The organism is Paraburkholderia panacisoli, assembly GCF_008369935.1.
Classification (GTDB): domain Bacteria; phylum Pseudomonadota; class Gammaproteobacteria; order Burkholderiales; family Burkholderiaceae; genus Paraburkholderia; species Paraburkholderia panacisoli.
Window position 1 is genome coordinate 1 of record NZ_VTUZ01000009.1, and the last position, 115,343, is coordinate 115,343.

General features: G+C 60.6%; 93 protein-coding genes and 6 pseudogenes (1 of these 99 running past the window's edge). 50 read left to right on the forward strand and 49 right to left on the reverse strand.

Going from position 1 to position 115,343, the window contains the following annotated elements; translation table 11 throughout:
- Positions 1-629, forward strand: a pseudogene (locus tag FVF58_RS15040) (hypothetical protein); the annotation flags it as partial.
- Positions 630-761: 132 nt separating this feature from the next.
- Here FVF58_RS15040 and FVF58_RS15045 read toward each other — a convergent pair.
- Positions 762-1,697 (reverse strand): hypothetical protein, encoded by a 936-nt coding sequence (locus FVF58_RS15045; protein WP_149670702.1) that lies wholly within the window; start codon positions 1,695-1,697, stop codon positions 762-764.
- A gap of 123 nt (positions 1,698-1,820) precedes the next feature.
- On the reverse strand, positions 1,821-2,066 hold the full coding sequence (locus FVF58_RS15050; protein WP_149670703.1) for a hypothetical protein: 246 nt from the start codon (positions 2,064-2,066) through the stop codon (positions 1,821-1,823).
- An 844-nt stretch (positions 2,067-2,910) separates the two neighbouring features.
- On the opposite strand from FVF58_RS15050, the gene FVF58_RS15055 reads away from it, so the two are divergent.
- From FVF58_RS15055 to FVF58_RS15070, 3 genes are all read left to right on the forward strand, one after another.
- Positions 2,911-4,353: a hypothetical protein gene (locus tag FVF58_RS15055; RefSeq protein WP_149670919.1), complete on the forward strand. Its 1,443-nt coding sequence runs from the start codon at positions 2,911-2,913 to the stop codon at positions 4,351-4,353.
- A 339-nt stretch (positions 4,354-4,692) separates the two neighbouring features.
- Positions 4,693-6,009, forward strand: a complete 1,317-nt coding sequence (locus FVF58_RS15065) for a lipopolysaccharide biosynthesis protein (RefSeq protein WP_149670704.1) — start codon at positions 4,693-4,695, stop codon at positions 6,007-6,009.
- Between the two features lie 165 nt (positions 6,010-6,174).
- Complete coding sequence (locus FVF58_RS15070; protein ID WP_149670705.1) at positions 6,175-6,369, forward strand: hypothetical protein; 195 nt, start codon at positions 6,175-6,177, stop codon at positions 6,367-6,369.
- A gap of 206 nt (positions 6,370-6,575) precedes the next feature.
- On the opposite strand, the gene FVF58_RS15075 is transcribed toward FVF58_RS15070, so the two are convergent.
- The gene (locus FVF58_RS15075; RefSeq protein WP_149670706.1) at positions 6,576-6,836 is read right to left on the reverse strand and encodes a hypothetical protein; all 261 of its coding nucleotides are present in this window, start codon (positions 6,834-6,836) and stop codon (positions 6,576-6,578) included.
- 548 nt (positions 6,837-7,384) lie between these two features.
- Here FVF58_RS15075 and FVF58_RS15080 point away from each other — a divergent pair.
- The 5 genes and pseudogenes from FVF58_RS15080 to FVF58_RS15100 all read left to right on the forward strand — a co-directional run.
- The gene (locus tag FVF58_RS15080; RefSeq protein WP_149670707.1) at positions 7,385-9,373 is read left to right on the forward strand and encodes a sigma-54-dependent Fis family transcriptional regulator; all 1,989 of its coding nucleotides are present in this window, start codon (positions 7,385-7,387) and stop codon (positions 9,371-9,373) included.
- Positions 9,374-9,696: 323 nt separating this feature from the next.
- On the forward strand, positions 9,697-9,771 hold the full coding sequence (gene pqqA, locus FVF58_RS15085; RefSeq protein ID WP_149670920.1) for a pyrroloquinoline quinone precursor peptide PqqA: 75 nt from the start codon (positions 9,697-9,699) through the stop codon (positions 9,769-9,771).
- A 108-nt stretch (positions 9,772-9,879) separates the two neighbouring features.
- A pseudogene (locus tag FVF58_RS15090) lies at positions 9,880-10,125 on the forward strand (thiaminase II/PqqC family protein); the annotation flags it as partial.
- The gene (gene pqqD / locus FVF58_RS15095) at positions 10,122-10,403 is read left to right on the forward strand and encodes a pyrroloquinoline quinone biosynthesis peptide chaperone PqqD (protein WP_149670708.1); all 282 of its coding nucleotides are present in this window, start codon (positions 10,122-10,124) and stop codon (positions 10,401-10,403) included. The pseudogene FVF58_RS15090 and the gene pqqD, both read left to right, overlap by 4 nt.
- A 1-nt stretch (position 10,404) precedes the next feature.
- A pseudogene (locus FVF58_RS15100) lies at positions 10,405-11,122 on the forward strand (radical SAM protein); the annotation flags it as partial.
- Between the two features lie 291 nt (positions 11,123-11,413).
- Here FVF58_RS15100 and adh read toward each other — a convergent pair.
- A complete protein-coding gene (gene adh, locus FVF58_RS15105; protein WP_149670709.1) occupies positions 11,414-12,934 on the reverse strand; it encodes an aldehyde dehydrogenase in 1,521 nt (506 codons plus the stop codon).
- A gap of 438 nt (positions 12,935-13,372) precedes the next feature.
- Here adh and FVF58_RS15110 point away from each other — a divergent pair, with 438 nt between their 5' ends.
- From FVF58_RS15110 to FVF58_RS15125, 3 genes are all read left to right on the forward strand, one after another.
- Positions 13,373-15,106: a methanol/ethanol family PQQ-dependent dehydrogenase gene (locus tag FVF58_RS15110; protein WP_149670710.1), complete on the forward strand. Its 1,734-nt coding sequence runs from the start codon at positions 13,373-13,375 to the stop codon at positions 15,104-15,106.
- Positions 15,107-15,180: 74 nt separating this feature from the next.
- On the forward strand, positions 15,181-16,428 hold the full coding sequence (locus tag FVF58_RS15115; protein ID WP_149670711.1) for a c-type cytochrome: 1,248 nt from the start codon (positions 15,181-15,183) through the stop codon (positions 16,426-16,428).
- A 728-nt stretch (positions 16,429-17,156) separates the two neighbouring features.
- Positions 17,157-17,408: a DUF1488 family protein gene (locus tag FVF58_RS15125; protein ID WP_149670713.1), complete on the forward strand. Its 252-nt coding sequence runs from the start codon at positions 17,157-17,159 to the stop codon at positions 17,406-17,408.
- Positions 17,409-17,852: 444 nt separating this feature from the next.
- On the opposite strand, the gene FVF58_RS15130 is transcribed toward FVF58_RS15125, so the two are convergent.
- The 3 genes from FVF58_RS15130 to FVF58_RS15140 form a co-directional block, all read right to left on the reverse strand.
- Positions 17,853-18,170: a hypothetical protein gene (locus FVF58_RS15130; protein WP_149670714.1), complete on the reverse strand. Its 318-nt coding sequence runs from the start codon at positions 18,168-18,170 to the stop codon at positions 17,853-17,855.
- Positions 18,171-18,605: 435 nt separating this feature from the next.
- On the reverse strand, positions 18,606-19,415 hold the full coding sequence (locus tag FVF58_RS15135; protein ID WP_149670715.1) for a transglutaminase-like domain-containing protein: 810 nt from the start codon (positions 19,413-19,415) through the stop codon (positions 18,606-18,608).
- A gap of 24 nt (positions 19,416-19,439) precedes the next feature.
- Positions 19,440-20,315: a transglutaminase family protein gene (locus tag FVF58_RS15140; RefSeq protein WP_149670716.1), complete on the reverse strand. Its 876-nt coding sequence runs from the start codon at positions 20,313-20,315 to the stop codon at positions 19,440-19,442.
- 299 nt (positions 20,316-20,614) lie between these two features.
- On the opposite strand from FVF58_RS15140, the gene FVF58_RS52685 reads away from it, so the two are divergent.
- Both FVF58_RS52685 and FVF58_RS15150 read left to right on the forward strand, forming a co-directional pair.
- On the forward strand, positions 20,615-21,328 hold the full coding sequence (locus FVF58_RS52685; RefSeq protein ID WP_246217060.1) for a hypothetical protein: 714 nt from the start codon (positions 20,615-20,617) through the stop codon (positions 21,326-21,328).
- A gap of 12 nt (positions 21,329-21,340) precedes the next feature.
- Positions 21,341-21,757 carry a DUF4279 domain-containing protein gene (locus tag FVF58_RS15150; protein ID WP_149670717.1) on the forward strand — a complete coding sequence of 139 codons (417 nt, stop codon included), beginning with the start codon at positions 21,341-21,343 and terminating at the stop codon, positions 21,755-21,757.
- Positions 21,758-21,923: 166 nt separating this feature from the next.
- On the opposite strand, the gene FVF58_RS15155 is transcribed toward FVF58_RS15150, so the two are convergent.
- On the reverse strand, positions 21,924-22,688 hold the full coding sequence (locus FVF58_RS15155; RefSeq protein ID WP_149670922.1) for an SDR family oxidoreductase: 765 nt from the start codon (positions 22,686-22,688) through the stop codon (positions 21,924-21,926).
- Positions 22,689-22,827: 139 nt separating this feature from the next.
- On the opposite strand from FVF58_RS15155, the gene FVF58_RS15160 reads away from it, so the two are divergent.
- Together FVF58_RS15160 and FVF58_RS15170 are read left to right on the forward strand one after the other, a co-directional pair.
- Positions 22,828-23,745 carry a LysR family transcriptional regulator gene (locus tag FVF58_RS15160; protein WP_149670718.1) on the forward strand — a complete coding sequence of 306 codons (918 nt, stop codon included), beginning with the start codon at positions 22,828-22,830 and terminating at the stop codon, positions 23,743-23,745.
- A gap of 2,389 nt (positions 23,746-26,134) precedes the next feature.
- Entirely contained in the window at positions 26,135-26,839 is a 705-nt protein-coding gene (locus FVF58_RS15170; protein WP_149670720.1) for a FadR/GntR family transcriptional regulator, read from the forward strand.
- A gap of 142 nt (positions 26,840-26,981) precedes the next feature.
- Here FVF58_RS15170 and FVF58_RS15175 read toward each other — a convergent pair whose 3' ends face one another.
- From FVF58_RS15175 to FVF58_RS15190, 4 genes are all read right to left on the reverse strand, one after another.
- Complete coding sequence (locus tag FVF58_RS15175) at positions 26,982-28,334, reverse strand: TRAP transporter large permease (protein ID WP_149670721.1); 1,353 nt, start codon at positions 28,332-28,334, stop codon at positions 26,982-26,984.
- Positions 28,325-28,837, reverse strand: a complete 513-nt coding sequence (locus FVF58_RS15180; protein ID WP_149670722.1) for a TRAP transporter small permease — start codon at positions 28,835-28,837, stop codon at positions 28,325-28,327. Before FVF58_RS15180 ends, FVF58_RS15175 begins: the two co-directional genes overlap by 10 nt.
- 72 nt (positions 28,838-28,909) lie before the next feature.
- Positions 28,910-29,536, reverse strand: a complete 627-nt coding sequence (locus tag FVF58_RS15185) for a peptidylprolyl isomerase (RefSeq protein ID WP_246217061.1) — start codon at positions 29,534-29,536, stop codon at positions 28,910-28,912.
- 399 nt (positions 29,537-29,935) lie between these two features.
- The gene (locus FVF58_RS15190; RefSeq protein ID WP_246217062.1) at positions 29,936-32,209 is read right to left on the reverse strand and encodes a beta-glucosidase family protein; all 2,274 of its coding nucleotides are present in this window, start codon (positions 32,207-32,209) and stop codon (positions 29,936-29,938) included.
- 780 nt (positions 32,210-32,989) lie between these two features.
- Here FVF58_RS15190 and FVF58_RS54720 point away from each other — a divergent pair.
- Together FVF58_RS54720 and FVF58_RS15195 are read left to right on the forward strand one after the other, a co-directional pair.
- Positions 32,990-33,276: pseudogene (locus FVF58_RS54720) on the forward strand (helix-turn-helix domain-containing protein); the annotation flags it as partial.
- Positions 33,277-33,436: 160 nt separating this feature from the next.
- Positions 33,437-33,520, forward strand: a pseudogene (locus FVF58_RS15195) (organic hydroperoxide resistance protein); the annotation flags it as partial.
- A gap of 17 nt (positions 33,521-33,537) precedes the next feature.
- On the opposite strand, the gene FVF58_RS15200 reads toward FVF58_RS15195, so the two are convergent.
- The 8 genes from FVF58_RS15200 to FVF58_RS15235 form a co-directional block, all read right to left on the reverse strand.
- The gene (locus FVF58_RS15200) at positions 33,538-34,293 is read right to left on the reverse strand and encodes an OmpW/AlkL family protein (protein ID WP_149670724.1); all 756 of its coding nucleotides are present in this window, start codon (positions 34,291-34,293) and stop codon (positions 33,538-33,540) included.
- An 86-nt stretch (positions 34,294-34,379) separates the two neighbouring features.
- On the reverse strand, positions 34,380-36,170 hold the full coding sequence (locus FVF58_RS15205; RefSeq protein ID WP_149670725.1) for an acyl-CoA dehydrogenase C-terminal domain-containing protein: 1,791 nt from the start codon (positions 36,168-36,170) through the stop codon (positions 34,380-34,382).
- 13 nt (positions 36,171-36,183) lie between these two features.
- Complete coding sequence (locus FVF58_RS15210; protein WP_149670726.1) at positions 36,184-37,131, reverse strand: electron transfer flavoprotein subunit alpha/FixB family protein; 948 nt, start codon at positions 37,129-37,131, stop codon at positions 36,184-36,186.
- A 15-nt stretch (positions 37,132-37,146) separates the two neighbouring features.
- Entirely contained in the window at positions 37,147-37,896 is a 750-nt protein-coding gene (locus FVF58_RS15215; RefSeq protein ID WP_149670727.1) for an electron transfer flavoprotein subunit beta/FixA family protein, read from the reverse strand.
- Positions 37,897-37,993: 97 nt separating this feature from the next.
- On the reverse strand, positions 37,994-39,598 hold the full coding sequence (locus FVF58_RS15220; RefSeq protein ID WP_149670728.1) for an AMP-binding protein: 1,605 nt from the start codon (positions 39,596-39,598) through the stop codon (positions 37,994-37,996).
- Between the two features lie 100 nt (positions 39,599-39,698).
- Positions 39,699-40,940, reverse strand: coding sequence for a thiolase family protein (locus FVF58_RS15225; RefSeq protein WP_149670729.1), 1,242 nt, complete (start codon positions 40,938-40,940; stop codon positions 39,699-39,701).
- 58 nt (positions 40,941-40,998) lie between these two features.
- On the reverse strand, positions 40,999-42,114 hold the full coding sequence (locus FVF58_RS15230) for a saccharopine dehydrogenase family protein (RefSeq protein ID WP_149670730.1): 1,116 nt from the start codon (positions 42,112-42,114) through the stop codon (positions 40,999-41,001).
- A gap of 49 nt (positions 42,115-42,163) precedes the next feature.
- Complete coding sequence (locus FVF58_RS15235) at positions 42,164-43,420, reverse strand: acyl-CoA dehydrogenase family protein (RefSeq protein ID WP_149670731.1); 1,257 nt, start codon at positions 43,418-43,420, stop codon at positions 42,164-42,166.
- Between the two features lie 243 nt (positions 43,421-43,663).
- On the opposite strand from FVF58_RS15235, the gene FVF58_RS15240 reads away from it, so the two are divergent.
- A complete protein-coding gene (locus FVF58_RS15240; protein WP_149670732.1) occupies positions 43,664-46,402 on the forward strand; it encodes a winged helix-turn-helix domain-containing protein in 2,739 nt (912 codons plus the stop codon).
- Between the two features lie 28 nt (positions 46,403-46,430).
- Here the strand turns inward: FVF58_RS15240 and FVF58_RS15245 are convergent.
- The 6 genes and pseudogenes from FVF58_RS15245 to FVF58_RS15270 form a co-directional block, all read right to left on the reverse strand.
- A pseudogene (locus FVF58_RS15245) lies at positions 46,431-47,633 on the reverse strand (DUF445 domain-containing protein).
- A gap of 83 nt (positions 47,634-47,716) precedes the next feature.
- Complete coding sequence (gene phaZ, locus FVF58_RS15250) at positions 47,717-48,559, reverse strand: poly(3-hydroxyalkanoate) depolymerase (protein ID WP_149670733.1); 843 nt, start codon at positions 48,557-48,559, stop codon at positions 47,717-47,719.
- A gap of 61 nt (positions 48,560-48,620) precedes the next feature.
- Entirely contained in the window at positions 48,621-49,037 is a 417-nt protein-coding gene (phaP, locus tag FVF58_RS15255; protein WP_149670734.1) for a TIGR01841 family phasin, read from the reverse strand.
- A 78-nt stretch (positions 49,038-49,115) separates the two neighbouring features.
- Positions 49,116-50,822 (reverse strand): alpha/beta fold hydrolase, encoded by a 1,707-nt coding sequence (locus FVF58_RS15260; RefSeq protein ID WP_149670735.1) that lies wholly within the window; start codon positions 50,820-50,822, stop codon positions 49,116-49,118.
- A gap of 47 nt (positions 50,823-50,869) precedes the next feature.
- Positions 50,870-51,334, reverse strand: coding sequence for a MaoC family dehydratase (locus tag FVF58_RS15265; protein ID WP_149670736.1), 465 nt, complete (start codon positions 51,332-51,334; stop codon positions 50,870-50,872).
- A 21-nt stretch (positions 51,335-51,355) separates the two neighbouring features.
- Positions 51,356-52,999, reverse strand: coding sequence for a fatty acid--CoA ligase (locus FVF58_RS15270; protein ID WP_149670737.1), 1,644 nt, complete (start codon positions 52,997-52,999; stop codon positions 51,356-51,358).
- Between the two features lie 309 nt (positions 53,000-53,308).
- Between FVF58_RS15270 and FVF58_RS15275 the strand changes: the two genes are divergently transcribed.
- Positions 53,309-53,758, forward strand: coding sequence for a hypothetical protein (locus FVF58_RS15275; RefSeq protein WP_246217063.1), 450 nt, complete (start codon positions 53,309-53,311; stop codon positions 53,756-53,758).
- Between the two features lie 18 nt (positions 53,759-53,776).
- Here FVF58_RS15275 and FVF58_RS15280 read toward each other — a convergent pair whose 3' ends face one another.
- The 5 genes from FVF58_RS15280 to FVF58_RS15300 all read right to left on the reverse strand — a co-directional run bounded on the left by FVF58_RS15280 (position 53,777) and on the right by FVF58_RS15300 (position 60,568).
- Positions 53,777-55,264 carry an MdtP family multidrug efflux transporter outer membrane subunit gene (locus tag FVF58_RS15280; protein WP_281291212.1) on the reverse strand — a complete coding sequence of 496 codons (1,488 nt, stop codon included), beginning with the start codon at positions 55,262-55,264 and terminating at the stop codon, positions 53,777-53,779.
- A complete protein-coding gene (locus FVF58_RS15285) occupies positions 55,261-57,372 on the reverse strand; it encodes an FUSC family protein (RefSeq protein WP_149670739.1) in 2,112 nt (703 codons plus the stop codon). The genes FVF58_RS15280 and FVF58_RS15285 overlap by 4 nt, the downstream gene beginning before the upstream one ends.
- A gap of 7 nt (positions 57,373-57,379) precedes the next feature.
- Positions 57,380-58,438, reverse strand: coding sequence for a multidrug transporter subunit MdtN (gene mdtN, locus FVF58_RS15290; protein WP_149670740.1), 1,059 nt, complete (start codon positions 58,436-58,438; stop codon positions 57,380-57,382).
- Positions 58,439-58,457: 19 nt separating this feature from the next.
- A complete protein-coding gene (locus FVF58_RS15295) occupies positions 58,458-58,694 on the reverse strand; it encodes a YtcA family lipoprotein (RefSeq protein WP_246217064.1) in 237 nt (78 codons plus the stop codon).
- A 437-nt stretch (positions 58,695-59,131) separates the two neighbouring features.
- A complete protein-coding gene (locus FVF58_RS15300) occupies positions 59,132-60,568 on the reverse strand; it encodes a sensor histidine kinase (RefSeq protein WP_149670742.1) in 1,437 nt (478 codons plus the stop codon).
- A gap of 557 nt (positions 60,569-61,125) precedes the next feature.
- On the opposite strand from FVF58_RS15300, the gene FVF58_RS15305 reads away from it, so the two are divergent.
- The 3 genes from FVF58_RS15305 to FVF58_RS15315 all read left to right on the forward strand — a co-directional run bounded on the left by FVF58_RS15305 (position 61,126) and on the right by FVF58_RS15315 (position 64,957).
- Positions 61,126-61,518 carry a DUF3331 domain-containing protein gene (locus FVF58_RS15305; RefSeq protein WP_149670743.1) on the forward strand — a complete coding sequence of 131 codons (393 nt, stop codon included), beginning with the start codon at positions 61,126-61,128 and terminating at the stop codon, positions 61,516-61,518.
- Positions 61,519-61,743: 225 nt separating this feature from the next.
- Positions 61,744-63,465, forward strand: a complete 1,722-nt coding sequence (poxB, locus tag FVF58_RS15310; protein WP_149670744.1) for a ubiquinone-dependent pyruvate dehydrogenase — start codon at positions 61,744-61,746, stop codon at positions 63,463-63,465.
- A gap of 217 nt (positions 63,466-63,682) precedes the next feature.
- Positions 63,683-64,957: an MFS transporter gene (locus FVF58_RS15315; RefSeq protein ID WP_149670745.1), complete on the forward strand. Its 1,275-nt coding sequence runs from the start codon at positions 63,683-63,685 to the stop codon at positions 64,955-64,957.
- 139 nt (positions 64,958-65,096) lie between these two features.
- On the opposite strand, the gene FVF58_RS15320 is transcribed toward FVF58_RS15315, so the two are convergent.
- Positions 65,097-65,735, reverse strand: coding sequence for a response regulator transcription factor (locus tag FVF58_RS15320; protein WP_149670746.1), 639 nt, complete (start codon positions 65,733-65,735; stop codon positions 65,097-65,099).
- A 613-nt stretch (positions 65,736-66,348) separates the two neighbouring features.
- Here FVF58_RS15320 and FVF58_RS15325 point away from each other — a divergent pair.
- Positions 66,349-69,636 carry a PAS domain-containing sensor histidine kinase gene (locus FVF58_RS15325; RefSeq protein WP_188130827.1) on the forward strand — a complete coding sequence of 1,096 codons (3,288 nt, stop codon included), beginning with the start codon at positions 66,349-66,351 and terminating at the stop codon, positions 69,634-69,636.
- Positions 69,637-69,693: 57 nt separating this feature from the next.
- Here FVF58_RS15325 and FVF58_RS15330 read toward each other — a convergent pair whose 3' ends face one another.
- The gene (locus FVF58_RS15330; protein WP_149670748.1) at positions 69,694-70,059 is read right to left on the reverse strand and encodes a response regulator; all 366 of its coding nucleotides are present in this window, start codon (positions 70,057-70,059) and stop codon (positions 69,694-69,696) included.
- 263 nt (positions 70,060-70,322) lie between these two features.
- On the opposite strand from FVF58_RS15330, the gene FVF58_RS15335 reads away from it, so the two are divergent.
- Positions 70,323-71,891 carry a threonine/serine exporter family protein gene (locus FVF58_RS15335; protein WP_281291215.1) on the forward strand — a complete coding sequence of 523 codons (1,569 nt, stop codon included), beginning with the start codon at positions 70,323-70,325 and terminating at the stop codon, positions 71,889-71,891.
- Between the two features lie 93 nt (positions 71,892-71,984).
- Here FVF58_RS15335 and FVF58_RS15340 read toward each other — a convergent pair whose 3' ends face one another.
- From FVF58_RS15340 to FVF58_RS15365, 6 genes are all read right to left on the reverse strand, one after another.
- Entirely contained in the window at positions 71,985-73,421 is a 1,437-nt protein-coding gene (locus FVF58_RS15340; RefSeq protein WP_149670750.1) for an alginate export family protein, read from the reverse strand.
- Between the two features lie 152 nt (positions 73,422-73,573).
- Positions 73,574-74,266, reverse strand: a complete 693-nt coding sequence (locus FVF58_RS15345; RefSeq protein WP_149670751.1) for a YoaK family protein — start codon at positions 74,264-74,266, stop codon at positions 73,574-73,576.
- 74 nt (positions 74,267-74,340) lie between these two features.
- Positions 74,341-75,258: a glyoxalase gene (locus FVF58_RS15350; protein WP_149670752.1), complete on the reverse strand. Its 918-nt coding sequence runs from the start codon at positions 75,256-75,258 to the stop codon at positions 74,341-74,343.
- 24 nt (positions 75,259-75,282) lie between these two features.
- On the reverse strand, positions 75,283-75,705 hold the full coding sequence (locus FVF58_RS15355; RefSeq protein ID WP_149670753.1) for a DoxX family protein: 423 nt from the start codon (positions 75,703-75,705) through the stop codon (positions 75,283-75,285).
- Between the two features lie 12 nt (positions 75,706-75,717).
- Entirely contained in the window at positions 75,718-77,607 is a 1,890-nt protein-coding gene (locus tag FVF58_RS15360; RefSeq protein WP_149670754.1) for an amidohydrolase, read from the reverse strand.
- Positions 77,604-77,894: a XapX domain-containing protein gene (locus tag FVF58_RS15365; RefSeq protein WP_149670755.1), complete on the reverse strand. Its 291-nt coding sequence runs from the start codon at positions 77,892-77,894 to the stop codon at positions 77,604-77,606. Before FVF58_RS15365 ends, FVF58_RS15360 begins: the two co-directional genes overlap by 4 nt.
- A gap of 434 nt (positions 77,895-78,328) precedes the next feature.
- On the opposite strand from FVF58_RS15365, the gene FVF58_RS15370 reads away from it, so the two are divergent.
- On the forward strand, positions 78,329-79,018 hold the full coding sequence (locus FVF58_RS15370) for a hydrolase (protein ID WP_149670756.1): 690 nt from the start codon (positions 78,329-78,331) through the stop codon (positions 79,016-79,018).
- 159 nt (positions 79,019-79,177) lie between these two features.
- The gene (locus FVF58_RS54180; protein ID WP_149670757.1) at positions 79,178-79,456 is read left to right on the forward strand and encodes a DUF1427 family protein; all 279 of its coding nucleotides are present in this window, start codon (positions 79,178-79,180) and stop codon (positions 79,454-79,456) included.
- 1,235 nt (positions 79,457-80,691) lie between these two features.
- Here FVF58_RS54180 and FVF58_RS15390 read toward each other — a convergent pair.
- Together FVF58_RS15390 and FVF58_RS15395 are read right to left on the reverse strand one after the other, a co-directional pair.
- Entirely contained in the window at positions 80,692-81,117 is a 426-nt protein-coding gene (locus tag FVF58_RS15390) for a hypothetical protein (protein ID WP_149670759.1), read from the reverse strand.
- A gap of 510 nt (positions 81,118-81,627) precedes the next feature.
- Positions 81,628-82,224 carry a DJ-1/PfpI family protein gene (locus FVF58_RS15395; RefSeq protein WP_149670760.1) on the reverse strand — a complete coding sequence of 199 codons (597 nt, stop codon included), beginning with the start codon at positions 82,222-82,224 and terminating at the stop codon, positions 81,628-81,630.
- 92 nt (positions 82,225-82,316) lie between these two features.
- On the opposite strand from FVF58_RS15395, the gene FVF58_RS15400 reads away from it, so the two are divergent.
- From FVF58_RS15400 to FVF58_RS15465, 15 genes are all read left to right on the forward strand, one after another.
- On the forward strand, positions 82,317-83,648 hold the full coding sequence (locus tag FVF58_RS15400; RefSeq protein WP_149670761.1) for an aminotransferase-like domain-containing protein: 1,332 nt from the start codon (positions 82,317-82,319) through the stop codon (positions 83,646-83,648).
- Between the two features lie 263 nt (positions 83,649-83,911).
- Positions 83,912-84,088: a hypothetical protein gene (locus FVF58_RS51425; protein ID WP_188130829.1), complete on the forward strand. Its 177-nt coding sequence runs from the start codon at positions 83,912-83,914 to the stop codon at positions 84,086-84,088.
- 565 nt (positions 84,089-84,653) lie between these two features.
- Positions 84,654-84,830 (forward strand): Flp family type IVb pilin, encoded by a 177-nt coding sequence (locus FVF58_RS15405; protein WP_149670762.1) that lies wholly within the window; start codon positions 84,654-84,656, stop codon positions 84,828-84,830.
- Between the two features lie 76 nt (positions 84,831-84,906).
- Entirely contained in the window at positions 84,907-85,416 is a 510-nt protein-coding gene (locus FVF58_RS15410; RefSeq protein ID WP_149670763.1) for an A24 family peptidase, read from the forward strand.
- Positions 85,417-85,428: 12 nt separating this feature from the next.
- Positions 85,429-86,373 carry a Flp pilus assembly protein CpaB gene (gene cpaB / locus FVF58_RS15415; RefSeq protein ID WP_149670764.1) on the forward strand — a complete coding sequence of 315 codons (945 nt, stop codon included), beginning with the start codon at positions 85,429-85,431 and terminating at the stop codon, positions 86,371-86,373.
- 49 nt (positions 86,374-86,422) lie between these two features.
- On the forward strand, positions 86,423-87,904 hold the full coding sequence (locus FVF58_RS15420) for a type II and III secretion system protein family protein (protein ID WP_246217065.1): 1,482 nt from the start codon (positions 86,423-86,425) through the stop codon (positions 87,902-87,904).
- Positions 87,905-87,926: 22 nt separating this feature from the next.
- Complete coding sequence (locus tag FVF58_RS15425; RefSeq protein ID WP_149670765.1) at positions 87,927-88,301, forward strand: CpaD family pilus assembly lipoprotein; 375 nt, start codon at positions 87,927-87,929, stop codon at positions 88,299-88,301.
- Between the two features lie 27 nt (positions 88,302-88,328).
- Entirely contained in the window at positions 88,329-89,549 is a 1,221-nt protein-coding gene (locus FVF58_RS15430; RefSeq protein WP_149670766.1) for a CpaE/TadZ family protein, read from the forward strand.
- A complete protein-coding gene (locus FVF58_RS15435) occupies positions 89,549-90,937 on the forward strand; it encodes a TadA family conjugal transfer-associated ATPase (protein ID WP_149670767.1) in 1,389 nt (462 codons plus the stop codon). Before FVF58_RS15430 ends, FVF58_RS15435 begins: the two co-directional genes overlap by 1 nt.
- Positions 90,934-91,908, forward strand: a complete 975-nt coding sequence (locus FVF58_RS15440; RefSeq protein WP_149670768.1) for a type II secretion system F family protein — start codon at positions 90,934-90,936, stop codon at positions 91,906-91,908. The genes FVF58_RS15435 and FVF58_RS15440 overlap by 4 nt, the downstream gene beginning before the upstream one ends.
- Complete coding sequence (locus FVF58_RS15445; protein ID WP_149670769.1) at positions 91,905-92,867, forward strand: type II secretion system F family protein; 963 nt, start codon at positions 91,905-91,907, stop codon at positions 92,865-92,867. The genes FVF58_RS15440 and FVF58_RS15445 overlap by 4 nt, the downstream gene beginning before the upstream one ends.
- Positions 92,864-93,772, forward strand: coding sequence for a tetratricopeptide repeat protein (locus FVF58_RS15450; protein WP_246217066.1), 909 nt, complete (start codon positions 92,864-92,866; stop codon positions 93,770-93,772). Before FVF58_RS15445 ends, FVF58_RS15450 begins: the two co-directional genes overlap by 4 nt.
- A complete protein-coding gene (locus tag FVF58_RS15455) occupies positions 93,769-94,263 on the forward strand; it encodes a TadE/TadG family type IV pilus assembly protein (protein WP_149670770.1) in 495 nt (164 codons plus the stop codon). The genes FVF58_RS15450 and FVF58_RS15455 overlap by 4 nt, the downstream gene beginning before the upstream one ends.
- Entirely contained in the window at positions 94,260-94,937 is a 678-nt protein-coding gene (locus FVF58_RS15460; RefSeq protein WP_246217067.1) for a TadE/TadG family type IV pilus assembly protein, read from the forward strand. Before FVF58_RS15455 ends, FVF58_RS15460 begins: the two co-directional genes overlap by 4 nt.
- Before the next feature lie 14 nt (positions 94,938-94,951).
- Positions 94,952-96,766 (forward strand): TadE/TadG family type IV pilus assembly protein, encoded by a 1,815-nt coding sequence (locus FVF58_RS15465; protein WP_149670771.1) that lies wholly within the window; start codon positions 94,952-94,954, stop codon positions 96,764-96,766.
- A 52-nt stretch (positions 96,767-96,818) separates the two neighbouring features.
- Here FVF58_RS15465 and FVF58_RS15470 read toward each other — a convergent pair whose 3' ends face one another.
- Positions 96,819-97,829 (reverse strand): phosphatase PAP2 family protein, encoded by a 1,011-nt coding sequence (locus tag FVF58_RS15470; RefSeq protein ID WP_149670772.1) that lies wholly within the window; start codon positions 97,827-97,829, stop codon positions 96,819-96,821.
- 3 nt (positions 97,830-97,832) lie between these two features.
- A complete protein-coding gene (locus FVF58_RS15475) occupies positions 97,833-98,546 on the reverse strand; it encodes a methyltransferase family protein (protein WP_149670773.1) in 714 nt (237 codons plus the stop codon).
- A 386-nt stretch (positions 98,547-98,932) separates the two neighbouring features.
- Here FVF58_RS15475 and FVF58_RS15480 point away from each other — a divergent pair, with 386 nt between their 5' ends.
- The 4 genes from FVF58_RS15480 to FVF58_RS15495 all read left to right on the forward strand — a co-directional run bounded on the left by FVF58_RS15480 (position 98,933) and on the right by FVF58_RS15495 (position 105,150).
- Complete coding sequence (locus tag FVF58_RS15480) at positions 98,933-99,922, forward strand: phosphatase PAP2 family protein (protein WP_149670774.1); 990 nt, start codon at positions 98,933-98,935, stop codon at positions 99,920-99,922.
- 288 nt (positions 99,923-100,210) lie between these two features.
- Positions 100,211-100,612 carry a hypothetical protein gene (locus FVF58_RS15485; RefSeq protein ID WP_149670775.1) on the forward strand — a complete coding sequence of 134 codons (402 nt, stop codon included), beginning with the start codon at positions 100,211-100,213 and terminating at the stop codon, positions 100,610-100,612.
- A gap of 712 nt (positions 100,613-101,324) precedes the next feature.
- Complete coding sequence (locus FVF58_RS15490; RefSeq protein WP_149670776.1) at positions 101,325-103,799, forward strand: tetratricopeptide repeat protein; 2,475 nt, start codon at positions 101,325-101,327, stop codon at positions 103,797-103,799.
- A 10-nt stretch (positions 103,800-103,809) separates the two neighbouring features.
- Positions 103,810-105,150 (forward strand): ATP-grasp domain-containing protein, encoded by a 1,341-nt coding sequence (locus tag FVF58_RS15495; RefSeq protein ID WP_188130830.1) that lies wholly within the window; start codon positions 103,810-103,812, stop codon positions 105,148-105,150.
- A 241-nt stretch (positions 105,151-105,391) separates the two neighbouring features.
- Here the strand turns inward: FVF58_RS15495 and FVF58_RS15500 are convergent, their stop codons facing one another.
- Positions 105,392-105,904 (reverse strand): DUF3455 domain-containing protein, encoded by a 513-nt coding sequence (locus tag FVF58_RS15500; RefSeq protein WP_149670778.1) that lies wholly within the window; start codon positions 105,902-105,904, stop codon positions 105,392-105,394.
- A 764-nt stretch (positions 105,905-106,668) separates the two neighbouring features.
- On the opposite strand from FVF58_RS15500, the gene FVF58_RS15505 reads away from it, so the two are divergent.
- Complete coding sequence (locus FVF58_RS15505) at positions 106,669-107,556, forward strand: mechanosensitive ion channel family protein (RefSeq protein WP_246217081.1); 888 nt, start codon at positions 106,669-106,671, stop codon at positions 107,554-107,556.
- 100 nt (positions 107,557-107,656) lie between these two features.
- Here FVF58_RS15505 and FVF58_RS15510 read toward each other — a convergent pair whose 3' ends face one another.
- Complete coding sequence (locus FVF58_RS15510; protein ID WP_149670780.1) at positions 107,657-107,887, reverse strand: hypothetical protein; 231 nt, start codon at positions 107,885-107,887, stop codon at positions 107,657-107,659.
- Positions 107,888-108,559: 672 nt separating this feature from the next.
- Between FVF58_RS15510 and FVF58_RS15515 the strand changes: the two genes are divergently transcribed.
- Positions 108,560-108,979 (forward strand): plastocyanin/azurin family copper-binding protein, encoded by a 420-nt coding sequence (locus FVF58_RS15515; protein WP_149670781.1) that lies wholly within the window; start codon positions 108,560-108,562, stop codon positions 108,977-108,979.
- Between the two features lie 392 nt (positions 108,980-109,371).
- Here FVF58_RS15515 and FVF58_RS15520 read toward each other — a convergent pair whose 3' ends face one another.
- The 4 genes from FVF58_RS15520 to FVF58_RS15535 form a co-directional block, all read right to left on the reverse strand.
- Positions 109,372-110,391 (reverse strand): zinc-dependent alcohol dehydrogenase family protein, encoded by a 1,020-nt coding sequence (locus FVF58_RS15520; protein WP_149670782.1) that lies wholly within the window; start codon positions 110,389-110,391, stop codon positions 109,372-109,374.
- Positions 110,392-110,553: 162 nt separating this feature from the next.
- Positions 110,554-110,985, reverse strand: coding sequence for a tautomerase family protein (locus FVF58_RS15525; RefSeq protein WP_149670783.1), 432 nt, complete (start codon positions 110,983-110,985; stop codon positions 110,554-110,556).
- A 330-nt stretch (positions 110,986-111,315) separates the two neighbouring features.
- Positions 111,316-112,200 (reverse strand): beta-keto acid cleavage family enzyme, encoded by an 885-nt coding sequence (locus FVF58_RS15530; protein WP_149670784.1) that lies wholly within the window; start codon positions 112,198-112,200, stop codon positions 111,316-111,318.
- A gap of 78 nt (positions 112,201-112,278) precedes the next feature.
- Positions 112,279-113,685 carry an NAD-dependent succinate-semialdehyde dehydrogenase gene (locus FVF58_RS15535; protein WP_149670785.1) on the reverse strand — a complete coding sequence of 469 codons (1,407 nt, stop codon included), beginning with the start codon at positions 113,683-113,685 and terminating at the stop codon, positions 112,279-112,281.
- A gap of 162 nt (positions 113,686-113,847) precedes the next feature.
- On the opposite strand from FVF58_RS15535, the gene FVF58_RS15540 reads away from it, so the two are divergent.
- Together FVF58_RS15540 and FVF58_RS15545 are read left to right on the forward strand one after the other, a co-directional pair.
- The gene (locus FVF58_RS15540; RefSeq protein ID WP_149670786.1) at positions 113,848-114,144 is read left to right on the forward strand and encodes a DUF1330 domain-containing protein; all 297 of its coding nucleotides are present in this window, start codon (positions 113,848-113,850) and stop codon (positions 114,142-114,144) included.
- 467 nt (positions 114,145-114,611) lie between these two features.
- Positions 114,612-115,343 carry the 5' portion of an enoyl-CoA hydratase/isomerase family protein gene (locus FVF58_RS15545; RefSeq protein WP_149670787.1) on the forward strand. 45 nt of this gene lie beyond the right edge of the window, so only the first 732 of its 777 coding nucleotides appear in the window; the start codon lies at positions 114,612-114,614; the stop codon falls past the right edge of the window.

Consider the following 115,343-nt stretch of genomic DNA (forward strand, 5'->3'; position numbering starts at 1 on the left):
ATGGCGTCACCATCTATGAATGTGGCAATGAACTGACACGCGACGGCGCCATTATTCTGGATTCCACCAACGCGGGAACGAAGGCACTCGACTTCAACAACACGAACTGGCCGGTCTTGCGAGGCGCGACGCGCGGCATGATCGACGGCGTGAAATCGGTTCAGCCTGCCGCGAAGTGTGGTATCAACTTCTGCGTGAACGATGTTGGCGCGGCCGACGCGTTGTGGGAGGGTACTCAACCCGACGGCAGCAGCGGCTATTCCAAGGTGCGCTGGGACATTACGACCTGGCACAACTACGAAGCCTACGGCGATATCTTCAATCTCGGTACCGACGGTGCTGGTCCTGGCTTCGATCTGCCGATATATTGCAAGGCCAGATACGGCGTGCCTTTCATCATCACCGAGTGGAACACGGGCCCGGAGCAAACCGAGGCGTACCGGGCGAACTACATCACCACGAAACTGGGTCAGTACTATCAGGCGAGAAAGACTCACAACATCCAGTCGGTGATGTACTACGTGCTCGATAGCGGAAACAATACGTTCGGCATTATGATGAACGGCACGCAAATCAATCCGTCGTATAGCGCATTTACGAGCTTTACCGGTAGCAACCCGGACAAGTAAGCCGGCGAGCATTTGACTGCGCGCTAGATCTGGCCTCCTCCTGATTCGCTAGGGGGAGGCCGGATAGCGAAGACCCTCGATAATCATCTATATGCAGCCCGCGAATGGTGGCCAGAGGTTCCGCCCTCAACCCTATTCCAGCAGCCGATCGATATCAATCTCATTGAACTGAGCGATGATCGCCTCTGAATCGTTGACGCCAAATCCGACCGCAACGATGCCATCATGAACCGCCAGGCCGCAGCAGAACTCCACGCCATATTCCTTCCAGTAGAACGGTTCAGATAGCATCGCCTCCCAACTTGGATCGAAATAGACAAACCTGTGTTTATAGAGATGCCTTTTCCCGCGACTGCGCTCGTGTACCACGCACAGCCAACCATCCTTCCAGCGGACTAACTGCGATGATCCCAGCAAGTCTTTCGGCACTTTCAATGGCTTCCTGAGCGACACCGTTGCGCCGCGCTCGTTGATCTCGACAATCGTCAACGGATTCATTGTGTGGATCGCATGGAGCTTCCCATCTGAAACGAAAGGCATCCAGTTCTTCTCGCGACTCGAACCAAGTGGCGATTCAAGAAGATAACTTTCTGCAACACGATTTCCGGATATTTTCAGAAGCGCCATTGTGTTGGTGTCGTCCGCATTGCAGCGCGCACTTGCCAGGCACCACAGATCTTCTTTCCAGAAAAAGGTTCGCAGATCTTCGAATCCGTCGGCAGACTTATCCGATACGTGCCTGAAAGCAGCATCTTCCAGAGTGTTCATGGCAAGCACATTGAGATTGGCGGACAAACTGCCAATATAGTTGATGGTGTCGTAGTCTGCGCCATTCAACCTCGCTTCGCCACTTTCCATCAATTCATAGTTAACGGATCTGACGACGAGGGCATAGCCCCTTCCGTCAAAGCACAATGTTGGATTACAGGGCTGGTACTCGCCTGGAATCTTCAACGAAACGTACTTTGGGCGAAGTGTATCGAACAGTCTTTCCTCCTGAGGACGTTCGGCGACGTATCGATACAGAATAGTCCTGAGCCGGCCCCGAATCAGTTTTGAAGTTGGCATTGAGGTCTTTCTCCTGCGCACAGTTTTGCCGAGCCAGCGGTAGAAACGTTGCGTGCCTTTCGGAAATACGGATTGTTGAACAATGAGCCGCTCGAACTCGCTCGTTGAGAGCCTGTGGCCTCATCATCTCCGGACAACGGGCGTATCAATCGAGTTCAGGCAGCCCAGCATGGTTCCAGGAACAGTCGTGGCGCGTAGCGAGATTAGCGCATCGAAATCTGCTAAACGGGTTTGGCCGGTATTCCTGGGGTTTTGGCGTAATTGTCCGGGGCACGAAATTTTTACCTCGAAATCGGAGGAGAAGCTTTTGATAGCCTTTTCACCAGAAACTTTTTCCGCCGATGCATTGCAGCCGGTTGCGGCAGTCATGGATAGCAACAATGCTTTCCGCGAGCACCGTATTCGTAATGTGCTCCACTTAATCGGCCAATAGCACCCGAATTTATGCCGTCGTCGATATGCCGCATTTTTTGCGGGCTATGCTTCATTGCAGCATGAATCGCAGAATTCGCGCTCGCGATTGGTCGAATTTAAATCTGTTCGCCATGGGCCATGGTAATTTGGCTTGAAGACGCAGTCCACCCAGCAGGGTCCGGACATTCTCGTTTTCGTCGTGCCGCGCTGAACCAGCAGTTGCTGTGCAACCGCCACGGCATGGGCCGCAAAGCATTGCGAGGCGTGGGAGGACGTACTAATCATTCGTTTCCGCGAATTGCAGCTTATATTCAGTTTGTCGGCGGTGCAGCCAGAACGCCTGCCGCAGTCTCGCTGTAGCCGACAACGCCCGAGTCCTCTCCGCGCGCTTTGCGCACCATGCCTCGGTCGAGGCGCGTCGCTCCGTGCGCGAACGGTGGCGACCAGTCTGCGCATGCGCGCCATAATCTTCGGATGGTTATCGGGCCGACACCTTCCGCCGCGAAGAGCTTGCTTTGTTGCGGCGAACCTCTCGATCCTGCAAGCGGAGATCGCTTTGCGCGTTCTCGTGATAGACGCCGATATGCCAGCGATTCCGGCAATCTCGAAGCAACGCATTCATTGATAGTACTGGCCACGAAAGATCTGCCGCCAGATCTTTCGCGACGCCGTCGAACGGAGAAGGCGATGTCCTTTGCAAGTCACGGAAATTGGTGCGGATTCTGTATGGCCAACCCGGCAATCAGTTGCCGGGCGTGGCGCCAGGCGCGCCCGCGAAGCCATGTTCTTGCTCAGACGGATGGACCGGTCCATGAATGTTACTAGCCGACGGAGGGCTTTGCGCATACTCGCGGCAATCGCGGGAACTGTGATACCGCTTGCGCGCGGCCAGACCGCGCTGTCATCCATGCCGGAGTTGCGCTCTCAGCGAGTTCGCGGTCGCAGGATCAGCGAGTTGATCGGTTCGAATGGCTGGGCGGGTGCGCCGAGCGACGTTGAGATGTGGCGCGCAATGGGCATCAGTTGGGGACGCGGCTCGGTTGGCCCAGGCCAGTCGGACGGCCCGGAAGACGCGATGCGCATCGACAAGACCAGTTCCGCATTCGATAGCAACCTGACGCCGGCATTGCTTGCGAATAGTCGCAATGGAATCGCCTCGCTGCTTCTACTCGGTTACACGCCGCATTGGAACGCGACCGTGCCGGGCGATTCAAAGTCGGCTCCAGTCGATGTGGAAGCGTGGAAGCGATACGTCGATGCAGTAGTACGCAAATATTCCGCGCCGCCCTACAACCTGCGCTATTTCCAGATCTGGAACGAGGCAGCGGGCAGGTTGTCGGGTGGACTTGCCCAGGCGACCTTCTGGCATGGGCCGGATGCCGACGGCAACGTAAAGACCACGAAACCGTACGAGCGTGCCATGCAGGACTACGTTGAACGCATCCATATTCCCGCAGCCCGGATCATCCGCAGCTATCACGCGTACGTTGTCTACGGTGGATGGCCGGACCAGGGCGGTCTGGATAACTTCAAGACATGGCTTGAGTACAGGAGCCCGGTGTTGAAGGAACGGATGCTAGATTGGGTCGATTACATCGACACGCATTATCTCCCCGTCGCAGATCTGGATTCCCTGTATCAACAGTATGTGAAGAAAGGGCCCGCGCGCGGCATCTGGCAAACGGAGATCGGCGACGAATTCATGAAGGATCCGCACTATCTGCCGTGCTATTTCTTCGACTTCGCCGTGTGGGCACTGGACAGAAACTGGGACAATCCGAACAAATATGTGTCCATGGTGTACCACTGGGATGGCTACGAACCTTTCCGTCTGACGCATCGAGGTCCGCCCACGCGGACTTACAACGTATCGGGGCAGAGCCTCGTTGTGTTGAACAAGACCGTGAACGGCGCGCTGGCCAGCTTTTCGAAACCATTGCAGTTCGATCGAGGCGTTTCCGGAAGTGCACTGTTTTCGGGTCACGATGTCGTGATGCAGGTACGCGCGGATCCGGGGTGGCAAAGCGTCACCGTAGGGGAACTCAAACCGCCAGCTTCGCACAATGCGCGCGTGGAGTTCATCGACGCGTTGACCGGTACCGCAAGTGCTCCCGACGATGTTGCCCTCGCGTGGAGAGACGGGACGCTGAAGGTTCGCTTCAACGTGCCGGATCGCGTGAATGGTGCCGATAGAAAGTCGCCCAAGCACCTCGCCTATATCGTTCTTCGCGGAGTTGCGTAGTGAACTGGACGAGACGCCTTTTCCCGGTTGCGGAAACAGAAATCCCCCGCTACGGAGTGCACTTCTACGCGATTTACGCCATTGCTCCCGTAGGTCGTGTCGCCACGCTCCAGAACGGGCGGCGCGGGATGATGCGGGATTCTCGCCAGTCTCTACATACCACTAGCGCGGTTCCGTTCTGGAGACTCAGGAAAAAACCTGGCACACTGATGCTTTCAAGTTTGAGTCTCTCCCCTTACTCGCCACTGTCTGATTTTATGGCGCGGTATATCGCCAACCCGCTTGCCCGCCGTCGCGTGGCTGGGCGCTGAGGTCCAGAACGCCTGCACGGAGGATTGAATGGATCGACGAAAAAGCGTTCGGATAATCGGGTTCGTCTACGGCGGCTATTTGATGAGGTACGTCTACCTCATCATCGTGGTGCCGTTCTACGGCAGGATGCTCGGTGTAGCCGGGTACGGCCGGGTATTGGCGTCGATGTCGCTCATGAACGTGATATGGATGCTCGTGAACTACGGCTTTAGCCCTGTCGGCATGCGCGACGTGTCGAAGGCGCAATCGGACGCGGAATGCCAGGAGATTTTCTCGCTGCATGTGAGCGCGCGTATTGCGCATGGCCTGGTGGGCGGGTGTATCGGCATCATTGCCACGATGTGTTCGCCTGTCCTGTCCGAACGTCCTCTGATCGGTGTGCTTGCCACGCTGCTGGGGATCGTGTCCGGCATGAACCTCGGCTGGATGTTTCAGGGGCGTCATCAGTTTCGAACCCCAATCGTCATCGAGGTGTTCGGCTTTCTGCTGAGCCTCGTGCTGGTCCTGACGCTAGTAAAAGGACCCGACGACGCCGTATGGGTGCTTGCGAGTCTTCTCATCGCGGGTGTGGCGTCTTCGATCATTTCCTACGGTCTGACGATCTATCAGGTGGGCTGGCCGCGTCTCAAGCTGGCAGGCATCTTACCTCTCGTGCGAACGTCGACGATGCTTTTCCTCTACTCGTCCGGGTCGGTCGTATTCACCGCATCGTCGACCTATCTGTTGACGCTGTTGTCGACGCCCGATCAGGTGGGCTACTTCGGCGCGGCTGAACGCTTCGCGACGATCGCGCTCGCGCTGATGGGACCGGCCGCGCAGGTGTTCATTCCCACCATAACGCGGCAGCTCGCACAGAACGACATGCAAGGCGCGCACGATACGACCCGGCGCGGCGCCACCCTGCTGATGGGATACGGATTGCTGATTTTCTGTGGCGCGCTCGCGTTGTCGCCTTTCGCGCTGCCGCTCATCCTGGGCGCGTCTTTTGGACCGAGCGCTCACGTCCTGCAGATTTTCGCGTGGATGTTCCCGTTCGCCGCCTTTAACGAGTTCGTGGCGGGCTACATATTCTTGCCACGCAGAAAGGACCGTCTGCTAGCCGTCGTGGGCATCACCGCGGGCCTGATCAATCTGGTTGCGGCGCTCATACTTGCGCCTCTGTATGGCGCCATTGGAATTGCGCTCGCCCGGGTGATAGGCGAGGCGATTCTATCGGTCATGCTCGTCGGCACCGTGATTCGCCTCCAGATGGTCGGCCTCGTACCCGGCGGCGAGCGGGCACTAGGGATGGTTCGGGTTGCATGTGGTTTGCGGCCCCATGCACGTGCCGGCAAGGACGAGTGAAACAGCTGGCTCGCCAGCGGGAAATCGTTGTCTGCTTACATATGTTCGCTCTCACGCAGTTCCTTCATGGGTCACGTGGCTTAATTCATGTGCACGCAGAAATAATCCAGTCTAGAAAAAGCGCAACTCACCCCCTTGAGAGTGACGTCATAAGAAAGGATTGCCATGCCTACGCCAAACACCCCCCTCGCCTTGCGCGAAACGTTTAGATGCTCTGGCGATCAGTTCGATGCCATGCTGCAATTCGCCCAGGAACGGGGCTTGGAACAGCAGCCATTCTGGTCGGTGATCCTTGAATGGGGACGTGTCGTGACGCTAGCCCGCTCGCTCAATTTGATTCGTGAAGATCCCCCGCAATGACATAACGCCGCCTCGCAGCGTCAGCATGGCGAGATGGCTCGACGGTTAGCGGCAAAGCGGGCAAGCTCGACTCAAAGCCGATATTCGCGGCGAAGCGCGACATTGCCGGGAAGCAAAAGGCCGGCGTATAAAGCGGGCGCGTTGCTCTCCCTAAACAGGATCGTCACCAGCCGCTCCCCGTCACATCGCAGCAAGTCGCTGTCAGACTAGCGATAGTTGACGAAGTTGATGATGTCGTTTAGGAACCACGGCAGGATCAATTGCGTATCGGAATAGCTGACACCGACGCTCAGCCTCGGTGGCTTTGTCGTGGAGTCACCGCGCGTCGCACCGTTGGGCGCATGGAGTATGTAGGTATCCGTATCGGCCGGACCTGGCCGGGCGGTCTGATTGTCCGCGGGCGGCGCTGTCGAAGCGCAGCCGGCAATGAGCACGACGAGGGCCACTGCGAAGCAAAAGGGCTTCATGATGATGTGAACTCCGGCTACGTTACTTTGACAATGTGGCCGATGACGAATTCGTCCCGGTATGTGGCCGGACTCCCCCGAACGCAGGAGACGCAGTCCGACTCGTACGGTCGGTCGCGTTTCTCCGAAGAGAACGATAAACGCGGCCCCCGGCAAAGCTCCGTATATCCACGTTTGAAGACCCCCATCTCTTATCCGCAGAAAGCAAAGCCGCTCCGGCGATGTGGCAAATGGGCAAGATCGAACCATTCCAATACCGATTGCCGACTTCCGCTATCCGAGCCACCTGAACAGCCCGACTACAGAAACACGGGCGCTCGCGTCCGCCAACGTGAATACCACGTGATGACCGCCGCAGGCAATTCTGTGCATTAAGTATTGCGCTGTTGCGCATTTCGCAACCATGATCCTGTCATGCTTCACCCGCGAAGGCGATTGCGCGCATAGGCGCGCAAACTGGAAAGGCGGCCGAAACTGGCTCGGCACTTGCTTCTGAATAATACACAGACGTTCCGGCGACACGACCGGCGCTCAAACAGGAGGAGACAATGCGCGATGACACGTCGCACGCCAGCACCCCACTGACGACTCGCGAATCCGGTTGGCTTACGCCATCCATACAAAAGGCTCACGACCGCTCTGAAACGTTTGGCCTATGTGCGTCCACATGTCCTGACTACGATGTGCTGCCCAGGGCCGAATTGCAATTGAAGCTGGAGCAAAGCCGCGTTCTGTGCGCACACGCCACGCCGGTGATGGAAACGCTTCATGAACAGATCGTCAACACCCAAAGCATGATCGTGCTGACCGATGCCGATGGCCTGATTCTCCACTCGATCGGCGACGATGACTTCCTGCAGCGAGCGGAAAAGGTGGCGCTGCGGCCAGGCGCAAACTGGGCCGAAGACCGCCAGGGAACCAACGCCATTGGCACGGCGATCACCGAGCGATCCGCGACGGTCGTCCATGGCGAGCAACACTATCTGGCGGCAAATCGCTTTCTGACCTGCTCGAGCGTACCGATCCTCGACCCTTACGGTGATCTGATCGGCGTACTGGACGTGACGGGCGACCATCGCAGCTATCATCAGCACACCATGGCGCTCGCCAAGATGTCCGTGCAGATGATCGAAAATCATTTGTTCACCAGTACTTTTCGCGAAACCTTGCAAATAGCATTCCACGGCCGACCCGAGTTTCTCGGTACGCTCATGGAGGGCATCGTTGCGTTTACCTGCGACGGACGTTTTCTTTCGGCGAACCGCAGTGCGCAGTTCCAGTTGGGCATGCCGCTCGCGGCGCTGCGGGCACATACGCTATCGTCACTGTTCGGGCTCACCAGTCCACAGCTGATCGACCGCCTGCGTGTGAGCCACGGTCAGCATATCTCGCTTGATCTGCATAACGGCACCGTGGTGTGCGCGAATGTCGAATTCAGACGCCCCACACTCGCCAGTGGCGGCTGGCCGTCGGGCCTGCAGGACGACGCGCGACCGGCACGCGCCTCTGCATTGCGGCCTGCAGCAACGCCCGGCGCGCTGTCCCGATTGAGCTACCTCGATACGGGCGACCCGCAAGTAGCCGCCGTGATCGGCAAGGTCCGCAAGGTAATCGGTAAAGACATCCCGATCCTGATCACCGGTGAGACGGGCACCGGCAAAGAGCTTCTCGCCCAGGCGATCCACAACGATTCGCCTCGGCGCAGCAACGCGTTCGTTGCGGTAAATTGCGCTTCGATTCCGGAAACGCTGATCGAATCCGAACTGTTCGGCTATGAGGAAGGCGCCTTCACCGGCGCGCGGCGTAAAGGGGCGCTCGGCAAATTACTGCAGGCCAACGGCGGCACACTTTTTCTCGACGAAATCGGCGACATGCCGTATCCGCTGCAGGTGCGCCTCCTGCGCGTGCTGCAGGAAAGACAGGTGAATCCGCTCGGCTCGAACAAGTCCATTCCGGTCGACATCGCCATCGTCTGTGCCACTCATCGGGATCTGCGCGAGATGATCGCGCAAAACCGCTTTCGCGACGATCTGTATTACCGCCTGAACGGCCTCGTTGTAAAGCTGCCGCCATTGCGTGAACGCACCGACCTTGCAACGGTCATCCACAAGATGCTGCAGAGCGAACTGCCGGACTGCGCAAGCGGCAGGCGCCTGATTGTCGCCGAAGAGGTGATGACGCTCTTCGAGCAATGCGCATGGCCAGGCAACTTCCGGCAGCTGGGCAATCTGCTGCGCACCGCCGCGGCAATGGTCGACGACGACGGCGAGATCCGCTGTGAGCATCTGCCCGACGACTTTTTCGAAGACCTGCGGCGCAACCCCGATGCCCCGAGCGCAGCAACCTGTTCACAGACTGCCGGCACGGTGCAGGCGGTACGTCTGCAGGATGTCGCGACATCGACTATTGCGGCGGCAGTCGCCCGGCACGGCGGCAACGTGTCCGCCGCAGCACGAGACCTGGGGATTTCCCGCAACACCATTTACCGGAAGATGCCTGCGCTATCGAGTACAGGTAGCGCCCCGGACGACCTCTGAGCGGTCGGCGGGGATCTCGCGCGCAGCCCAGGCTGCGCAATCGAACCCGCCTCACTGTTCAGACACTGTTGCGTTCTGCAACACCAGTGTCCCTTAACTGAGCAGCGCCACGGGTGTCATCCACCGCGACTCGCTTCGCGGGTGATGCGCAATGCCCTGCTTATCTATACCAACGCTCGTTTTTAAACGTCGCGTGTCGTCACGCCCATACATGAGCCAGCCGACAAGATGGGTGGCCATCCGGCATAGAGCTTGCACCGAGGTACTCGACCGCATTTCTCACGCGGTTAATTCACCCACATAGCGTACCCAAGGAGACAGTCATGCAGTGGACCACCCCCGCTTATACCGATCTGCGTTTCGGCTTTGAAGTCACCATGTATATCGACAACCGCTAACGCCACGATCAAAGCGCCGCTCATCGCTGCCGCGGCATCTGGCGATGAGCGGCGCCCGGAGCACTGTCCATGAAGATCAAGATTCTCGGCTCCGGCGCGGGAGGTTTCAATTTCGCGCGCCGGGCACCGTGGCAGGAAGCGGTATGCTCGTCGCTCACCGAGATGCTTGCACCGCAGATCCATCGCGACCGGCTTGCGGGCTGGCCTTCGCTCTATCCGTGGATCGATCCGCAAGGGCTACAGTATTTTCGTGGCCGTATTCCGTTCGCGCAGCGCGCGCTCGACATCCTGCGATTCAAGCTCGACATCCTGTGGTCGATACTCGACGCGATCGAAAAGGCGTATCCGCAATGAGCGCATTGCCCCCAAACGACGCGAGCCGCTCATGCCCCCATCTGAGACCGATGTTCCGTCTGCAATGGGAAAACGCGCAAGACGCCTACGTGTTGCACTATCCCGCAGGAATGGTGAAGCTCAACCCGAGCGCCGGCGAGATCCTGTCGCGCTGCGACGGGACCCGCGACCTCGACGATATCATCGGGGAGCTCGAAGACCTGTTCAGTGCGTCGGCCCTCGCCGCGGACGTCTACCGCTTCATCGAGCACGCGCGGCAGCGTGGCTGGGTGGACTGACATGCACCACAACATCAATGATCCAGCACCGCCGCTCTGGCTTCTGGCAGAACTTACGTATCGCTGCCCGCTGCATTGTGCGTTTTGCTACAACCCCGTCGATTTCGTGAGCCACGGCGTTGAACTCGATACCGCCGCATGGAAGGACATCATCAGTCAGGCACGCCAGTTGGGTGCCGCGCAAATCGGCTTCTCAGGCGGCGAGCCGCTGGTGCGGGACGACCTCGAAGAGCTGGTTGCTCACGCGCGGAAGCTGGGCTTCTATACGTACCTGATTACGTCGGGCGTGGGTCTGAACGAAACGCGCATTGCCGCCCTCAAGCAGGCGGGCCTCGATCACATCCAGCTATCGTTTCAGGACTCGTCGCGTGAACTGAACGATTTTCTGTCGAGCACGCGACTTTCGACCTGAAACGGCGCGTGGCGCGGCTGATCAAGGCGCACGGCTATCCGATGGTAGTCAACTGCGTGCTGCATCGCTACAACCTGCCGCATGTCGCACAGATCATCGACATGGCGCTTGAGATGGGGGCCGACTATCTCGAGCTTGCCAACACACAGTATTACGGATGGGCCAACTCAACCGCGACCAATTGATGCCGACAGCCGAGCAATTGCGGGACGCCGAAGCCATCGTCAATCGGTATCGCGCAGTGCTGGATGCGCGATGCCGGATCCTGTTCGTCGTGCCGGACTACTTTGAAACGCGTCCTTGCGCGACGCCCGGCATGCGAGGCCGCAACCCGGCCATTGATCTTTCGCAGCAGCGATAACTCGTTGCAACTCACCAAGCCTGCATGACACGGCGGCACTGCCTTGCTGCGCTCTCCGTTCGGATGCATCGCCGTCTGTTCACTGCCGGTCGGCCCGGTGATGAACAGACGGTCGCGTGCCGGGATTAGCGCATCGCAACCACGTACAACGTAGACGAGCCCACATGCGGGGTATTGCACCGTCCGCACCAACCCGCCGACGAGCGAGACGGATCGGTGCGGCCGCGCGCCTGCGCTTCAGAAAAAGCCCAGCGGTTCCTCGCTATAGCTAACCAGCAGATTCTTGGTCTGTTGATAATGGTCGAGCATCATCTTGTGCGTTTCGCGGCCGATGCCCGACTGCTTGTAGCCACCAAATGCAGCATGGGCCGGATATGCGTGATAGCAATTGGTCCACACCCGTCCCGCCTGAATCTGCCGGCCGAAGCGATAGGCGCGCGTGCCGTCGCGCGTCCAGACGCCGGCGCCGAGACCGTAGAGCGTGTCGTTGGCGATCTCGAGCGCCTCTTCTTCGGTCTTGAACGTCGTGACCGAAACCACCGGTCCAAAGATCTCTTCCTGAAAGATCCGCATCTTGTTGTGACCGCGAAATACGGTCGGCTTCACGTAGTAGCCTTTGCTCAGTTCGCCACCTAGCGCGCCGCGCTCTCCGCCGGTCAGGCATTGCGCGCCCTCCTGTTTGCCCAGATCGATATACGAAAGAATTTTCTCGAGCTGTTCCTGCGAGGCCTGTGCACCGATCATTGTCCTGGTGTCGAGCGGATGCCCCTGCTGGATCGCGGCCACACGCTTTAACGCCCGTTCCATGAAGCGGTCGTAAATTCTCTCGTCGATCAGCACGCGTGAGGGACAGGTGCACACCTCGCCCTGATTGAGAGCGAACATCGCGAAGCCTTCGAGCGCCTTGTCGAAGTAGCTATCGTCCTGATCGATCACGTCAGCAAAGAAAATGTTCGGGCTTTTGCCGCCAAGCTCGAGCGTCACGGGAATGATGTTTTGGCTCGCGTACTGCATGATCAGGCGGCCCGTCGACGTCTCACCGGTGAATGCGATCTTCGCGATGCGCTTGCTGGTTGCGAGCGGCTTGCCTGCTTCGAGGCCGAAGCCGTTCACCACATTCAACACGCCTGGCGGCAGGAGGTCCTGGATCAGTTCGAGCAACACGAGAATCGACGCCGGTGTCTGCTCCGCCGGCTTTAGCACGACGCAATTGCCTGCGGCCAGCGCGGGCGCGACTTTCCACGTTGCCATCAGAATCGGGAAGTTCCATGGAATGATCTGGCCAACCACACCGAGCGGCTCATGGAAGTGATAGGCCACCGTATCGCCATCGATCTCGCCGATCGATCCTTCCTGCGCCCGGATACAGCCAGCGAAATAGCGGAAGTGGTCGATCGCGAGCGGAATGTCCGCGGCCATCGTTTCGCGAATCGGCTTGCCGTTGTCGATCGATTCGGCAAACGCGAGGCGCGATAAATTCTGCTCCATGCGATCGGCGATCCGGTTCAGGATCGTGGCACGTGCAGCGGGGGATGTATCAGCCCACGCTTTGCGAGCGCGATGCGCAGCGTCGAGTGCCAGCTCGATATCTTCTTCAGTGGAGCGCGGAATCGACGTGAAGGGTTCTCCCGTAATTGGAGAAAGATTGTCGAAGTATTCGCCGCGTAGGGGCTTGACCCATTCGCCGCCAATGAAATTGCCGTATTGGCGCGCAAAGGGAAATTCAACATCCAGAAACTGCATGTCGGCGTGGTTCATTCGTGGCTCCTCCTGATCGGTGATGGAATCGACTGAAGCGGTGACGGGTTCAACTATCGTCGGGCCCGTGCGCCGTCATCGCCGGAGCCAAACAGCGAGAACCGTGCCATTGATCGTCTCCACAGGCCACGACGCGCCTGGTTCTGATGCAACGCGCGCAATCTTCTCGTGAGTTCGCAAACGCGCGGTGTCGGCAGTGTCCGACCTGTCACGTTTGGCAACACACGCGGCTGTCGCTGTACCTCCATGCAACACACTCACGGCAACGAATTCGATCGTCGCGGCCCATGGCCTGCGCGCACTCGCAGGCTCACGGGCAGCGTCGCGATTGACGCCAAGTGGCATGCGATTTGCCTTAACGGCTGTGCAGTGATTCTGCAACCTTCAGGCAACGGTCCGCCGGGAGGCATCGCATCGACAAATCAACAGGAGACAGCAATGAAGACACCTTCGGCTTCGACCATGCGCCTCGCGACGCTGGTCATCGGTGCCGTAGCCGTTGCCACCATCAGTCTGAAGCCCGGACCGGTTGCGGCAGCCGACGACTACCCGGCGGTCACGTACGAACGCCTGACATCGGCGCAAAGCGACCCGGGCTGGCTGACGTACTACCGCTCATACAACGGACAGGCCCACTCTCCGCTCAAGCAGATCGACATCTCGAACGTCAAGAATCTGAAACAGGCGTGGAGCTACAAGTTTCCTGCTGATCTTCAGCAGGGCTTCGAAGCCACGCCGATCGTCAACGGCCGTTTCCTGTTCGTGACCACGCCGAAGGACAACGTGTATGCGTTCGATGCGACATCGGGAAAGCAGCTCTGGAAATATGAACCGAAGCTCGGCGACGAGTCGTTCAAGACGGCGTGTTGCGACGTGGTCAACCGGGGGGTCGCGCTGTATGGGAAGAATGTCTACGTCGCGATGCTGAGTGGCGAAGTCGCGGCACTCGATGCAACAACCGGTACACTCGTCTGGAAGAAACAGATGTTCGAACCCGGCCTCGGCTACGCATTTTCGTTGGCGCCACTCGCGCTCGACGGCGCGATCGTGGTGGGCAGCTCCGGCGGCGAATACGGCGCACGCGGGTTCATTGCCGCGCTCGATCCGAATGACGGCAAGGTGCTGTGGAAGCGCTACACGATTCCCGGTGCAAAGGAGAAGAACGGCAACACATGGCCCGACGGCATGCAGGAACATGGCGGAGCGCCCGCCTGGCTGACTGGCACCTACGACGCGGCCTCGAAAACGCTGTATTGGGGCGTCGGCAACCCCGGACCGTGGCTCGCGGACTTGCGCCCTGGCGACAACCTGTATTCCGACTCGCTGCTCGCGCTCGATCCGAAAACGGGTGACCTCAAGTGGCACTATCAGTACACGCGTCACGACACCTGGGACTATGACGGCGTCAACACACCAGTTCTCGCCAACATCAAATACGAAGGCAAGGACTACGACGCAATCGTGCATGCCGATCGCAACGGCTACTTCCATGCGATCGACCGCAGCACGGGCAAGCTGATCTACGCGCGACCCTTCGTCAAGGCGACTTCGGTCACAGGCTATTCGGCAGACGGGGTGCCTCAGCAGGATGCCAGCAAGTATCCGAAGGCGGGCACGACGATCGAAACCTGTCCGAGCTTCCTCGGTGGTAAGAACTGGTGGTCGGTTTCTTATGACCCGGACAAGCATCTCGCCTTCATCCCTGCGTTGCATGCCTGCATGTCGCTGTCCGGCAAATCGGTCAACTACATGGAAGGGTTGCCGTATCTCGGCGAAGGATTCGAAATCAAGCCCGAGCCGGGCAGTCAGGGTTACGGCGAACTTCAGGCCATCGACGTCAACACCGGCAAGAAGGTCTGGAGTCACTGGACCAAGCTGCCGTGGAACGGCGGCGTGGCCACCACATCCGGCGGTCTCGCCTTCAGCGGTTCGCTCGACGGTCATCTGTATGCCTTCGACGAGACGAGCGGCAAGGTGTTGTGGCAAAGCCCGAAGCTGGCGAGCGGCATCATCGCCCAGCCGTCCGTGTTCGAGGTCGACGGCAACGAGTACGTCGCGGTGCTGGCGGGGTACGGCGGTGCAAATCCGATCTGGGGCGGTCCGATGGCCAAGGCGGCGGAGAAGGTTCCGCGCGGCGGCACTTTGTATGTGTTCGCGCTGAAGCACAGCTGAGCGCCGCGTCACCCATTGCAATCTCGCAGCTGCATCGCGGCTGCGACTCGCCCTCGTCTTTTCCGGATTCCATCATGAGCGCCCTGCACTTCAAACATTTGACATCCGCCGGTCTGCTTGCGGCCAGCGTCACCTTCACGCCAATTCCGGCCACGGCCGGCGTACGCGTATGCACCTTTCCTGGCAGCCCGTCGACCGCGCTCGATCAGGCGGTGGCACAGGAAGTCTTCAAGACCGCCGACATCGCCGCGTCGCTCGTCAAGCATGGCATCGGCGAAGGTGACGACGACGGCGTATCGCTGAAGGAACTCGGCCGGACCCTCGGCCACGACTGCGACGTGATCGCGGGTTTTCCGCGCTCCACCGTGGCCGACGCCTCCAGCAGCAAGATGCTCTTTTCCCGCGGTTATCTGCACTCCGGCTACGTCAGCATCATGGTGCCAGGCTCGAAGCCGGAAGGCGCTGCCAAGAACACCGTAGCGGCCATGTACGCGAGTCCCGCGCAACTGATAGCGCTGCAGCAGACGGACGTCAGTCTTGACCTGGAAAACACTTCCGAACTGAGCGTCAATGCGGTGGTCGCTGGCCGCGCGCAGCGCGCGATTGTCTGGTATCCCGCGGTCGTCGCATACGGTCTCGCGCATCCGCAACAGCACCTCACCGTTGCGCCGACCACATCCCCGTACGCGGACTGGCACCTCGTGTTTGCGTTCGGCGCCAGTGGCGCGACGCTGCAGAAACGGGTCGACGCCGCGCTCGCCCGGATGAGCGCCGACGGCCGACTCGCGGCGCTAACGCGGCCCTGGACGTTGCCTGATGCGCAAGCAACCGCATCAAGACCGGGGGCAGACGCATCGCACTATGCCTATCTCGACGGTTCCGTGCGGACATCGCGACTGCCCGGCACCGTGGAGCGGGCGGCGGTCAACGACGCGCTGCAGGGACGCTTCATCAAAGTGTCGGCCGACGCGCCCACCGACGCACCGTCATTCGACCGCTTGCAGGCCGATCACGGCAAGACGCTCTACGCGAGTTCGTGCGCGAAATGTCACGGCGGTGCGTTGCAGGGCGTGACCGCTCCGGCACTGCGTGGCCCCGCATTCGCGCCGGCGCAGAATGCGCATCTGACGATCGGCGGCGTATTTGGCTACATGGCGACCAATATGCCGGCGGATCGTCCCGGCAAGCTGAAAGATCAGGACTATGCCGACATCATGGCGTTTCTGCTGTATTCGAACGGCTACCAGCCGGGTTCCGCAAAGCTGACCGCTGACAGCGCCCGGACGTCGGCGACCAAACTCAATGCCGGACCCGCGCATTGAATTCATGGCGACAGCCGACCAGCGCGACGTGCTCCCGACAACCTGACGCCCGACTGCGTCGGGCGGATCAAATCTTGTGGATACAACTCGCAGGATATTGATTGTCAAGACCATTGGGGGGTGCACGGCGCTGGCCGTTTCCCGCGCGGGCCGCAACAACGCCGTCACAAGTTTCAATGGCGCTTTAGCCGCGGCGACGTTGAGCGGCTGATGTAGTGCCAGTCCACCTGCCCGCCGCCCACTACAACAATTCGACGACTCATGACGTTTCTGCAGTCCAGTTGACATCGACTGACGTTCTCAGCGGCTCGGACTCGACTCGTTAGTTAACGAAGCATTCTCTTCCATCGAGCTATGGTCAGTCGAATCAGGGGGACCGTCTGTTCCAGGCAGGATTCAATCCCACACACGCTTCCCTCGCTTCCCGATCGCTTGCACTACCCTGTTTAAATAAGAAAAGACGTCGGTGACGCCCAAAGGGTATACAGTGAAGGGACCGGTCGCCTCGAGCGATCTCCTGCTATGGGCTCTATCATGCGATCGCCAGTTAAATCCGCCTCTGTCACAACCAGCAGCCAGAGCGAGTATTCCATCGAGCGCAAGACACGCGCTAACGCGCTCGATACAGCAGATGCGCTACGAGCGGAAAAGAGGCGTGTCAGTGACGCCGCCATCGATTCCAACGCTAGCAAGTGGCGCTATCCGGCCCCAGGCGTTACGAGCTGATCGTGGCGCTTCAATTCCCCAACCCCAGCAGGAGCTACGATGCTTCCCGGCATTGTGTGTGTTTCTGGGGATACGACAATTCGCGCGAAATCACCTTCCTGGTCGACGACGCCATTCTGAGAAATCTGCAACCTGGCGTGGGGTCCGATGAGCGGTCGATACTCGGCGCCTTCGACCAAGGTCGCGAAAAGATCCTCGAAATCGCGAAGAAGCTGTATGTCAGTGGTCCGCAGAACAGGTATTCAATTTCATAAGCTGTGGCCATGTCGTGGGAATGCTTCGGGATCTGCTAGATCGGAATGTTGCTGGACGCCCGGACCACTCGTGAAAGAAGCGACATTTGGCCCTCGGTTTTGATGGCGGTAACCCGCTGCGGAAGCCTTGCGGCAAGCGTGTCTGGGCATGGCTCGGAGCATCGGGCGTTCGCACGCACATTCGTCGCCCGCGGCCCGAATAATCCAGCGCGCACTGGTAGGCACGGAAATACCGACGAAGCGCCGCCTGTTTGTCAATCGACAGGGCCGATCGTCGCTACGCCGCTCTCAAACATCGGCGATCGTTAGGGTTATTAATGATGCGCACCTTTTACGCATCCGCTCAATTCCATTGACGGCACGGCACAACGCGACCTACGCGGGTCCACGATCAACGGTAGCTGGACAACAGTCGCGCCGCTTTCATCGCACACATCCCAAGGCTCAACGCCTGGGCCCCCTCATGCCCTCGCTTTCCAGGGCAGCGTTGCGTTCCTCGCTGGCCTCAATGGGGTCCATCGCCTCGTCGACGGACGCTGTCGCGCGCTCTGTTGCCGCTTTCACTTCGTCGACGGCGGCGCCAGGTTCGCCATCATCATCGCCCGGAGGTTCCAGCATGTCCCGAAGCATGGCCGCCAACTCGGGGGTATCCCACGGCTCGCCATGCTGCTCTCTCTTCCTTATGTAGTGCCTGACTTCGGCGTCTTGCTCGGGAGTCAAAGGAAGGCCGTGAAAGGTGCTTTGGGGGGTGGCGTCGACCATGATATTGCTCCGGAAACTCGCCTTATCTTCAGTGTAGGCCTTTTGTAGCGAAAGAGTTTCAACTCTCGATTGCGCAATCGCCGACGATGGCGTATGGCTGGCAGCGTTATGTAACCGGGAAGCGATCGGTCGGATATCGCCTTGCCGGATCGCTGCACAGTGAGATACCCGCTGCAACGCTACTCAGCAGGCCAGAGGATGACGTCCACAGCAACCTGACCGGCGATCTGAATCAACGTATAAGCCCAGCGACGCGAAAACGGACCACCGCGTAACTTAACGCGTTCGCCTGGTGGCATCACGCGAGGCGGCTTGATGGGACCTTCAACCGGCAAACCAAACCAATCGCCGACGCATCTCTGGCATTCCTTAATGGCTGTCGTCCCCGCATTTGTTGTGGCAGCTGCCAATGCTGACCGAAGTCTGTGCGACCGATCACGCCTCCTCCGGCGCACAATGCACGGCAAATTTCACAAGCTTTGCCGGTCCGAAGGTGTTGCTTATCGCGACATCGGCGGCATCGCGCCCGCGGGCCATTAGTACCCGTCCAGTGCGCAGCACGTTGTTGCGTGGATCGAATGTCTGCCAACAGCCGCCAACATAGGCTTCGAACCACGCGGCGAAGTCCATCGCACTATGGGGCGGCGCCACACCGATGTCACTGATGTATCCCGTGCAGTAACGGGCAGGAATGTTCATGGCTCGACAGAGCGTGACTGCCAGGTGAGCAAAATCGCGGCATACCCCCCGTCGCTCGTGGTAGACCTGCCACGCAGTTTTGGTCGGTCGGGCAAACTCGTATCCGAACACAATCTGGCGATGAACGAAGTCACAGATCGCCTGCACCCGATCGCGCCCGGGCAGCGATTCGCCGAAAAGCCGCCACGCAACATCGGACAACAAATCGGTCTCGCAGTAGCGGCTACCCAGCAGAAACACCATGCATTCGTCGGGCAATTCTTCGACGGGATGCTGGTGACCGTAGGGCTCCCGCTCTTCCGGTTGGTCGGAAATATTGAGCAGCGCAGTCGTCGACATTTCGATTCGACCAGGTGGTGCGACAAGCCGGCTACATAGATTGCCGAAACCATCCCGATACTGCAGGATGGTCACCGCTGGATCGACGACAAGCAAATCCGCCGACAATACGTCCTGCACACGCGAGTAGTGCGTGTTCAGCATCAGCATCATCGGGGTGAACTGCTCGCACTCGTAAATCAGTTCATAACCAACACGAAGTTTCATTGCGGCGGCCTTCCCCATAGAGATTCAACAACGGTCCTCAGTGACGCTCACTTCGACATCCAGACCGAGAAACGAGTTTTGCGCCCCTGTCCAGGTTCCCCACAGGGGCAAGGCCTGATGCTGATCCCACGCTACCGCGACCCGGATCAGGTGCTGATTGCCGATAATGCTGTTGGTCGGATCGAAATCCACCCAGCCCGCCCCCGGTAGAAAGATCTGCAACCATGCGTGGGTGGCACCGCCGCCTTGAGTGGCGTCGTAATCGGGGACAAAAATGTAGCCGCTGACGAACCGTGCGGCGAAGCCAAGAGAGCGAGCCGCGTCGATCATGAGCACGGCGAAATCCCGGCAGCTGCCACTACGACGGTACAACGTATCAGCCGGCCGGTAGACGCCTTTCTCCGCGCGCCGGACGTACACAAATCCGTCTTTAATCTCCGTCGTGATAGCCCGCAGCATAGCCATCGTCGAAGTGTCGCCTCCTCGCGCAATGAAACTGTGCGCCCAACTGTCGACGGTCCCATCAGGATACCGTCGGCTGCGCGCATTCACGAGGTCTGCGGCCTCCTCGTTGGTGTACGCGAACGGCCAGGTCGCGGCATAGGGCTCGATCGCGTATTCGGGCAATGGGGCTGCGTAGTGCTCCAGCGTGACCGCGCTGTCGAACAGTAGCTGCGATGCCTCGCCGGAGAATGTGGCTATCGCCACCGAATTGTCGAATACATCATGCAACCAGTGCAGGCGGTCAGGTGTCGGTGTAATGCGCAATTGTGACGACATGAGGCGCATGTCATGGCTGGAGCGCGGGCGAAACATCATCCGATGCTCACCAAAACTCACGGGCTCAGAATAGCGATAGGTACTCTTATGTCGAACTGTGAGATATCGCGGCCCACTCATGTCGTTTCACCTGATTCAAGCGTCACTGGTGGTGCAGAAACTCTGCTGTGACAGTGTGATCTGACCTTCAATTCAAGAAGGACCTGCACAGCGTTTCAACCGATTTATTCGGCCCCGGTGCGCGATTCGGCAGACATGGACCCCAGCATACACTGTCGCGGAACCTAAACGTTCTTATTTTCGGATTGCGGACCAAACATTGCTGGCGTCAGCGAGCAGCGTCGAAAAATGCTAGAGAATTCCTTGCGGAAGGCCGGTCGACGCTGATACAGGATCGGCTTGATGACCCGCTTGCGGTCGTGCATGACCATCATCGGTGCGTCATTGCCGGGGGAGATGCGCAAGTCGCGATCTTATCTGCAAGCCCCCGCGAGCTTACGGCCGATGCGCGGCAACTTGCGAATCTCCTCGACTTCGTGCGCGACGTCCACGCGGATCGACGCGCACATGGCGACTCGCCCACGGAGATCGCGCGGGCACTTCAGCAGGCCGTCGAGCGCGGTAACGTGATTGCCGTCGCACCGAAGCCCCGCGCAACGGGCGGCCGTGCCAGCAGGATCGAGCAGCCCGTTAAACCGCGCCAGATGACCGTCACGCCGTCGCAGTTGTTCGGACGCATGGCAGAGATCAGCGCGGGCGCACTCTCCTTTGCGCGCCCGACGCTGCCGCGGCTCTTCAGAGAGGATGGCCCCGCGATTTGGGCCGCAAACCCTGGCGACGTATTGCCCGACGACTCGATCGCGCGACCAATCACCCCTCTCGGTGATGCGCAGCCGTTCGAGTACACACCGCACGCGATCGGCGGTGAGGCTAAAGAGTTGGCGGCCAGCACGAACAACCCGAACTACGCAGCAAAGATGCTTGGATATAGCCGCGACACGTTCGGCGAGATGATCCACGCGATGAAATACGACCTGAATTTTCGTGGCGATGACAACGTTATCTGGCACGACAACGGCGAGGTTTCGTTCAGAGGAAACGTCATAGGCAACACGCATGACTACACGAACTAAAGGAGCGGTTCTATGAATGCACATCAGCTCGCGCACGCATCATTCTCCATCTACCAGGACGCGGAGCCTCCCGAATTTTGGACTGCCTATTTCGACGTTCAGCCAGATATTGCCATTATCAAAGGCAAGCCATTTGTTACGCCTTCCGGGAGATTAAGTAGTGGGCTCGGTCGGATCGGAGTATGGGGCATCAAGAGCAAGCAGCACGTCCAAAGCGATCTTCCAGAGCCTCACCTTCGCTATCTGATCGAGCGCCTGGCTCTACCTCGCGCAGACCTGCCCGAACTACTCAGGCGAACGAACGCACGAATGTGTTTCTTCTGCTACTGGGACAACGAGAACGGCGACCGTATGCCCGATGTGGCGGACGACATTCGGCAAATGATGGAATCGATGGGTGGCACGATCGAGATTGACGAGTACCGATAGCTGCTGTCTCGCCGCCCTTCGTCAGCGGCAACTGACGGCGGCCGCATACTAGCAGTCATTGATCGCAACGCGCGGCTCAAAACCTCGACGCCGACGAGACGCAACCAGCTCTCGTCGACGATCTCTTCAAACGAAGCGTCTTAATCGCCGGATGCCACCAGCAGGCTCACGTCCGCGTAATCGATGCGCCGCCATCGACTAGCGAAGCGGTACCCGTCACGAAGGACGAGTCATCGGACGCAAGATAAAGTACCGCGCGAGCGAGTTCTTCCGGCCGTGCGACCCGCTTGAGCGCATGCAACCCGGTCACGAAGGCCTGCGACTCGGCGGTGTCGTTCATGTCGCGATACATCGGCGTGTCCACCGCGCCAGGCAGAATGGCGTTGACGCGCACCCCTTGTGGTCCGTACTCGGCGGCAAGCGCCTGCGTCAACCCGATCAATCCGGCCTTGCTCGCGGCGTATGCCGCGGTGCCCGGAAATGCAAATGAGTAGCCGACGAACGTCGACGTGAAGATGATAGATCCACCACCCTGCTTCAGCATTTCGGGGATCTGGTGTTTCGCACCCAAAAAAGCACTCGTCAGATTGGTCGCCAATGCGGCCGACCAGCCAGCCTCTGACACGCCCGTGGTCGGGCCCATTTCGCCCAGGGTGCCAGCATTGTTATAGGCGATGTCAAGACGGCCGAAGCGGCTGACGGCGAGTTCGACCAGCGCTTTCGCGAAGTCCTCTGACTGTACGTCGCCCGCCAGAAATGCGGCCTCACCGCCTTCGCTGACGATTTCGGCTGCGAGCGTTTCAAGTTCAGCTTGGCGGCGCGCCGCGATCACCACTTTTGCGCCTTCTGCGGCGAACAGTTTTGCGGTGGCACGGCCAATTCCCGCACTGGCTCCGGTCACGATGGCGACTTTTCCTGTCAAGCGATGCATGTTCAATCTCCTGCTGCTCTTTGTTGACCAGTGCCCGATGCCTTGGTCCATGGGATGCAATATAGACTTCAGCCGCAGACGCAGGAAGGCATAAAACATGGGTATATCATTCAGCATTTGTGAATGATCGGAGAAACACATGGATCGGCTGCGCGCTTACGAAGTCTTCGTGACCGTGGTGAGCCGCGGCAGCTTCACGCGCGCGGCCGATGTGCTCGAAACGTCGCCTGCCAACGTGACCCGCTACGTGAATGAACTGGAAGCGCATCTCGGCACGCGCCTGCTGAATCGCACCTCACGCAGGCTTTCAGTCACCGAGGGCGGCGAGACCTTTTACGCCCGCTGCAAATCTATCCTCGACGACGTCGCCGAGACTGAGGGGCTTGTGTCATCTGCGTCGGTAAAACCGCGCGGCCGACTGCGCATCAATGCCCCTGTGAGCTTTGGGATTCTGCACCTGGCGCCGCTATGGCCCGAGTTCATGCGGAAATATCCCGAAGTGGACCTCGACGTTGCGCTGATCGACCGCGTCGTCGATATCGTCGATGAAGGCTATGACCTCGCCATTCGCATCTCACGCGCCGGCTCGACTGACCAGGCAGCCCGCAAGCTGGCGACATCGAGAAACATCCTGTGTGCTTCGCCAGCCTATCTGGCGCGTTACGGATACCCCGCAGCGCCGTCGGACCTGATCGAGCATCGATGCATCGGCTACTCGTATGCGGCCACTGGCGATGAGTGGCAACTGATCGACAGCAAGGGCGCGGCTCACTCCGTGAAGGTCAACTGTCACATGCACTCCAATAATGGCGATACGGCGCGCGCGGCGGCGCTCGCTGGGCAAGGCGTGATCTGGCAACCCACTTTTCTGGTCGGCAACGACCTGCGCGCCGGCAAGCTCGTTCAGGTATTGCCTGAATATCGATTGCCTGACATCGACGTACTCGCGTTGTACCCGAGTCGTCGGCACGTGAGCGCCAAGATCCGCGTAATGATCGATTTCCTGGTGGGTGCGTTCGGTGGGGTGCCCCCGTGGGATCGGGACGAGGGAGAGTGAGCCGGTGCCACGTCAGCTCTGAGCTTCAGGCGCCTCAAGCTGCGTCCAGCAGGTTCTGACAGTCCGGTTTGGACCGGATCTCTGTCTGACAGCGCCGGCTCGCCTTCACCCACGATCCGCAAACTAACTGGCGTTCGGGCAAACTCGATACGGTGAGCAATAGGCAACAGGGTAAGGAAACCGCGGGCGCCTCACGACTAGAAACTGACTGCATGCCCTAACATGGCAACGAATTGGTTGGGTGTGGTCGACGGCGTCGAATTTTGCGAGTCATCAAAGCGCTTCGTTCGTCGCGCCCCAGTCGCATCGAATCGCCGTATCAAATACTGAAACAATGTTGTCCCGCTGACTCAACACATGGTGGGCCGCGCGATTAAGCAATGCGTAGAATGCGTCAGAAATTGTCAGCGAGTGACCGTCAGAAGTGGAGGTTGAGTCCTCGGCATGAAGCCAAGGCAACATATGCGACGAGGCGCGTCCCGAAACGATTAGTGGTTTGCCCAAGGCCGAATCGATTCATCCTGCAATTTAGTTGCAACTTTCTACTATCTATTTTTGCAATAAGTGATTTGCTTAGCAAATCACCGTCGACACCTGTGTTGCATCGTAAAGTCTGCCGGTGCTGTTCGATCACGTGCGTCACAAATATCGTGAGCGCCACCAGCGTGACATAACGGGCTTTCGGTTCCGTGTGATACGTGATGTTGAACTCTGGCTAGCCGGACAATATCCGCAGGATGGAGAACCAGGTTTAGCGCGGCTTGATCCTCGCACCAAATGGAACCGCCATCGACATCGGCAAATTTTTCGAGCGGAGACGAGCAGGCGGAACGTACCGTCGGCGGAGAGGGTTGAAAGCATACGGCGCACGGTGAACAGCTTACCGCTCGGCATCACACGGCCGCATTTCGCGTACCCCCTGAATAACCTTGGGCTCGGCGTCTGAGCCGAGATGCGCCTGTCGGCAACTGCTTCGCCGCACCTTGAAAGTAAATGCCAGTGGTCGCCTTCCGAGTCAGTCCAGCTCAGACTGACTAACACGCTCTCATGGCCGGCCTATCCACCGCGGGCGGAAACACACGCCACGCACCATCGCCGTGCCTGAAGAAAAAAATGACAACCATGCCAGAGGGTCGCGACGCCTCGATACAGACGTAGCGCCCGTGACTCGACGTCAGGCGACTGCAGCGTGCAACCCGAGCGGGCATCGCCAGCGTGGGTGCTAGCCACTTGTCCACAAGCAACCGCAGCGACATCCGACCGGCGTCCATGATCTGCTCCTCCAACGTCCTTCAGTTTCACGCCTGCGCGTGCTTGACTACCCGCTGCCTGAATAATCGTGCGATTTCATGCAGTGCCTCACGGCACTTCAATTAATGCAACCTGCGTGCCAGTGGGATCATGTGTCAGACACTGCATGTCGGGCGCCGCTTTCGATCGACCGCTGGAGAAGGGAAAGCGCCGATCGTGAGTCACGAACGCGGGCCGGGCGACCCGCAGCGCACGTCGAACGGGTCGACGAAATCAATGAACTTGATCGCCCGCCCGCTTTTTCTATTGATCATTTCGTTGATCGGCAAAAACCCTGAGGGATGTTGGTTTATGCTGCCATGAACCCATCGAAGCCTGCACCGCCAGTTCGTTCACTTGGCCTCGGGCCGCGCGTCAATTTCCGCGATTCCACGTACAACCCGTCCCGAAGAACGGCGAGAGCAATCACCGGATCCGCGTTCACATTCCTGAATTGCTGAAGCGAGTTCCTCATATGAGAAACCCTGTGAGCGTTCTCCGACGGCGAACCCCGACGGGCCTCGATCAGGCAGCAACGAAACCCACGGAAATCATCAGGGCCTCACTCCTGTCGCCGCCCGTCAGTTGGATGTGTATTTGACGGTTCGGGTGCAAATAGGCTGTCTAGACGAGAACGTTTCGAGGTCGACAAGACAGGAACGCTCGCCGCTCAGACGTCGTTTGACAGAGCGGGACCGAAAAGCCTCCGCTTCAGCAGGATGGATGGGGCATCCTGCCCGGGTGAGTTTGCCAAGCGAGGCAAGTGATCGCGACTTGACGAGAGTTGCGCAATTGCGACATCATTCGTTGTCTGACATCTTTCTACGCCAATCTTGGGCAGCATGCTGAGACGTCACATGGCCGACAGTTCCGGGCAGATCAGCACCCCCGACCTCGAACGCCATAGAAAGAAAACGTATGCGGGACGTCCGATGACACGTATCCATTTCGCCCCTACCGAAACCAGAGCAAAGGGGTGGCGTTGAAAGGTCGCCGTCGGACTGGAACGCGGAGCGATTTGTATCGAGCGTCCCGATTCCGCCTCCCGGCATGCAAACCATCATTGCCTGGCACGAGCGAACTCCGCTATTTGAATAACATGAGTAACCTTACCGACAAAGTCGTCGCGACACTGTTTGAAGATATCGAGCGCGGGATGCTGAGGCCTGGCGACAAGATGCCGACCGAGGTTGCTCTAATGAAGAAACTTTCGGTAAGTCGCTCGGTAGTGCGCGAGGCTGTTTCGCGCCTGCAAGCGGCAAACGTCGTCGAGACCCGCCACGGTGTTGGCACATTCATTCTCTCTCCGTCGAAGAAGGAAGTTCTGCGTCTGCCCGCTTCGGACTTATCTGATCGCCTCGATGTAATGGCAATCATCGAATTCCGAATCGATCTTGAAGGGGCCTCGGCCGCTCTTGCTGCCAGTCGCCGCAACGATCAACACCTGAAGGAAATTGCAGGCGCACTCAGAAAATTTGATGACGAGATATCAAATGGCGATACTGACGTATTACGGCACGATGTCGAGTTTCATCTCCAAATCGCTCGAGCTAGTGGAAACCGCTATTTCTTTGACGTGCTGAGCCAAATGGGACGAGGCGTAAGTCCCCGCACTCGACTGGGTAAGGCGGAAATCGCGGAGCTCGATCACATCGAACGCCTGCGCACTGTTCAAAGCGAACATATGGCGATTTACCAGGCAATTGTTCGTCAGGACGCTGATGATGCCCGTGCAGCTATGCGCATACACCTGAGCAATAGCCGAGAACGACTTCGGCGCGCGTACGAATCGGCTGCAATGTAGCGGACGGGCACAAAAAGTAGACGGCATCTGGAGAGGTCATAAGAATGGATTCGCCGGTTGGTCCAGTTCACGCGCGACTCCCGAAAAGGCCGCGCCACGAGAGCTAGTGCGCACCACCGTTTTTTGCTTTCAGCCGTCGAACTCAGTAAACCGGATGCCCATTGATCAGACTTGGTAGCCAGGTCGAGAACCACGGTGCGTAGGTCACAATGTTGATCGCACTGAAGATAGCCAGGTAATACGGCCACGCTACCTTGGTGGTCTCCCCGATCGATACATTGCCGATTGCGCAGCCGATGAACTGCACCGAGCCGATCGGCGGATGCACGAGACCCAATGCGCAGTTCAGCAGGATCATGATGCCGAACTGCACCGGGCCCACGCCGTTATGCATCGCCATCGGCAGGAACAGCGGCGTGGTGATCAGGATGTGCGCCGCCATATCGACGAACGTGCCGAGGAAAATCTGGATCAGGTTGATGTACAGCAGCATCAGCCAGGGCAGCGCGGTCGCACCGTCGAGCATCCGTTCGATCGCGTCAGGAATATCCAGGTAGGCCATCTGGAAGCGCAGCATGTTCGACACGCCGATCAGCAGCAGCACCACGCCGGTGGTCTTGGCCGCCTTCGACAGCGCGTGACTCAGCTTCTTCATCGTCATCGAGCGATACACGACGATCGTCAGCGCCAGCGAATACGCGACGGCCACCGCGGCCGCTTCGGTCGCAGTGGCGATACCTCGCGCCACGCAGACCAGAATGATCGCGATCACCATCAGGCCCGGCACCGCGCCGATGAACGTGCGGCACACCGCCATCCAGCCCGGGAAGCGCTGCAGTTCGGTCGACCCGTCGGGACGGCGCGGATAGCCGTACTTGACCGCTTGCCAGTAGGCGGCGATCAGCACGAGGCCCATCACCCACAGCACCGGCAGCAGACCGGAGAACAGCAGATCGCCGATCGACACGCCGCTCATGTGCACGCCGTTCAGCGTGCCGGTGATGCCCTGCGCCGCGAACGCGTAGATGATCATGTTGGTCGAGGTGGGCATCAGCGCGCCCGCCAGCGACGAGTGGGTCGTGACGTTGACCGCATACGCGGCGCTGTAGCCTTCGCGCTTCATCAGCGGAATCACCACGCCGCCCATCGCGGACGTGTCCGCCGCCGGCGAACCCGACACGCCGCCGAACAGCGTGCACGCGACCACGTTGGCCATGCCGAGGCCGCCGCGGAAATGCCCGACCGTGGTCTGCGCGAAACGCAGGATGCGGTCCGCGATGCCACCGTGCAGCATCAGCTCGCCGGAGAAGACGAAGAACGGCACCGCGAGGAACGAGAACGCGTTCATGCCCGAGATCATCGACTGGAAGGCGGTTGCGGCCGGCAAGCCTTCATACAGATACGTCAGAACGCACGACAATCCCAGCGCAAATGAAACCGGAACCCCGAGAAGGAGGAGGACAAGAAAACTGATGGCAAGGAGGGCTAGTTCCATGATTGTTCTACTTTTGTTTCCGGGCGAGTTTGCTTCTTTGGGAAGAGCGCCAGCAGGTGCTCGAAGGAGAACATGGCGATGCAGACGCTGGCAATGACCGGGATGCAGTACCGCAATGCTTCGGGCAAGCCGAGAATCGGAATCCGGTCCTCTCGCGTGGTGATCGCCATCTCCAGGCAGCCGAAGAACACCGCCACGGCAAACGCGACCAGACACAGATGCTGAATCCCCGCCGCAATGACCTGGCCTTTCTCCGGCAAATTCTTGACGAGCGAGTCGAGACCGATATGACCGCCTTCGCGAACCTTCAGCGCGGCGCCGAACATGGCGATCACGATCACCAGCAGCAACGCGATGGGCTCCGCGAAATCCGGTGCGTCGCTGAAGACATAGCGCATCACGACGCTATAGATCACCAGCAGACAGAGCACGGCCAGACTTGTCGACGCCACGGCAGCCAGCACGCGAAAGAGAAAATCATTTGGGCGTTTCAGGAAACTCATTGATCCCATCCTTGCTTACGAAAGACCTGTCGCTAATAATCAGAAATGTCCGGGCTCCGGAATTCCTCCCGCCTATCGAATGGTTGCTTTAGTTCGAAGACTCTTAACAAATTTGTCGATTTGCTCCGCTTGCGCCTGCTGATACAACAATGGCTTCATCTCTTCAAAGGAAGGGACTTTCAAGGGACGAATGTCATCAAGTTTGATTATGTGGAAGCCATATCCCGATTTGATCGGCGTCTTCGTGTACTCACCCTTGTGAAGAGTGGAAAGCGCGTCGGCGAAAGGTTTGACGACCTTGCTGGAAGTAAGCCAGCCAAGCTCTCCCCCGTTGTATTTCGAACCTGGATCGACTGATTCCCGCGCGAGATCTTCGAATAGCGCCCCTTTGTTGAGCCGGGCGATGATGTCTTTAGCCTCCCCGTCGTCCTTCACCAGGATATGACGGACCTTATATTCGGTATTTCCGCCCTTCGCTTTCATGTCGTTGTACATCGCCTTCAGCTGATCGTCACTCACTGGGTTCTTCTTGAGAATGTCCTGTATATACGCCCTGACGATCTCGACCGCCCAGGTCGCCTGCGCCTGAGCGAGTACCTTTTGCCTGGCTGCCTCGGCACGCGCTGCGACTTCCGGGTTCCGGTCGAAGCCGACCTTCTCCGCATCCTGGAGGGAGGACCTCACGACGGATGAGTTCATCTCGAACGTGATCCCGCAACTGGGTCGAGTCGGAAATGCCTTGGGCTTGCGCCTGACCGAGATAGAGATCAGCGTCTGTCTGCGAGACCGGTTTGCCGTTTACCGTGACAAAAGCTTTATCCGCGGCGTTCGCAGTCGTGCAGGCGGTGACGCCAAGCAACAGCGCCAGTATCCATCGTGATAGTTCTTTCATTCGGACGATCGAAGACTCTGGTTAGACTGACTTTAGTGAATCACCTAAAGCGCAAATTGTGCAGCACTCGAAACTATCGTGAGAGGCCGAACTTGCGATTGCCTCGCAAGCACGAAACCATCACCACGTCTTTGAATCTCAATCTTTCTTTTCCCACCGGCTCTGACCAGACTATCGCCTGGTCAGAGCCGGTTACCTACTCGAAGTTATTGCGTAATGGTCCCCGCGAGAGTAAGGCTGCGCGACGAGTTACCGACGTAGACCGAATACGAGCCCGCCGGATTCGTCCATTGCTGCGCATCCTTATTCCAGGTGCCGAGCGGATGATTCGGAGCATTCGGGTCGATGGTCATGGTGATCGTCTGCGAAGCACCAGGATTCAGGCTAACCTTCTGGAATCCCACCAGGCGTTTAGGTGGCTCGCCCGCCGACGACGGCAGGGAAATATAGACCTGAGGAACTTCAGCGCCCGCCAATGCACCCGTATTTTTAACGACCGCGCTTACCGTGTAAGTACCGTTTGATCCAGACCTCACAGTCGGGTTGGTGATCGTAAATGTCGTGTACGAGAGACCGTAGCCAAACGGAAACGCCGGACTCTTACCCATTGCGTCGTACCAGCGATAGCCGATATTCAGTGCTTCACTGTAAGTGACAGTCGGGCTTCCATTGATCGTTACGCCGGGGTACTGGAATGGTGTGATCGAATCCATAAACCCCTGACCGGCCTGCGGGAAGGTCACCGGGAGCTTTCCTGACGGATTTGCGACACCCCACAGCAGGTTCGCCACGATATGCCCATCTTCCTCGCCCGGGAACCACGCCTCGAGAATTGCGCCCGCAGCAGAAGTGCCGCCGGTCAGAATCGAGGGATCCAACGCTTCGGCCGCGCTGTCTTTAAGAACGAGTACCGTGTTGCTGTTGGCCGCAACGATAGTGCGCAACAAGGCCAGCGTATTGCTGTTCTTCGCGGTGCTGGTTGTGGTAAGTGTGTTCGACTTCGGTGCGTACCAGTCGAGGGTATTGAGGTATTTGCCCGGATCGAGCGTAAGACCGCTCGAATCCGTGAAGGTCGCCTGGTCAGCACCTTCCTCCGACATCGAGCCAGCCATGAAAATGACAGCGTCAGCGCTGGTGGCTGCCGACTGGACATCGGCAATTGACGCCGCTGCATTGTCGATCGTGCCAGTCGAATTGTTATCATCGACGAGAGCGAGGCGAACCTGGACGCCCGTGTTCCCGAGGTTGGAAAGCGTGTCCTTGATACCTTGCACCGGAGTGACCGTGTACAGACCCGCGACGTCGGAACTACCACCGCCCGAACCCATCGGGTTGCCGACGGAGCTTCCGCCTGCAACCGCTTGTCGTGCGTAGACCTGAGTGGTCTTCCCGACCACAAGGACGTTTCGCACGGTCTTTTTCAACGGCAGAACGCCGTTATTCTGCAGCAGCACGGCCGACTGTTCCCCAACCTGCCTTGCAATCGCCCCGTCAGCTGTCGCATTAATGGCCGTCTGAGCAATCGGTCGATCAAAGATACCCGCACGGAACATCTGTGTGTATCGCCGAAGCAGAGCAGTATCGATATCGGAGGTCTGAATCTGCCCCGATGCCAGCGCCGCAGTCAGGTTCGCGGGCGACCAGTTCTGCGGAAGCGGCATTTCGTTATCCATACCTGCCAGCAATGTCGGAGCAGTGCTATGCGCCGCAAAAAAGTCCGACTGCACATAGCCCTTAAAGCCCCATTGACCACGGAGTACGTCAGAGAGGATGTGCTTCTGTTCGCACATCGAGAAGCCGTTCACCGCGTTGTACGAGCACATGACGGCGCCCACGCTGCCGGATTTCACCGCCATCTCGAACGGCAGCATGTAGAGCTCGTGCAATGTGCGGTCGTCCACGCTCTCCTGAATCGTCATGCGGTTCGTTTCCTGCTCGTTGGCGACCAGATGCTTGGCCATCGCAATCATGCCGTGGGCCTGGACTGCCTGGGTCTCCGCAACCCCCATCGTCCCCGTGAGATAGGGATCCTCGCCCATGTATTCGAAGTTACGACCTCCCACCGGCAATCTTGCCAGGTTCAGGCCGGGTGCTTCGAAGACATGGAGGGCAAGGTTGCCGCCCTCGACGCCGACCACGTTACCAAACTGGGTTGCCACGGAAGGGTCGAACGAGGCTGCCATCGCGATCGCCGACGGCAGGGCGGTTGCCTTGGCGGAACTCGAATCCGTGTAGGCCGCAAACCCCGTAGCTGAAGGAGAAACACAGTCATTCTGGCCAATGCCGACGGGGCCGTTGGTGATCCGCAGAGTGGGGATCGCGTATTTGGACAACCCGAGGATGTGACGGGCACCATAGCATTGCGGCAACTCAGGAAGGATCCCCGGATTCGAACCAGTGAGTTGCTCCTCCTTATCGGCAAGCGTCATTGCAGGGACGAGCAATGCTGCGCGTGCCTCCGGAGAGAGTGAAGTGTTCATCCATGGCATGACGGGCGTATTCGACTTTGGCGGATTCGAAGCCGTATTCGAGTCAGTACTCCCGCCACATGCGGCCAAAAAGAACACTAAGCTTGCAGCCGCTGCTGTTCGCGTCTCCACGATTCTTATAGACATGGTCTCTTTCCTCAGTTGTTGTGTGTACAAGAGCGAAATACTGTTCAACCGTTCTTATTTTTCGTACTGCGTATTTCTATCGTTTCGAGGTTCCGCGCGTTGACCACCCAAGTGCTGCATCAAGTGTCCGAGGCGCGCGAGATGACCTCGGAGCCCGGCGGCTTCCGACTCTTATTTCCAGGCTCTCGCGCGACGTCGGCAACTGGCACGACGAATCTAAGTCTCTGCGTTCCAAGGTAGGTGCATCGTAGATTAATATTTGTCATCAGACGACTAGGGTTTACTATGCATCAATTAAATCAATCACTTAGATTAGATCACAGACGTCTGATAAGCTTGCCGGCGGCGCGACGCACTTCTGTCGCACAGCCTTGGCCGCACCCGAAGGTCTTTCGTGACAAGCATGAACAGCAGGCATTGCCGAGTGCGGGGCAGCTGGCATGGCAGGCCGGAAGGCCGCTGTGCGCCTGAAAGAGGTCGTCGAGCTGATGAAGCAGCGTTTGGGCGCAGAGGGGCGAAGAACGCATCCGGTGAAGTCAGATGCGGGCGTGTGCCATTGCCCTTGGCGAATGACCGGTCTCCAGTGGCGGATTCAACCGGTGGATGCAACACACAAAGAATGCACAAGCAGTGCGAGTGTTGCAGATGAAACAGCGACGCCGAATTTATGACAGCGAGACGCAAAAAGCGCTGATGTGCGAACGCTGGTAGAAGGCCGAATCCCTCCACCATGTCGCTCGGCTTTTTAATCTAAACGAGTCGTGTACAACGGAATCCGGCCGGCACGGCGACATCGCTCGCGGCTGGCACTAACATTGGCCTGGCGCGAGGAGATATTGAGGGGCGCTCGTTGCTGGATATTCGATCCAGTCGATAGCCAGGAGACTCTTACCGGCCCCGCCACCATCTGCCGTGAGGCCAAACGTAACAGCGCGGCGTCTCCTGCTTCAGAATGCTGTCCTGATGATAGTTGGCAGGAGGAAGGACCGCCATTACATAAAGCTGGAATGCGTCCCGTGTTCGCCGATGATCCTGGCTTTGACTACGACGCCGGAAAGTTGTCGACCAACCTGACGCGCAAAGGAGTTTCGAATGAAAATTGAAAAAGTCCTGTACCGTGCTCATGCACACGTCGCCGGCGGGCGCGATGGACGTGCGACGGTTCCCGAGCGCAACGCGCGGTTGCGCGAACGCTAGAACCGGTACCCAATCCCGACAAACATGATCCACGGGTTCGCCGTGATGTGCGTCTTGTTGGTCAGCACGGGCTGACCGTTGGCGGCAATGGCCGAAACTGTCGCATTCGTCTTGAGGGGCAGATAGGTCACAGATGCGGTTGCATACCAGTTCTTGCTGATGTTATAGGAAGCCCCGGCATTGAACGCCGGATTCCATGACGGACTCAGCGAAGCCTTGGCCTGACCGCCCGGTCCCGCGACCTGCTGCAACGCTGAGCTGAAAGTCGGATTGAGTTCAGTATGCGAATACCATGTGTAATTGACACCGATACCGACAAAGGGACGCAGCCGTGTCTGCGCCGCGCCGAAGTAGTACTTGAGGAAGAGAATGGGTGGCCACGCTCTGGTGCTGGCGAGGGGTTGCAGACTGCCGAAGTCGAGCGTCGGCCCCTTTGGACCGAACGGAGCCGCCGTCCCCTGCGCGTAGAGTTTGAGCTTGGGTGGCACACCCGTAGCCAGGTCCAGCGCGATATTGTCCGTGATGAAATACGTGAATGCGAGTTCAGCGGTGAACGTATTGTGTATCTGACCACCGGTTGTTGGCGACGTAAAGGTGCCTGCCGCCGAAGTACTCTGTAGCGCCGTCGCAGACGACGGACCAAAGTCCATCCAGGTACCTCCCGCACTCGTTATCAGACTCCCCGCGCTTTGCGCCATCGCGCCATGACATATCAGACCCGCTATCAGCGCGAGGTACGCAATCCGTTTCATTCTCTCCTCCACTATTTTATTAGTTATCCAAAATGACCGGTAAAATCGTTTAACCGGTCATTGGCATTTCTTCCAGCACGTTCGATTCAGAACTGCTCGATCGGAATGTCGATTGCGCCGGATGCGCCGAGCAGGATCGCCTTTTGAAGAGCGTGAGCTTTTGGCAAGATTTTTTCCGCATAGAATCGCGCGGTGGCAAGCTTCGAGCGGTGAAATTCCTGATCTTCACCCGCTGCATCCTGTTTCGACGCGACCAGCGCAGCGCGCGCCATCTGCCATCCGCCGCAGACATATCCCGTCATCATCAGATAATCGACGGAGCTCGCCAGGGCTTCATCAATGTCTGTCGTCAACACGCGCAACATCCACTCCGTGGCGTCTTCAAGCGCCTGCACACTTGCCGCGAAAGCCGTGCAGATCGGCGCGAGCCGAGCGTCCGCGCTTTGCTCGAGTTGCAGCGCGACGCTGCGCATCTCCACAACCAGTTTGGACATCGCCGCTCCGCCATCCGACGCGAGCTTGCGTGCCACCAGGTCGGCCGCCTGAATGCCCGTCGTGCCCTCGTAGATCGTCGCGATGCGTGCATCGCGGAGAAACTGGCACGCGCCCGTTTCTTCGATGTAGCCCATCCCGCCATGCACCTGCACACCCAGCGATGCGATCTCGACGCCCAGTTCGGTACACCATCCCTTCAGCACCGGGATCAACAGGTCGACACGCGCCTGGTGGCGCGCACGTTCACTGTCGTCCGGGTGCCTGTGCGTGCGATCCATGTCGGCCGCCATGACGTAGGCAAACGCGCGCATCGCTTCGATCTGGGACTTCATCGTCAGCAACATGCGGCGGACATCCGGGTGATGAATGATCGCCACCGCCTGGGCCGAGCGGCTTGCCGCGAGGCGTCCCTGCACACGCTCCTTCGCATACTCACGGGCTTGCTGGTACGCGCGCTCCGCCATCGCGAGCCCCTGGATACCCACCTTCTGGCGCGCTTCGTTCATCATCGTGAACATGTGCGCGAGGCCTTTGTTTTCGTGTCCGACGAGATAACCGATCGCGCCATCCTTGTCGCCAAAGCTCATCACACAGGTTGGACTCGCATGGATACCCAGCTTGTGCTCGAGGGATACGCAGTGGACATCGTTGCGCTGTCCCGGCGAGCCGTCAGCGTTCAGCAGGAACTTGGGCACGAGGAACAGCGAAATCCCACGCACGCCTTCGGGCGCATCGGGCGTTCGAGCGAGGACGAGATGAATCACGTTGTCCGTCATATCGTGGTCGCCCCACGTGATGAAGATTTTCTGGCCGTAAAGGCGGTAGTGATTGCCCTCCGGCACGGCCTTCGTGCGCACCGCGGCGAGATCCGATCCCGCTTGCGGTTCGGTCAGATTCATCGTGCCTGTCCACGTGCCGCTGATGAGATTAGGCAAGTAGCGTTGCTTGAGATCCCCCGAGCCATGCTGCCGCAATGCCTCGGTGGCGCCGGCCGTCAAGAGCGGGCACAGCGCGAACGCCATATTGGAGGAATTCCACATCTCCACGGCCGCCGCGTGCAGCAGTTCGGGCAGACCCTGGCCGCCGAACTCGGGATCGCCACTGAGGCCGCTCCACCCTCCCGCGGAAAATTGCCGGTACGCTTGTGCAAAACCGTCCGCGGCAACGACGCCGTCCTGCGTCAGACGCGCGCCCTGCTCATCGCCTGTCCTGTTGAGCGGCGCAAGCACTTCTGCCGCGAGCCTGGCGGCTTCTTCGAGTACTGCGTCAGCCAGTTCCGGTGTGGCCTCCTCCAGGCCCGGCAACGAAGACAACGCGCCGAGATCGGCCAGTTCCGTCATCGCGAAGCGCATGTCGCGCAGCGGTGCAATATAGGTGCTCATGGTTTGTCCCGAATCAGTTCTGTTGCAGTTTGTCCAGTTCGCCGGACAATTCCGGCAACACCTTGAAGAGGTCTCCCACGATCCAGTAGTCGGCGACCTGGAAGATCGGCGCCTCTTCGTCCTTGTTGATGGCAACAATCACCTTCGAGTCCTTCATCCCGGCCAGATGCTGGATCGCGCCGGAAATGCCCACGGCGATATACAACTGTGGCGCGATCACCTTGCCGGTCTGGCCGACCTGATAGTCATTCGGTGCGAACCCGGCGTCCACCGCCGCACGTGACGCGCCGACGGCTGCGCCGAGCTTGTCGGCAATGCCGTCCAGCAGCGCGAAGTTCTCGCCGGAACCCATGCCCCGGCCGCCTGAAATCACCCGTTGCGCGGACATCAGGTCCGGACGCTCCGAGCGCGTCAGTTGCTGGCTCACGAAGCGCGAACCTTGCACTTCAGGAGCGGGCGCCAAGGCTTCGATCGCGGCGGCCCCGCCTTCAGCCGGCGCCGCCGCAAAGGCTGTCGTTCGAACGGTGATGACCTTGATGGCGTCCGCGCTTCGCACCGTCGCGAGCACATTGCCCGCATAGATGGGGCGCACAAACGTATCGGAGGACTCGACGGCAACGATCTCCGAGATCTGCGCGACATCGAGCAGCGCGGCCACGCGCGGCATCACGTTCTTCGCGGTCGTGGTGGCCGGCGCCACGATGTGGCTGTATTGCCCGGCAACTGTCACGATGAGTGCGGCGAGGTTCTCGGCCAACGCGTGACCGTAGTGCGCGGCATCGACAGCAAGCACGCGGGTCACGCCGGCAACACGGGCCGCCTGCTCGGCCACCTTGGCGCATTGCGCTCCGGCCACGAGAACATGAATGTCGTCGCCAATCCGCGCGGCGGCCGTGACGGCGTTCAGCGTGGCTGTCCTGAGCGCCTGATTGTCGTGCTCTGCAATAACGAGTACGGGCATTTCTTTCCCCTTCGATCAGATTACGTGAGCAACGTTTTTCAACTTGCTCACCAGTTCCGCAGCGTCTGCCACGCGCACGCCCGCTTCGCGCTTCGCGGGTTCCGCCAGCTTCAGCGTCGTCAGCCTCGGTGTGACGTCGACACCGAGTGCGTCCGGTGTCACGACATCCAAGGGCTTCTTCTTCGCCTTCATGATGTTGGGCAACGTGGCGTAGCGCGGGGTGTTCAAGCGCAAATCGGTGGTGACGATGGCGGGCAGATCGACTTCGATTGTTTCCAGACCGCCGTCGATCTCGCGCGTCACGGTGGCGGCTCCCGCTGCGACCGTCACTTGCGACGCGAACGTCGCCTGCGGCCAGCCGAGCAGCGCCGCCAGCATCTGACCGACCTGGTTGGCGTCGTCGTCGATCGCCTGCTTGCCGAGCAGCACCAGTTGCGGCTGTTCCTTGTCGACCAGCGCCTTGAGCAGTCCGGCCACTGCGAGCGGCTGCAATTCGGCATCCGTCTCGACCAGAACGCCGCGGTCCGCGCCGATCGCCATCGCCGTGCGCAGCGTTTCCTGGCACGCGGGCACGCCGCAGGACACCGCGACCACCTCGGTCACGACACCCGCTTCCTTCATGCGCACGGCCTCCTCCACGCTGATTTCGTCGAACGGGTTCATCGACATCTTCACGTTCGCGATATCGACGGCGCTGCCGTCGGCCTTGACGCGAACCCTTACGTTCGCGTCTACGACGCGCTTGACAGGTACAAGTACTTTCATTGCCTACTCCGTTGGTACAAAAGTGCTGCATCCGGCCGGCCCACGGGAGCGGCCGAAGGGATGCTGCATCGTTCGATGGATGACCTCGTGAAAAGCGTCACGCCCGCTCGGCAAACACGCTGCCGGGCTCACGCTCGAACATGTCGACGAGATAGCGTTCCAGTGGCTTTTCCGACGCGGTCTTCGGTATTTCCGTCACCACCTGGACCCAGGAAATGACAGAGCTTGCTTCCAGCTTCGCGCGGCACGCGCGGAACACCTGCTGCGTGTCGAAGTCATGGGGGCGCTTGGGCACGACGGCCGCCACCACGTCTTTCTCACCCGGCACACCCGACGCAGCCTTCACGCCATAGACGTAGACGTCCTCGACTGCCCCTGACTCGGCGATCACTTTCTCGATCGGTGCTGGATTGATGAACTCGCCGTTGTGGCGAATCCCGCCGCCCTTGCGGTATTCGAAGAACAGCCAGCCGTTCTCGTCCTCACGCACGACGTCGCCCATGTGCAGCCAGCCGTCCTTGCACTTTTTCGCCGAGGCCTCCGGATTGCCGAAGTATTCGACGTTGAACGGCGAGCCATCCGCCGGTCTGAAGAGCAGTTCGCCCGGCTCCCCCTTCACGCAGTCGTTGCCCTCGTCGTCGACGATTCGATGCTGGAGGACGGGCGCCGGCTTGCCGATGCTGCCGACCGGGCCGACGCCGCGCGGCTTCACGGTGATGCCCCCTTCCGCCGCGCCGTAGAACTCGACGATCCCGACACCGAAGCGCTTCTCGAACGCGGTCCAGATCGAAGCCGGCATGCCTGCGGAAATCACGAAACGCACGGGGTTGTCCGCGTCATCGGGCGTCGCGGGTTCGCTGTAGATTGCCGTCGTCATGCCGCCGAGCAGCGTGAAGGTGGTGCATCGATATTGGCGGGTGATGTCCCACAGCCGCGACTTCGTGAAGCGACGCGACAGCACCGCGCGCATGCCCGCCGTCAGCGATGCTCCCAACGTCACGATCTGCGCGTTGGCATGCGTGAGCGACAGTCCGGAGTACGGCCGGTCATCGGGTGCGTAACCGAACAGCGCCGAAACCGCCGCCGACGTTGCGCAGTAGCGCTGATGTGTCATGACGATGCCCTTCGGGTCGCCCGTCGTGCCGGACGTGAAGATCAGCTGCATGGCGTCTGCCGGGTCGCGAGCGATGACGGTCAAATCAGGGACGTGCGCCGGCAGCAACGCCCGCAAGGACGCGACACCGCGGTAGTCCGACAACGGCTTGCCGCCTTCATCCGTTTCGAGCGCGATGACCCAGGACAGACGCGCAAGCGAACCCCGCACTGCCATGAGGTTGTCGAGCGTGTAGTCCGCGGCGATCACGCCCCGGCATTGCGCGTGGTCGAGCATGAACGCGAGCTTGTCGCCTTTCGCGCGTGGATCGATTGGCACGAAGACCGTGCCCGAAATCGATGCGGCGACCATCGCGTCGACAAATTCCGCATGATTGGCCATCAGCAACGCGAAATGATCGCCGGGACGCAAGCCCTGATCGATCAGCACCTGTGCGAGCCGCTGGCCGTTCTCCCAGAACTGCCGGTAAGTGCGCACCTCATCCGGGCGGACGCCGGCACCTTCGACGGTGAGCACGTCGAGATCCGGCATGGTCTCGACGCGATTGGCGATCAACGCTGCCAACGTGGCTTCGGGTCTCGTGCTCATGGCACTGAATCTCCTATGTCGACACAGTTGCTTCAATTCCTCACAGATGCTGTCCGGCCTGCAGCCGTCACAGTCCACGCATTACGCGATTCATCGACCCTCATCGGCCGAGAATCGTGATGCAGGCCACGGCCTCCTCCACCCCGCACAGACCGCCGCCGTTTTCGGCGATCGCGATGCGCGCGCCTTCCACCTGGCGAGCTCCCGCGTCGCCGCGCAATTGCATGACGAGTTCATGAATCTGGCCCAACCCGGTCGCGCCGATCGGATGTCCTTTCGATTCGAGGCCGCCGGATGGATTGATCGGAATCCGTCCTCCGATCGAGGTATCGCCCCGTTCGGCGCAGATGCCGCCCATCCCCGGCTCGCATAAGCCGAGCACCTCGGACTGGATGATTTCGCCGATCGCCGTCGCGTCGTGGACCTCGGCGACCGACACGTCCCCCGGTGCCACACCGGCCTGCTCATACGCGCTCGATGAACCCAGCCGGACCAGATGCTGGTCGAGCGCCGCAGCCGGCCGATCGGTTCCCGTCTGAAGCACGGAGGCGAGCACACGAATGGCCCGCGAGCGCCGTCCCTTGAGCATGTCGAGCCCGGCCTCGCTGCATACGATCGCCGCCGCCGCCCCGTCGCTGACAGGCGAGCACATCGGCAGAGTGAGCGGATACGTGATCGGCGGCGCGGCGAGGATCTCGTCGATCGAGTAAGCCTGCCGATATTGCGCGAGCGGATTGTGGACCGAGTGCCGATGGTTCTTCGCCGACACGGCGGCGAACTGCCGCTGGGTGGTGCCGAACTCGCGCATGTGCATGCGGCCCATCGATGCGTAGATGTCCATGAATACGCTGTAGGGCTTCGTCGATACGCTGCCATCGGGCGGCTCGATGCCGTAGCCCATTTCCAGCAGTCTGCGCTTGCCGTTCTCCGTGTCATGCACGTCCCACGCACCGTCGAATGCGCTGAACGTGCGCGCCTTGTCCGGTGAAAACATCTTCTCAGCGCCCACCGCCAGCACGATATCGGCGGCACCTGCCCTGACGTAGTTCACCGCGAGGTGAAACGCGGTACTCGCGCTTGCACACGCGTTCTCGACGTTGATCACAGGTATCCTGTCGATGCCCATCGCACGCAGCGCGAGCTGGCCGCGGATCATCTGCTGACCCTCCATATGCCCCTGCGTGGAATTGCCGAAAAACGCTCCCTGCAGTTGCCTGCTGTCACAGCCCGCGTCCGCGAGCGCACCGCTTGCCGCTTCGTGCGTGAGCCGCTTCACGCTCATGTCCAGATGCTTGCCGAATGGCGTCATGCCGACGCCCGCGATGTACACTTCGCCGTTCATTTCATCTCTCCACCACCGAGTTCCCGGTGCCGCGAGCGCGTAGCGCCCGCCGCCGCTGTCAGACGTTTTTCACCTCGTAGGCCAGATAGCCTTCTTCCGCCAGTGCGGCGACGAGGCTGCGTGCGCCGAACGCTTGCGCCGGCGAAACAAAGCCGGCTGCATGCAGTTGCCCTCGCAACACACGGCGCACGGCTTCCGCGCCCAGCACACCCGTTTGCGCATACGGCGAATTGCCTCGCAAAATCACGCTGACCGAATTCGTATTGCCCCGCCCCTGACACGAAAGCGTGCAGCGGTTGACGTCGGGGTTCTCGCGCGCGGGCTCGACCTGGGTCACGGCCTTGCCCCACTCGTTGGTGACCTCTTCCTGTCTGGCGGCGTCGAGCGGACGGCACTCGGCCTCGAACTTCTTCAGCAGGCCGACCACGGCGTTGAAGCGCTCCTGGTTCCTGAACGACACGAGTGTCTGGCAATTGCGCACGCGCGGATCATCTGCGTACCAGATCGGCTCGCCACCGCCGCCCCAGGGCAACGCGTTCAGCAGCATGTGTTCTCCCGGCACGTGAACCTGATACGGTGTCGCCCACGGCCATTGCATCAGTTCGTTGTTACGCAGGAAAAACTGCGGCTTCGTGCACATCCGCAGAAACGACATCGTCGACGCGACGCTCACTTCGGAGTCGCCGAGATAGACCAGGTCGAGCGTATCGATACCCGGCGTCTCCAGCGCAATCTCAGCCGCCAGGTTGCCTTCCGTCCACATGTACGAGTTGCCCGGACACAGCGCCAGACCTTTCGCCGCAAATGCCTCGCCGTAGGCATGCTTGAGCAGCGACATCCAGTCGGTTTCGCCCGTCGTGTCGAAGTAGTGGCAACCCGCCGCCAGGCTTGCCTCGACCACCGGCCGTCCCAATTGCATGAACGGCCCGACAATGTTGACGACTGCCTTTTTTCCGTTGAACAGTTCGGTGAGTGCAGCCGTTTCATGTTGAATCCCAACGCACTGGTAGTCATGACCGACCAGTTCGGGCACTTTCGCCAGCTCCTCTTCCAGCCGCTCCTTGCTGCGCCCCGCGGCGATGAAGGGAATGCCACGCTCGGCGAGTTTCCACGCCGTCAATTTGCCCGTGTATCCACTTGCGCCATAGAGCACCACGTCGTATGCCTTTGCCATTTCACCGTCTCCTTCCAGTTCCATTGAATGCGCGAGCGCCGTGTCCCGCTCAAAGCAGTTCCGGGTCGATCAGGTAATAGCCGCCCTTGATCGCAAGGACTTCGTTGCAGCCATCCTCGATCAGCGACGCGCGGGCATCGCGCCAGATCTTCTCGATCGGGTATTCGCGTGTCAGGCCGTTGCCGCAGAAGATCTGCAGCGCGTCATTGGCGACCTCGAAGGCGGTCTGGGTCGCCGTGATCTTGGCCGTCATCGCCGCATGCAATGACGGCTTCGGCGCGGTGAAGTTGTAATGCACGACGCGCTGCGCGAGCGCACGCGCCGCCTCCACTTTGCGGAACATGTGAAAGAGCCGCGAGGCGACCGACTGATGCCGGATGATCGGCAAGCCGCCCTGTTTGCGTTCATGCGCGTAGGCGAGCGCCAGCTCGAACGCGGCGCGTGCCGTGCCCGTGAACACGGTGGCCATGATCGCGTTGGCAAACGTGTGAATGGCATAGACGGCATCGAGGTACTGGTCGGGTCCGGCAAGGATATGGTCCTTCGACAGCCTGACGTCTTCGAAGAAGAGTTCACCCTGGTTGAGCGAGCGCTGGCCGACCTTGTCGAGCGGCTTGCCGCGCGACACGCCTTTGGCATCGAGCGGGACGATGATCACCGCGCCGCGCTTCGTGTCGACGCCGGCGCCGCTGTCCGAGGCGCAATAGAGAATGCATACGTCCGCGACGATGCCATTGGACACCCACGCCGCCTTTTGTCCGTTGATGATCACCTCGTCCCCACGCAAGGTCGCCACGCAGTTGGGTCGCCCGTACGCGCCTTGCGGGTGAAAGATCATGCCGTTCGCGTCGAGCATGTCGGAGCCGTGATCGGGCTCCGTGATCGCCCAACAACCCAGCTTTTCATCCGGTGCGAGCGACCGGCAGAACGCATTGCCGTATGCGGCGGTCATCAGCGCGGGCAGCAGCCCTGCGCCGTGCGTGATCGCGAGTCCGGCATCGCCCCAGCCCAGTTCTTCGAAGAGGATGCTCATCGTCTTCGCCCGCTCGGCGGGTTCGAGTTCGAGCAACCCGTCGACGCCGAAGCCGAGCCCGATGAATTTTTCGCGAGCCTCCCAGTAGGGCGAGCCCGGCGCGATCACCTCTTCAGGCGTCATGCGGTCCAGCTTGATACCCACGGGACGCATCACTTCCTGCGCGTACCGATGGACCGTCTGCTGGACCATCTGGCTCATCTCGGACATCTCCGGCTCGGCGCCGAGTGGACCGAGCTTGTGCGTCGCAACATAATTCGGTGCGGTAGACATGTCTCCTCCTTGGAGGTGGTTGGCGTATCATCGGGTGAACAGTGCGCCGCACTGGGCACACGCCCGGCTAGCTGCCATGAGCGGTGACTCGCGCACTGGACCGTTTTCCGGCTGCACTTTGATCTCCTCTATGGAATCCATAGTGGCTCCGCGTGGCGCTGCGCAACATCCCCCGTATAGGGGAGCGCGATCGCCTGAGCAGGGGATGGCAGCCGGAGTCGCCCCGAGTGTCCGGAGCCGCCGATGCAATTGACCGACGTGATCGCGCCATGCATACCCTCGCCGCTTCTGGCCACGAAGCTGCTTCCGCCACGCTTGCCGAGCGGGCTGATCGATCGCCCGCGGCTGATCGAGCTGGCGGCGTATGCAGAAGACAAGCGGCTCACCGTCATCAAGGCACCCGCGGGCTTCGGAAAGACTTCGCTGGCGCTCGCGTGGCTCAAGCACTTACGGACGAGCGGCGCGCACGTTGCATGGCTCTCGCTCGACACGGACGACGACGAACCCGCCCGCTTTCTAAACCATCTCGCGCAGGCATTGCGGCAGGCTTGCGGCAACGTCGGTGCGTCGGCGATCGGCCTGACCGCCGAAGCCTCCCTCGTCCCCGCGCAAAGCATCGTGGCGACGCTGATCAACGAGCTGGTCGAAGTCGATGACGAGGTCTATCTCTTCCTCGACGACTATCACCTGATCAGCCTTCCCGTCATTCATGATGTCGTGGCGTACTTCATCGAGCACGCGCCGTCGCACGTGCATGTAGTCGCCTGCACCCGTGTCGATTCCACGCTTCCGCTCGCGCGCTTGCGGGCGAGGAACGAACTGCTGGAAATCGACGCAACGGCGCTGCGCTTCAACTTCGACGAGACGCGATGCTTCATCGAACGCGAGTGTCCGGGCAAGCTGGGCGCCGGCACGATCAAGTCGCTGTTCGCGAGCACCGAGGGCTGGGCTGCGGCGCTACGCATTTCGGCCGCGGTGCTGGTACGGGAAGAGCGAAAGCCGGGTTTGGAATCAGGCACGCCATCCGGCGCGTCCCGGCCGTTCGCCGCCTACCTCGAAGACATACTGAAACATCTGCCCGCGACGATGGTCGAGTTCATGCTGCGCACGGCGATACTCGACCGGCTGACCGCCCCGCTGTGCGAAGCGGTGACGGGCGTCGAGCGCAGCCAGAGCATGCTGGAAGCGATCGCCGCGCGCCAGCTGCTGCTGGAGCCGATGGACGTCGAAGGGCACTGGTTCCGCTATCACCATCTGATGCGCGACTACCTGTGCCAGCGGCTTGAAACACAGTACCGCGACGAGGTGGCGGACGTGCACCGCCGCGCGTGTCAGTGGTACGCACAACAGGAGCAATGGACGGACGCTGTCAGACACGCCATCGCAGCAGGCGCGACCGACGAAGCGATCGCGCTGATGGCGCGCTGCGCGATGTCGCTTGTCACGAAAGGCGATCTGCTCACGCTGCTGGGCTGGCAGCGCCAGTTCCCGGCGCACCTGATGCGAGAACAGCTGCAGGTCAGGCTGGCGATCGCCTGGGGCATGGCGCTGGCATTACGCTTTGACGACGCGTTTGCGATGCTCGATGCGCTGGAGCGCGACGCCGCCGCCAGCACGGGCGCCGAAACCGAACGCATGCGCTGGGAATGTCAGGCGATCCGTGCGGTCCTGGCTGCGTTGCAGGACGATTCGCAACGAGCGCTCGCGATGGCGCAGGCCTGTCTTGACCGGCCCTCGGACGATGTCTGGACCACCAACGTCGTATCCAACGTCGTGCGGTTCGGGCACTGGAAAGCGGGCAACCTCGAAGCGCTTTATGCAACACCCTGGGTTCCCTATTCCATCGAGGACGACCAACGCAATGTGTTCTCTTCGGTGTACCGGCTGTGCCTGCTCGGTCACACGGAAATGCAGCAGTTGCACTTCGTGCTCGCTGAGCGGTATTTCATGGAGTCAATGCAACTGGCCGAGCGTTACTCCGGGGCGCAGTCCATCTCTGCCGCCCTGTGTGCGCCAATGATCGCGCAGCTCCGGTATGAGCAGGGCCGTCTGGATGAAGCCGAGGCGCTCATCCTCGATCTGATGCCGATTGTCGATCTGGCCGTCATGCTGGATAGCGTGCTGATCGCCTATCGTCTGCTCATCCGGATTGCGGTTGCTCGATCGAACGCCGCGCAGGCATACGCGCTGCTCGATCGTGCGCAAGCCCTCGGCCACAGGCGCGGTTGGCATCGCCTGATTGCGGCGGCGCTCGTCGAACGCACGCGGCTGCATATCAGCGAAGGAAGAATGGCGGAAGCCTCGGCGTGCGTTACCGAACTCGATGGGCTTGCTGCCCGAGGCCCGCAATCGTCCCCTCCTGTCTCAGCCGAGATCGACAACTATCGCTCACTCGCCACGGCCTGTGTGGCGATGGCGCAGAATCGAACGCGCGAAGCCGTCGAGTCATTGAGCGCTGCACGGCGCAGCGCCGAAAGCCGTCACGGCGACTACCTCGCATTACGCCTGCGAATCACGCTCGCACTCGCCTGGATGGCCGCGGGTCAAACGCGCGAGGCGCTCGAGGTGTTTGGCGAAGTCGTGAAAGTGGCCGCGCACGCGGGCATTTACCAGTCCATTCTCGACCAGGGTCGTGAAATCGGCGCGCTATTGCAGGCGGTTCGCGACGATACACGTAACACAGCGCAGACGAAGGACGTGTTGAGTTACAACGATCGTCTGCTCGAAGGCTGGCGTGCGCTCTATCAGCCCGACAGCCAGTCTCAGCGCGACGCCGAACGCGAATCGCTGAGCGCGCGGGAACGCGAGATTGTCGGGTTGATAGCGCAAGGGGAGTCGAACAAGGAAATCGCACGCAGTCTCGGGATTGCGCCTGAAACAGTCAAATCCCATGTGAAGAGCATTTTCGTGAAGCTCGAGGTCGACAAGCGCGCGCATGCCGTCTCACGCGCGCAAACGTTGGGGCTGCTGCACAATAGCTAGCCAGAGCGCGCATTGCGCGGCGTACGGCTCACCTCGCTACGACGAACGCGGCAGCATGAAGCAGCACACCTGCCATCCCGCCAACCAGCGTGCCGTTGATACGGACATATTGCAGGTCACGGCCGATCTCCGCTTCGATCTTCCTGCTGACTTCCTGTGCGTTCCAGCTTTTCACGACCTCGGTGATCAGCACCGGGAGCTGGCCCCGATAGCGCACGACCAGCGAGTGGGCGATGTCCAGCCACCATGCATTCAGCTTGAGCTGAATCGCGGGCGCGCCCGCGATTGCCTTGCCGAGCGAGACGAGCAAAGCGGTCGCGACACCGCGCGCAGCCGGCTGTCTGGAGCCGAGGTCGTCAATCACGTGTCGTCGGACGTGCTCCAGCAGCAGACGGTAATAGTCTCCGTTCCTGAAATGCCGGATGCAGTCCCGCATCAGCGACTTGCCGAAGCGCCGGTATGCGCCAGACGTCTACAACTGCACGACGAGATCCTGCAAGGCGCCGTCGAACTGCCGACGCAGCGCATGATCCTGGTTGTCGACCACTTCATGCACGAGCGTGACGAGGCCCTCGACGAACCGGTCGACGATATAAGCATCGAATCTGGCGGGCGTGTATCGCGAAGCCTCGCTGAATTTCGCCTTCAACAAGCCCGAGTTCTTGATGAGCCACTGCTCCAATGCAGAAAGTCCACGATCGACCAGTGGCTGGTGGCGATCGGCTTCAGCGAGAATCTGCAGCACGTGGCCGGCGGCGCGAGATACGTCGAGCGTTCGTAGTCGCGGTATCACGATTCGATCGAAGAATCGCGCCACCTCCTCTTCGTCAATTGCGTTCAGCAATCCGGGCAGAGACTCGACAATGGCATCCGCGAGGGTCTCGCTATTTGCCTTGTCGGCCAGCCATTGCGACAGCGCCTTGGCGGCGTTGTGATTCTTCAGTCTTGCGGTGATCAGGTCCGGCGCCAGAAAATTCTCTTCGACGAAATTGCCCAGGCTGTCGGCGATGCGCTGCTGATTGCGCGGGATGATCGCCGTATGCGGGATCGGCAGACCGAAGGGATGCCGAAAAAGGGCAACCACCGCGTACCAGTCCGCGATCGCGCCGACCGTACCCGCTTCGGCAAACGAACGCAGCCAGGCAAGCCACGGGTATTCCTTCTGATAAAGCACGCACACGAGCAACAGCACGAACGTGCCGGCGAGCAGACACGTTGCGGCCCACCGCATACGGGTCAAACGAAGTGCCTTGTGATGCTCCTGTGTAGCGGGCGACGTGTGGCTCACGCTTCGATCGTCGCGCGTCCGGCAGCTCAACTCCCCTCCTGACGAAGAAAATTGCGCACGACAGGCGCGACATCTTTCGCTCGCGTGACGAGGAACAGGTGACCATCGTCGATCACATACAGCACCGCATTGCGGATGCGCGCCGCCAGAATTTTTGCGTTGGACAGCGGCACGATGGGGTCGTCGTTGCCGTGCATGACGAGCGTCGGCTGGCGCAACGTGCAGAGCCAATGCAGACTGGTCCAACCCCACGCCGCCGTCAACTGATAGAGGTATCCGCGACCGCGCGGCGGCTGAATATGGCGGCTATGCTCTCTGAGCAAGCCTGGATCGCGCCGGTAAGCGCCGCCATAGATCTCCGGCCCGATCCGTTGCAGGTAGGACGGATCGGTATAACGCCGCGGCCCGATCAGCTTCGACAGAACGGAGAGTTTGGCCGGCATCATCAGGACGCCCGGCGAAGTCGCGGCGAGGATCAGTCTGCGGCAGCGCTCGGGATATTGCCGCGCGAACTGCTGCGCAAGCGCGCCGCCCCACGATACGCCGAGCACATCGACAGGTCCGTCATATCCCAGGCGCCCCAACAGCTTGTCGGTCAGCACGGAGAGTGTCGAAAATCGATAAGGCGCGAGAGGCGCCGGTGAGCCCCCCACACCGGGAATGTCGAAAATGATGACGCCGACATCCTCCAGTGCTTCGACGAACGGCTCGACCAGTTCCAGATTGGCGCCAATGCCATTGAAGATGACGAGCGGCGGGGAGGCGTCACTGCCATGCCGGATGCCGACGCGCACAATCTGGCCATCCAGATCGATCATCTGGATTTCCATGCTGCTTGCAGGCTCGGTACTGTTATTCGCTTCTCTCATCCGGACACCCCTCCTTCCAGCACACTTGCTCGTAGTATCGGCGCCGGGCGACGCCGTTGTGTCACTTGGTGCGTTGCACGAGCGCCTTCAACTCCTCGACGTTCTCGGCGACGCGCTTCGAGATTACCGCGAAGCTGTCGGCCTGGGCGCGGTACGCCGTTTCGGCGAGTTCCTGCATGTCCGCCAGCGCCTTGTGCAACGCCTGTTGTACCGCTTCGCCCGCGGCCGGCTTGCTCTGCGTTCCGCTGTGCTGCGCAACCAGCGACTGCAGTTGCGTCATCGTCGCGCTCAGAATCTCCATCTGTTTCTGACCGAGCGACTGCATGCCCGTGAGCGCCGTCGTGTTGGCGGCGGCGAGCGCCTCGATGTCCTTGCGGCGCGACTCCAGAACGGCGCTCGCGTCGATGCCGGGCAGCTTGAACTGCTTGATGAGCTTGATGTATTCAGCAAAGAGGGTGTTGGGATTGGTTGATTCCATAGTTGATTCTCCAGAACAAAGCAGTTGATAAAGCAGGTTGAGTTATTGACGGCGGTAATGCCGTCGGTATTTCGTGCGTCAGGCTTGCATGACGTAGGTTCCGGGCGCCGCCGCCAACGACGGATGCCGTTCGCTGCCGAGCACTGCCGGAGCGGCGCGCCGTTCGCCGGAACGTGCGGACAGCCAGTCGCGCCAGTCGCTCCACCACGAATCCTTCTCGGCCTTAGCACTCGCGAGCCACGCGTCGGCATGCGTGGGCAGTTCAGGATTCAGGTAAAACTTCGCCTTCGGATTGCCCGGCGGGTTGATCAGACTCTGGATGTGGCCGCTCGAACTCAGCACGAACCGCGTCGCGCCGCCGAACAGCCGAGCCGTGTTGTAGACGCCCTTCCAGGGCGTAATGTGATCCGTGATGCCAGCCACCACGTACTTGTCGCACGTCACGTCGGACAAGTCGATCGGCGTGCCGAGGACGCTCAGCGCGCGAGGTTTGGTGAACAGGTTGCCCATGAAAATGTCGAGCAACTGGCCGTGCAGCCTGGCGGGTAAGCGCGTCGTGTCGTTGTTCCAGTACAGGATGTCGAACGCGGGTGGCGTCTTGCCCATCAGGTAGTTGTTGACCCAGTAGTTCCACACCAGATCGTTGGGTCTCATCCACGCGAACACGCGGCCCATCTCTTCACCGGCGAGCACGCCTCGCGACGTGCTGTTTTGCTTGGCCGCCGCGATTGCCTCGGGGGTCGCGAAAAGACCGAGTTGCGAATCCGCAGTATTGTCCAGTACGGCCACCATCAGCGTGGCAGCGTTGACGGATTTTTCGCCGCGGCTCGCCAGATGTCCGAGCAATGCCGAGATGGTCATCGCGCCGGAGCATGCGCCGTGCAGATTGACGTCGTCGCTGCCCGTGATGTCGCGTACCGCCGCGATCGCTTCAAGTAGTGCCGTGACATAGGTATCGAGATCCCAGTGAGACTGCGCGGCAGTGGGATTGCGCCAGCTCACCACGAACACCTGGAACTCGCTCTGCACCAGGTAGTCGACGATGCTCTTGCCTTCGGAAAGATCGAACACATAGAACTTGTTGATCTGAGGCGGCACGATCAATTGCGGACGACCGTAGACGTGCGTGGTCGCCGGTGCGTACTGGATCAATTCCAGCACCTCGTTGCGAAACACCACGGCACCGCGCGACGTGCCGAGGTTCTTGCCCACCTCGAATGCCGTCTTGTCGACCTGGGCCGGCATGCCCTGATTCTTCAGCAAGTCCGTCACGACGTTCCTGATCCCGCCAAGCAGGCTCGCGCCGCCGGAATCGACGATTTTCTTGAGGGCCGCCGGATTGCCGAGCAGCGTATTGGTCGGCGACATCGCGTCGGTGAACAGCGACAGCACGAACTGCGCACGTTCCTTGGACTTCGAGTCGAGTGCGGAGCGATCGACAAACCCGGCAAGCGCGTCACGCCACGCGAAATAGCCCTGGAGCGTCATGCGGTACAGCGAATTGTCCTGCCACGCGGCGTCGCTGAAGCGCTTGTCTCCCTGCGGCGGCGTGCTTTGCCCATTGCCGCTCAACACGGCCATCAAGTCACGTGCCAGTTTTGCTTCCTGCTCCACAAACAGAGCGGGTTGCCGCAACGCCTGCGTGCCGATCTGTTGCGCGGTGGCGAGAACGTCGCACGGACGCAATCCGACAAACGGATTGGGGCCCAACATGCCTTCCGTGGCAGACGCCGCGAGATCGTCCGACTGTTCGCTTCCCGACAGGTTTTCAGTATTTACCGCCATCTTGCTGCTCCTCAAACGGCTTATTCAGCCTGGTCAAACACGTCCGGTTACGCCACCAGCATCGCCAGCGTCTCGGCAATCAGCGCCGGCTTGTCCTCGCCGTCGATCTGCAGTTCGTTCATCGTCTTGACGATGACCCTGCCGCCGCCCTTTCTCTCCACTGCCAGCAACGTCACGCGGTTTCGCACACGCGCTCCGGCTTTCACGGGTGTCATGAAGCGCACCTTGTCCAGCCCGTAGTTGAGGCCCGCGGACACGTCCTCGGGAATGACGCCAATCTCGATCGCCAGCGCCGCCAGCAACGACAGCGTCAGATAGCCATGGGCAATGGTTCCGCCGAACGGGCTCTCGCGTTTCGCACGCTCGACATCCACGTGGATCCACTGCGTGTCGCCCGTGCATTGCGCGAAAGCGTCGATGCGCGCCTGGTCGACGACGACCCAATCCGACACACCCAGTTCGCGCCCGACGAAGTTTTCGATCGCTGTGACGCTGTACTCATTGATGCTCATGTGTTTGCTCCTCGTGACGGGTCAGGCGAACTGCGCGCGCAGCCACTTCTTATTCATCTTGCCGACGCTCGTCTTCTCCAGCGCGTCGACGAACTTGACGATTTGCGGCACCGCGTACTTCGAGATGCGTCCCGACGCACTGAACGTCAGAACATGACGCTTGATGTCGTCCTCGGTGACCACGGCGCCTTCACTGAGCACCACCAACGCCACCGGCCGCTCCCCCCACTTCTCATCGCTAATTCCGATGACGGCGACTTCGGACACGCCGGGGTACAGCGAAATCAGGCTTTCGATTTCGAGCGATGAGACCCATTCGCCTCCCGACTTGATCACGTCCTTGAGACGGTCCGTGATCTGGATGTTTCCTGTCGGTCCGATATTCGCAATGTCCTGCGTGTGCAGATAGCCGCCGCTCCAAAGGTGAACGGAAGCTTCGGGGTTGTTCAGGTAGCCCTGAGTCAGCCAGGGCGCGCGCACGGCGATTTCTCCATACGCTTTGCCGTCGTGGACAGCCTCCTCCATCTCTTCATTGACGATGCGCAGATCCACGAGCGGTATCGGCAGTCCGGTCGTGCAGCGCAGGCGCAACTGCTCATCCGCATCCAGCGCCTCGGCGCCGGGCGGCAGTTGCGCGAGACTCAGCACGGGACCGGTTTCGGACATGCCGTAGCCGCTGAAGATGTCGATGCCGCGATCGAGCGCGACACGCGCGAGCCCGTGCGTCAGCGCCCCGCCTCCAATGACGACCTTCCACTTGCTGAAGTCGGCGGACTTCGCTTCGGGACAACCCAGCATCATGTGCAGAATCGTGCTGACGCAATGCGAGAACGTCACGCCTTCGTCGCGCACGAGTTGCACCAGCCGGTCCGGCAGATAGCGGCCCGGATAGACCTGCTTCACGCCCAGCACGGTGGCGATGTAGGGCATGCCCCACGCGTGCACGTGGAACATGGGTGTGAGCGGCATATAGACATCGCCGCGGTGAAAGCGCTGTCCGGATTCGGGGCTCGACAACGCCGCCATCACGGTCATGGTGTGCAGGACCAGTTGCCGATGCGAAAAATAGACGCCCTTGGGCAGACCCGTCGTCCCCGTCGTGTAGAACGTCGTTGCGCGCGTGTTCTCGTCAAAGTCCGGAAAGTCGTAATGGTCCGAACTCGCGGCAAGCATGGCCTCGTATTCGGCGGAGATCGGAATCGAGTGCGTACCGACCTCGCTGCCCTCCTCGTCGATCCAGACGAAGGTGCGCACCGTTTCGAGCTGGTCCTTGATCGACTCGACGAGGGGCAGAAAATCGGTGTGAACGAACAGTATTTCCGCGCCGGCGTGATTGATCGTGTAAGCGATCTCAGCCGGTGACAGGCGCACATTGACCGTCTGCAGGACGGCACCCATCATCGGAACCGCGAAATAGCACTCAAGGTAGCGGTGACTGTCCCAGTCCATCACCGCGACGGTGCTGCCGTGCCGCGCGCCAAGGTGGCTCAACCCGTTGGCGAGCCGCGCGATGCGCTCGCGCAGTGTCGTATAGGTCATCCGCACCTGTCCGCGGTATACGATTTCCTGGTTCGGCGACTGAACGAATGGCGTGTGCAGCAGTTGTTTGATCAGCAATGGATAAGCGTAGGCCGTAGGCGCGGAGGCCTTGACATCGTCCCGCATCTGAATCTCCTGGAGTTCTGAACTGGATGGCGGGCAAACACGGCTTCATCGCTGAGTCGGCTTACTGTGTCTCCCGATAGAGCAATGATCGGGGCGAACGCGTTCTGGAAATATCCCCTGAACGGGGGAGAAAGGGGGGGGTGCGGGAGGGACCCGCTTGTTATCCTTGCAGGCAGGCCGTCACGCTTTGTAGGTCCTTGAACCAAGGCCCGAGCGTGGGCGCGAAGCGCTGGGTCGCGCCCATATCGGGAAAAATACACGCACAGGCGCTAATATGGACCACCTCGATTGGCAATGAGAGCATGCTCCATGAACGCATCGGTTGTCTCCGCGCTGGCTGCACTAGTCGGCGCCGCCATCGGCGGCCTGACCTCGGTTCTTGCCACATGGCTGACCCAGCGCACCCAGGTTCGCGCGGAGTGGCTGGCGCATGACCTCACCTGGCGGCAGGAGCTGTACAAGGCGTTCATCGAGGAAGCGACGAACCTCTATGTTCACGCACTGCAACACAGCGAGCCCGATCTCGCCGCGCTCGGCACTCTCTACGCGAAGATCAGCCGCATGCGCGTCCAGTCGTCGAGCGAAGTCGTGGAAGAAGCCGATTTGATCGGACGCACGATCGTGGACACCTACCTTGCGCCAGACAAGACTTTCATCCAGATTCGCGAGATGCTCGCGGATGGCTCGGTCGATATTCTCGGCAGGTTCGGCGACGTGTGCCGCGCGGAACTCAAATCGCTGCGTGCACAGCAGTTCTGAACACTCTCCACGCGCCGTTCAACGCGGCTTCAGTTCGACAGGCGCATCGGCGCGATAGCCGCCGCCGAGCGCCTTCGTCAACGCAATCTCCTGACTCAGTATCTGGCCGTTGAGCGTGAGCAGCGCCACCTGTTCCGCGATCACGGGCTGGCGCGCCTCGAGCGCCGCGAGCCGGTTCGTCAGGCCGCGTTGATAATGGGCTTCGACGCTGTCCCTCGCGAACGCAACCGATTCGATCCGTTGCTTTTGCAACCCGGTTTCCGCATCGAGGGCCTGCAAACGGCTGCCGGTCTGCGCGACATCGCGTACCGCATTGAGAACGGCCTGGTTGTACTGCTCGATCAGCAGGTTGCTGCCCTCGCGCACGCCGCTCAGGTTCGCGTTGAGCCTGCCGCCGTCGAAGATCGGCAAGGTCAGGCCTGGAATCAGATTGATCTGCTGGCTTGCATGCGTGAAGAGGTCCGCGAGATGCAGTGCGTTGAAACCGAAGAACGCCTTGATGTCGAAGCTCGGGTAGAACGCCGCCTTCGCCGCGTCGATCCGGCTGAACGATGCCTCGACGTACCATCGCATCGCCTGCAGGTCGGGCCGCCGGGCAAGCAGTTCGTATGAGAGCGTCACCGGCAGGGCCGCCTGCGAACCCGGCAGTGCGACGGGCTCGATCGCGGCCAGGCCATCAGGACCCGCACCGACCAGCGCCCGCAGCGACTCGCGAAGCTGCTTGATCTGCCCTTGCGCCGCCACGATCTGCCGTTCGATGCCCAGTTGCTGCGCCCGTGCCTCTTCGAGCTGGGTGCGGGCTTCGAGGCCGCGACCCGCACGCGCCTCGTGAGCCTGCACCGCGAACACCGCGACCTCATCCGACTCGTTCAGCAGATCGATGAGCTGATACGTCGTTTGAATGCCGTAGTAAAGCGTCGCGACATCCGTCGAGATTTCGAGTTCGACAGCGGACGCCTCGGCAAGCCGCGCATTGCTCACGCCGAGCGACGCGGCAATCTGCGCGCGCTGCTTGCCCCAGAGGTCGATGTCCAGGCTTGCGCCCAGCCCGACGATGCCCTCGGTGTACCACGGCCCCGTCAAGCCCAATTCCGGTTCGTTCTTCGCGAACGGGCCGAGAAAGCCGTTCGCGGAGACACGCGTGCGATCCAGCGACGCCAGCGCGGCCATCTGGAGGTTCGATCCCGCTGCGACCAGCGCCACATCCGACCTGGCCTGCGAGACCCGCGTGCGCGCAATCACCATGGTCGGCGCGTTGGCGAGTGCCTGATCGATCAGCGCGTCGAGCTGCGCATCGCGATAGCGCGTCCACCAGCGCGCGGCGGGCCAGCCGTCGTGCGCGAGATGGATGTCGCTCGCGAGGTTGATCTGCTCCGGCGCGATCTCGGTGTAGGGCGTGCCGTTGTGATGGATCAGCGCACAACCCGGCAGCACGAACGACATCCACGCGACACACAAGAAGCGTCGACGCCATTGCCAGTCGCGCATACCCGATCGCGCCTTCATGTTCGTATGGTCCGTGATGAAGCCCCCGCGACAGGTGCCCCGACGTCTGACTCAGCGCGCCAGTCCGGCAACCCCGCGACCCGCCGCGACAGTTCGTCCGCTGCGGCGATGAGCGGCCCGTCGGCCGGCTCGACAGCTTGCGCCGCGATCCCGATGCGTCGCGGCGCAGACGCGTCGGGTGGGTTGACCGCAAGCTCATCCGCGTACCGGCTGAGTTCGGCGCAAATCTGCTCCTCTGCCGCGCGCACTGCGTCGATTGCGGGTAGGCTCGACGATCCCGCTTGCGCCACGAGCAGGTTGCGCAACGCATCGCCCGCCAGCATGATCTCGCGTCCCTGCGCGAGAACCGTTTGCGCGCGCAGTGTCAGTTGCGCCTCCTCCCCTTCCTGCCAGCTGGGTTCGAGTGCGACACGCGAGAGCGTTGCCTCGCAATCGGCCAGCACCGCCCATGCCTGCAGCTGGCGCTGCGCATAGGGCAACGCATCCAGCTCCCCGGCGACTGGCCGGGTTGCACGGAGTTGTACGGCAATCGCGCGCAACAGGGTGGCGAGCTTCTGGCGCAGCACGTCGCTCTCGCCTTCGCGCCAGAACGACATCTGCACGAAGGTCGCCACGCCGACGCCCAGCACAATGCCCACCATCCGGTCGCGGATTTCAGTGAGGTTCATGGTTGGGCCGAACTCTCCGAGCAACGCGAGCGAGAACGTGAACACCACCTGAATGCCGGCATAGCCGATCCGCTCCGACCCGGCCGCTATCCATGCCCCTAACGCGACAACGGGTAGCGCCATCAGCAGCAGACCGACAACGTCGTCGAGGTGCGGCACGACGAACACCACCATGAACAACGCCAGCGCACTGCCGATGCCGGCCCCGGCCAGCCGCAACAACGCACGCTGCGTCGATGCGCCGAGGCTCGGCAGCGCAACGATCAGGCAGGTCAGCATGATCGTGTGGACCCCCTGCCAGTCGACAGCGTTGTAAAACACGTAGCAGATGAGAACCGCGAGCAGCGTCTTCAGCGAAAAGCGCATGTACGCGGGATTGGTCCAGGCGTCGGCCACGACCATCGGCTCGCTCGCGGGCGGCGTGCCGGATGCTGCGCCGCTTGCGACCAGATCGGCGAATGCGTGCAGCGCCCGCTGCAATTCGGCGGCAGCAGGCGTGGTGTCGGCGGCATTGCGCTCGTCAACGGTCGCCGTGCTCACATAGCGGTAGGGCTCGCCAGTGCTGACCGATTCGTCGAGCGCGCGGCCGTTCGCGCGCAACTCGCGCAACATCGCCAGCTGCGCTACCGACGCGCCTGGCCAGCTGGGCGGCAGCTCACTCGCTGCGCGATAAAGACGCGACACCGTCGCAATGCACGCAAGCTGCAACGCCTGATGCTCGCGATAGTGGGCGTCACGCATCGTCGTGAACCGCAGCAGCTTCTGCAGCGTGAGCGCGCCTTGCTGGACGGCTGCCAGCGTGACCGGCTCGGCACGGGTGGTGCCGTCGATCAGCTCCGTCAGGCGTGTGTCCAGCGCCGCCAGTTGCCGATGGATTTCCGCCTTGAGTTGCAATAGCGGTTCGGCGGGCAGCAGCAATGTGTTGACCAGGAGCGTCAGCGCGATCGGATAATTGACGGCGATCCACACCCACAACACGGCCCGGATCAGGAGATCCGCCTGATCGGTCTGGTCGACGAAGCTCTGCACGTAGATCACGACGATTGCGACGATGAAGAACACGACCCCGATCTTCAGCACCCGCATGAGGTACACGCTGCCGAAGAACAGCAGACTCGCGGTCACGATGCGCAGCAACGGATAGTCGAACGTGAATTTCAACAGCAGGATCGACAGCCCGATCGCGAGCGTCGATCCGACAATGAACATCACGCCGACCAGCCGCGTGACCACCACGTTCGACTGCGTAACGTAGAACACCAGCAGCAGCGACAGTGCGAGCTCCGGAACTTCGAGCGCCATCGACAGGACAATCACGATGGCGCTCGTCAGCATGCAACGCAACATCACGTTGAGGCGCCCCGGAAAAGGCGCCAGCTCGCGCTTCAGGAAAGCGCCTGTCTCGCGCACGGTGACGGGCAGGTAGTCGGCGGCGCTCATGGGCTCCTCACTGGCGCACGCCGTGGTTGTCGCGCCCAGGCTCCAGCACGGCCACGGCCGACGTACCCACGCGAAACAGCTCCGGGTTCGGATTGTCGACCCGGATCTTCACCGGGAAGCGCTGCGATACACGGACCCAGTTAAGCGTGCGTTGAATGCGCGGCAATCCGCCGGGCAATGCAAGGCCGGCTTCATCGGGCGCGACGCCATAACTGATCGAATCGACCGTGCCCTGGAAGCGCTGGCCGGTATCGCTCATCAGGTAGACCGTGGCGGGCGTACCCGCGCGGATGCCCTTGAGTTCGGTCTCGCGAAAATTCGCGACCACATACCAGTGCCGCGTGTCGATCAGGGTGAAGACCGGTTTGAGCGCCGTTGCAAACTGGCCCGTCGATGTCTTCAAGGACACGATGCGTCCATCGAACGGGGCTCGCACCGTCGCGTACTCGAGGTTCAGTTCGGCCAGCGCGATCTCCGCCATGACGACGGCACGTTGCGCAACGAGCGCATCGACGCCGCTCACAGCCGCTGCCGCCTGTTGCGCCTGCAGTTGCGCGGCGCTGAGTTCGGCTTGCGTGGCGCGTTGCGCGGTACGCGCACGGTCGACGTCTTCCGCCGACACATAGCCGTGCGACAGCAGCGGCTCCATGCGGTGCAGCGTATCGGATGCCTGACTGGCCGCGGCTCGCGCGCGCTCGACGGCCGCGCGCACCGACTGCGCGTTGTACTGCTGCGCATTGACCGTGCGCTGGGTCAACTCGATCTGACGGTCGAGTGCGACGAGGGATGCGTTGCCTCGCGTCAGTGCATCCTGATACGGACGCGGATCGATACGGAACAGCAGATCGCCCTGCTTCACCGCCTGATTGTCGCGCACGGCCAGTTCAACGATGCGTCCGTTGACCTCGGGCACGACGTCGATCGTATCCGCGTAGACATAGGCATCGTCGGTACGCGGCGCGTGGTCCAGCAGCCGGATGACATAGACAAGCAGCAACAGCGTCACGACGACCATAACGACGGCTGGCCACTTCCTCTTCGATGTTTTGCTGGCTATGTTCGCCATTTACCCGCCCGAAGGAGATTCAATGTTGAAAGAACATCAGCCAGATAGCGAGCGCAAGGAAGGTGACCAGCGTGGGATACACCACGGCTGCAGGCCCTATCAGATCGCGGGCCTGCGAACGCTTGAGAATCAGATGAATGACGACCGCGAGCACGACGCCCGCGACGATACAGAACAGCCAGTCCGGAAAGTATGCGCCGAGCACGCCAATCGACGGCGAGTTCACGCACCCCGACATCAGGGTCGCGGCAATCACGGCCACGCCGATTGATCGCTTTGAACATCTGCCTCTGGCAAGTGACATGTCTCGTTTCAAGGTTGTCCGGGTGGCTCGAGCCAATGCCACACCTTGATGATACGCCGATGTGCGTGCCCCGGATTTCGGCTTGGGAGGTAGCGAGGCAAACAGTTTCGGGAGCACCTTTCCTGCCTGTACCGGTCAGCTGGGATCGAGAGATTGCGGGTGTAGCAGTTCGTCAAATTAATGCCAAAAGGGGCATTCCGCATCACATGAATATGCAATATCGCCGCAACGAACATCCACGTAAACTTGCACGCCTCGCTCGTGGCCGCACCGTGCACGCCTCGACGGATTCCCGGGCCGCACCTCTCGCGCAGACAGTCGTTTTCAGTATCCTCGCTCGGGTCGAATGTGACCATGGCGCGCACCCATGGACCCATTCAGGCGCCACGCTATCGGCCACCCCTTGTCGCATTTGCGCTCTCGATCGGAAGGCTGAAGCTGAAGGTGACACCACGGATCTCATTGCGCACGGCCCAAATCCGACCGCCGTGTGCTTCGACGATCGTTCGGCAGATCGCCAGCCCGATGCCCATACCTGTTTGTTTCGTGGTAAAGAACGGTTCAAATATCTTCTCGAAGTCGGCAAATCCTGTACCGCGATCCTCGACATCGATCACCACGCTTTCGCCGTCGCGACGCGAGCCGATCAATAACAGCTTCGGCCGCTCCGTCGTTGCTGCCAATGCCTCGATTGCGTTGCGAACAAGATTGACGAGCACCTGCTGGATCTGCACCGCGTCGGCCCGGATTTTCGGCACGTCTTCGGCCAGCGTCGTTTCGAGCGAAATCGCGTTTCGCTGAATATCATCAGCCATCAGCGTGCATGCCTGAAGTATCAGTTTGTTGATATCTAGATCGACCATTTCAGGAGCCGTATGCTTGAATAGTGCTCGAATGCGGCTTACCACTTCGGCCGCGGCATTGCCGTCGCGCACCACGTGCTCGGCGGAGAGTCTGGCTTGCTCGATGTTTGGCGGCTCCGCGGAGAGCCATCGCAGGCATGCGCGCCCATGCGCGACAACCGCCTGCAGCGGCTGATTGATCTCATGGGCGATTGACGCGGACAATTCGGCGACCGCTGCGTTCCGCGATGCCTGCGCAAGCTTCTCCTGGGCATCGCGCAATGCCTCGGCCAGTTTCGCGGCGTCGTCAATGTCGACTTCGAGGCCGAAGAACTGCATCACGCGCGCCTCGGCTGGCTCGCCACGGCGTTGCTCGCGAGCGGGATCCACTTCGAAGCTGGATAACAGATGTGGCTCGCTCGACAACTGGACGAGTAGCTTGAGAAGTTCGCGCCGGCCGCCTTCAGACCGACGTGGGCCTTCCTCGAGTGGGATCGCCCAACGGGGCCGCCGGAGCTGCTGATCATGCTCGACGAGATAAGTGCGGACAATGATCTGGGCGATCAGATCGAAATAGTCGAAAAGATATAGCGAGACGTCGAACAGCAGCTCTTTGGTGAGTCTTCCATCCAGCTCACCCACTGCGATGTATGTGCTCCAGATTTCTCGCAAGCCGTAGCGTAACGCCTGCAGCAGACTGTTCAACGGCACACGCTGATGCTCGCGTCTTTGTCCGATTTCGCGGAAGACGGCGATATCCCGAGCCGATGGAGGTTCGCCCGACAAAAGTGTCTCGAACCACACTTTGGCCGACAGCGCGACCGAATCCTCGACGTCGCGCATTGCAGGGGGAGAAAGCAGCTTGTATCCATCGAGCGACTTCAGTATCCCAAGTGCACGTTCGACAACAAGAGACAGATCTGCTGCAAGCGAAGCGGTTTTTTCCCGCAAATCGGTGCTGATCCTTGGTACGTTGGCTAACACGGCAATAGGTCCGAAAGTATCGGTTGGACGGATTCGATGAACGAACGTGCCGGCCCGTTGCGGGGAATGTGGCGGTTCCGGCGAAGTCCCGGCGGCCACCACGCAGAGATGGGCCAGCGCACTACCCGTTGTTCGGTGCGTGCTTCAAATCCCATCCGTTGTATACATGGTCTCCGGAGACGGCATGACGGAACATCCCCCTTTTGGGGGAGACGCTACCGGAGCGATGGGGGATGGACAGCAGCACACCCAACCGGCAGTCCCAGGTATTCTCGATGCGGTGACCGAAAAGTGCATGTGATCGCTATCAGCGCAGCAGGTCACGTCAACATCGCAAATCGCCGCCGCGCGTGCAGGCCATTTACCCCGATGCTCCTCTTCCTGGTCAAATCCGGGCGCACTCCACATTCATGTAATGGCAGCCGGCAAGCCTGCTACCTATCATCAAGCCAGGACCGAGCGTTGGCTCGCGAGCTTCGCACGTCACATAAGACTGTGGGCGAGCCACTGGCGTCGCCCTGCCAGTGTTTGTCTAACGAGAATGGAGGAACCGCGCCATGCAAGCTCCCATTGAAGCAGACGGAATCTGGCAGTCAACGATGACGCGCCTCTCGAGCGAAGGCGAAATGCGGCTGCCCATTGGGTCCAATCCCACCCACCCGATGTACGGCGAAGGCTACTTTTCGACATGTGCCATCCGGGTTCTGGACCGCAATGGACAGACTTCGGCAACTATCGCGTGGAGCGACCCGACCTCCTGCTGCTACGGTGCACAGATCTGGCGGCGCTGCATCGCGAAGAAAGGCGGCGTTTGCGCGCTGAGTGGTCAGCTCATCGCAACAGGCGACGCCGTGTATCGACCCAGGCGTCTGAATCCTGCACCACGAAACATCGAAGCGATGATTCTGGCCACAGTCATGCAGGCTGTCCCTTTGGAGGATGCTGTCTGATTGCATGTCTATGCAATGGGACCCGCGTCCATGTGCTTCGCCTCGCGGTTAAACAAGCGTCGAGCGCCAATAGCCTCGTCAGGCTGATTGCAGATTCATGTAATAGCGGTCCTTCGCATCGCCCGCTATTATCAAAAAAACATGGCATAGCGAAACGTTCAACTCAGTCGCTACGGCTCGGTGAATCCGGACTTTTTTGTTTCTCCTTAACTACGGAGATGTGAAATGGCAACCATAGCTGCCGACTACATGGTTGGTGCACTAGCCAATGCGGGAATCAAGCGCGTGTACGGCGTGGTGGGGGATTCCCTCAATGGATTCACGGACTCCCTGCGCCGCGACGGATCGATTGAATGGGTTCACATGCGGCATGAGGAAAGCGCGGCTTTCGCCGCTGGCGCCGAAGCTCATTTGACGGGGCAGCTCGCAGTCTGCTGTGGGAGCTGCGGTCCGGGGAATCTGCATCTTATCAACGGCCTGTTCGATTGCCATCGCAGCGGTGTGCCTGTTCTCGCTATCGCCGCGCATGTCCCCAGTACGGAAATCGGCATCGACTATTTTCAGGCTACCCACCCCGAAGCGTTGTTCAAGGAATGTAGTCACTACGTCGAACTCGTCCACAGTGCCGACCAGCTACCGCAAATTCTGGGCCGTGCCATCCGGACGGCGGTTGCGCGCAAAGGCGTCGCTGTGGTCGTCATACCAGGCGATGTGGCACTCGGGACGCTTACCAAACCTGCGCCGCACTGGAGCGCGCCTGCCGCTCCGGTGATGCGCCCATCGAACGACGAAGTCGCGAAACTCGCACGCCTGTTGAACCAGTCGTCGCGAGTGACGTTGCTGTGCGGGGCGGGATGCAAGGATTCCCACACGGAAGTCGTGGAACTTGCCCGCAAGCTGCAAGCGCCAATCGTGCACTCGCTGCGTGGCAAGGAGTACATCGAATACGATAACCCGTTCGATGTGGGAATGACGGGTCTTGTGGGGTTCGCCTCCGGCTACTCCGCGATGAAGAGTTGCGACATGCTCCTGATGTTGGGCACTGACTTCCCCTATCGACAGTTCTACCCGGAGAAAGTGACCATCGCGCAAGTCGATACGCGGGCGGAAGCGCTCGGCAACCGGTGCCCGCTAGAGCTCGGCGTATTGGGAACGGTCAAGGATACGCTCGATGCACTTCTGCCAATGATCCAGGAGAAAACGGATAGCAGCTTCCTGAATCGCGCGCTCGACGACTATCGCAAGGCTCGCCAGAGTCTGAATGCGCTGGCGGAGCCAGAACCGGGCAGCAGCACCATCCATCCGCAGTACGTGACCAGGCTCGTCAGCGAACTGGCGGACGAGGATGCCATCTTCTCCTGCGACGTCGGCACCCCCATCGCGTGGACAGCCAGATACCTGAAAATGAACGGCAAACGACGACTGGTGGGTTCTTTCAATCACGGTTCGATGGCCAACTCACTGTTGCACTCGATTGGCGCGCAGGCCGCTTTCAGGGACCGGCAGGTGATTTCGATGTCGGGTGACGGCGGCTTCACCATGATGATGGGAGAGTTTTTGACGCTGGCTCAAACAGGGTTGCCGGTCAAGGTCGTCGTGCTCAACAACGGAACGCTGGGCTTCGTGGAAATGGAGATGAAGGCCAGCGGGTTCCTTGATACAGGATGCGACCTGAAAAATCCTAACTTCGCCGCGATGGCCAATGCGATCGGAATCAAAGGCGTGCGCGTCGAGCACCCCGCAGAGCTGGAACAAGCGTTAAGCGAAGCATTCGCTCATCCGGGTCCGGCTCTCGTCGACGTAGTGAGCGCACGTCAGGAACTCGTGATGCCTCCTACGACGACGGGTGACCAGGCCTATCACTTTGGACTGTTTATGCTTCGTGCCGTCATGGACGGTCGAGGCCAGCAGCTCATCGACCTTGCAAAAGTCAATCTGTTCCGGTAGTGCGATCCGCAAGCGTGTAGGGACTGTTATCCCAACCCGGTCGCTTGTTTCTTCATTCAACCCGGACCTGTGTTGATAACGGACATCCGACGGCATGTCACGCCGAGATTCGGTCGAACGGGGGTTCGACCGAATCCGGCTCTGGATCACCTGATTCGTATCTCCGCCGCGCGTTGGCCCGTACCCGGTTCATCGGCAATTCAAGGGAAATTGAATCATGTCCAGCAAGATCTTGAGCACTGGGAATCTTCGATCGGACCGCGAGCCAATACATATCGGCTTCGTCGTCGCGTGGCTTTTTTGCGCAGCGTTCTACTTCATGCAGTACATGCTGCGCTCCGCGCCGGGCGTCATGATGCCCGAGTTGAGTACGGCGTTCGCCCGCGATGCGCTGGGCGTGGGCACGCTCGTCGGCCTGTATTACTACACCTATGCGCTGTTCTCGATCGTTTGCGGGGCGTTGCTCGACCGGCTCGGCGGCAAGGCCGTCATTCCGGCCGGCATCGTGCTGGTTGCCGTCGGGGCGGCACTGTTCGGCCTGGGCAACGTCGAGGCCGCTCAACTCGGTCGCCTGCTGCAAGGCGCAGGCTCGGCATGCGGGTTCATCGGCGCGGTGTATCTGGCCACGCATGGCTTTCCCCCGCGCTCTCTTGCGACTGCCGTAGGTTTCACTCAGTGCTTCGGCATGCTGGGCGGCTCCGCGGGCCAGTTCGCCGTTGCGCCGCTCATTCACGGCCTCATCACGTGGCAGCAGTTCTGGTGGCTATCTGGCCTCGTGATCTTCCTGATCGCCGTGCTGGTGCTTATCGTGACACCGGCGGCACACGACGACAGCTCAGCCAGCCAGGGTTCCTGGATGAAGATGTTCGCGCCGTACAAGCAAGTGCTGTCCAATCCGCAGTCGTATCTTTGCGGTTTCTGCGCCGGTCTGCTGTTCTTGCCGACTACGGTCGGCGACCTGATCTGGGGCATTCCATTCCTGCGCAACGGTCTGGACGTCAGCTATGGGGAGGCCGTCAATCGCGCGAGCATGGTGCCACTCGGCTGGGTGATCGGCTGCCCGCTGTTGGGCTACCTGTCTGACCGTCTGGGCCGCCGCAAGCCGGTGTTGATCGCAGGCGCACTGCTGATGCTCGCATCGGCTGCAGGCATTTTCTATCTGCCGGCCGGTGTGGCGCCGCCTTACCTGCTCGGCTTGCTGCTCGGCATCGGCTCCGGTGCGGCCATGCTGCCGTACACGGTGATCAAGGAAGTCAATCCGGATAACGTGAAGGGCAGCGCCAGCGGCGCGATCAATTTCCTGGTGTTCACGTTCAGCGCATTGCTCACGCCCGTGTATGGCAAGCTGCTCGCCCACCTCGCGAACGGCGGTGCAATGGACCTACCGGTATTCCGTGCAGCCGGCTCCTGGTTGCTCGGCGGCATCGTGCTCGCCATGGTGCTTGCGATGTTCATGCGCGAGACCAGACCACGCGGACGCGCGAATGCATGAGGCTGTCCATTCAGGCAAGCGGGTTCGCAAGAGATGTCAGAACGCGACGACCATCATCGATCTCGGCAACGGTTCGAAGCGCAGACCGAGCATTTCTTTCCTCCGGGTCACGGAGTCTCACACAGCTTTGACGTTGCCGTCAGGCTTCGGACGTGATTGTCGACGAGGTTTGCAGTTGCAGTTTGCTTGCCTGCCTGACGAGAGTGGCAAATGAATCCGCCTGCATTTTCTTCATGATATGGCCGCGATGTATCTGCACGGTATATTCAGTGATGCCAAGGTTCGCCGCCACCTGCTTGTTGAGCAGGCCGCTTGCAAGCAAAGGCATAAGCTCCTGCTCACGGGGCGTCAGCGATTGATAGCGTGCCTGGAGGCTCGCCGCATCCTCCGCCTCCTTGTGAAGAACGTGTGCTCTGGCAAGTGCCGCATCGACCGTGCGCATCAACTCGTCTTCGTCGACGGGCTTGGTGAGGAAATCCACAGCCCCGCCCTTCATCGCCAGAACCGCGGATGATACATCTCCCCTTCCAGTAATGAAAATGACGGGAATCCGGGAGTCCGTACTGACAAGCTTCTGGACTTCCAGGCCATTCATGCCTGGCATGCTCATATCCAGAATCAGACATGCAACGACATTTCGACGCCGCGTGTCCAGAAACTCTCCGCCGGAATCGAAGGCCTGGACGTCTCTCCCGTTTGCGCGCAGCAGCGTCGACAGAGCTTCTCGCACCCGTCGGTCGTCGTCGACCACATACACCAGCTCGTTTGCGGATTCCATGGAACCCCTCCCTAGTTAGGTAAAAGAACTCTCCTAACGTCGATACAGTCGGTCTCCGATAGACCCGCTGAATGTGCCTCTCATGTGGGCGCGCCGACGAGAAATTATAGCCATTGGAACCGCGGTCCGGAACCACAGATCGCGTGTTGAGCATTACATGATTATGTAATGTCGCCACCGTTTATGAAGTTGTAGGGTAGCTGCTTCGCCTCATTGGCCTGACTGCAATTGCTGGCGCGCGCTCGAAAAGCTTCACTAGTATCAGTTCGACCAGGTTCTTCAAACCTGCGTCTTCAGAGAATTCCTGATCCTGTAGCTGCGGGCGGCCAAGCGCTATTGGTATGACAGATCCCCCTAGCCCATGTATTCGATTCGGACGCTCCACCGCTCGCACGAGCAGCCCTCTTAAGCACCACACGAATTAACCAGCAACACTCCCCGACCCATTTGCGAACAAGGAACCGTTGCGCTTGAAAAATCCCACCATCGGCGGGAAATTCAGAGTCTTACTCTCTACGCGGCGACGAACTCCGAGGTTGACATGCTTACCGTGTTGATGCCACGCCCGTCTCGGAACGTTGCTCTCAGCGTCGCCATATCAGGCGCGTCAGGAGTGGCAGGGATCCTTGAACCCGTTACGGGCTGCCTTAGCCTCCTCCTGGTTGTCCTGTTCACGCACTTTTTCGGCCGGAGCTTCGGGCGTCTGGCCGCTGGCTTCGCCTCGCTTGGGATAGCCGGCGTGGCGTTGGCTTCCAATCAGCCTCCTTTTGCCTCCAGTTCTATCGCCCGTTCCGCTGTCGCAATTGCCGCGGCCTGGCTGGGTGCGGAGCTTGTCTCCCGGCGCACACGGCTGCCGGACTCAATGGCCGGATTGAGGAATGCGTTTGACGAGCAAATCCGCCAACGAATCCAGACACTTCAAAGCACCAGCAGTCTCGTTCCCGGCCATATGTGGACCGCGCTGCCCAATGGCGACGTTGAATACCTGAGTCCCAGCCTATCCGAATACACAGGCATAAAAGAAGCAGTTACCTGCGACGCTTTCCGAGCCGCAATCCACCCGGAAGACCTGCAGGCAAACGACCGATACTGGCACGCACTCAGGGCCGGAAACGACGCAGGAGAGCTTGAGTTTCGGCTCAGGTGTATCAACGGGGAGTATCGGTGGTTCCTCTGCCGTGTCAAAGCAATCAGAAACGACAACGGAAGGCTACTACGATGGGTCGGGGTGGGCTGGGACATACACGACCGGAAGATTTCGGAATCTCTTCATCGAACCGAAGAGGAAACCTATCGGCGCATCGTGGACAGCGTGCCAGCATGCGTATGTGTCGGCGGGCCCACCGGCGAGATTCTCTACGTGAATAGAGTCGGTGTTGCCGCGCTGGGCAGACCGATGGAGGAAATAGTCGGTGACGGATGGATGAACTACATTCACCCCGATGACGTACAGGCCGCACGGCAGCAATGGAGCGCCCACATTGCCGCGTGTGAACCGGTCGATATGGCATTGAGAATGTTGCAGCACGACGGAGTATACCGCTGGCAGCGCCTTCTAGCCGAGCCATCACGCGGCATAAACGGGGACGTCGTCAACTGGTACCTCATTGGAATAGAAATCGAAGAGACCATCAAGGCTCAACAGGCGTTGACAGCAAGTGAGAGAGAAGCCAGAGAGCTCCTCGACCGGTTACCGGGCCGCTTCGCTACCCGGACAGAGCAAGATTTCGATTTCATCAATCGGCAGATTCTTGAGGAAGCGGGAACAACCCTTGAGGGCATGCAGAATCTGGGCTTTCTGCAATTCATTCATCCCGATGACCGCTCCAGAGTAAAGGAGGGCTATCTGCGCTCCGTTCGGGAAAAGAGCCCGTACGATACGACCTATCGATGGGCAGACCGCGACGGTAATTATCATTGGCGTCACTCGCGCTCCGTTCCTTACTTTAACGATGACGGAAGTGTCTACAAGTGGTATGCCGTGAACATGGATATCGATGATCTTTATAGATCCAAAGAGCTCATCCGTGAACGGGAAGTTCAACTGAACTGGCTGGCGGAGAACGTTCCCAGCCTCCTCTGGCGTACGGACTCCCAAGGCCGCCTGGAATATGTGAACAAGCGCGCTGAAGACTACACGGGACTACGGCTGGATGAATTGATATCGCACGGCTGGCTTCACCTGGTGCATCCAGATGACTTTGCGTCAACAATGGAAGCCTGGCAAGGTTCGCTCGAAAGCGGCAGACCTTACGACTGGGTCTATCGATTCCGCGCGGCCGACAACACGTACCGCTGGTTTCAATCCAAAGGCATCCCCATGCGGGATGCCAACGGTGATACCGTGAATTGGTACGGTCTTCTGATAGATATTCACGAGCGAAAGTTGGCGCAAGAAGTCCTTCGCACAGAAGAGCTCAATTTGCGAAGGCTCGTAGACGCATTGCCCGCGATGATCTGGAGGGCCACACCGCAAGGAGACGTCGACAGGTGGAATCGGCAAATGCTAACGTTCATGGGAAAGAGCGGCGAAGAATTCGACGGGGAAATGTTACTTAGGCTCATTCCGGAAGCTGACCGTCTTCGTGTCCGCTCGCGCTGGAGGCGGGCTGTCGAGGAAGGTGCGTCGTACCAGGACACGTATCCGGTTACTGGCGCCGATGGGAAACTGCATTGGTACCTCGCTCGCGGCGAACCGTTTCGGGATGAAAGCGGGCAGGTTCTGCACTGGTACGGCGTATGTACGGACATCAACGATCTCAAACAGACAGAAGCCGCGCTCGAACAGCGGGAGCACCAGCTACGAGAGCTTATCGAAACCATCCCCGCCATGCTCTGGTGCAATGATCCGCGAGGGGGACTCACTTACATCAATCGGAAAACCGCCGAATTTGTCGGCCTGAGTATTTCGCAGCTCACGGACCTCGGCTTTACGAAGACCATTCACTCTGACGACCTGGACAGCCTGCTTCAAGCGTGGAGACACTCGGTCGAGACTGGCGAACCCTACAGCCACGTTGCCAGGCTTCGCCGAAAGGACGGGGTTTACCGGTGGCACCAGCACACGGCTGAAGCGATGAGAGACTCCGATGGCAACATTGTCCAATGGTACGGCCTCAGTCTTGATATTGACGAACCAAAGCGCGCAGAAGACCGGCTCAGGCAGACCCAGGCTGAACTCGCCCGGGCGACCCAGATTGCCACGGTCGCAGAACTCTCGGCGTCCATCGCACACGAACTCAATCAACCTCTCACGTCCGTTATCGTTAATGCGCAGGCATGCAAGCGGTGGCTCGCAGCGTATCCGCCAAACTTGACGGAAGCCAGGGCTTCCGTGGAAAGCGTCGTTCGAGATGCCCGCTCCGCTGACGAAACCATGCAAAGCATCCGCGCACTGTTCAGGCGGCAGACATTCCAGAAGCTGCAACGCAATGTCAAAGACCTGGTTCTCGAAGCCGTACGGCTCCTACGGGAAGACGAAACCAGGAATACCGCCGACATCGAACTCGATTTGCCTGCTGGCCTGCCTCCGGTGTTCGTCGACCAGATACAGATTCAGCAGGTCCTTCTTAACCTCATCACGAACGGGATAGAGGCCACGGAAAACTCGGGACGCACACCCAGGATTCTGATTACCGCATGTTCCCTTGACGACGGGTCCGTGCTGCTCCAGGTCATCGATAACGGTTCGGGCATCGTCGGTGGCGACAGCATATTCGACTCATTCGTCACGACCAAGAGCAAAGGGATGGGCATCGGGCTGGCAGTGTCGCGCTCGATTATCGAAGCTCATGAGGGTCGTCTCACTGCCGCCAATAACGAGGGCTTCGGAGCAACCTTCAGCGTCGTGCTCCCAGTCTTGCCTGTGCAAATTGCCCAGCTGGAGGCGAGTGCCAAATAGTGCACCCGGGGGCGACGTTGCGCCGCTCTTCTCAGCGTGGACCGACCGACAATATCTTCAAACAATTCTATCCAACAGGTCCAACAACGCGTCCCCGTCGACAGGCTTTCTGAAGAATCCTACTGCGCCTCTCTGCAGATAGTAGCTTTCAGTATGTTCGCCCGGCTTTCCTGTGATGATGATGACGGGCATTGCGGAATCAGAATGAACCGCCCTCTCGAGCACTTGCATGCCGTCGATTGGCCGCATTCCCAGATCAGTAATAACGCATACCAGCCCCGCGTAGCCGTCGGAGAAAAAATCCAGCGCAGATTCGTAGACCCGTGTCCCATACCCACCAGAGGCAAGCAGGTTTGCCAGAGATGTCAGAACGCGTCGGTCATCGTCAATCACGGCAACGGTTCGAAGCGGAGGCGCGAGCATTTCTTTCCTCCGGGTCATGGAGTCTCACACAGCTTTAACGTTGGCGTCCGGCTTCGAACGTGATCGTCGCGTTACAGTCGGTCTCCGATAGACCTGCTGAATGTGCTTCTCATGCGCGCGCGCCGACAAGAAATTATAGCCATCGGAATCGTCGTCCGGAACCACGGATAGCGTGTTGGGCATTACATGTTTATGTAATGTCAGCACGCCATATGAAGTTGTAGGCACCCAGGAAGCCGTTGCGAATTCAGTTAAACACCCGCTTGAGGCGTGTCCGGCAAATCAAAGCGCAAGCGAGAGACAGGCGCGCAAATACGCGCCCCACGACCGATCGGCTCAGCTTTCGGCGATCGCCCGTCATCCAACGCCAAGCGGCTCTGTCTCAGTTGCTCGACACCGATCTCGAGCCCAAGCATGCGGAATATCGTGCGGAGATGTACTATCGCTTCTTCGACTTGCCCGGCCTCTTCGCGAGACCAAACATTCAATACATCCTTGAGCCGGGCTACACGCGCATATCCAACGCCATAGTCCTGGGCATGCGGACCGACATAAGCCTTCGAGGTGGTATGAACGAAGACGCCACCCCTCGCCGAGGTTCCATGCACGAAGTGGACACCATCGCATTGGCAGCCTCGCTTCTGTTCATGCACGGACAGACCACGGAAAAGACTGTCGTCGCGGCGCAGCAACTCGGGCGCACCCTTGGCGTACCGGTCAGGGTGTTGCCGCACTGGGACGAGCTCGTGGTCGAGCTTGATGACACCACTTTCTCGGAAATTGTCCCCGCCGCGCCGCGAGGCGTAGACATGGGCAAGGTGCTAGCCGTCCAGACGATCGTGCATCAAGTGTGCGACGGCACCATGTCGACCGCGGCTGCGCGCCCGGCCCTCGTAGCGGCAGGGCGCATGCCATCCGTCGGGATACTTCGCTTCGCCGTCTTTGCGGCCATCGGCGCGGCGTCTCTCGGCGTGATCTTCGGCGTGTACGATGTGGCGAGCCTGGCGCTGATCGCCATGAGCGCCGGCGCCGGGGCGCTTGTCCGTCGCTGGCTGGGGAAGCTTGGCGGCAATCCTTTCCTCGAACCGCTGTCCGCGGCCACGATCGCCGGCCTGATCGGCGCCGTCGCCGGTCGCCTCCACCTTTCAGACGCGCAATCACTCGTCGCGTTTTGCCCCTGCATGGTGCTGGTTCCCGGCCCGCATATCCTCAACGGTGCGATCGATCTCGCGCGCACACGGATCCCGCTGGGCCTCGCACGCCTGACCTATGCCGGTCTCATCGTGCTGATGATCTGTACGGGCTTGCTGATCGGGACGGGCACCGCCGGCGGCGCACTTCAGGCCGGACCGTCCGCGGCCGCGCCCTTCGCCGCCGATGTCATCGCCGCAGGATGCGCCGTCGCGAGCTTCGGGACTTTCTTTTCGATGCCGTGGCGCCTGCTGCCCCTGCCAATCGCCGTTGGCATGCTGGCGCACGCGGCGCGCTGGGCGCTGATCTCGATCTTGAGCGCCGATGTCCCGACCGCGGCGTTCTTCGCCTGTCTTCTGGTCGGCCTGATCGTCGCGCCGATCGTCGATCGCCTACGGCTCCCCTTCGCCGCCGTCGGCTTCTCTGCGATTGTCTCGATGATGCCGGGCTTCTACCTGTTCCGTGCCGCAAGCACGCTGCTTGAACTGGTCACCGTGGGACCGCGCGCGTCGGCCGAGCTGGTCCCGGCCGTCGTTGCGAACGGCGTCACGGCGTTCCTGATCATCCTGGCCATGACCGTTGGACTGGTCCTGCCCCGCATGCTGTTTGAGCGGTTCGCGACCGCGCGCCAGACCGCTTGACTGATCCTCTGCGAGAACGAGCGCCCGGACCGGCATGCTGAAGCATGCTTCTGTTGCGCATGATCCGGCGTCCGAGCCTGCTCCCGCGCGACGCTACCAGCCATACTTCAACTCCAGCCCAACATAGTCGGCGTTGCTCCCGCCCAACTCGCGGACGGAATCTCCGACCTGGAAATGAACGGCCTCAACGGCTGCAATCAGGTTGGTCGCCACGGTCCAGTCAGCACGTATTTGTGCGTAGGCGCCGGTCCATCGCGTGCCGTGGCCAGCGGTACCCGGGACGACAGCACTTCCCTGCTGATAGATGGCGTCGTTCGTGCTCATCCGCCATTGGAATCCGAGTGCGAACAACAAGGCCAGCTTGCTGGACGGCTTGAGAGTAATCGAGGGCTTCACATGGATGAGGTTGGCATACCCCGTGTAGCCCGCCAGCGTGAAGTAATATCCATTCGGGAACAGCGGATTGAAGGTCTCGACGCGGCCGTCGTTCAAATGACGGTCACCGGATGCCGCATCGACCTGCACACCGAAGCGCGGCTTCCAGAGGGAATCGAGCGTGTAACCGAGCAGCGAGCCAACCGCCCATGCAGCAATCGGTTTGTCGCCGACGTGGCCCGTTTGGTACATCGACTCCACGTCCCAATCCGTGGCAGCGATTTTCCCCGTATATCGCAGATCAAACACGTTGCGATGCTCATCGCCTTGCGCATCGAGGAACCTCGCACCGTCACGGGTGTAAAGCGAATAGTATCCAGACAGGTCTCCAGGCCCAACACCCTGCCGTTCGAAACGCACGCCGCTAAAGGTCAAATGGCTATTCGACGTGTCGTCGAATACCGTGACATCGCGGTACTGAACGGGCTGGGTCAGGTAACCGATGAAGCGCCATTTCTGATACTCGTAATCGGCCCAGATAGCGTCGTACGCCTGTCGTACGTTCGGACCGTCGCGAACGGAAATGAACCGTTGAAGGTCGAATGCCATTTCCTGGCGGCCGACGCGGAATTTCAGCGTTCCGGGCCCAAGCGGACTGACCCACGCAACAAATGCCTGTTCCAGATCGAGCGGATTCTTGTCAACAGGGGTCACCATGTCCTTGCCGAACGGTCTGGCATCTTCGAGTTGCGCAAAGAATTGAAGGTACGGGCCAATTCGCGCATCCGCACTGACCTGCGCGCGCTGGATCACGTAGGTATCCGGCTGTCCCGAGCCGATGCCGAATAGAGGCGCATTGTTGATTTCGAGGCGCTCGCGCAGATTGGCCCCGAGCGACAGATACGAATAGGGGTCAGCGCCGAGCGGAATATATTTCAGGCTGTCCAGTGGCTTGCGGGGCACACAGGGATTCTTGAGAACGGACCAATCTTCTTGCCAGCGATTGAACATCACGACCGGCCGCTTGGCGTCGCACGTCTGAGCCGGCGCGTCGGTCTGCTGAGAGGGTTGCCCCTCGTTATCCGCCCGCGTGTCCTCACAGAACCCGAGCGCAAGCCCTGCAACGGCAATCCCTATATATGCCGCGAGTTGCATCCCACGTGGCCTCCCGCCGTGTCAACATTGTTCTTTCTACCTCTATGGAGTGAAGTGCTCCGTCACCGCACGCCTCACGCACTCTTCGGATGTCGTCAAGTCACCGTCGATGCCCCTCCCTGTAGCATGACCAGCGAGTGCGCCCGCAGGAGTCAAGTGGCAAGCTTGCCTACCGCGTTCCTGTGCATCCAGGCGTGAATTGCCAGCCACGCGACCCCGATTACCGGCAACAGCAGTGCCCAGAAGCCAAAGTTTCTGTAAGCCAGAGCACCGGCGACGGCGCCGAGCGCGAATGCTGCAATTGCTGGAAGCATTTTGGTAATTCGCGTTCGTGCAGCAGTCTTGATGTCCGCCGCAACGCGTGGCGAACATATGTCGAGCGCATCGAGAATGACCTGCGTCACGTTGCCGGTCATGACGGTGTTCGGCACACCAGGCCGGGCGACAAGACGGCTGTGGGCGTTCTGGACACCCATCGCGGTCGCGCCAATCATCCCACACACGACCACTGCCCAATTTTCCGGATTGAACTTGGGTCCGAGCCTGACACCCGCAACGCAGAACGCCAGCAGCAGAAGCGCCTGCACGGCGTAGAGCATGCACGCGCCGCGCATCGGCGTCTCGGGGTTTGCGCCGCGAATGATGAAGCTGCTCAGCGCCACTCCCAGGATAAAAGCAGGAAACGCCATCAATTTAAGGAAGACGCCCTGCCCATACCCTGCGATGCCGCCACCAATGAGCACGAAATTCCCCGTCACGTGCGCGGTAAACAAGCCGAACAGCGCGACAAAGCTGAGCGTGTCGACATAACCAGCAGTCGCAGAGAGCAAATTATCGTCATTCATTGCTCACCCTACCGGGAAGCGTTAGCGAGGATCGGCTTCCCGGATATTGACACGCCTTTGCTCGTGACGCTGCCCTATTTCGCAACCGCGTGAATCTCCGCGATGTATCCGCCCGGGAACTGGACGATTGCGGATTCTCTCTGCTCCGACGTGAAAGGCTGCACGAGAACCGAAACACCAGCGGCCTGAGCCTTCTTCATGGTGTCATCGAAGTTCTTCACTTCATACCCGGTCATCTCGCGCCCGTGTGGGTACGGCAGATGTCCGTCGGTCACAAAGACGGTCATGTTCCCGAATCCCGACGTCAGTCGAACGCGCCGGAAGGTATCGTTCGCCCGACCGATTTCAACGCCGGGCGCGCTGTGATTGTCGGAAACCACCTTCCCGTGCGAGAACGCGACCCAGTTTCGGACGAGTGCGTCCGCACGTCCCGGCGAAACGTACACCCGGTTCTCCGGAACGGTCTCGAGCGCCTCGTAGTTCGGAGCCTGCGTATGCCAGTAGAGTTGCATGTGCACGCCGCCCGGCCATGAGATGACTGCATCACGCCCAATCGGGTCCGCAAAGGTATCGACCACGACGTCAGCACCATGAGCCTTCGCCGATTTCATCGCGCCGTCCATGTCCGTGACGAGGTAGCCGGTACGCTCGTCACCAAACGGATGCGGAATCGGTGTCTTGAAGCCGAACACCGAAATCGTACCCACCGGCGTGAAGACCAGTTGGGACATCGTCTGGCTCGGTGTCGGCGTCACCTGGAAGACGCCTTGCTGCGATTTGTGGCCGCCAAACGTAGCGACGACGCTGTCCGTGAACTTGTCGAAGTCCTCCGGTGCCACATACACGTGAGTGGTGTCGTACTGCGGCCCGACCGAGAAAGACGCCGACTGCGGCGTCCCAATGTTGGCCTTTCCGAAAGAAGTCGACGGTGCACTTGCCACCAGACCGAGAGCAAGAGCAACGGCGAGACCGAGGAATTGAAAGTTGCGCATGATAGTGAGTTTCCTGTCCTTTTTTTAGACGCGAGAGCGTCGCTCACCGCTGGCCAGATAGGTGAGCATCACGAAGGCGGCAACCAACCCCAGGTGCTCAAAGAAACTGTTCAACGCAATGAAGCGCGCCACACCTTCCAGACGCCAGAAGTTGTTCGCCACGAGCATCGCCACCACCGTCAATGCAGCCAGCGCTCCCGCTCCGAGCCACGTGAATCTGTTGAAGATGACGCACAGGGAGCCGGCAATCTCCACGAAGATTGCCAAGGTAGCCCAAAGCCACCCCGGATGGAGACCGAAGTGCACCTGCTCAGCGACCGCGGCGTCGAAATGCATCAGCTTGGTGACACCGCCAATGAGGTACGCCGAGACCACACAGATGCGGACCAATGGCATCACCCACGGTTGACGAAGCAGCGCCGCTACCCAGGATGGACTGTCCACCATTGGCCCCTCGCCCTAGACCGCCCAGCACGCGCATCCCAGCGCTCCCCAAAAGCCCGTGTAGTCCGACGTCGGCGCATTGCCGAGCCACGCGCGCCGATGGTCGTGGCCGTGAACGCGGCAAGCGCGCGCGCAGTCACATGCTGTCGACGCCACCTGCTGAAGCGGCGCGCCGGACTCGCCGCCCTGCTTCCACGCGGCAAAGCCGCCATACTTTCGCACCGGTGACCAGTCAGGCATCGCCGGAGGGGGCGGACTATCGTCCAGCGAGGCGAATTCGCCCGTCGCATACACAACCTTGCCTCCTACGACCGTAAGCAACGACGACGTTCCAGCGATGTCGTCCTCGGCGCAACCAAAGAAGTCGCGGTCAGGGACGATGAGGTCCGCGAGCTGACCCACTGCGATCTGCCCTTTCTTGCCGACTTCATTCGAGAACCAGGTGACCTTCTCGGTCCACATGCGCAGGGCCGTCTCACGGTCCAGACAGTTGCGCTGCGGATAAATGCGCAGGCCGCCGACCGTCTTGCCGGTCACCAACCAGGCGAGGGAGACCCATGGGTTATAGGACGCAACTCGTGTCGCGTCGGTCCCCGCCGACGTGTGAATCCCCTTCTCGAGCATTCGCGAAACAGGAGGCGTGCCCTCAGCAGCTTTCTCACCATATCGCTCGACGAAATACTCGCCCTGGTACGCCATTCGATGCTGGACGGCAACGCCCCCGCCGAGCGCGGCGATGCGGTCCATCGACTTCTCGGTAACGGTTTCCGCGTGGTCGAAGAACCAGTTCAGGCCGGCAAGGGGTGTGTCGCGGTTCACCTTCTCGAAGACGTCGAGCGCACGACTGATGGTCTCGTCGTATGTCGCATGCATGCGCCACGGCCAGCGATTCTCCACGAGCACGCGGACGACGCCTTCGAGGTCGCCCTCCATCTCCGGAGGCATGTCCGGGCGCGCCACCCTGAAGTCCTCGAAGTCAGCCGCGGAGAACGTGAGCATCTCGCCTGCGCCGTTGTGCCTGAAGTAGTCGTTCCCGTCCTTATACTTCGATGTCTTCGTCCAGTTGAGGAAGTCTTCCTTCTCACCCTTGGGCTTTTGCGTGAACAGGTTGTAGGCAAGCCTGATGGTCAGCAGTCCCTGGGCGTCAAGCTTCCGGACCACCTCGTAGTCCTCCGGGAAGTTCTGGAAACCGCCGCCGGCATCAATGGCTCCGGTGACGCCCAATCTGTTCAGCTCGCGCATGAAATGCCGGGTCGAGTTCAGCTGATATTCGAGAGGAAGCTTGGGGCCCTTCGCCAACGTCGCATAGAGGATGGCCGCGTTGGGCTTCGCGAGGAGCAACCCGGTCGGATTGCCCGCGCTATCGCGCACGATCTCGCCTCCAGGGGGCTCAGGCGTGTCCTTCGTGTAGCCCACCACTCGCAGCGCCGCGGCGTTCAGCAGCGCGCGGTCGTAAAGGTGCAGCATGAAAACCGGCGTGTCCGGTGCGGCCGCGTTCAGTTCCTCGATGGTCGGCAAGCGACGCTCGTCGAACTGGTGCTCCGTGAACCCACCGACGACACGTACCCATTGAGGCGGCGGCGTGATAGCGACCTGCGCCTTGAGCATCTCCATGGCGGTCGACAGTGAGCGCACACCATCCCAGCGAAGCTCCATGTTGAAATTCAACCCGCCACGGATGATGTGGAGATGGTTGTCGATCAACCCCGGAAGAGCTGAGCGTCCCTTCAGGTCGACCGTGCGCGTAGTATCGGACTTGAGCTGACTGATCTCGCTGTCGCCGCCGACGGCAACGAATCTACCGTCCCTGATCGCAACCGCAGTGACGGTTGGCTTCGATTTATCTAACGTGGTGAACCGGCCATTAAGAAGAATCAAGTCCGGCGCCTGCTGGTGAGATGTCATGAACGCTTCTCCTCAGACGATACTCCCGCCATGGGTCGAGGTCCTCCGGAGTTCCGGCCAGGCAAAGACCCAAACAGGTGTTGATTGCAATGCTCCTCCTTCCAGGCCACACGCAGGTTGGCTCCGGAAAGCATTTTCTTTGCAACCGGGAAGATCTGTTCGCCCGCGAGTATGCCTAAAAGGCCCACCAGGGCGACGATAGGAGGCGCCGGTGACGGCACGCCAATCAAGCTATAGACCACGCCTACCAGGATGCCAGCCAGCAGCGAAAGCACATACGCTTTCATCGACCAACCCTCCTCCAGTGCGCCGCAAGCAGTCACTCGCGACGACGAACACGAAGCCGAAAACTGGACGCGCTCCGGCACGATTTATACAAACTTCCGAGCAATACACATGATGACAAAGACAAGACGAGCAACCCGCTATCGAAGGACGACGGGTCTTTCGCTTTCCTCGCAGCTTATGACTTTCCATCTCCAAAGAAAAGCATCCTGTCGGCATCGAACACATACATAAAACCCTGATATCGCCATCCGCCGCTTCACATCCGGACAATGTGGACTATGCTTCTTCTGGACCACTAGACGGCATTGCTCATGTCTTGTTTCTCCAGCGAGAGGCACGTCGTTATTGGCTCCATTAGAGCAACGCGAGTGGCTCTTCCGGCGCTCAAATCTGGCGCGACGATTTGTTAGAACCTCATAGAACGGGTGGCATCATGAGCAAAGAGAAACTGGAAGTACTTACTCCGACCAACAGCCAGATCATCTTCATCGACCAACAGCCTCAGATGGCCTTTGGCGTCCAGTCAATCGACCGGCAAGTATTGAAGAACAACGTCGTCGGACTGGCGAAGGCGGCGAAGACTTTCAATATTCCGACGATCATCACGACGGTCGAGAGCGAAAGCTTCTCCGGCTTCACGTACCCCGAGCTGCTCGACGTGTTCCCGGACCAGCCCACGCTCGAGCGAACCTCGATGAACTCGTGGGACGATCAGAAGGTCCGCGACGCGCTCAAGAAAAACGGCCGGAACAAGGTCGTCGTCGCCGGCCTGTGGACGGAGGTCTGCAACACGACGTTCGCGCTCTGCGCGATGCTCGAAGGCGGCTACGAAATCTACATGGTCGCCGATGCATCCGGCGCCACGTCGAAGGACGCGCACGACTACGCAATGCAACGGATGGTCCAGGCCGGTGCCGTCCCGGTCACATGGCAACAGGTCATGCTCGAGTGGCAGCGCGACTGGGCGCGCAAAGAAACGTATGACGCCGTGATGAAAATCGTGAAGGAACATTCCGGTGCATACGGGATGGGCGTCGACTACGCCTACACGATGGTTCATAAGGCCCCCCAGCGCAGCGAAACAAAGCACGAGTCTCTCGCCGCGGTCCCGGCGAAGACCTGACGGGGCGCCGCATCCTGAGCTGAAACGGGAGGCTCGCAGCCGGAATCATCATTCCGGTGCGGGCCGTTCAGCGCAACGTCGATCGCTACGACCTGCATGCCAATAGTTCGCGATGGCCATCGAGCACGCTGATACGCGAGTCCGAGGAATTTTCGACCGATGAAACCTTATATTCTCTCGCTTCTTGGTGGCATTCTCGCCGGCGCGATATACAGCCTGATTCGCGTACGCTCGCCGGCGCCGCCAATGGTGGCCCTCGTGGGATTGCTGGGGATGGTTCTCGGGGCGCAAATCATTCCAACTGGACGTCAGCTTCTGGCGAGCACCACGCTTCCGTTTGCAAAAGCAGAGGTGCTGCAGACGCGCACTACGCATTCGCCACCTTCGAATAACGCTAGACTGATTTCGCGCACGCCCGCCAACGTCTCACCGAACTGAATCCAGCAGCCTTGCGTCGACGGCTCGGGGAATATGGGGTATGCGCCCGGCATGCGCTCTTGTCGCGGTGAACTGGTGCATGGCCCGTCGATGCACTGCCGGCCATGGAACCGGAACAACGCGCTGTAGTGCGCGCACATCAGAACCTGTACGCTGGCACCTCCTGTTCCATAAGTCCCGTTCTGAAACTCTGAATTTTGCAACTAGCGCGTTGCTTAGGAACACGCGGACGCTCACAATTACTTCTGCCTGTTCAATCTCTTAAGCAATCGCCCGAGTTTCAGACATCAAACAATACTCGTGAATTGACGCACAAAGTGAGTGGCTCCGCATACAAGATTTACGCAATGGTGAACTATGAACAGAAAAAAGATCGTTGCCGCTGTACTCGTAGGCGTCTGCTACGCCAACGCTGCGTTTGCGCAGAGCGTTGCCCCAAGTGGCGTGCAAAGAAGCGACCAATCAGCCAAGGCCCCGTCGAATTCAGACCCGCAGACCAGTCCTTCAGCTACGAACAAAAATAAGCATCATCGGACGCATTTTGGCACCCGAAAGAGCGACGCTTCTCAATCGAAGCCCAAGCTCAAGCCAGACTATCCCTGTCAGAACCTTCACGTTAAGTCAGAAAATTGCCCGCCAGCATAGAGGAAGATCCAAGGCGAGTGTGCGCAGCGCGTCGGCACGTGACTTGTTTCTTCCTTCGACGTCGCGCATCGTCGCGACACGATGTGCCCTGATACGCGTTGGCGCAAAACGGTTCGCTAACGACCCGGTCAAGGCATCGGACTGCGCCTTTGCGAACACCCGTCGTTTGAGTACTCTCGCAGAGCGCGACGCTCAGGCTGTGGCCAGTTCGCACCCGGCAGTGTCATCGACAAAACCGTGCTCGCGTCCCAGCCGCTCAAGCCGAGACGGCCAGTCACTTACCGCGCAACCGTCGTGAATGTCCTCGAGCTCGATCAACAGGTCGATCAATGGCCTCGACCGGACATTGACCCCTGACGCTGCGAGGGCCTGAAGCAGAGGACTGTCGGGATAGTTTTGAAAGTACGATATGCCTAGCTGTTCCAGTGCCGGATGGTAGTACTCCTCCCGAATCAGGCAGCCAATCGCACACTTGCGTCCCTGGTACCCGCGCAAACAGCATGATCCGGTTTCATCTTCTGACACCGCTTGCTGCGCGAGCATATGGCATCGTACGCGTTCGAATATTGCACAATCGTCCAACATGGCACTCACCCTTCAATCAAGGCATCTCGCGTTGCAATATCGAACTCGCGCGCAATCGAGCGCAGCCGGTCATTCCATTCCCAGACGCCGAACGCGTCATGCACGTTTTGCAGGCAACTCAGCAGCCGCACCGTGCGGGCGTCGTCGATATCGATGCGTGCCCGGCGAAGCGCCTTTCTAAGCGCCACAACACCAGTATTCATCCAGGCGGGAATCTCATTGCCCAGCTTGCCGATAAAGCGCACCGGCACGCCTTCCATCGCCGTGGTGTAGTCACGTAGCGCAATGAAGCCCCCAATCGGACAACCACCGCATGCACCGCGATATGCCCCTCCGCCACGAGGGAGTAACGCCGAGCGACGTTGCGAATTCAGGTGAGCGACCGCGAAGTCGAAAATCTCCTGGTGTGATCGAAACACTACGCGTTTCATTTGAGGCTCCTTGAGAGCGGGGGATCGGCCACGTGCATCACGCGTGCGGCGTTTAAACCTCGTGCGCCGCTTGCGCGCCCTTTGACACGTAAACAACCGAACCACGGCTCCTATTCCCTGACGCTGCGTCGAATGCAGCCGGCGCCACGCATCGCGTTTCACCAGAGGTGAGTGCCAATTTCTGGAATGTTTCCGCTTTCGCGGGACAGGCGGTACGCGGTGTCGCTTGCCGATCCGCGATCAGGTACGACGTTCCTGGCCCAAAGATCGTCGCAGGCCAGCGCAAGGGCTGGTCCAATCCTTACTCGCCGGCCCAAAAGGGGAAGCCGTTGCGGATCGCCAGCAAGCTCGGCGGGCGAACGTTCGTTGCATGAGGGGAGCGGATGTTCGATGTCCATCCGATAGCGCGGGCAAATGACCGTGACTGGCCACACCCGGAAGCTCGGCGCCAAAGCAAAGTCGCCCGACGCGGCTCCGCGTCGAACTCGTGCGGGCCGTCGCTGTTTTACCTCAGAGGAATGGCGAAATATTCGTCATTGCGCGCGTCACGTAAGTCTCCTTCTCCCCCACTGGCGCGACATAGTGAATCGCGCTGCGTGCAGCCTCGACGCCCTCCAGACGCGCAATGAGCCAGGCAGCCAGATACTGCGATGACAGGCACCCGCCGGCGGTCGCGACGTTTCGCCTGGCCACGAACGGCTGGTTGAGCACAGCCACACCGGCCTCTTCGACCCACGGCTTCGTTGTCAGGTCCGTGCAGGCGGGAACGCCGTCCAGCAGACCCAGCTTCGCAAGTATCAGCGTGCCCGAGCATTGCGCGCCCAGCAACTGGCGCGTCGGATCAAGCTTTAGCTGCGACATCAATGCGGCATCCGCGACGACGTCCCGGGTCTGTATCCCGCTGCCGACCAGCACCGCGTCGGCGTCGCATGCGTCCTTCAGCGACGCTTGCGCTTCCATCACCACGCCGTTCATCGAACGCACTTTAGCCGCCGGACTGGCTATCGAGACCCGCCAGTCGGGCCTTTTGACCCGGCTAAGAATGTTGAGCGCAATCAGCGAATCGAGTTCGTTGAAGCCTTCAAAGGTCAGGATGGCGATGTGCATGGCGTCCTCGTGTGTGGGTGGAGACGTTGTGTCACGCCATGGTAGGACCGATAATCAATACAATCAAATAATTGTCATGGATACATTCAGGCATGCCTCAGCCGCGCTACAAACAAGTGGTCGACCTCTTCGCGGCCGACATCCGTGCAGGCCGCCTGCGTCCCGGGACGCGTCTGCCAACGCATCGCGACCTGGCTGCTCGCGAAGGCCTGGCGCTGGTCACGGCCACGCGTGTCTACGCGGAACTGCAGGCGATGGGTTTGGTGAGCGGCGAAACCGGCCGCGGCACCTTCGTCAAGGAGCCTCTTCCTGTCGGTCAAGGCATAGACCTGCATGGCTGGAGCGCGGACACAGTAGACCTGAGCTTCAACTATCCGTCTTCGCCGGGCCAGACTGACCTTCTCAGGGCGGCGCTGCGCCAGCTCGCGGCCGCAGGTGACCTGGAGTCACTGCTCCGATACCAGCCCCAAGGCGGGCGCGAGCACGAGCGGGCGACGGCGGCGCGCCACCTGGCCAGCCGGGGGCTGGCAGCAACGGTCGAAACGACATTGCTCGTGAGCGGCGCACAGCACGGGCTGACGACGACCGCCATGGCGTTGCTCGAGCCCGGCGACGTGGTGGCTGCGGACGCGCTGACTTATCCAGGATTCAAGCTGGCCGCCGAGGCCAATCGACTGGAGCTCGCGCCGATCCCGGCCGCCGGGAGCGGGCCCGACCTGGACGCTTTGGCGGACCTCTGCAAGCGACGTCGGGTGCGCGCCGTCTACGCGATGCCGACACTGCACAATCCGCTCGGCTGGGTGATGAGTGCAAAGCGACGTCGGGAACTCGTCACCGTCGCCCGACAACATGGACTGATCCTGATCGAGGACGGGGCTTACGCATTCCTGGCTGAAGATGCTCCGCCTCCGTTGGCATCGCTTGCTCCGGAAACGACGGTTTATGTATCGAGCTTGTCGAAGAGTGTCGCGACAGGGCTGCGCGTCGGCTTCATCTGTGCACCGCGCGAATGGATTCCCAGGCTCGAACGGGCGATCCGGGCGACGACCTGGAACACCCCGGCGACCATGACGGCCATCGCCTGCGGCTGGATGGAAGACGGCACGGTGGCCCGGCTTGAAGACGAGAAGCGGCGGGACGCCACGATGCGTCAGGGCCTTGCCGCCGAGATTCTGGGCAGGCTCGAGAGGATCAGCCATCCCGCGTCGTACTTCGTCTGGCTTCCTCTGCCGCAGGAGGTTCGCGCGGACGCGATCGCGATGGCGTTGATCCGCGAGCGGGTTTCAGTGTCGACAGCCCTGCCGTTCTCGACGTCGGCGCATGTGCCTCACGCCATTCGCCTGGCAATCGGCTCGGTCGATCTGGCCACGCTCAAGCGATCGCTGGAAACAGTGGCAAGAGTTATCGCCGCACATACCTATTGACCGGCAGTCGCGAGGGCGCAGGCCGACCGGCCGGAGTCGCGGGCAACGTCAGTTGCAGGGACTGTTTGCCCCATCCGCTCTTGATCAATCGCTGATCTTCCACCCGCACCGCTGAACTTCCAGGCTCCGCATCATGCGGAAGACCGCAACCTGAGCGGCCGGCCGAGTCGATCGCGAGCGGGACACTCAGAGCAGCGACGGCTCACTATTCCCCCAAGATTCTTCGCCTATCAAGTTTGTATCGCCGCAGTCGTTAGAGTGGCATGAACATCGCACTGCCACCTATTCCCGACGCGCTTCTCCTGGAACTCAGCGCTGTCATTGCGACACTGGAAGTGATTCGCAAAGTGAAAGGCCCCGACCTGATCACGGGAGAGTTTGACGAATTGGGTAGTGAAGCGGCCAAACTCCTGGCGATGTTTGATGCTGGCTCCCTCTGACGCTCATTGGGTGTCGCACTGGACCAGGCGCCGCTGCGGAGCCTATGACAACGTTTGCGCAGTGGGCAAACGAACGGTGCGGTCCTCGCACATACCTACATTCGCGCAGTGAGAAACGGTCAACCTTGGCATTCACCGCTACGCGGTGTGCGAGTCGCGCAACGCAGAAGGCAGCATTACTTTCCGATCCTTACTTTTTCTTGCCACCCCACATCAGGATATACGCTTACGCGTTTCCCCCCGTTTTTCCAACTGCCATTCCGCCAGCTCCACGGTGAAATTCGACACTGTGCCCACGCGACAAGCCTCGCAAACGTTTAATCACTTTTAACTACATACTCCGAACTATCAGCAGTGACAGCCCGCGCGTGATAGATCGAAAAAAATTCGATAAGAATCGCTAAAGATTCTTTTTTGGTCGCCGTTAGAGCACTCACCGGCCCTCCCAGCTCGAAGTCCGAAGCAACCGTTGTTTCCCGGACAACAAAAGCATGGGATGCGGCTGGCCCATACCGGGTCCTGGTCCTTCCCGGGAGAGTCCGTCTATCCGTTTACGGGGAATTAAATGAGCAAACTTCTTAAAGCATTTGTTCGTGACGAGCGTGGCGTCAGCGCCATGGAATACGCCATTCTGGCCGGCATCATCGTCGTCGCACTGACGGCGATCGGCGGGACGTTCACCAGCGGCCTCAGCGGCATTTTCCTGAACCTGTTTTCCAAGGTCACCGCCGCAGCTGGCTGATCGATCGAGCTCGAGGTCTGGGTCTTCCTAGTCCAGACCTCCGTTTTGCCTAACCCGATTCGATACCGAGTTCATCGTGCACGTACTGTCTCTCGCCATTCGTCTCGCCGCGCTAGGTGCCTTACTCTGGCTAGCGATCGTCGACATTCGTTCACGGCGCCTGCCGACCCGCATCGTGCTGGCAATCGGTGCGCTGTTCTTCCTGGACGCGGCAATGATTCGCCTGACCCTCGACCAGGTGATCGTCCACCTCGCGTTGGCACTCGGGGTCTTCGTGGTTTGCGCGGCGTTGTTCGCAGCAAAGATGGTGGGCGGCGGCGACGCAAAACTTGCCTCGGTCATCTTCCTGTGGGTCGGCGTGAGTCTCGCGCTACCGGCCCTGACATTGATTTCAATGATCGGGACAGTGGTGTCCCTGATCAGTCTTGCCACGCGAAACATGAATTCGGATCAGCGTTCGTGGCCGTTGCGAGCGCTAGCGATGTTTTCAGGCGCGCGCGGCGTCCCCTACGGCGTAGCCCTCGCGTTTGGAGGCGGTCTGGCGATTGTGCTCCCGGCCGTGTTGCCCCTGATTGCAAAGCGATAGGACGTCGCCCCCATGTCAAATGTCATCAAATTCGCCGTGATCATCGTCGGGGCACTGCTGATCGCCCTGATCGTGCGCGTGGTGATCGCGAGCGGTTCGCATCCGTCGAAGCCGGTTGTCGACACGCAAAAGGTGTTGGTCAGTGCCGCCGACCTGCCGCAAGGCCTGCTACTGCGCGACGAGGATCTCGGCTGGAAGGCGGTGCCTGTCGCGGATGTGCCGCCGGGCGCCATCGTTGCCGGCGCGCCGGACGCGCTGGAACTGAAGGGCGCGTTGCTGCGGCATGCGGCGGCCAGCGGCACGGTACTCGTGGCCGAGGACGTGATCCTGCCGAGCGCACCCGGCTTTCTCGCGGCGACGCTCAAGCCCGAAATGCGCGCCGTGTCGGTGGCGGTCGACGACGTGTCCGGCAACGCCGGTCTGATCCAGCCGGGCGATTACGTGGACCTGCTGCTGACGCAGCAAATGGATCGCCGCACCGATTCGCCTGACCTCGCGGTGTCGAGCGAAACCGTCGTCGAACACGTGCGGGTCCTCGCGGTCGGGTCGGAAATCAAGCGGCCCAAGAACGGCGACGCTCCCGATGTCATCGGCAACCGTGCCCGCACGGTCACGCTGGAAGTCACGCCCCGGATGGGTGAAGTCGTGTCCGTCGCGGCACGCCTCGGCAGCCTGTCGCTCGCGTTGCGCAGTTTCGCGACGGCTTCGCGCGACCCTGCGGCATCGATGCCGGCGTCCGCCGCACAGCCCGCGCCGGTTTGGGCAGGCGACATCTCACGCGCCGTGCGCGAACTGCCGCGCACGCGCGCGGTCCAGGTCGCCGCCGCCGCGCCCGCACCTGTGATGGCGCGGCCGGTCACGATCTATAGAGGCTCCGAGAAGTCGGAAGCGACAGCGGGGATGACGACGGCAAGCGACGGCGCGCCGCCGCTGCCTTCGATCCCCACGGCGCGCTAGTACCGTTCAAACCGCTTGCCCGGTCCATTCCCTGGATAGAGAACGTCAAATGCAGTTCAGTCCGATTCGCAAAGCAGCATGGGTGATGGCTTGGGCGGTGTTCTCCGCCGCACCGGCTCTCGCAACTTCCCCAAAGGCGATCAAGGCGCCCGTCGCTTCGTCGCACAACGCGGTGATCCGGGCCAACTCCGTGACGACCGCGGGCCCATCGGACGCGAGTTCGGCGCCCCTGAACATCGCCGCGGGCAAAGGCACGCTGATCCGCTTGAGCCAGAACGCCGGCTCGGTTTTCGTGGCCGACCCGACGGTCGCGGACGTGCACGTCCCCTCGCCGATGGCCGTGTTCGTGCTCGGCAAGAAGACCGGTACGACGACCCTCTACGTGCTGGGCGCGAACAACAAGACGCTGGTGCAGCGCACGGTGGTGGTCGGGCGAGACATGGACGGCCTGCACAGCATGATCGCCGCTCGCTTTCCCAATATGAAAGTCCGACTGAGCACGAGCCAAGGCTCGTTGCAGGTTTCTGGCGACGCGCCCAATCCGACCGACGCCGATGCCGTCGTCCAGGCCGTCACGCCCTATCTGACGGAAAAGGAAGTACTGGTCAACCGCATGACGATCGATCGCCCGCTACAGGTTCAGTTGCGCGTGCGTATCACCGAGGTGGACCGCAACGTCACGCAGCAGCTCGGCATCAACTGGCAGGCGATGGGCAATGCGGTCGGCAATTTCTACGGCGGCATCTTCAGCGGGCGTCCGATTTATAACCTGTCACAACCCATCGTGGGGCCCAATGGACAGACGACCTTTCCGGTCAATCTTCCGAGCAACAACGCGTTTTCATTGTTCGGCCAGTTCAAGACCAACAACGTCAATATTCAGGCGCTCGTCGATGCGTTGAACCAGGAAGGCCTGCTGACCGTTCTCGCGGAGCCGAATCTCGTGGCTATGTCCGGGCAGACGGCCAGCTTTCTTGCTGGTGGCGAATTCCCGATTCCGGTGTCGCAAACCAATGGCGCCATCTCCGTCGAGTTCAAGCAGTTCGGCGTAAAGCTCGACTTCACGCCCACCGTCCTGCACGACCGCCGCATCAGTCTGAAGGTGCGCCCGGAAGTGAGCCAGATCGACACGTCGGTGAGCGTGACGACCGGCGGCATCACGGTGCCGGGCCTGAGCGTGCGCCGCGCGGATACGACCGTCGAACTGGGAAGCGGTCAGAGCTTCGCGATCGGCGGCCTGTTGCAAAGCAATACCACCGACATCATTTCGCAGGTTCCGGGCGTGGGTTCCATTCCGATCCTCGGCAAGCTGTTCTCATCGACGAACTATCAGAACAACAAAACCGAACTGGTGATCATGGTGACGCCGTACCTGGTCGAGCCGACCGATCCATCGAGACTTCGCACGCCGCTGGAATCGCTGATGTCACCGAGCACCGACATCGAATACAGCTACGGCCACCAGCCCGGCGACGCAACTTCCGCGTCCAGCCAACCGCGTCTCGTCGGCGCGGCCGGATACGTCTATTGAGCCGCTTATCGAGCCTGACATCATGAAAACGCTGCGTCTTCTCACGCTCCTGCTTGCCTGCCTCGTGGCGGCAAGTGTCAGCGGCTGCTTCAAGCCGCCGATCGGCATGCCCGATCAGACGACGATCGGCTTCGACGGCCACTCCGCGTTGCCGCCCGATTGCGCGAGCCTCTCGCGCCCCTCGCTATTGACGGACGCGGGCTGGCGTCGTCCGAGCATGGAATGGGGATGCGCGACCTACACCAATCTCGCGGCGCAGGTCGCCAATCCGCAGGACCTCGTCAAGCCGCAGCCGCTCGGCCCGGCCGATGCCGCGGTCGCGGCAAGCTCGGTGCATCGCTATGAGACCGGTCATGTGATTCCACTCGACAACGGCACGTCACGCAATTCCAAATGACGCGAGCCACACTCACCGAAGAACGCCATGGGCACGAACGAGTTCAGTTTCACGAAGAGCAACGCGGGAACCCGGCTCGCCGAGTTCATTGCGTTCGTCAGCGACCGCAAGACCGAGCAGGTGCTCAAGAGCTTCGTGCTCGAACAGGCGATGCCGCATACGCACATCGCGATTGGCGGCGTCAATGACGCGATCGCCTATCTGTCGAAGATCGAACGCTCGCCGCAATTCCTGCTGATCGATCTGCACGACTCGGTGATGCCGCTTTCGGAACTCGGCCGGCTGGCGGAAGTGTGCGAGCCGTCGGTTCAGGTCATCGCGCTCGGCGAGCGCAACGATGTCGGCCTGTTCCGCAGCCTGCTGAAGATCGGCGTGCGTGACTATCTGGTCAAACCGCTCACAGTTGAATTGCTCAAGCGCACCGTGAACGTTGCCGAGGGCAAGGTCAGTCCCGTGATGCTGGCCCGCTCCGGCAAGACGATCGCGTTCGCGGGAACCCGCGGCGGCGTGGGCACGACCACGATCGCGCTCAACGTGGCCCGTCATCTGGCCGAGGACACCCACCGCCGGGTGGCCTACGTCGACCTGAACCTGAATGGCGGCGCGGCCAACAGCATGCTCGGCATCAAGAGCAACAACGGCCTGAGCGACGTGATGCAAAACGTGCATCGGCTGGATCCGCAGTATGTGGAGCGCACGCTCGTCGCTAAAGGCGCGCGGCTCTTCGTGCTGTCCGCCGAACTCGACTATGGCAGCGCGCAGCCGTTCAAGAGTGGTGCGCTCGGGCGGGTGCTCGAATTGCTCTGCGACAGCTTCCACTATGTGATTCTCGACGTCGGCAGCATGACCGATCCGCTGGCTAGCGATGCATTCGATTTCGCGTCACGCGTCTATCTGGTCTCCGAACGTTCGGTGCACTCGACCCGCGAGACGATCCGACGGCTGCGCTTTATCGAGGACCGCGACAACAATCCGCCCACCTCGCTGCTGCTTAACAACGCCAACGCGGCGAGCGCCGGCAAGGTCGGGGCGGCCGATTTCACCTCGGCGGTCGGACGCCCGCCGTTGTACGAGATTCAATTCGAGTCCAAGGCGATCTCGATTGCAGAAAATCTTGGCGAGCCACCAACTGAAAAGGCGTCGAACGGCTTCAATCAGAGCATCACGCGAATCGGACATGACCTCACGGGTCAGCCCGCGGTCGCTGAACGCAACTTCTTGCAGAAGTTCAAGTTCAGGAGAAACTGATGTTCGGGCAAAAGCAGGTTCGCGCGATAGAGACGACCGACGACGTCACCGTCGAGGAAAACAGCGCAGCGCCGGAACCGGCGCCGGCCGCCGCGGCTCCCGTGAACGGCCCGGAAGGCAACGAGACGCTGGTCCGCTCGGAACTGTTCAAGACCATTCGGACCGGCGTGTTCAGCCTGATGAACGCGTCGGCCGCAGTGGGCCGCACGCGTGAGCAGATGAAGGTCGGCGTCGAGAAACTCGTGATGGAAATTGCCGAACGCGAGCACCTGAACATCACGATTGCGGAGCAATCGCAGATCGTTGGCGAATTGCTGAACGACATGTTCGGGCTCGGACCGATCCAACCGTTGCTGGCCGACGAGACCATTACCGACGTGCTCGTCAACGGACCCGACCAGGTTTACGTCGAACGCCACGGCCGGCTCGAACTCACGCCGTTCAAGTTCCGCGACAACGCGCACGTCATCAATGTGGCGCAGCGGATTGCGGCCGGCGTGGGCCGGCGCGTCGACGAAAGCAGCCCGATGGTCGATGCGCGCCTGGCCGACGGCAGCCGGGTCAACGTCGTGCTGCCGCCGCTCGCGATTCACGGCGCGACCATCTCGATCCGGAAGTTCTCGAAGCGCAACATCACGCTTCACAGAATGGCGCAGCAAGGCAACATGTCGCAGCAAATGGCGAATCTGCTCAAGCTCGCCAGCACTTGCCGGCTCAACATCATCGTGTCGGGTGGCACGGGCTCCGGCAAGACCACGTTGCTCAACGCGCTGTCGCACTTCATCGGGCTCGGCGAGCGGACCATCACCATCGAGGACGCCGCCGAACTGCAACTCGTGCAGCCGCATGTCGTCAGCCTGGAGACGCGGCCCGAGAATGCGGAAGGACTGGGCGGCGTCGCGCAGCGCGATCTCGTGCGCAACGCGCTGCGGATGCGCCCCGACCGGATCATCCTCGGTGAAACGCGCGGCCCCGAAGCCTTCGACGTGTTGCAGGCGATGAACACGGGCCACGATGGATCGATGACCACGATCCACGCGAACACGCCACGCGACGGCATCACGCGGCTCGAGAGCATGGTGATGATGGCGAACGGCAATCTGCCGTTGCTGTCGATTCGCCGGCAGATCGCGAGCGCGGTGCACCTGATCGTGCAGATCGAGCGGATGCGCGACGGCATGCGCCGGGTGACGCGGATCACCGAACTCGTCGGCATGGAAGGCGACGTCATCATCACCCAGGAGCTGTTCACGTTTCGCTACGACGCCACGGCCTATAGCGAAGAAGTCAAGGGGGTCTATGAATCCGCGCTGGTGCGGCCGGCGTTCGCCGCGCGCGCGGCGTACTACGGGCTTGAAGAAGCATTGCTCGAGGCGATGAGGCCATGAACCGGATCGACCTGCTCTCCGCGTGCGCATTCATCATCGTGCTGATGCTCGGCGTGATGTGGCTGACCCTGCAGGACATACGGAAAAAGCAACCTCACGCGCGGATCAAGGCGCGCATGGAGAACACGTTCTCCGCTGAGAAATTTCGCTCCAGGGACGCCAAGGCGCACACCACGGATCTGTTTACCGTCAGCAAACGGGAGAACGTGTTCAGCCGCTGGTACGGCCCGAAAGTGGCGCGCCTTCGTACCGTCGCCGGAAAGAAAGGCATTCGCATCGCGTTCGCGGCGGGCGTGGCGGGCGCCCTGCTCGCGCTGCTGATGACGCGCTTCATGCCCCTACCCGACTTCTCCAAGCCCTTACTCATTGTCGGCTTGCCGGTGTTCGCGGTGGTCCGCGCGTACGGCTTTCTGGTGCAGCGCTTTCGCCGCCGCTTTCTCGACGGCTTTCCCGATGTGATCGACCTCATCGTGCGCGCGGTGCGCGCAGGCGTTCCTGTGACGCAGGTCATCGGCACCGTATCGAGCGAGTGCACCGAGCCGATCCGCGAGGAGTTCAAGTTGATGAGCGACTCGCTGCAGATGGGTCTCGATCTCGAAGAAGTGCTGACTGTTGCCGTCAAGCGAATTGAAATCGCGGACTTCTCGTTCTTCTGCGTCTGCTTGCTGCTACAGCGCGAAACGGGCGGCCAGCTCGGTGAGACACTCGAAGGACTCGCCACGATCGTGCGAACCCGGCGCGAGATTCGTCAGAAAACAAAAGCGCTGACTGGTGAAGCCCGTATCACGACCAAGATCATGGCCGCGATTCCGGGGGTGATCATGCTGTCGATGTACGTGCTGAACCGAAACTATCTGATCATTCTGTTCGACACGCCACCTGGCCAGAAACTCCTGACGTTCGGCGCGATCTCCATGGTGTTCGGGCTGGTGGTGATCGGCAAGATGTCCAAACTGGATACGTCGCGATGAGTCCGGACAACGTCGAAACACTGATCAATCTGCTGATGCTGTTGGCGCTGTTCGCCGCGCTGGCGATCTGGTGGGCGACGAAGCACGGCGGCCGGCGCGGCCGGATTGCGGAACGCACCCGGCAGGCCGCGCTGATCCAGCGCGCGGACAGCGTGGGCACGGAAGAACTCGAAAAAGACAGCAGCTTCCGGCAACGCCTGCTACGCCGCCTGGCGATCCTCGGCGACCGCCTTCCGCTTTTCGATGCGAAATACCGGTTGAAGCTGCAAAAGGAAATGCTGCGCAGCGGCTACCGCAGCCGGGCCGCCGTCTCGATCCTGCTCGCGATCAAATTCGCGGTCGGTCTGATTTGCGCCGCACTGACGGTCATGCTCGGGTCGCACATTCCGGTCATCGGCGCGTACCCGGCCGTGCGCGGCATGCTGATGCTGTTCGTGTTCATTGTCGGCATGATCATTCCCGAATACGTCGTGGCGTTCCGCGCATCGCAGCGTCGCAAGGCGATGGCGGCGTGCCTGCCCGACGCACTCGATCTGCTCGTGATCTGCACCAACGCCGGCAACAGTCTCGGCGTGAGCATCCGCCGCGTGGCCGATGAACTCGCGACGATCTGCCCGCCGCTCGCAAGCGAATTCGCGCTGACCGCCGACGAACTGAAGCTGTCCGGCGACAGTACGCGTGCGCTTCACGATCTGGCTGAACGCATCAACTTGCCGTCGATCCGCGCGCTCATCGCCACGCTGACTCAATCCATGCGTTACGGCACGCCGATCACGCAGGCACTGCGCACGCTGTCGCGCACGGAGCGTCTCGCGCACATCGTCTCGCTGGAAGAGAAGGCCGCCAAGCTGGCACCGAAAATGGTCGTACCGATGATGCTGTTCATTCTTCCTGCCGTCGTCGCGATCGCGGCGGGGCCGGCTGTCATTCAACTGATGGACGCTATTGCCAAGCAATGAAAATCGCTCTCCTCACCATCGCTCGATGCACCCTCTTCGCGCGGGGCACGAAGCTCCTGCGCGCCGCCCGGCACACCGGGCTGATGGCGTGCGGCGTCTCGCTGCTGGCGCTCACCGCCGCCTGCACCACCACCGAGCGTGTCTCCGAGGCGCGGCCGGTTATCAGGAACTCGGCGCCGAGTAACATGAGCGAGCTGCGCATCGCGGAGACCGCGCTCGACTCAGGCAACCTCGAACTGGCGACCTCGCTGTACGACAAGATCGTGAAAACCGACCCGCGTTCGGTCGAAGGCTTGACCGGTCTCGGCAATACGCTTTACGCGGTGGGCGACTTCACGCGCGCGGCGGTCTATTACGATCACGCGAGCAAGAGCGACCCGGCTGCAGCCGCGCCGCTGATCGGCCTCGCACGCGTAGCCATTCATCAGCGCCGCTTCGACGACGCCATCGTCACGTATCGCCGCGTGCTCGCCGTGTCGCCCAACGACCCGCTGGCGTTGGCCGGCCTCGGCGCGGCCATCGACCTCTCGGGCGACCACGCGGCCGCGCAGGCCGTGCTGCGAGACGGTTTGAGAAAGAATCCCGGCGATCCGATGCTCAGCGTGAATCTCGGCTTGTCGCTGATCCTCAGCGGCAAGCCGCGCGAAGGGGCGAACGTGTTGCTCGACGTCACGCGTTACCCGGCCGCGCCGCCGCAAGCTCGCCAGGATCTGGCGCTCGCGTACGGCCTGCTCGGCAATACGGAAGCGGCCGCTGAAATTCTCGGGCGCGATCTGCCCAAGGCGTCGGTGCAAGACAACTTGCGCTTCTACAAAATCCAGCGCGAGCGTCTCGTGCCGCAGTCGGGGACCGCGAAAGTCGTTGCCGTGCCGGGCGTTTCGGTGCAGGCAGCGAGCCTTCGATGACAACGGCAGCCTGGCCCTGGAGGCGCGGCCCGATCGCCGCGCTGACCGATGACAGCGGGGGTTCAGCGATCGAATTCGCGTTGCTGTCGCCAGTGGTGTTCTTCCTCGTGTTGGGCACCGTGGAACTCGCGCTCGACATGATCGTGGACGCGTCGGTGCAGATCGCGGCGGAGTCCGCTTCGCGCACGGGACTGACCACGACGGTGCCGACCACCGGCACGCGTGCCGCCCAGGCGCAGAGCATTGTGATGAACACGCTGGGAGGCTGGCAAAAAATCGGCGCAACGGTGACGATCAATACGCTGAATTACGGCACTTACAACAACGTGGGTACCTCGAGCTATCAGACCAACATGGGGGGCTTTGGCGATGTCGTCTCCTACCAGATCACGGTCACGCTGCCCGACGGCTTTACGGGTTTGCCGAGATATTTCGGCGTACCCCTGCCGCTGACGTTCCAACGCAATTTTCTGGTGCAGAACGAAAAATGACTCGCATCCTACACAGCATGCCGCCGGTTACGCGCCGCCGTCCGCGCGCCGGATGGCGCGGCCTTCTACGCTCGGATCGCGGCAGCGTGACGGTCGAATTCGTGATCATCGTTCCGTTGATACTGCTGACCATGCTCGGCTTCAGCGAGATCTACATGTACATGCGGGCGGTGAGCCTCGTCGAGCACACGGCCTTCACGCTGGCCGACTCGCTGGGACAGATGTCGGCGGTCGTCAACGATCCCACCACGAGTTCATCGAATAGTCTGGGTTCAATCTGGAGCGCCGCGACTCTGATCGCCGCACCGAACAGCTTGCAGACGAAGGGCGGCGTCTATATCACGTCGATCTGCGACCAGCAGATAGGCTGCGACCCGGCCAATCCGCCGAACCCGCCTTCGATGGCGGCGGGCACACCGCAGCAGTACTGGCAGCAGAGCGCGCCCTGGACCTTGTCGGGCATGAAGTCCAAGGAGACCGCCGGCAAGCTGTTGCCGACGACATGGCCGTTCCGCAACGGCGATTCGGCGATCGTGGTCGAGGTGTTCTACTCCTATACCCCCTTCTCGATGACCCTGCCTTTCTGGACGAACGCGCCGGGCACCCAGACCATCTATGAGCGTGTCTATGTGCGCCCCCGCACGGGCAAGCCGCTTCCATTGGTGGCCTCATGAAGCGAGATCGCGCCATGCCACGAACCGCTGCCCGCGCGAGCGCCGGCAAGGTGCCGTCACAGCCGCGCTCGCTCTCGACCTTGCTCAAGGGCGACGAAGGTGCGATTACCGTCATCTTCGCGTTGTGCGCGACCCTGATGATCGGCTCGATGTGTACTGCCATCGACACGATTCACTATCAGATGACGCAGACGCGCGTTCAGATGGCGCTCGACGTCGCCACGCTGTCATCGGGCGTCAACCTTTTGCATTACAACTCGACCACCGGCAACAATCTCACGCAATGGCAGGCCGACGCGCGCGCCTATTACAACGCGAACATGCCGTCGGGCTACATGGAATTCGCGATGCCGGACGCCCAGTTCTCGGCGAGCATCAGCGGTGTGCCTTCCACCGGTCAGACCATCCAGCTCTCGGCGACGGGCTCCGCTCCGCTGCTCGCGCCGGTGATCTTTGGTACTGGCACGTCGAGCAGCGGCTCGGGGTCTGGCTCGGGTTCCGGTTCGAGCGGATCGTCGCCCGACACGGTGACGATCACTGCCAGCAACACCGCGCTGCGGATGCCGCAAAGCCTGCTCGAATTGGTTCTGGTGCTCGACAATACCGGCTCGATGGCGGACTACGCGAGCAGCGACACAACACAGGGCACGAAGATCCAAGGGCTGCGAACCGCGGCCACTGATCTGGTGAACGACATTCTCGGTGTGCAAAACAACAATTCCTACATTGGACTCGTGCCGTTCACCACCATGGTGAACGTCAACGGATCGCTGCTTGCGAGCGGCAGCTGGATGACGCCGAACTTTACTTACAACCCGAACAATGTTTGGATGACGGCGCAATCGGGTGTGACCGGATCGGGATGGGGCGGTTGCACAGTCGAGCCGCGCGACGCAGCGTCCAATCTCTATCCGAAAGCCTATGCGCCGAAAGACATACCCGGCTTCACACCGTTCTTCTATAACGTCCCCAAGACGGGTTTCCAGGTTGTCACCTACAACAGCACCAAGAACGGCAGCGGGAATTGCGTCGCGTCGACTCCCATTAACTTCAGCGGCGTTCCGCTGAGCTTGCAGACCAACGGTTCCACTACGGCCTGCGGCATTGGAACCGGGTTGGGCATTGCGGCCGCCTGGGGCCAGGCAACCACCAGCAAACCCAAAACGAACACCTACGATCAGAACGGCAACATCAACGGGAAAGGCAGCCCCTGCTCGATTGCGCCGGTGAAATTCCTCAGCAAGGATGCGAACGCGCTGACCACCGCGATCGGAAACATGCAGGCGGCGGGCTCCACGATCATCCCGACAGGTTTGCTGTGGGGCTGGCGCATGTTGTCGTCCGACTGGTCCAACAATGTGTCGAATGGCAATGGCTGGGTATCGACAGACAGCACGTTGCCACGTCCGGAGGCGACCCAGGGTTTGCAACGGGTTGCGATTGTCCTGACCGACGGCGAAAACGATCCGGGCAGCGCGAACGGCATCATGCCTCCCCCGTCGTTCAACGGTTTGACGGGCGTCGGGAGCAGCGCGTTGCAAGCGCCGACCGTGACGCGAACGGACGGGACTGCTCTTTCCAATGGATCGACGACGTCGGTTAGCGACATCAATGCATTCCAGCTCGGTGTCTGTACCGCCATGAAGAACAGCGGAATCATCGTCTATGCCATCACGTTCGGCAGCGATGCATCGAGCTCGGTGGCCCAGCAGACGATGCAAAGCTGCGCGTCGCCGGGGAACTATTACCACGCGCCGACCAACGCGACGCTCGACGCGATCTTCCAGCAGATTGCCGGCAACCTCGGTGTGCTTCGACTGACCCAGTGACGAAGCTGGGCAGCCGGTCGACCGGCTGCCGAGGTGTTTGCGCGGGAAGGAATCAAGACGTCGATGGCTGCGGCGCGGACGTGTCTTGTGTCGCGCTGCTTGCATCGAGCGATGGGTCGTGAAAGCGTAGACGTTTGACCAGCATGATCGTCACCACCGCCAGCACTGCGCCGGCGACGACATCGACCAGATAGTGTCCACCGTGCGTGGGCGTGGAAGCAATCATGATGGCGTTGAGAGCCACCGCAATATAGGCGATGACGGGCGTGCGGCGCAGCGCATAGGCGAACAGAATCGCCATGCAGGTATGCATCGAGGGCATCGACACCAATCCTTGCTGATCGTCCAGAGCGAACACACGAAGCGTACCGTCGCGGATCGGCAAGAACTCAGAGACCGTCGACGACGTGTCTGGATCGGCGATGTGAAAATGCAGGTATGCACTGGCAGCTGGGAGTAGTGTCGCGACGATCAGGCAAATGAGAGTCGCCAGCATGAACCGCAACATATGATCGGCGAGTTCACGTCTCGCGCCGCTCAGACCGAGTATCAACGGCACCACAATGGTCTGCGCCAGACCACTACCGTACGCCAGCTTCAGCACGATGAAGAGTATCGAATGCAGCCGTACCCAGTTGTACCAGGCGACCCAATCGAATCCGATCATCTCGTCGATCCTGACGAGTTGGGGGTCGACGAGGGGGAAAGCGGCCGCAACCGACAAGTGACTCAATAGGCTCGCGGCCATGCAGAACGCGGCGAGCGCAAGCATCCACCGCGCGGTGTTGGCCAGTTCGAGCTGGCTGCGCGCCCACTTCGTCTGCCCGTCCCGGACAGATGCCGTTCTGAAATTAACCCAGACGATGACCAGCAGAATCGCCAGAAAACCCGGCAGGTTATGCGCAGCGCGCCCAAGCGTCGCGCTGCGATCCAGCGCATGCAAGCCCGCGAAATCGACGGCAACGATCAGTGCGATCGCGATCCAGGTTCCGAGGTAGCGCCAACTCGTCGCGCAAAAAGTGCCGACGCGACCCGGCATGGCGGGGAGTTTCGACGCGCTCATTTTTCAGAACACGCCGACGATCAACCGACACCGCACTCGGCTCATATAGTCGCGATAGCTGCTGTCTTTCGACAGCACGCGCTCTTCCCGAACGATTCGGCAGATCTGCAGGCCGAGGTGTATCGCAAGCACGGCGACGTTCTGAACGCCGAAGTTGGGGAGCAGAAATCCGAGATCCCTGATGAAATACCCCAAATAAATCGGATGACGCACGAGACGGTATGGGCCACCCACAACCACGCCCCGATTCGCGGGCAGGAATCCAAACGAGCGCCGCAGCGTGAGCTTCGCGCAGATCTGAATGACAATGCCGATGGCCTGCAATCCAACGGCCACCGCCTCCGGGACCAGATGAATGCCGGGGTCGATTCGAAAGGCGAGATAGTAGAACGTCCCGAACACTGTCGTGACGATGCTGAGCGATGTCCAGTCCCGCTCGCGCGCAATGCGGGTCGATACGACCAGACCGATATCGAGCAACGCAGTGACGACGAGCAGCAGTAACGTGACCCGCGCCGGGTTCTTGATGAAATGGGACAGCGCGGAAGCGAGGAAAAGTAGAAGCGCCAGCGCGCTAATGAGGCGCAATGCAATCTCGATCCGCCATTGTGCAGGCGTCAGCCGCAAGCGCGGTAACGCCGGCGGCACTGGTGCCTGGCCAGGGAAGCCGATGGAGACACCGGGCGCGCCGGCCGGCTCTAAAATTTCTGGTGTCATGTCATGCCGCGTTGACCACCCATATCGGTGTGGGAAGCGGGGCTGTCGCGTAGCGTACGATGCGCGCGTCACAGTCCAGAAGTCCACTCCGTAAGGTTATTCACTACAGGGCTGATGCTTTTCGGCGTCGATCAGGGTTCTCGACGTTTTAACGGCTGCCGGGCAATTTCCTTTAGCCCTCGACGGTGAAACTCCGCGAATACCCTAAAGATTTCGCCGAACCGTAAAAACGACCGGATTCGGCGGCAATGGTGACTCGAAGCTTCGGCGGTGCGACGCTAAAGTTCGCACGACGCGCGCCGTTACAAGTGATATGACGGCTCCTCAGCTTTATTCGTCCGGCCCTCAAAGAGGTAGCTGAGCTCAATCCTTCCTGCGTCGCGCAAATGCCTGAACAACAAAAAATCGATCTGCGCCTGGTACAGCTTTGGCCATCGGGAATTACGCCCTATGCATGCGGATTGCTGATAGTTGGTGTCATTCTTTTCATCGATGCGGTTTGGCTCCGCTTCGCCGGTTACACCGTGCCAGTGGGCGACATTATTGGCGCCTGCAAAGGGATCGGCATACTAGCCGGTATCGCAGTCATTTTGCGAATGCTCCGGGCCACGCCCCGCTATGAATCGATAACGGTTAAGTTTCGCTATGCGGAGATTTCAGATATCGCAGCCTGGTTCGCTCTGATCGTGTGCTTCGTGCCGTCGATGTGCGTGCTGTCTTATCTCTGCGTGACACTCAACGCGCCGCTGGTCGAACGAAGTTTGATCCGGTTCGATCACGCAATCGGTTTTAATTGGCTCGCCGCCTATCAGTGGGTCCGCAGCCATCCTCATGTTCAGCACGTTCTCTCATTTGCCTACGAGAGTGGGCGATGGCAGCTGATCAGCATTCCCTTCATTCTCGGTTTATCCGGAAGACGGGAGGCACTACCGGAATTTTTCTTTCTTCTGGCGCTGACGAGCGCTTTGCTTCTTGTCGCGTCCACACCATTCCCGGCAGAAAGCGCTTTCGTCCATTTCAATGTCAGCGACCCCAATACTGCGTCGACAGTATCGGATTTTGCGGCATTGCGTAGTGGGACATTGCGGGCAATCAATTTGGCGAACGCTCAAGGCCTCGTCTCCATGCCGTCCTTTCATACCGCATTGGCCATTGTGTTCACGTACTCGCTTCGTCGTATTCGCTGGCTGTTCGCCATCGCCGCGCTTCTCAATCTGACGATGATTCTTTCCACACCGACGCAAGGCGGGCACTATCTAGCCGATGTGGCCGGCGGATTACTGCTTGCTGCTGTAAGCATTCAAATGACAAGAACGTGCTACCGTCGCCGAACATTGCAGCAACGTATCGCCGAACGCCCGTTCAGTTTTCGTTGACGGAGCCGCGTGATCGCGCGTGTCTATTACGCGCCTGTTGGCGCCAAGCCACCGTGTTGACGACGGCCGGCGCGCATCGCCAATCGGATGCGTAAGCAGTGGTATAGGTCTGAATGGCGCGCGTCCGATCTCGGAGTAGTATCGCTACCAGGTGCAGGCTGTTGCCCGATGGCGATGGCATGCCAATTCAACACATCAATCCATGACCCAGGCGATAGCAGGCTGGAACGCCTGAACGCCACGCCGACGAACCTCATAGCGGTGCCGACAGTGACAAGGGCATTGATCATGTCAAGCGAATGGAAGCGCCGCGCGAGGCTGTTTATCCAGCGTTTCTGGCAGCCGACCAGCGCGTGCATGACCTGTATGCCTGGAAGCTGGGGCAACATCATGAGCCTCGGACACTGGGCAATCGCATTACAGACAGGTCTGCTGACCGGACTTCTGGCGGTATGTCTGACGTTCACGCCCGCAGCCAGATTCTACGGGCATCGATATGGCAATGCGCTGATTGTCGGTTTGCTGACAACGATAGGTGACGCTTACTCTCACGCGAGCCACTATCGCATCTCGTACGTGGAGCACTTCTTGACGGGTGCGATCTCCGCTCTTTTGACGTTGGCCGCGTCATATCTCTTCGAGGACCGTGCGCGACGCCTTCGCGCGGCATGGGCGCGGGTTTTTGGGTAGCAAAATTGCTCCGGAGGAACCGGGTTCAGGCGCGGAATCAACCGGTCGATGCAATACTCGCGCCGCCGGCAAAGCTTCTATTGTGTTGCATCCACCGGTTGATTCCGCCCCGACCAGCGATCGTCTGAAATCCCGGCGGCCATGTCCCGAACCTCGCAAAATCTCGCTACGGCCTTTAGGGCGCTCTGCTCCACAACGCCGTAGCGAGCTTTGCCACGATTGCCCAGAGGATTGTTAGCGAAACGGGAACGGCGCAATGAGAGGATCGAAGGCACGGAGAATGGGCCGTTTCCGTTCCGCTAACAATTCGTTGAGCCAAACCGCTCCACTGGTGGTAGACGGCTGTGAGCGCCCGAAGCTTATTACCTACGAATTACGCAATCTTTCTTTCCATTGCCCGACGATTGTCGGCTTGTTGATGGATGCGCGAGGCTTGTTCGAATTCGTTCGTCAACGTTTGGAAAGGTAGACGCGCATCGCGACCGAATCCGTTTCCCGTGCGTGCCCTTTCGCGATCGCGATCCTCACGAATTTGCGACGCTTTCATCCGTAAGACGAACCAGGCAACCGCATTGCATGCAGTACGGCGAACATTGCTTCGCCCTGTATTCCACTGCAACACTACGCGCTTACTTTCGTAACACCTGGTGAGGATCGGCCGGATATCGTCCGCGAGAGGCCGCCAACAGCGGCGCAACGACTGGCGGCGTGCATGGCGGCAATTCAGACTTTGGAGCATGCGAAAGCGCGGCACCTCGCGCTCGATTTTGCCGCCGCCCGCACGCTCTACGAAAGCGTTCTCGCCGACCAACCCGGCGACACGAACGTGATGTTTCGCCTCGCTGTGCTCGAATATCAGCTAGGGGCCTATGATGCCTCGCTGGTCTGGCTCGACGCCGCGCTTGCTCAGGCGCCGAACGACGCCCGCTGCCACCACCTGCGCGGCCTGGTACACGCCGCCACCGGCCGTTTCTCCGACGCAATCGCTGCATACCGCCGTGCGCTCGATCTCAACCCGCAATCGGCCGACGTGCTGTTCTCGTTGGCCGCCGCATTGCAAGCGGTAACCGACCATGCCGGCGCGATCGAAGCCTACGCATCCGTGCTCGCGCTAGAACCTTCGCACGTGGATGCGTTGAGCAACCTCGGCAACTGTCATCGGCAGGTTGGGGCTATCGAGCTAGCCGAAGCCGCCTATCGACGCGCACTCGCCCTACGCGGCGACGACGAGACCGTGCTCACGAATCTGGGCACGCTGATGCAGGCACGCGGTCAACTGGACGAAGGCATCGCGATGCTGCGCGACGCCGTGCGTGTCGCGCCGATGTCGCCGTGCGCGTTGCTCAATCTCGGTGTCGCACTACACCAGCGCGGCGATTTCGAGCAGGCGGCGGCCTTGCTCACGCGCGTGATCGAACTCGACCCATGCTTTCACGAAGCGGCCTACAACCTCGCCAACGTCTTCCAGTCGCTCGGCAGGCCACGCGAAGCTCTGCTCCACTATCGACGCGCGATCGAACAGGAGCCCGCTCACGCCGACGCGTACAACAATCTCGGCAACGTCTACAAGGAACTGGGCGAGATGGAAAGCGCCGCGCACTCGTTCGAGACCGCGATCCAGCTGCGTCCCGATTTCGTCTCGGCCTACAACAACGCGGCCACGTTGATGCGCACGCTCGGCCGGCTCGACGACGCCGAAGCTCACTTGCGTCTAGCGTTGTCGATCGATCCGCGCCACTCGGCCACCTGCAACAATCTGGGCACCGTGCTGAAGGATCAAGGATCGATCGACGAAGGCATCGACCTTTATCGGCGCGCGCTCGCACTCGATCCGTGCAACGTGGTCGCGCATAGCAACCTCGCCTACTCGGTGACGTTTCAGGCGCAGAGTCCCGCCGCGGTGCTGGACGAATGCCGCCGCTGGTCCGCGCGCCACGAAGCGCCCTTGCGTAACACTCATTCGCCCCACCACAACGAGCCGTCGCCCACACGCCGCTTGCGCATCGGCTATGTGTCGCCGGACTTCCGGGACCATTGTCAGGCGCTGTTCATGATGCCGCTTCTCGCGCATCACGATCACAGCGACTTCGAAATTGTCTGCTATGCGAGCGTCGAGTGGCCGGACGGCGTGACCCGGCGCATCGCCGGTCACGCCGACATCTGGTGCAACGTCCGCGAACTCAGCGACGAACGGCTCGCGCAACGCATCCGCGAAGACCGGATCGACATTCTGGTCGATCTGACGATGCACATGGCCGATGGCCGGCCCCTGCTGTTCGCGCGCAAGCCCGCGCCGCTGCAGATTGCGTGGCTCGCGTATCCCGGCACGACCGGCATCGAAGCAATCGACTACCGGTTGACCGACCCGTGGCTGGACCCGCCCGGCAGCGAGACGTTTTACAGCGAGCGCTCGATTCGGCTGCCGGCTTCGTTCTGGTGCTACGACCCGCTGACCAATACGCCGGAGGTCAACACATTGCCCGCGTTTTCGAACAACCACGTAACGTTCGGATGCCTGAATAATCCTTGCAAGCTGAGCGATCAGACGCTGAGCCTGTGGGCACAGGTGCTGCGTATTGTGGACGATGCAAGGCTCCTGTTGATGGCGCCTGAAGGCTCGGCCCGCGCCCGACTCGAAGCGCGGCTCGAACAGCATGGCATTTCGGCGCAGCGCGTGCGGTTCGTGCGGTTCCAGCCACGCGCCAATTATCTGCGCACCTATCATCAGATCGACCTCGGTCTCGACACGTTTCCGTATAACGGCCACACGACGAGTCTCGACTCGTCCTGGATGGGCGTGCCCGTCGTGACGCGGATCGGCGAAACGGCGGTCGGCAGGGCCGGTCTCAGTCAGTCCATGAATCTGGGTCTCGGCGAACTGGTCACGCATAGCGACGCTGACTTTGTCGACACCGCAGTCCGACTCGCACGTGATCTGCCGCGCCTGAGCGGTTTGCGCGAGGGTTTGCGTGCGCGCCTCGCCGCGTCGCCGTTAATGGACGGCGCGCGCTTCGCCGCGGGCGTCGAAGCGGTGTACCGGCAGCTATGGCGGCAATGGTGCGATACGACGCAACGATCGGCTGTCGCGAGGTTCGGCGATGAACCCGGCGCGGTGGCGCGCTCATCGGCTGAGGCTGAGGCTGAGGCCGATGCGCGCCGGTCACCGGCCGCGCCCGTGTTGCGCTGACGGAGATCCCATGTCCATCGAAGAATCCCGCGCGCCCGGCGAACTCAATCCTGCGTTCTATCGTAGGCAGGCCGAAGCCTGTCGCACAGCGGGCGACGAACTCGCCGCGCTGGCGAATCTGATCGCCGCCCAAATGCTCGACGCTTTCGCCGCGCAATCGTCCGTCGCACAAACGCGCAATTTGTGCGACGTCGCCACCGGCTATTTCATGAAAGGCGACTACGAGGCCGCCGCGCATTGGTATCGTCTCGTGCTGGATATCGATCCCGATACTGCCGTCGCATGGTTGAACCTCGCGGCAATCCACGCCGAACAGGACGACGAAGACGAGGCCGCGGCATGCCGCGAGCGCGCGTACAAGACCCGGCGCGTGTTCATCGAACAGACCGGCGGCGCGACACGCCGCGTGTTGATTCTCTGCAGCGGCAGCGGCACCGGCAACGTGCCATTCGCGGCGTTGCTGCCGGGTACAGTCAATTGCCGCATCAAATACGCAATCGACCACGCTCTCGACGACGAGGACGCCAATCTTCCGCCGTTCGACCTCGTGTTCAACGCGCTCGGCGATCCGGACATCGCGGAGCCGATCGCCAAGCGCCTCGCGCGGTTCGAGTCGCGCACTTCGCGGCCGGTGCTCAACCGCTCGGCCGTGGTGGCGCGCACGCGGCGGCATCGGCTACCTGAATTGCTGCATGGTCTGAACGATGTGGTGAGCGCGCATTGCGTGCTCGGCATCGCGCCGATTGCCGCTGAAGCACCACTCGCGCTCCGCCTCGCCGATAACGGGCTGACGTTTCCGCTGCTGTTGCGGCCGCTTGCCTCGCATGGCGGCGATGGCCTCGTGCGTTGCGACGACCTCGACACACTTAACGCGCATTTACGCGTAATGGACGGCGCGCATTACCTGAGCGCGTTCCACGATACACGCGACGCGGATGGGTTTTATCGCAAGTATCGGATGATCTTTGTCGACGGCGAGCCGTTCGCGTATCACCTCGCGATCTCGCCACACTGGATGGTCCACTACTTCTCGGCGGAAATGGAGGCGCACGCGTGGAAGCTCGATGAAGAGCGCCGGTTTCTCGACGATCCGCGTGGCGCGATCGGCGAGCGCGCGTTACGTGCCATCGCGAAGATCGGCGAACGGCTGGCGCTCGACTACGCCGGCATCGACTTCACGATCTTGCCGGGCGGCCGCGTGTTCGTCTTCGAAGCCAATGCGACGATGCTGGTGCATTACGAACGCGACGACGGTCCGTTGATGCACAAGAACGGTCAGGTACAACGCATCGTGGACGCTTTCGAGCAGATGATGACTCGCCGATCTGTCTCTCATGCCGGGCCCGCGTGATTGACGTCGTCACGCAGAGTCGACGTGATCGGGCGCCGCGCTGCCTTGGCCACCGTGCCCGCCCTGTCCGGTCTGCTCGCCGAACTGCAATGCGGCGAGTTGCGTATGGAGCGACGAACTGAACTGCAGTTCGGCATGTGCTATTCCGTCAAAGCACACGAGCCCGTGCAACAAAGATTGCCGTCAAAACCGGAGCTTAACCTACCGGTTTCTCCGATTTGCACTGGAGCCGCGCATCCCACTACCGATAAAATACATAATCCGCGAGATAGGGCGAACTACCGATTTCGTGTTCCGTCGAACATGGCGCGGCCGGCATCAACCCGCCAACGGTATGCACTCGCTGCACATAGCGGACGGCCGACAGTGTGCCGGTACCGGCCGTGCTATGCGTTTCGAGCAAAAGTTGCGGGATGCTTGCCGGCGTTTCGCTGGGACGCTGTGCAAGCACTCGCCCTACGATCCGGCTTCCGTCGTCCGCTTCCCAGGACGGCCCCGCGCCGTGCCGAACCGTGGCGTGGCCACTTGCGTCGAACAGCGTTGCTTGTGGGCTCCTGAACACCCAGCCCAAATGATGTTGCGTGTCGAACTCACAGGAATAAGTTTGCACGCCAGACGCTACCAACGTCATCACGCGCTCGGCCTGAGGCGGGTCGATGGAAGAACTGGCAGGACCTGCAGGCGTCGTCGCACACGCCCCCAGTAGCGATGCAATGGCGGTCGCAAGACCTGATCGGAAAATATTTTTGAACATGGTTCTCGCCTTGAAGGAATAAAGTACGACCTGGAGCGGTTGCCGACCAGAGACATAGGCCGTTGAATTCGATAGTCAGGATCGTACGCGTAATCCCATGCGTCATCGAGCCCGCGAACTCGGTCGACTCTTCGTCGGCCTTAGGGAAAGCTTCGCATAGTGACGATCACCGCGGACAGCATGGTCGCAGGGGTCGGTTTCGGGGTATTTTGCTCCGACATGATTGGCAATCTCCCGGGTGGATCTTGTGCAGATCGTGCATCGGGAAGTCGCAAAGATCCCGCAAAGCGCTGTGGCAGTATGTCGCGCGCGACACGTCATCTTACAATGTGAGGATAGGACGTGATCGGAAAAATGGCGGAGCATTTCGGACTTATGGCAACGGCAATTTATCGATCCAAGTCGACTGGGGCGCCGCTCGGTCTGGGTAGGAATTGAGCGGATAGCGCCCGCAGGCAGCTCATCTGCGTTGCCGCAGCCAGCCCCTGCAGCTACCCTCGAATGGGACGACTGGCGCAATCCCCGGCGACTGCCCGAGCCGATCGGCACGTTCTACCTTCCGAGGCGGAAGCCGCCTAATATTCAAAACTTGCAGCACGCCATCGGGGCGTGACGCTAGCAAAGCGCTCTGTGGGATTGCAGGCGGTTCAATTCATCGCATGCAGGGCGGCGGAGATTTCAGCAAGCACGGGGACCTGGACAATATTGACGGACAAAGAAGGAGTTGCATGGTGGAAAATCATCTCGAACCGCTTCGTTCCTGGGTGAGCAGCCTCCTCGACGAGCACACTCCCCCCGGCCATTCCAGCTTTCTCCAGGACGCCTTGGCCACCTTCGCGATACATCTGTGTGCCGCAGCGCTGATCCTGTGGATCGGATGGCGGCTGTCGCGCCGCGTGTCACGCGGACTGGACGCGCTGCTCACGCGCCGCGCGCGCATCGACGCCACACTCCGCCCGATCCTGCACGACAGCAGCCTGTGGGGCATCCGTGTTGTCGCGATCGTCGCGGCACTCTCGCAACTCGGTATCGAGACCACGAGCATCATTGCCGTGCTTGGCGCGGCCGGCCTCGCGCTCGGTCTCGCCCTGCAGGGCACACTGCAGAATATTGCGGCGGGGATCATGCTGTTGTTGCTGCGGCCGTTCAAGGCCGGCGACTACATCGATGGCGGCGGGGGGAGCATCGCAGGTACCGTCCAGGAAGTCAGCCTGTTCATGACGCGTCTGACGAAGCCGGACGGGATCTGCGAGTACGTACCGAACAGCGTACTGTGGAGCAACTCGATCCGCAACTACAGCCGCAATCCCAATCGACGTCTCGACCTCGAAGTGGAAGTCGCAGCTCGGGACGATGTGAACCGGGCGCTGGAGACGCTGCGCGCGCTTGTCGCAGCCAATCCGCACGCGCTCACGGATCCCGCGCCACAGGTGATGGTGATGCGCTTCGATGACAGCACGGCAGTGCTGAATATCCGTGTCTGGTCCCCCGTGGACGTGTTCTGGGACATGCGCTGGGATCTCGCCCGCCAGGTGAGGCAAAGGCTGACCGACGAAAAGTTTTCTCTTCCGTTGCGTACCCGGGAGCTTCACATCGTGCAGACGCCAGCATCCGTCCGGACGCGCGGTCCGGACGGTACTGTCGCCCCGTGAGAAATGCATCACATGGGCTTGATCAGATTGCGGCCCAGGTCGCCTCCGATTTACCCGACGAGGGAAACAGAGTCGCTCTAAAAGGCCGCTTTCGGCTCGACTACCCGAAGTAGCCGATCCCCAAGGCGATCATTAGCAAGTTCACGGCGCGAGCGAAATGATCGTATGACAGCCGCTTGTAGAGCGTCGTGCCAACAGCGGTTCCGAGATGCGCCGCAAGTATGCAGAACAGGTCCGCCAGCTCGAACGCGACCTTGCCGGCGGAATGTCGCAACAGACTGATCGTTGCGATGGCGGTTACCTGCATGATCAAAATCAACGGCTGGAACATGGCACGCTGTCGCTCCTTGCCCCAATGTGACGTGATGGTGACCCACCTGATAAAAGTGGTCCCTTGCCGTCCGGCGCATGGTTGCCCGCTGAGTAAACGATCGAGTACACCGGCTTATTCCAGCGGCGTACGTGTGACGTGGATCGCGTCAAGTAGGGGGAGATGGAGCAATCGCGCTTCCGTGCGCGGAGATCGATCCGATCGGTTGCGGGCTCGATTTCGGTCGATCGCCTTCGGCGTTGCACGTTGACGAAATGTGCCGGGAAGCCGGATCGTAGAGAGTGTTGCCAACCTCGCCGCTTCACCCGATGGTGTAGACCGTGAATAGTCTTAGAGGTCGATGACTGTCCCAGTCGCACTGTCTCTGGAACATCGGAATAAACCGGCTGCGCGGACCGTTTTATCACCGTAGTAAGCGGGTCACCACAAAGGTCAGCGCTCGAAACGAGCTGAGCATAAAGTTCACCGCGCCGCGCGACGACTACGCCCCAGATGGCGGTCTGAGCAGCTTCGCAACGTCAGCTGTGGACATCATATTGATGTCGCTCGGCAGTACGTCGCCTCGTTGCGCTTCGTCCGGGACCTTGACAATGAAACACCCCGCCTCGGCATCGTGCGTAGCTCAGTAGGCCACGCGGACGATGCTGGACGCGATCTGTAGAGGGAAACGTCATGATCCACAATCCACGTGCCGCGGTCTTCCTTGGTGGGACCGCACTCAGTCTTGTTTGCAGCCTGGGTTACGCAGAGGAGACGGTAAAAGCCACGCTCCTCAAAGACAACACGATCCAGCTTGACGCCAGTCACGTCAAAGCAGGCTCAGTCACGTTCGAGGTAAGCAACGCACCTGATACGGGTCTGATGCATGAGCTGGTCGTGCTAAAAACGGACATGGCCGACGATAAGCTGCCCGTTAAAAACGGACAAGTGCGAGAAAGTCAGTTCAAGAAGATGGGAGAAGTGGAGGACATATCACCGGGCAAGAGCAGGCACATAACGCTCAAGTTGCCTCCCGGCCGTTATGTACTGATCTGCAACCAAACGGGCCACTACTCAATGGGCATGCATACGTCGTTGGTCGTCACACCTTGACCTTGCTGGGTCGGCTCCGGTGCAAATCGGAGAAGCCGCTTGGTTAAGCGGAGACCCTTGCACGGCAGCGTCTTTAGAGGGCGAGGACGCTGCCACGACCGGGGGCATGTCGGCAAGCGTGAGACTTGCGACGCCTGCGGCGGCGGACACGAGGAAGCGGCAGCGCGCCAGATCTTGTGACACGATTTTGTCTTTGAGTTCGAGTGCGCCTGACAAGGCTTGGTTAGTGTTCTTCAATGCCGACGCATGATCTCACTGCCAAGCCAGCCGACAAGGAACGCCCGGCGCATTGTCGGGTGACGTGGCGCGGCCAGATGTTGGATGCCGCTTTACTACCCCCTCGATGCCACCGGGCCGCGCAAGGCCGCCTGCGACGGCGGCACGGGCGAAGCTCAGCGCTCCGCGAAAGCCAGCAGCGGTTTGGCGTCGTGTGCGGCGCTCTCCGCGGCCGTGAAGGCTTCGAGTGCGCGATCGACGTGGTAGCGGCGCGCTGCCGGCGGCTTCAAGGTGCCCTCGGCCATGCGATCGAGCAGGCTGCGCAGCGCCTTGCTGCCTTCACTCACCCCCTTGCGTGCGAGCCACGAGAAGATCAGCCAGCCGCGCACCTCGGTACTCGAGTAGATAAGCGCCGGGGCGAAAATCGGCATCTCGAAGGCCGCCGGGTCTGTCTGACGGTGCGACGACAAAGCTCCATAGACGAGCAGGCATCCGTTCGGGGCCAACTGACGCGCAAGCGTAGCGCCCGTGCGGCCGGCGACGCAGTCAATCGCGTTCACGATGCCGTTGCCGCCAGTGGCCTTCTTCAGTTGCTCGGGCCAGCTTTCGTCCGCGGTGCATAGCACGACGTCACCGCCAAGCGCCTGAATCTCGGCGACCTGCTCTTCACGGCGTACGAGGTTGATGGTGCGGAACCCCTCAGCTTTCGCGATCTGCAGCACGAGGCGACCGACCGTCGAACCGGCCGCGCTCTGGACAAGCCAGTCACCGCGTCCGAGCCGGTGCTCGCACATCGTCATTGCCCATGCCGTCATCGGGTTGATGAGAGCCTGTGCGGCGTCCTCGTCGGAGATCGCCGCCGGTACAGGTATCGCCCGTTCAGCCGGACTGATGACCTGTTCTCTCCAGGTTCCGGGCACGTTCAGTAGAACGACGCGTTCTCCGATCCGCGTGCGCGGCACGTCGCTGCCCACGGCGTCGATGATTCCGACGCCCTCGGACCCGGGCGAAGCGGGCAGTTCGGGCTGACGCTGAGGGGCGAAGCGTCCACGGATGACGTGCAGGTCGGACGGGTGCACGGGCGCCAGCAGCACCCTCACGCGGACTTCAGCTGGCCCGGGCGTGGGCTCGGGCAAATCACGCCAGTGGACTACCTCTGACGGCTCGCCGTTGTGTTCGATGATCAGGGCCTTCATGTGCTTTCTCCTTCGCTCGAGTTGCGGTGTGAATCGTGCCCCCGCAGGCGCGACGTGTTGCCAACGCCGCGAACTCTCGCATAGTCGGACTTCGATCAACGTCGAGGGGCATTCCGCGCGCGTGGCATTAGCGGCCACGCTGTCGGCGCGCGGCTGACCCATTCAACCTTCGCTCGGATCAAATGGCGACGCCCGGTTTTCAAGCTTCCATTTCTTCTCAGCTTCCGTATCAGGCCGAGGGGGTCGAATGCCGTCGATCAACCACAGTTCTCGCGGCGTTTCGCCGACATGCAACTCGTAGTGGTAGCCTCGATCCTGGACAAATGGCGCAATCGCAGCGTTCGCCTTGCGGAGCCAAGACGCCGTCCACTCGACGTCCTTCGAGATGTGTCTGGCAAATTGATCTAATCTGATTCTGACAAAGTCGTCTCGCGGCTCACCCCCCATGAAGAAGGAGTCTTTCGGCTGTTCATGAAACAGAACACCTACGTAGAAGCGAGGAATGATGTAAATGTCGGCGATTCGCTTGGCCATCTCCTGCTTGTCATCTGCCGTGTAGGCGCCGACTGGATGATAGATATTCCACAATGGCATTTTTGTCTCCATGCATCAATAGATGCCGCGTTTCTTATGTCAGCACATCTAAGTCTCTTGCAAGAAACGATGAACTTGACATTAGTGAGGCGGCTGTGTCGGTAGCCCAGGGATAGGCTACCGGTTAAAACCAATGCTCTTCACAACGCAGCGTTCTTTGGGAAGGCGATCCTGCTGCCCATCAGCTTCCTTCACGACCAAGGCCAGATTCACAACCATCAATTGCGGCTCTTCGGACAGATGCGCGCAGTCACATCGTCGTTCCAACACCGACGGCCTCGCCCGTGAACTGCACCGATGATGGGTACCTGGCACGCGCTCAACCCCGTTCTATTGGCGACGGGGAAGGCCGAGTATGCTGCGAGCCTCGTTCGGCGTTGCCACATCTGCGCCGATGCTTTTAATGATACTGACCGCGCGTTTAACCAGTGCCGCGTTGCCTGGCGCCAGCTCCCCCTTGGCAAGATAAAGATTGTCCTCCAGTCCTACGCGGACATGCCCACCAAGAATCACGCTTTGCGCCACGATCGGAAATTGGGCGCGGGAGATGCCGAACGCCGACCAACGGGCGTTCTCGGGCAGACAGCGCTTCATCTCAAGAAGGCTCTCGGTGTCGGCGGACGCTCCCCATGGCACGCCAAGACACAACTGGAACAGCGGAGCGTGCAGAATCCCCTGCGTTTCGATCAGGTGGCGCGCCAAACGCACGTGCCCGAGATCAAATACCTCGATTTCCGGCTTCACGCCTGCTTCCTCAATCAACGTTGCCATCTTGATCAGATGGTCGGGCACGTTGACGAATGCGCGATTGCCGAAGTTCATGGTCGCTACGTCCAGAGTGCAGATTTCCGGACGCAACTCGAGCACATGCCGGACGCGGGCCTCAGGCGTCATCATCGTACTCAATTCACTTCCCCGGTTCGGGTCTTCGTCGCTGGGGACAAAACGTGCACCCGGGCCCGTCGTCAGATTGATCAATATCGGGCACCCGCTATCGCGGATACGCGAAACGACTTCTCTGTAAAGCGACAGCTCAGTGCTTGGAACGCCGGTCTTGGGGTCACGAACATGAATGTGAGCGATGCTCGCACCGGCTTCACATGCGGCAATGGCCTCATTGGCGATTTGCTCGGGCGTAACGGGCACTGCAGGGTTTAGCCGCGGGGTATCGTCGCCTCCAGTGAGTGCGCAACTGATAATCGTCTTGTTCATCATAGTGTTCGGTCAAAGGGAAAGAGCAATGAGGCGCCACAATCGCGCGCTTCGCCATGGGAGCAGCGTCAGGCACCCCGTTCAGGCGGCCCGCGCGGGGCCGAACGGAGCCGCCCCGACGGGGGCAACCCTGATCAGCTTCTTGTTGACGAACTCGTCGAAGCCCAGCTCAGAAAGCTCCCGGCCAAAACCTGAACGCTTGACGCCACCGAACGGCAGTTCCGCTGCCGTGCCGAACGGCTGATTGACGAACACCATGCCGCTGTCGATCTGCGCGGCGACCTGCTCGCCGCGTTCGGTATCCGCGGTGAACACCGACGCGCCGAGACCGAATGGCGTGCCATTGGCGAGCGCAATCGCGGCGGCTTCGTCCTCGACGACGTGGAAAGCGGCGACCGGGCCGAACAGTTCTTCGGCGAAGACCGGATTTTGCGGCGTGATGTCGGTCAGAACAGTCGGTTGCAAGTAGAAGCCCGGGCGCTCGACGCGCTTGCCGCCACACACTATGCGCGCGCCGTGCGAAGTCGCGCGATCGATCTGCTCAAGCAGCAGATTCAGCGCGCGCTCGGACGAGACCGGGGCGACGGCGGTCGCCGGATCGGCCGGATCGCCGGTCTCGAGCGCTGCCATCCGCTTCGCGAAGCCTTCAAGGAATGCGTCGCCGCGTGCCTCGCCGACCACGATGATGCGCTTGGAACTGACGCATAGTTGACCCGAATTGAACATGCGGCCCACGACCGCGCTTTGGATCGCCCAGTCTAGCGGCGCATCCTCGAGTACGATGAACGGATCGCTGCCGCCCAGTTCGAGTACGACTTTCTTCAGATTGCGGCCGGCACGCTCGGCGACGGCGGCGCCGGCGCGCTCGCTGCCCGTCAGCGTCACACCCTGGACGCGCGGATCGTCGATCACGCGCCCGGCCTGCTCGATCGAGATGAACAGATTCGTATATACGCCTTCGGGCGCACCCGCTTCCTCGAACAGCCGCGCGAAAGCCAATGCCGATTGCGGCACGTTTTCAGCGTGCTTGAGCAGCAAGACGTTGCCCACCATCAGTTGAGGCCCGGCGACGCGCGCAATCTGGTAATACGGTAAATTCCACGGCTCGATGCCGAGCAGCACGCCAATCGGCTCGATGTGCACGGCCGCGCCGGGCGCTTCTGCGAGCGGGCGGGGCTGGAGATAGGCTGGCGCGCGCTTTGCGTAGTAATCGAGGATGGTAGCCGCCGATTCGACTTCCTTGAGCGCTTCGCCGCTGCGTTTGCCCATTTCCAGCGTCAGATAACCGGCGTATTCGACAGCCTTTTCCCGCAAAAGCGCCGCCGCGCGCGACACAATGCGTGCCCGGTCGCTGACCTGACGGCGGCGCCAGTCGGTTTCAAAAGCGCGATGCGCGGCAGCGAGCTTCGCTTCGAGCAGCTGGTCGGATATGTCGTCGTAGGTGGCGAGCAGTTCGCCGGTAGCAGGATTGATAGTCGTGTACGGCATGAGGTTCTCCGCGAAAAGGTTGGCATCGGGTCATCGCATGGCTTTATGTTATCATCGTTAACTCGTCCACTGCACACAGTTTTGAGACCAGGAATAACCCTCATGGAACCTTATGTTAACGGTGTTACTATAGTCAGGTATTTTTTCAACTGAGGAAGCGAAATGACCAAAGGATATTGGGTGGCAGCGTATCGAGCGATTCATGACGCGAACAAGCTCGCGGCATACGGCGTCCTTGCGACAGCGGTGGTAAAAGCGGCCGGCGGAAAGTTTCTGGTGCGAGGCGGCGAAGTCGTTGCGTTCGAAGCGGGTCTGAAGGATCGGACCGTCGTGGTCGAATTCCCGAGTTTCGAGCAGGCTCTTGCCGCCTATCAGAGCGAGGCCTATCAGCAGGCGTTGGCCGTACTGGGAGATGGTGCCGAAAGGGACGCGCGCGTCGTCGCAGGCGTCGGCGACTGAGATGCTCACTGGAGGCTACAGAGGCCGAGCGCACTGTATGGCAGCGCGGGCGCTGTTCACTCTGGAGCCGCCAGCATTCCATCAATGTGGCTTCCTTCCAGGATCTGCGGGAGAGAGAGGAACGTCGAGGCAATCAAGCCCCGCCTTTCCCGCTCAGTTTGATCTTCGGATGGATGCCTGCTTGAACTTCTCCTGATCGCCACCTTCCAGGCCGAACTTGACGGGGGCAAACGTGCGTTGAGCCGATCATGACGCTGCTGTTTCATTCGTTATGCTATCGATTTCGCATTTTGGACTGCGCTGCAACGTTCGAATAGTCGAGTCCCGCCCCACGCGTTACTTATTGAGAGGCCCGATCTGCGCAGTGGCCAGGGGAAAACGTGACTATCAACACGTCATCCTAATGTTAAGCTTGTTAACATTAAAGTCGAAAGAAGCACTTGAACCCGACAAAATGGAGCAAAACGATGGACGAAGCAATTGTTCTGAAAGACCTCAAAGGTCACGTGACGGTTCTTACGATGAACCGTCGCCCACATAACCTGATGGGCCCGACACTGTATCGCGCGTTACTCGATGAGTTCGATGAGGCGGTGAAACGCGGCTCGCGCGCGATCCTGCTGCGCAGCGGTCTGCGGCACTTCTCGGCCGGTGCCGAAGTGTCGCTTTTCCCGGATCGCATTGCCAGGCAAGGCCAGGGGCTGATGGATCCGCTTGAGGTGCTTCGCGGCTTCGAAGCACTCCCGATCCCGATCGTTGTCGCGGTGAACGGTACGTGCCTTGGCGGCGGCTTCGAAGTGGCGCTTGCCTGCGACTTCAGCGTGGTCGCCGAGTCGGCCAGGATCGGCTCAGTCGAGGTCGCGCTCGGTCTGCATCCGCTGCTCGGCGGCATCCAGCGTCAGGTGATGCGGGCCGGCCCGGCGCGTGCAAAAGAACTCGCGATGCTCGGCCGCCGTTACGACGCGGCGACGCTCGAACGCTGGGGCTTGATCAATCTCGTTGTGCCCGACGACAAACTCGATGAAGTCGCGCTGTCCGTTGCGCAGGAACTGGCGGCCGGCCCGACCATTGCGCATGCCGCGACCAAGCATCTCGTGCGGGTCGCGGTCAACGAGGGTGTCGCTGCCGCCGACGAAGCGATGTTCGAACTGCAAAAGCCGATCTGGGCGTCGCAAGATCTCAAGCGTGGACTGGAGGCC

Coding starts and splice junctions, on each gene's coding strand:
- FVF58_RS15215 (WP_149670727.1), bottom strand. CDS start 37,896: ATGAAAGTACTTGTACCTGTCAAGCGCGTCGTAGACGCGAACGTAAGG.
- FVF58_RS15075 (WP_149670706.1), bottom strand. CDS start 6,836: ATGAAGCCCTTTTGCTTCGCAGTGGCCCTCGTCGTGCTCATTGCCGGC.
- FVF58_RS15190 (WP_246217062.1), bottom strand. CDS start 32,209: ATGAACACTTCACTCTCTCCGGAGGCACGCGCAGCATTGCTCGTCCCT.
- FVF58_RS15200 (WP_149670724.1), bottom strand. CDS start 34,293: ATGAAACGGATTGCGTACCTCGCGCTGATAGCGGGTCTGATATGTCAT.
- FVF58_RS15540 (WP_149670786.1), top strand. CDS start 113,848: ATGACCAAAGGATATTGGGTGGCAGCGTATCGAGCGATTCATGACGCG.
- FVF58_RS15465 (WP_149670771.1), top strand. CDS start 94,952: ATGCCACGAACCGCTGCCCGCGCGAGCGCCGGCAAGGTGCCGTCACAG.
- FVF58_RS51425 (WP_188130829.1), top strand. CDS start 83,912: ATGAACATCGCACTGCCACCTATTCCCGACGCGCTTCTCCTGGAACTC.
- FVF58_RS15485 (WP_149670775.1), top strand. CDS start 100,211: ATGTCAAGCGAATGGAAGCGCCGCGCGAGGCTGTTTATCCAGCGTTTC.
- phaZ (WP_149670733.1), bottom strand. CDS start 48,559: ATGAGAGAAGCGAATAACAGTACCGAGCCTGCAAGCAGCATGGAAATC.
- FVF58_RS15050 (WP_149670703.1), bottom strand. CDS start 2,066: ATGACTGCCGCAACCGGCTGCAATGCATCGGCGGAAAAAGTTTCTGGT.
- FVF58_RS15210 (WP_149670726.1), bottom strand. CDS start 37,131: ATGCCCGTACTCGTTATTGCAGAGCACGACAATCAGGCGCTCAGGACA.
- FVF58_RS15440 (WP_149670768.1), top strand. CDS start 90,934: ATGAACCGGATCGACCTGCTCTCCGCGTGCGCATTCATCATCGTGCTG.
- FVF58_RS15330 (WP_149670748.1), bottom strand. CDS start 70,059: ATGCTCGCGCCTCCGCTTCGAACCGTTGCCGTGATTGACGATGACCGA.
- FVF58_RS15495 (WP_188130830.1), top strand. CDS start 103,810: ATGTCCATCGAAGAATCCCGCGCGCCCGGCGAACTCAATCCTGCGTTC.
- FVF58_RS15345 (WP_149670751.1), bottom strand. CDS start 74,266: ATGAATGACGATAATTTGCTCTCTGCGACTGCTGGTTATGTCGACACG.
- FVF58_RS15405 (WP_149670762.1), top strand. CDS start 84,654: ATGAGCAAACTTCTTAAAGCATTTGTTCGTGACGAGCGTGGCGTCAGC.
- FVF58_RS15170 (WP_149670720.1), top strand. CDS start 26,135: ATGAGTAACCTTACCGACAAAGTCGTCGCGACACTGTTTGAAGATATC.
- FVF58_RS15280 (WP_281291212.1), bottom strand. CDS start 55,264: ATGAAGGCGCGATCGGGTATGCGCGACTGGCAATGGCGTCGACGCTTC.
- FVF58_RS15450 (WP_246217066.1), top strand. CDS start 92,864: ATGAAAATCGCTCTCCTCACCATCGCTCGATGCACCCTCTTCGCGCGG.
- phaP (WP_149670734.1), bottom strand. CDS start 49,037: ATGGAATCAACCAATCCCAACACCCTCTTTGCTGAATACATCAAGCTC.
- FVF58_RS15455 (WP_149670770.1), top strand. CDS start 93,769: ATGACAACGGCAGCCTGGCCCTGGAGGCGCGGCCCGATCGCCGCGCTG.
- FVF58_RS15530 (WP_149670784.1), bottom strand. CDS start 112,200: ATGATGAACAAGACGATTATCAGTTGCGCACTCACTGGAGGCGACGAT.
- FVF58_RS15185 (WP_246217061.1), bottom strand. CDS start 29,536: ATGAACTCATCCGTCGTGAGGTCCTCCCTCCAGGATGCGGAGAAGGTC.
- FVF58_RS15175 (WP_149670721.1), bottom strand. CDS start 28,334: ATGGAACTAGCCCTCCTTGCCATCAGTTTTCTTGTCCTCCTCCTTCTC.
- FVF58_RS15460 (WP_246217067.1), top strand. CDS start 94,260: ATGACTCGCATCCTACACAGCATGCCGCCGGTTACGCGCCGCCGTCCG.
- FVF58_RS15395 (WP_149670760.1), bottom strand. CDS start 82,224: ATGCACATCGCCATCCTGACCTTTGAAGGCTTCAACGAACTCGATTCG.
- FVF58_RS15315 (WP_149670745.1), top strand. CDS start 63,683: ATGTCCAGCAAGATCTTGAGCACTGGGAATCTTCGATCGGACCGCGAG.
- FVF58_RS15110 (WP_149670710.1), top strand. CDS start 13,373: ATGAAGACACCTTCGGCTTCGACCATGCGCCTCGCGACGCTGGTCATC.
- FVF58_RS15220 (WP_149670728.1), bottom strand. CDS start 39,598: ATGAGCACGAGACCCGAAGCCACGTTGGCAGCGTTGATCGCCAATCGC.
- FVF58_RS15525 (WP_149670783.1), bottom strand. CDS start 110,985: ATGCCATTGTGGAATATCTATCATCCAGTCGGCGCCTACACGGCAGAT.
- FVF58_RS15390 (WP_149670759.1), bottom strand. CDS start 81,117: ATGAAACGCGTAGTGTTTCGATCACACCAGGAGATTTTCGACTTCGCG.
- FVF58_RS15055 (WP_149670919.1), top strand. CDS start 2,911: ATGGACCGGTCCATGAATGTTACTAGCCGACGGAGGGCTTTGCGCATA.
- FVF58_RS15225 (WP_149670729.1), bottom strand. CDS start 40,940: ATGAACGGCGAAGTGTACATCGCGGGCGTCGGCATGACGCCATTCGGC.
- FVF58_RS15285 (WP_149670739.1), bottom strand. CDS start 57,372: ATGAGCGCCGCCGACTACCTGCCCGTCACCGTGCGCGAGACAGGCGCT.
- FVF58_RS15500 (WP_149670778.1), bottom strand. CDS start 105,904: ATGTTCAAAAATATTTTCCGATCAGGTCTTGCGACCGCCATTGCATCG.
- poxB (WP_149670744.1), top strand. CDS start 61,744: ATGGCAACCATAGCTGCCGACTACATGGTTGGTGCACTAGCCAATGCG.
- FVF58_RS15425 (WP_149670765.1), top strand. CDS start 87,927: ATGAAAACGCTGCGTCTTCTCACGCTCCTGCTTGCCTGCCTCGTGGCG.
- FVF58_RS15430 (WP_149670766.1), top strand. CDS start 88,329: ATGGGCACGAACGAGTTCAGTTTCACGAAGAGCAACGCGGGAACCCGG.
- FVF58_RS15205 (WP_149670725.1), bottom strand. CDS start 36,170: ATGAGCACCTATATTGCACCGCTGCGCGACATGCGCTTCGCGATGACG.
- FVF58_RS15365 (WP_149670755.1), bottom strand. CDS start 77,894: ATGAAAGCGTATGTGCTTTCGCTGCTGGCTGGCATCCTGGTAGGCGTG.
- FVF58_RS15115 (WP_149670711.1), top strand. CDS start 15,181: ATGAGCGCCCTGCACTTCAAACATTTGACATCCGCCGGTCTGCTTGCG.
- FVF58_RS15420 (WP_246217065.1), top strand. CDS start 86,423: ATGCAGTTCAGTCCGATTCGCAAAGCAGCATGGGTGATGGCTTGGGCG.
- FVF58_RS15340 (WP_149670750.1), bottom strand. CDS start 73,421: ATGCAACTCGCGGCATATATAGGGATTGCCGTTGCAGGGCTTGCGCTC.
- FVF58_RS15070 (WP_149670705.1), top strand. CDS start 6,175: ATGCCTACGCCAAACACCCCCCTCGCCTTGCGCGAAACGTTTAGATGC.
- FVF58_RS15270 (WP_149670737.1), bottom strand. CDS start 52,999: ATGCGGGACGATGTCAAGGCCTCCGCGCCTACGGCCTACGCTTATCCA.
- FVF58_RS15480 (WP_149670774.1), top strand. CDS start 98,933: ATGCCTGAACAACAAAAAATCGATCTGCGCCTGGTACAGCTTTGGCCA.
- FVF58_RS15400 (WP_149670761.1), top strand. CDS start 82,317: ATGCCTCAGCCGCGCTACAAACAAGTGGTCGACCTCTTCGCGGCCGAC.
- FVF58_RS15160 (WP_149670718.1), top strand. CDS start 22,828: ATGGATCGGCTGCGCGCTTACGAAGTCTTCGTGACCGTGGTGAGCCGC.
- FVF58_RS15475 (WP_149670773.1), bottom strand. CDS start 98,546: ATGACACCAGAAATTTTAGAGCCGGCCGGCGCGCCCGGTGTCTCCATC.
- FVF58_RS54180 (WP_149670757.1), top strand. CDS start 79,178: ATGAAACCTTATATTCTCTCGCTTCTTGGTGGCATTCTCGCCGGCGCG.
- FVF58_RS15240 (WP_149670732.1), top strand. CDS start 43,664: ATGCAATTGACCGACGTGATCGCGCCATGCATACCCTCGCCGCTTCTG.
- FVF58_RS15230 (WP_149670730.1), bottom strand. CDS start 42,114: ATGGCAAAGGCATACGACGTGGTGCTCTATGGCGCAAGTGGATACACG.
- FVF58_RS15515 (WP_149670781.1), top strand. CDS start 108,560: ATGATCCACAATCCACGTGCCGCGGTCTTCCTTGGTGGGACCGCACTC.
- FVF58_RS15510 (WP_149670780.1), bottom strand. CDS start 107,887: ATGTTCCAGCCGTTGATTTTGATCATGCAGGTAACCGCCATCGCAACG.
- pqqD (WP_149670708.1), top strand. CDS start 10,122: ATGAGCGCATTGCCCCCAAACGACGCGAGCCGCTCATGCCCCCATCTG.
- FVF58_RS15130 (WP_149670714.1), bottom strand. CDS start 18,170: ATGGTCGACGCCACCCCCCAAAGCACCTTTCACGGCCTTCCTTTGACT.
- FVF58_RS15235 (WP_149670731.1), bottom strand. CDS start 43,420: ATGTCTACCGCACCGAATTATGTTGCGACGCACAAGCTCGGTCCACTC.
- FVF58_RS15260 (WP_149670735.1), bottom strand. CDS start 50,822: ATGGCGGTAAATACTGAAAACCTGTCGGGAAGCGAACAGTCGGACGAT.
- FVF58_RS15080 (WP_149670707.1), top strand. CDS start 7,385: ATGCGCGATGACACGTCGCACGCCAGCACCCCACTGACGACTCGCGAA.
- FVF58_RS15275 (WP_246217063.1), top strand. CDS start 53,309: ATGAACGCATCGGTTGTCTCCGCGCTGGCTGCACTAGTCGGCGCCGCC.
- FVF58_RS15535 (WP_149670785.1), bottom strand. CDS start 113,685: ATGCCGTACACGACTATCAATCCTGCTACCGGCGAACTGCTCGCCACC.
- adh (WP_149670709.1), bottom strand. CDS start 12,934: ATGAACCACGCCGACATGCAGTTTCTGGATGTTGAATTTCCCTTTGCG.
- FVF58_RS15490 (WP_149670776.1), top strand. CDS start 101,325: ATGGCGGCAATTCAGACTTTGGAGCATGCGAAAGCGCGGCACCTCGCG.
- FVF58_RS15045 (WP_149670702.1), bottom strand. CDS start 1,697: ATGCCAACTTCAAAACTGATTCGGGGCCGGCTCAGGACTATTCTGTAT.
- FVF58_RS15435 (WP_149670767.1), top strand. CDS start 89,549: ATGTTCGGGCAAAAGCAGGTTCGCGCGATAGAGACGACCGACGACGTC.
- FVF58_RS15360 (WP_149670754.1), bottom strand. CDS start 77,607: ATGACATCTCACCAGCAGGCGCCGGACTTGATTCTTCTTAATGGCCGG.
- cpaB (WP_149670764.1), top strand. CDS start 85,429: ATGTCAAATGTCATCAAATTCGCCGTGATCATCGTCGGGGCACTGCTG.
- FVF58_RS15305 (WP_149670743.1), top strand. CDS start 61,126: ATGCAAGCTCCCATTGAAGCAGACGGAATCTGGCAGTCAACGATGACG.
- FVF58_RS15350 (WP_149670752.1), bottom strand. CDS start 75,258: ATGCGCAACTTTCAATTCCTCGGTCTCGCCGTTGCTCTTGCTCTCGGT.
- FVF58_RS15470 (WP_149670772.1), bottom strand. CDS start 97,829: ATGAGCGCGTCGAAACTCCCCGCCATGCCGGGTCGCGTCGGCACTTTT.
- FVF58_RS15370 (WP_149670756.1), top strand. CDS start 78,329: ATGAGCAAAGAGAAACTGGAAGTACTTACTCCGACCAACAGCCAGATC.
- FVF58_RS15140 (WP_149670716.1), bottom strand. CDS start 20,315: ATGAGTGGGCCGCGATATCTCACAGTTCGACATAAGAGTACCTATCGC.
- FVF58_RS15150 (WP_149670717.1), top strand. CDS start 21,341: ATGAATGCACATCAGCTCGCGCACGCATCATTCTCCATCTACCAGGAC.
- FVF58_RS15135 (WP_149670715.1), bottom strand. CDS start 19,415: ATGAAACTTCGTGTTGGTTATGAACTGATTTACGAGTGCGAGCAGTTC.
- FVF58_RS15065 (WP_149670704.1), top strand. CDS start 4,693: ATGGATCGACGAAAAAGCGTTCGGATAATCGGGTTCGTCTACGGCGGC.
- FVF58_RS15155 (WP_149670922.1), bottom strand. CDS start 22,688: ATGCATCGCTTGACAGGAAAAGTCGCCATCGTGACCGGAGCCAGTGCG.
- FVF58_RS15445 (WP_149670769.1), top strand. CDS start 91,905: ATGAGTCCGGACAACGTCGAAACACTGATCAATCTGCTGATGCTGTTG.
- mdtN (WP_149670740.1), bottom strand. CDS start 58,438: ATGGCGAACATAGCCAGCAAAACATCGAAGAGGAAGTGGCCAGCCGTC.
- FVF58_RS15180 (WP_149670722.1), bottom strand. CDS start 28,837: ATGAGTTTCCTGAAACGCCCAAATGATTTTCTCTTTCGCGTGCTGGCT.
- FVF58_RS15265 (WP_149670736.1), bottom strand. CDS start 51,334: ATGAGCATCAATGAGTACAGCGTCACAGCGATCGAAAACTTCGTCGGG.
- FVF58_RS15320 (WP_149670746.1), bottom strand. CDS start 65,735: ATGGAATCCGCAAACGAGCTGGTGTATGTGGTCGACGACGACCGACGG.
- FVF58_RS15520 (WP_149670782.1), bottom strand. CDS start 110,391: ATGAAGGCCCTGATCATCGAACACAACGGCGAGCCGTCAGAGGTAGTC.
- FVF58_RS15355 (WP_149670753.1), bottom strand. CDS start 75,705: ATGGTGGACAGTCCATCCTGGGTAGCGGCGCTGCTTCGTCAACCGTGG.